The organism is Thioalkalivibrio sp. ALE16 (assembly GCF_000381305.1).
In the GTDB taxonomy this organism is placed as follows: domain Bacteria; phylum Pseudomonadota; class Gammaproteobacteria; order Ectothiorhodospirales; family Ectothiorhodospiraceae; genus Thioalkalivibrio.
Window position 1 is genome coordinate 1 of record NZ_KB906360.1, and the last position, 112,441, is coordinate 112,441.

The 112,441-nt window shown below is 68.0% G+C and carries 107 protein-coding genes and 1 tRNA gene (1 of these 108 cut by a window edge); 52 read left to right on the plus strand and 56 right to left on the minus strand.

What is annotated here, in order from left to right; translation table 11 throughout:
* Positions 1-455: 455 nt before the first annotated feature.
* Positions 456-986 (minus strand): hypothetical protein, encoded by a 531-nt coding sequence (locus tag F627_RS0107170; RefSeq protein ID WP_019558957.1) that lies wholly within the window; start codon positions 984-986, stop codon positions 456-458.
* A gap of 168 nt (positions 987-1,154) precedes the next feature.
* Positions 1,155-1,736 carry a thioredoxin family protein gene (locus tag F627_RS0107175; protein WP_019583661.1) on the minus strand — a complete coding sequence of 194 codons (582 nt, stop codon included), beginning with the start codon at positions 1,734-1,736 and terminating at the stop codon, positions 1,155-1,157.
* A 114-nt stretch (positions 1,737-1,850) separates the two neighbouring features.
* On the opposite strand from F627_RS0107175, the gene F627_RS0107180 reads away from it, so the two are divergent.
* Positions 1,851-2,591: a ferredoxin--NADP reductase gene (locus F627_RS0107180; protein WP_019583662.1), complete on the plus strand. Its 741-nt coding sequence runs from the start codon at positions 1,851-1,853 to the stop codon at positions 2,589-2,591.
* A gap of 176 nt (positions 2,592-2,767) precedes the next feature.
* Here F627_RS0107180 and F627_RS0107185 read toward each other — a convergent pair whose 3' ends face one another.
* Entirely contained in the window at positions 2,768-3,538 is a 771-nt protein-coding gene (locus F627_RS0107185) for a S9 family peptidase (protein WP_019583663.1), read from the minus strand.
* 133 nt (positions 3,539-3,671) lie between these two features.
* Here F627_RS0107185 and F627_RS0107190 point away from each other — a divergent pair, with 133 nt between their 5' ends.
* Entirely contained in the window at positions 3,672-3,872 is a 201-nt protein-coding gene (locus F627_RS0107190) for a YdcH family protein (RefSeq protein ID WP_017942660.1), read from the plus strand.
* A 311-nt stretch (positions 3,873-4,183) separates the two neighbouring features.
* Here the strand turns inward: F627_RS0107190 and F627_RS0107195 are convergent, their stop codons facing one another.
* On the minus strand, positions 4,184-5,479 hold the full coding sequence (locus F627_RS0107195) for an NAD(P)/FAD-dependent oxidoreductase (protein WP_019583664.1): 1,296 nt from the start codon (positions 5,477-5,479) through the stop codon (positions 4,184-4,186).
* Positions 5,480-5,496: 17 nt separating this feature from the next.
* Entirely contained in the window at positions 5,497-5,808 is a 312-nt protein-coding gene (locus tag F627_RS0107200) for a c-type cytochrome (RefSeq protein ID WP_018865534.1), read from the minus strand.
* 225 nt (positions 5,809-6,033) lie between these two features.
* On the opposite strand from F627_RS0107200, the gene F627_RS0107205 reads away from it, so the two are divergent.
* Complete coding sequence (locus tag F627_RS0107205; protein WP_081618392.1) at positions 6,034-6,342, plus strand: PilZ domain-containing protein; 309 nt, start codon at positions 6,034-6,036, stop codon at positions 6,340-6,342.
* Between the two features lie 29 nt (positions 6,343-6,371).
* On the opposite strand, the gene F627_RS0107210 is transcribed toward F627_RS0107205, so the two are convergent.
* Together F627_RS0107210 and F627_RS0107215 are read right to left on the minus strand one after the other, a co-directional pair.
* A complete protein-coding gene (locus F627_RS0107210; RefSeq protein WP_018876549.1) occupies positions 6,372-6,764 on the minus strand; it encodes a DUF3775 domain-containing protein in 393 nt (130 codons plus the stop codon).
* A gap of 3 nt (positions 6,765-6,767) precedes the next feature.
* Positions 6,768-7,079, minus strand: coding sequence for a DUF2288 family protein (locus tag F627_RS0107215; protein WP_018878102.1), 312 nt, complete (start codon positions 7,077-7,079; stop codon positions 6,768-6,770).
* Between the two features lie 95 nt (positions 7,080-7,174).
* Here F627_RS0107215 and F627_RS0107220 point away from each other — a divergent pair, with 95 nt between their 5' ends.
* The 3 genes from F627_RS0107220 to F627_RS0107230 are packed head-to-tail and all read left to right on the plus strand — an operon-like array spanning position 7,175 to position 9,577.
* Positions 7,175-7,504, plus strand: a complete 330-nt coding sequence (locus F627_RS0107220; protein WP_026279137.1) for a PepSY domain-containing protein — start codon at positions 7,175-7,177, stop codon at positions 7,502-7,504.
* Entirely contained in the window at positions 7,501-8,217 is a 717-nt protein-coding gene (locus tag F627_RS0107225) for a response regulator transcription factor (protein WP_018865539.1), read from the plus strand. Before F627_RS0107220 ends, F627_RS0107225 begins: the two co-directional genes overlap by 4 nt.
* A gap of 25 nt (positions 8,218-8,242) precedes the next feature.
* The gene (locus F627_RS0107230; RefSeq protein ID WP_018865540.1) at positions 8,243-9,577 is read left to right on the plus strand and encodes a HAMP domain-containing sensor histidine kinase; all 1,335 of its coding nucleotides are present in this window, start codon (positions 8,243-8,245) and stop codon (positions 9,575-9,577) included.
* Between the two features lie 45 nt (positions 9,578-9,622).
* On the opposite strand, the gene F627_RS0107235 is transcribed toward F627_RS0107230, so the two are convergent.
* The 8 genes from F627_RS0107235 to F627_RS0107270 all read right to left on the minus strand — a co-directional run bounded on the left by F627_RS0107235 (position 9,623) and on the right by F627_RS0107270 (position 22,793).
* Entirely contained in the window at positions 9,623-10,879 is a 1,257-nt protein-coding gene (locus tag F627_RS0107235) for an FAD-dependent oxidoreductase (RefSeq protein WP_019583665.1), read from the minus strand.
* A gap of 25 nt (positions 10,880-10,904) precedes the next feature.
* Positions 10,905-14,834, minus strand: a complete 3,930-nt coding sequence (gene hrpA / locus F627_RS0107240) for an ATP-dependent RNA helicase HrpA (RefSeq protein WP_019583666.1) — start codon at positions 14,832-14,834, stop codon at positions 10,905-10,907.
* 2 nt (positions 14,835-14,836) lie between these two features.
* Complete coding sequence (locus F627_RS0107245; RefSeq protein WP_019583667.1) at positions 14,837-15,427, minus strand: SPOR domain-containing protein; 591 nt, start codon at positions 15,425-15,427, stop codon at positions 14,837-14,839.
* A gap of 3 nt (positions 15,428-15,430) precedes the next feature.
* Positions 15,431-17,194, minus strand: coding sequence for an arginine--tRNA ligase (gene argS, locus F627_RS0107250; protein ID WP_019583668.1), 1,764 nt, complete (start codon positions 17,192-17,194; stop codon positions 15,431-15,433).
* An 87-nt stretch (positions 17,195-17,281) separates the two neighbouring features.
* Positions 17,282-19,486, minus strand: coding sequence for a primosomal protein N' (locus F627_RS0107255; protein ID WP_019583669.1), 2,205 nt, complete (start codon positions 19,484-19,486; stop codon positions 17,282-17,284).
* 480 nt (positions 19,487-19,966) lie between these two features.
* Positions 19,967-21,355, minus strand: coding sequence for an NAD(P)(+) transhydrogenase (Re/Si-specific) subunit beta (locus F627_RS0107260; RefSeq protein WP_019583670.1), 1,389 nt, complete (start codon positions 21,353-21,355; stop codon positions 19,967-19,969).
* Positions 21,352-21,663 (minus strand): NAD(P) transhydrogenase subunit alpha, encoded by a 312-nt coding sequence (locus tag F627_RS0107265; RefSeq protein ID WP_017942675.1) that lies wholly within the window; start codon positions 21,661-21,663, stop codon positions 21,352-21,354. The genes F627_RS0107260 and F627_RS0107265 overlap by 4 nt, the downstream gene beginning before the upstream one ends.
* Positions 21,660-22,793, minus strand: a complete 1,134-nt coding sequence (locus F627_RS0107270; RefSeq protein WP_038037147.1) for an NAD(P) transhydrogenase subunit alpha — start codon at positions 22,791-22,793, stop codon at positions 21,660-21,662. Before F627_RS0107270 ends, F627_RS0107265 begins: the two co-directional genes overlap by 4 nt.
* 378 nt (positions 22,794-23,171) lie before the next feature.
* Between F627_RS0107270 and F627_RS0107275 the strand changes: the two genes are divergently transcribed.
* The 7 genes from F627_RS0107275 to F627_RS0107305 all read left to right on the plus strand — a co-directional run bounded on the left by F627_RS0107275 (position 23,172) and on the right by F627_RS0107305 (position 30,196).
* A complete protein-coding gene (locus F627_RS0107275) occupies positions 23,172-23,753 on the plus strand; it encodes an HNH endonuclease (RefSeq protein WP_018876543.1) in 582 nt (193 codons plus the stop codon).
* A gap of 113 nt (positions 23,754-23,866) precedes the next feature.
* Positions 23,867-24,961, plus strand: a complete 1,095-nt coding sequence (gene hemH, locus F627_RS0107280; RefSeq protein ID WP_019583671.1) for a ferrochelatase — start codon at positions 23,867-23,869, stop codon at positions 24,959-24,961.
* A gap of 34 nt (positions 24,962-24,995) precedes the next feature.
* Positions 24,996-25,754, plus strand: coding sequence for a molybdopterin-binding protein (locus F627_RS0107285; protein WP_019583672.1), 759 nt, complete (start codon positions 24,996-24,998; stop codon positions 25,752-25,754).
* Positions 25,755-25,872: 118 nt separating this feature from the next.
* Positions 25,873-26,592: a 2OG-Fe(II) oxygenase gene (locus F627_RS0107290; protein WP_019583673.1), complete on the plus strand. Its 720-nt coding sequence runs from the start codon at positions 25,873-25,875 to the stop codon at positions 26,590-26,592.
* Between the two features lie 107 nt (positions 26,593-26,699).
* Complete coding sequence (locus tag F627_RS0107295; protein ID WP_042835179.1) at positions 26,700-28,835, plus strand: adenosylcobalamin-dependent ribonucleoside-diphosphate reductase; 2,136 nt, start codon at positions 26,700-26,702, stop codon at positions 28,833-28,835.
* 19 nt (positions 28,836-28,854) lie between these two features.
* Positions 28,855-29,556 carry a hypothetical protein gene (locus F627_RS0107300; RefSeq protein WP_019583675.1) on the plus strand — a complete coding sequence of 234 codons (702 nt, stop codon included), beginning with the start codon at positions 28,855-28,857 and terminating at the stop codon, positions 29,554-29,556.
* Between the two features lie 211 nt (positions 29,557-29,767).
* A complete protein-coding gene (locus F627_RS0107305; RefSeq protein WP_019583676.1) occupies positions 29,768-30,196 on the plus strand; it encodes a hypothetical protein in 429 nt (142 codons plus the stop codon).
* Positions 30,197-30,643: 447 nt separating this feature from the next.
* On the opposite strand, the gene F627_RS16915 is transcribed toward F627_RS0107305, so the two are convergent.
* The 10 genes from F627_RS16915 to aroB form a co-directional block, all read right to left on the minus strand.
* Positions 30,644-31,912 (minus strand): hypothetical protein, encoded by a 1,269-nt coding sequence (locus F627_RS16915; protein ID WP_155987103.1) that lies wholly within the window; start codon positions 31,910-31,912, stop codon positions 30,644-30,646.
* A gap of 139 nt (positions 31,913-32,051) precedes the next feature.
* Positions 32,052-32,128: transfer RNA gene (locus F627_RS0107315), tRNA-Ile, on the minus strand.
* Positions 32,129-32,232: 104 nt separating this feature from the next.
* Positions 32,233-34,143: an RNA polymerase sigma factor RpoD gene (gene rpoD, locus F627_RS0107320; RefSeq protein WP_018865574.1), complete on the minus strand. Its 1,911-nt coding sequence runs from the start codon at positions 34,141-34,143 to the stop codon at positions 32,233-32,235.
* A 215-nt stretch (positions 34,144-34,358) separates the two neighbouring features.
* Positions 34,359-36,140, minus strand: coding sequence for a DNA primase (dnaG, locus tag F627_RS0107325; RefSeq protein ID WP_018876533.1), 1,782 nt, complete (start codon positions 36,138-36,140; stop codon positions 34,359-34,361).
* A gap of 66 nt (positions 36,141-36,206) precedes the next feature.
* Positions 36,207-36,617, minus strand: coding sequence for a DUF86 domain-containing protein (locus F627_RS0107330; protein WP_018865576.1), 411 nt, complete (start codon positions 36,615-36,617; stop codon positions 36,207-36,209).
* A complete protein-coding gene (locus F627_RS0107335; protein ID WP_018865577.1) occupies positions 36,602-37,000 on the minus strand; it encodes a nucleotidyltransferase family protein in 399 nt (132 codons plus the stop codon). Before F627_RS0107335 ends, F627_RS0107330 begins: the two co-directional genes overlap by 16 nt.
* Positions 37,001-37,128: 128 nt before the next feature.
* Positions 37,129-41,592 carry a glutamate synthase large subunit gene (gene gltB, locus F627_RS0107340; RefSeq protein ID WP_019583678.1) on the minus strand — a complete coding sequence of 1,488 codons (4,464 nt, stop codon included), beginning with the start codon at positions 41,590-41,592 and terminating at the stop codon, positions 37,129-37,131.
* Between the two features lie 415 nt (positions 41,593-42,007).
* Positions 42,008-43,870: an SPOR domain-containing protein gene (locus tag F627_RS0107345; RefSeq protein ID WP_026280673.1), complete on the minus strand. Its 1,863-nt coding sequence runs from the start codon at positions 43,868-43,870 to the stop codon at positions 42,008-42,010.
* Between the two features lie 11 nt (positions 43,871-43,881).
* A complete protein-coding gene (locus F627_RS0107350) occupies positions 43,882-45,051 on the minus strand; it encodes a deoxyguanosinetriphosphate triphosphohydrolase (RefSeq protein WP_018880269.1) in 1,170 nt (389 codons plus the stop codon).
* Between the two features lie 4 nt (positions 45,052-45,055).
* Positions 45,056-46,165 carry a 3-dehydroquinate synthase gene (gene aroB / locus F627_RS0107355; RefSeq protein ID WP_018881420.1) on the minus strand — a complete coding sequence of 370 codons (1,110 nt, stop codon included), beginning with the start codon at positions 46,163-46,165 and terminating at the stop codon, positions 45,056-45,058.
* 179 nt (positions 46,166-46,344) lie between these two features.
* On the opposite strand from aroB, the gene rpsU reads away from it, so the two are divergent.
* The 4 genes from rpsU (at position 46,345) to hemE (ending at position 49,619) form a co-directional block, all read left to right on the plus strand.
* Complete coding sequence (rpsU, locus tag F627_RS0107360) at positions 46,345-46,560, plus strand: 30S ribosomal protein S21 (RefSeq protein ID WP_012981683.1); 216 nt, start codon at positions 46,345-46,347, stop codon at positions 46,558-46,560.
* Positions 46,561-46,600: 40 nt separating this feature from the next.
* Positions 46,601-47,050, plus strand: coding sequence for a GatB/YqeY domain-containing protein (locus tag F627_RS0107365; protein ID WP_018865581.1), 450 nt, complete (start codon positions 46,601-46,603; stop codon positions 47,048-47,050).
* Between the two features lie 98 nt (positions 47,051-47,148).
* Positions 47,149-48,555 carry an FAD-dependent oxidoreductase gene (locus tag F627_RS0107370; protein ID WP_018865582.1) on the plus strand — a complete coding sequence of 469 codons (1,407 nt, stop codon included), beginning with the start codon at positions 47,149-47,151 and terminating at the stop codon, positions 48,553-48,555.
* A gap of 8 nt (positions 48,556-48,563) precedes the next feature.
* Positions 48,564-49,619, plus strand: a complete 1,056-nt coding sequence (gene hemE, locus F627_RS0107375; protein ID WP_019583679.1) for a uroporphyrinogen decarboxylase — start codon at positions 48,564-48,566, stop codon at positions 49,617-49,619.
* An 87-nt stretch (positions 49,620-49,706) separates the two neighbouring features.
* Here hemE and F627_RS0107380 read toward each other — a convergent pair whose 3' ends face one another.
* Both F627_RS0107380 and F627_RS0107385 read right to left on the minus strand, forming a co-directional pair.
* Entirely contained in the window at positions 49,707-50,336 is a 630-nt protein-coding gene (locus F627_RS0107380) for a hypothetical protein (protein ID WP_019583680.1), read from the minus strand.
* A complete protein-coding gene (locus F627_RS0107385) occupies positions 50,336-52,714 on the minus strand; it encodes a penicillin-binding protein 1A (RefSeq protein WP_026332052.1) in 2,379 nt (792 codons plus the stop codon). The genes F627_RS0107380 and F627_RS0107385 overlap by 1 nt, the downstream gene beginning before the upstream one ends.
* Positions 52,715-52,857: 143 nt before the next feature.
* Here F627_RS0107385 and F627_RS0107390 point away from each other — a divergent pair, with 143 nt between their 5' ends.
* The 6 genes from F627_RS0107390 to F627_RS0107415 all read left to right on the plus strand — a co-directional run bounded on the left by F627_RS0107390 (position 52,858) and on the right by F627_RS0107415 (position 58,415).
* A complete protein-coding gene (locus F627_RS0107390) occupies positions 52,858-53,925 on the plus strand; it encodes a pilus assembly protein PilM (protein WP_026332053.1) in 1,068 nt (355 codons plus the stop codon).
* Positions 53,922-54,485: a PilN domain-containing protein gene (locus F627_RS0107395; protein WP_018865587.1), complete on the plus strand. Its 564-nt coding sequence runs from the start codon at positions 53,922-53,924 to the stop codon at positions 54,483-54,485. The genes F627_RS0107390 and F627_RS0107395 overlap by 4 nt, the downstream gene beginning before the upstream one ends.
* Entirely contained in the window at positions 54,485-55,066 is a 582-nt protein-coding gene (locus tag F627_RS0107400; protein WP_018865588.1) for a type 4a pilus biogenesis protein PilO, read from the plus strand. The genes F627_RS0107395 and F627_RS0107400 overlap by 1 nt, the downstream gene beginning before the upstream one ends.
* Positions 55,066-55,608: a pilus assembly protein PilP gene (locus F627_RS0107405; RefSeq protein ID WP_018865589.1), complete on the plus strand. Its 543-nt coding sequence runs from the start codon at positions 55,066-55,068 to the stop codon at positions 55,606-55,608. Before F627_RS0107400 ends, F627_RS0107405 begins: the two co-directional genes overlap by 1 nt.
* An 18-nt stretch (positions 55,609-55,626) precedes the next feature.
* Positions 55,627-57,759 (plus strand): type IV pilus secretin PilQ, encoded by a 2,133-nt coding sequence (gene pilQ, locus F627_RS0107410; RefSeq protein ID WP_196800207.1) that lies wholly within the window; start codon positions 55,627-55,629, stop codon positions 57,757-57,759.
* A 104-nt stretch (positions 57,760-57,863) separates the two neighbouring features.
* Positions 57,864-58,415 (plus strand): shikimate kinase, encoded by a 552-nt coding sequence (locus tag F627_RS0107415; protein ID WP_026280452.1) that lies wholly within the window; start codon positions 57,864-57,866, stop codon positions 58,413-58,415.
* Positions 58,416-58,708: 293 nt separating this feature from the next.
* Here F627_RS0107415 and F627_RS0107420 read toward each other — a convergent pair whose 3' ends face one another.
* Complete coding sequence (locus F627_RS0107420; RefSeq protein WP_019583683.1) at positions 58,709-59,170, minus strand: nuclear transport factor 2 family protein; 462 nt, start codon at positions 59,168-59,170, stop codon at positions 58,709-58,711.
* Positions 59,146-59,556 (minus strand): nuclear transport factor 2 family protein, encoded by a 411-nt coding sequence (locus tag F627_RS0107425; protein WP_018865593.1) that lies wholly within the window; start codon positions 59,554-59,556, stop codon positions 59,146-59,148. The genes F627_RS0107420 and F627_RS0107425 overlap by 25 nt, the downstream gene beginning before the upstream one ends.
* A 136-nt stretch (positions 59,557-59,692) precedes the next feature.
* Between F627_RS0107425 and F627_RS0107430 the strand changes: the two genes are divergently transcribed.
* Complete coding sequence (locus F627_RS0107430) at positions 59,693-60,583, plus strand: PfkB family carbohydrate kinase (RefSeq protein ID WP_019583684.1); 891 nt, start codon at positions 59,693-59,695, stop codon at positions 60,581-60,583.
* A 56-nt stretch (positions 60,584-60,639) separates the two neighbouring features.
* Here F627_RS0107430 and F627_RS0107435 read toward each other — a convergent pair whose 3' ends face one another.
* From F627_RS0107435 to F627_RS0107505, 15 genes are all read right to left on the minus strand, one after another.
* The gene (locus F627_RS0107435) at positions 60,640-60,909 is read right to left on the minus strand and encodes an HPr family phosphocarrier protein (RefSeq protein ID WP_018865595.1); all 270 of its coding nucleotides are present in this window, start codon (positions 60,907-60,909) and stop codon (positions 60,640-60,642) included.
* Positions 60,881-61,306: a PTS sugar transporter subunit IIA gene (locus tag F627_RS0107440; RefSeq protein WP_018865596.1), complete on the minus strand. Its 426-nt coding sequence runs from the start codon at positions 61,304-61,306 to the stop codon at positions 60,881-60,883. The genes F627_RS0107435 and F627_RS0107440 overlap by 29 nt, the downstream gene beginning before the upstream one ends.
* 51 nt (positions 61,307-61,357) lie before the next feature.
* A complete protein-coding gene (gene rapZ, locus F627_RS0107445) occupies positions 61,358-62,230 on the minus strand; it encodes an RNase adapter RapZ (RefSeq protein WP_019583685.1) in 873 nt (290 codons plus the stop codon).
* A 7-nt stretch (positions 62,231-62,237) separates the two neighbouring features.
* On the minus strand, positions 62,238-63,269 hold the full coding sequence (gene hprK / locus F627_RS0107450) for an HPr(Ser) kinase/phosphatase (protein WP_018865598.1): 1,032 nt from the start codon (positions 63,267-63,269) through the stop codon (positions 62,238-62,240).
* Positions 63,270-63,320: 51 nt separating this feature from the next.
* Complete coding sequence (locus F627_RS0107455) at positions 63,321-63,788, minus strand: PTS sugar transporter subunit IIA (RefSeq protein WP_018865599.1); 468 nt, start codon at positions 63,786-63,788, stop codon at positions 63,321-63,323.
* A gap of 3 nt (positions 63,789-63,791) precedes the next feature.
* Entirely contained in the window at positions 63,792-64,130 is a 339-nt protein-coding gene (hpf, locus tag F627_RS0107460) for a ribosome hibernation-promoting factor, HPF/YfiA family (protein ID WP_018865600.1), read from the minus strand.
* A 16-nt stretch (positions 64,131-64,146) separates the two neighbouring features.
* On the minus strand, positions 64,147-65,628 hold the full coding sequence (locus F627_RS0107465) for an RNA polymerase factor sigma-54 (RefSeq protein WP_019583686.1): 1,482 nt from the start codon (positions 65,626-65,628) through the stop codon (positions 64,147-64,149).
* A gap of 89 nt (positions 65,629-65,717) precedes the next feature.
* Positions 65,718-66,488 carry an LPS export ABC transporter ATP-binding protein gene (gene lptB / locus F627_RS0107470; protein WP_018865602.1) on the minus strand — a complete coding sequence of 257 codons (771 nt, stop codon included), beginning with the start codon at positions 66,486-66,488 and terminating at the stop codon, positions 65,718-65,720.
* Positions 66,485-67,012 (minus strand): lipopolysaccharide transport periplasmic protein LptA, encoded by a 528-nt coding sequence (gene lptA, locus F627_RS0107475; protein WP_019558738.1) that lies wholly within the window; start codon positions 67,010-67,012, stop codon positions 66,485-66,487. Before lptA ends, lptB begins: the two co-directional genes overlap by 4 nt.
* Positions 66,993-67,538, minus strand: a complete 546-nt coding sequence (gene lptC / locus F627_RS0107480) for an LPS export ABC transporter periplasmic protein LptC (RefSeq protein WP_019583687.1) — start codon at positions 67,536-67,538, stop codon at positions 66,993-66,995. The genes lptA and lptC overlap by 20 nt, the downstream gene beginning before the upstream one ends.
* A 38-nt stretch (positions 67,539-67,576) precedes the next feature.
* Positions 67,577-68,116, minus strand: a complete 540-nt coding sequence (locus F627_RS0107485; protein ID WP_018865605.1) for an HAD family hydrolase — start codon at positions 68,114-68,116, stop codon at positions 67,577-67,579.
* The gene (locus F627_RS0107490; RefSeq protein WP_019583688.1) at positions 68,116-69,093 is read right to left on the minus strand and encodes a KpsF/GutQ family sugar-phosphate isomerase; all 978 of its coding nucleotides are present in this window, start codon (positions 69,091-69,093) and stop codon (positions 68,116-68,118) included. The genes F627_RS0107485 and F627_RS0107490 overlap by 1 nt, the downstream gene beginning before the upstream one ends.
* Positions 69,090-70,067, minus strand: a complete 978-nt coding sequence (locus F627_RS0107495; protein WP_019583689.1) for a calcium/sodium antiporter — start codon at positions 70,065-70,067, stop codon at positions 69,090-69,092. The genes F627_RS0107490 and F627_RS0107495 overlap by 4 nt, the downstream gene beginning before the upstream one ends.
* A 56-nt stretch (positions 70,068-70,123) precedes the next feature.
* Positions 70,124-71,050 carry an NAD-dependent epimerase/dehydratase family protein gene (locus tag F627_RS0107500; RefSeq protein WP_019583690.1) on the minus strand — a complete coding sequence of 309 codons (927 nt, stop codon included), beginning with the start codon at positions 71,048-71,050 and terminating at the stop codon, positions 70,124-70,126.
* Between the two features lie 15 nt (positions 71,051-71,065).
* A complete protein-coding gene (locus tag F627_RS0107505) occupies positions 71,066-72,163 on the minus strand; it encodes an LLM class flavin-dependent oxidoreductase (RefSeq protein ID WP_018878135.1) in 1,098 nt (365 codons plus the stop codon).
* Between the two features lie 102 nt (positions 72,164-72,265).
* Between F627_RS0107505 and F627_RS0107510 the strand changes: the two genes are divergently transcribed.
* The 11 genes from F627_RS0107510 (at position 72,266) to hisC (ending at position 81,639) form a co-directional block, all read left to right on the plus strand.
* Positions 72,266-72,919, plus strand: a complete 654-nt coding sequence (locus tag F627_RS0107510; protein ID WP_018865610.1) for a hypothetical protein — start codon at positions 72,266-72,268, stop codon at positions 72,917-72,919.
* A 73-nt stretch (positions 72,920-72,992) separates the two neighbouring features.
* Positions 72,993-73,826 carry an ABC transporter ATP-binding protein gene (locus F627_RS0107515; RefSeq protein WP_026143123.1) on the plus strand — a complete coding sequence of 278 codons (834 nt, stop codon included), beginning with the start codon at positions 72,993-72,995 and terminating at the stop codon, positions 73,824-73,826.
* On the plus strand, positions 73,819-74,601 hold the full coding sequence (mlaE, locus tag F627_RS0107520) for a lipid asymmetry maintenance ABC transporter permease subunit MlaE (RefSeq protein ID WP_018876513.1): 783 nt from the start codon (positions 73,819-73,821) through the stop codon (positions 74,599-74,601). The genes F627_RS0107515 and mlaE overlap by 8 nt, the downstream gene beginning before the upstream one ends.
* Before the next feature lie 27 nt (positions 74,602-74,628).
* Positions 74,629-75,087, plus strand: coding sequence for an outer membrane lipid asymmetry maintenance protein MlaD (gene mlaD, locus F627_RS0107525; protein ID WP_017942739.1), 459 nt, complete (start codon positions 74,629-74,631; stop codon positions 75,085-75,087).
* A 46-nt stretch (positions 75,088-75,133) separates the two neighbouring features.
* Positions 75,134-75,778 carry an ABC transporter substrate-binding protein gene (locus F627_RS0107530; RefSeq protein ID WP_018865612.1) on the plus strand — a complete coding sequence of 215 codons (645 nt, stop codon included), beginning with the start codon at positions 75,134-75,136 and terminating at the stop codon, positions 75,776-75,778.
* Positions 75,775-76,092, plus strand: coding sequence for a lipid asymmetry maintenance protein MlaB (locus F627_RS0107535; RefSeq protein WP_018865613.1), 318 nt, complete (start codon positions 75,775-75,777; stop codon positions 76,090-76,092). The genes F627_RS0107530 and F627_RS0107535 overlap by 4 nt, the downstream gene beginning before the upstream one ends.
* A 90-nt stretch (positions 76,093-76,182) precedes the next feature.
* On the plus strand, positions 76,183-77,442 hold the full coding sequence (gene murA / locus F627_RS0107540) for a UDP-N-acetylglucosamine 1-carboxyvinyltransferase (RefSeq protein ID WP_017942742.1): 1,260 nt from the start codon (positions 76,183-76,185) through the stop codon (positions 77,440-77,442).
* A gap of 37 nt (positions 77,443-77,479) precedes the next feature.
* Positions 77,480-78,130, plus strand: coding sequence for an ATP phosphoribosyltransferase (gene hisG / locus F627_RS0107545; RefSeq protein ID WP_017942743.1), 651 nt, complete (start codon positions 77,480-77,482; stop codon positions 78,128-78,130).
* Between the two features lie 11 nt (positions 78,131-78,141).
* A complete protein-coding gene (locus F627_RS0107550) occupies positions 78,142-79,209 on the plus strand; it encodes a 3-deoxy-7-phosphoheptulonate synthase (RefSeq protein WP_019583691.1) in 1,068 nt (355 codons plus the stop codon).
* Positions 79,210-79,246: 37 nt separating this feature from the next.
* Entirely contained in the window at positions 79,247-80,548 is a 1,302-nt protein-coding gene (gene hisD, locus F627_RS0107555; RefSeq protein ID WP_018876511.1) for a histidinol dehydrogenase, read from the plus strand.
* Positions 80,545-81,639, plus strand: a complete 1,095-nt coding sequence (gene hisC, locus F627_RS0107560) for a histidinol-phosphate transaminase (RefSeq protein WP_026332054.1) — start codon at positions 80,545-80,547, stop codon at positions 81,637-81,639. The genes hisD and hisC overlap by 4 nt, the downstream gene beginning before the upstream one ends.
* Before the next feature lie 232 nt (positions 81,640-81,871).
* Here hisC and F627_RS0107565 read toward each other — a convergent pair whose 3' ends face one another.
* The 6 genes from F627_RS0107565 to F627_RS0107590 all read right to left on the minus strand — a co-directional run bounded on the left by F627_RS0107565 (position 81,872) and on the right by F627_RS0107590 (position 88,970).
* Positions 81,872-86,413: a DEAD/DEAH box helicase gene (locus tag F627_RS0107565; protein ID WP_019583693.1), complete on the minus strand. Its 4,542-nt coding sequence runs from the start codon at positions 86,411-86,413 to the stop codon at positions 81,872-81,874.
* A gap of 18 nt (positions 86,414-86,431) precedes the next feature.
* A complete protein-coding gene (locus tag F627_RS0107570; protein ID WP_018865618.1) occupies positions 86,432-86,734 on the minus strand; it encodes a hypothetical protein in 303 nt (100 codons plus the stop codon).
* 65 nt (positions 86,735-86,799) lie between these two features.
* Positions 86,800-88,005, minus strand: coding sequence for an alkaline phosphatase family protein (locus F627_RS0107575; protein WP_019583694.1), 1,206 nt, complete (start codon positions 88,003-88,005; stop codon positions 86,800-86,802).
* 10 nt (positions 88,006-88,015) lie between these two features.
* On the minus strand, positions 88,016-88,336 hold the full coding sequence (locus F627_RS0107580; protein ID WP_017925236.1) for a BolA family transcriptional regulator: 321 nt from the start codon (positions 88,334-88,336) through the stop codon (positions 88,016-88,018).
* A gap of 113 nt (positions 88,337-88,449) precedes the next feature.
* A complete protein-coding gene (locus F627_RS0107585) occupies positions 88,450-88,749 on the minus strand; it encodes a type II toxin-antitoxin system RelE/ParE family toxin (RefSeq protein ID WP_018995083.1) in 300 nt (99 codons plus the stop codon).
* Entirely contained in the window at positions 88,746-88,970 is a 225-nt protein-coding gene (locus F627_RS0107590) for an addiction module protein (RefSeq protein ID WP_018876504.1), read from the minus strand. The genes F627_RS0107585 and F627_RS0107590 overlap by 4 nt, the downstream gene beginning before the upstream one ends.
* 117 nt (positions 88,971-89,087) lie before the next feature.
* Between F627_RS0107590 and F627_RS0107595 the strand changes: the two genes are divergently transcribed.
* The 3 genes from F627_RS0107595 to F627_RS0107605 all read left to right on the plus strand — a co-directional run bounded on the left by F627_RS0107595 (position 89,088) and on the right by F627_RS0107605 (position 92,501).
* Complete coding sequence (locus F627_RS0107595; RefSeq protein ID WP_019583695.1) at positions 89,088-89,756, plus strand: haloacid dehalogenase type II; 669 nt, start codon at positions 89,088-89,090, stop codon at positions 89,754-89,756.
* A gap of 98 nt (positions 89,757-89,854) precedes the next feature.
* Positions 89,855-91,024, plus strand: coding sequence for a GNAT family N-acetyltransferase/peptidase C39 family protein (locus F627_RS0107600; protein ID WP_019583696.1), 1,170 nt, complete (start codon positions 89,855-89,857; stop codon positions 91,022-91,024).
* A complete protein-coding gene (locus tag F627_RS0107605) occupies positions 91,017-92,501 on the plus strand; it encodes a RimK family protein (protein ID WP_019583697.1) in 1,485 nt (494 codons plus the stop codon). The genes F627_RS0107600 and F627_RS0107605 overlap by 8 nt, the downstream gene beginning before the upstream one ends.
* Before the next feature lie 151 nt (positions 92,502-92,652).
* Here F627_RS0107605 and F627_RS0107610 read toward each other — a convergent pair whose 3' ends face one another.
* Positions 92,653-93,198 (minus strand): glycine cleavage system protein R, encoded by a 546-nt coding sequence (locus F627_RS0107610; protein ID WP_019583698.1) that lies wholly within the window; start codon positions 93,196-93,198, stop codon positions 92,653-92,655.
* A 329-nt stretch (positions 93,199-93,527) separates the two neighbouring features.
* Here F627_RS0107610 and F627_RS0107615 point away from each other — a divergent pair, with 329 nt between their 5' ends.
* Positions 93,528-94,121 carry a WYL domain-containing protein gene (locus tag F627_RS0107615; protein WP_018876499.1) on the plus strand — a complete coding sequence of 198 codons (594 nt, stop codon included), beginning with the start codon at positions 93,528-93,530 and terminating at the stop codon, positions 94,119-94,121.
* Positions 94,121-94,672, plus strand: coding sequence for a hypothetical protein (locus tag F627_RS0107620; RefSeq protein WP_019583699.1), 552 nt, complete (start codon positions 94,121-94,123; stop codon positions 94,670-94,672). The genes F627_RS0107615 and F627_RS0107620 overlap by 1 nt, the downstream gene beginning before the upstream one ends.
* Before the next feature lie 79 nt (positions 94,673-94,751).
* Here F627_RS0107620 and F627_RS0107625 read toward each other — a convergent pair whose 3' ends face one another.
* Both F627_RS0107625 and F627_RS0107630 read right to left on the minus strand, forming a co-directional pair.
* A complete protein-coding gene (locus tag F627_RS0107625; protein ID WP_019583700.1) occupies positions 94,752-95,519 on the minus strand; it encodes an SDR family oxidoreductase in 768 nt (255 codons plus the stop codon).
* On the minus strand, positions 95,512-96,333 hold the full coding sequence (locus F627_RS0107630) for a TatD family hydrolase (RefSeq protein ID WP_019583701.1): 822 nt from the start codon (positions 96,331-96,333) through the stop codon (positions 95,512-95,514). The genes F627_RS0107625 and F627_RS0107630 overlap by 8 nt, the downstream gene beginning before the upstream one ends.
* Positions 96,334-96,497: 164 nt before the next feature.
* Here F627_RS0107630 and pepN point away from each other — a divergent pair, with 164 nt between their 5' ends.
* From pepN to F627_RS0107660, 6 genes are all read left to right on the plus strand, one after another.
* Positions 96,498-99,137: an aminopeptidase N gene (gene pepN / locus F627_RS0107635; protein ID WP_019583702.1), complete on the plus strand. Its 2,640-nt coding sequence runs from the start codon at positions 96,498-96,500 to the stop codon at positions 99,135-99,137.
* A 339-nt stretch (positions 99,138-99,476) separates the two neighbouring features.
* The gene (locus F627_RS0107640; protein WP_051081486.1) at positions 99,477-99,917 is read left to right on the plus strand and encodes a hypothetical protein; all 441 of its coding nucleotides are present in this window, start codon (positions 99,477-99,479) and stop codon (positions 99,915-99,917) included.
* A 146-nt stretch (positions 99,918-100,063) separates the two neighbouring features.
* Complete coding sequence (locus F627_RS0107645) at positions 100,064-101,758, plus strand: TolC family protein (RefSeq protein WP_019583704.1); 1,695 nt, start codon at positions 100,064-100,066, stop codon at positions 101,756-101,758.
* On the plus strand, positions 101,758-103,191 hold the full coding sequence (locus F627_RS0107650; protein ID WP_019583705.1) for a multicopper oxidase family protein: 1,434 nt from the start codon (positions 101,758-101,760) through the stop codon (positions 103,189-103,191). Before F627_RS0107645 ends, F627_RS0107650 begins: the two co-directional genes overlap by 1 nt.
* Before the next feature lie 106 nt (positions 103,192-103,297).
* The gene (locus tag F627_RS0107655; RefSeq protein WP_018881396.1) at positions 103,298-103,666 is read left to right on the plus strand and encodes a copper resistance CopC family protein; all 369 of its coding nucleotides are present in this window, start codon (positions 103,298-103,300) and stop codon (positions 103,664-103,666) included.
* Between the two features lie 3 nt (positions 103,667-103,669).
* Positions 103,670-104,578 carry a CopD family protein gene (locus F627_RS0107660; protein ID WP_019583706.1) on the plus strand — a complete coding sequence of 303 codons (909 nt, stop codon included), beginning with the start codon at positions 103,670-103,672 and terminating at the stop codon, positions 104,576-104,578.
* A 26-nt stretch (positions 104,579-104,604) separates the two neighbouring features.
* Here F627_RS0107660 and F627_RS0107665 read toward each other — a convergent pair whose 3' ends face one another.
* Positions 104,605-105,726, minus strand: a complete 1,122-nt coding sequence (locus F627_RS0107665) for a S1C family serine protease (protein ID WP_018865634.1) — start codon at positions 105,724-105,726, stop codon at positions 104,605-104,607.
* A 42-nt stretch (positions 105,727-105,768) separates the two neighbouring features.
* Here F627_RS0107665 and F627_RS0107670 point away from each other — a divergent pair, with 42 nt between their 5' ends.
* From F627_RS0107670 to F627_RS0107695, 6 genes are all read left to right on the plus strand, one after another.
* Positions 105,769-106,518, plus strand: a complete 750-nt coding sequence (locus tag F627_RS0107670; RefSeq protein WP_018865635.1) for a Nif3-like dinuclear metal center hexameric protein — start codon at positions 105,769-105,771, stop codon at positions 106,516-106,518.
* A gap of 322 nt (positions 106,519-106,840) precedes the next feature.
* Positions 106,841-107,443: a ubiquinol-cytochrome c reductase iron-sulfur subunit gene (petA, locus tag F627_RS0107675; RefSeq protein WP_026279149.1), complete on the plus strand. Its 603-nt coding sequence runs from the start codon at positions 106,841-106,843 to the stop codon at positions 107,441-107,443.
* Positions 107,444-108,853, plus strand: coding sequence for a cytochrome b N-terminal domain-containing protein (locus F627_RS0107680; RefSeq protein ID WP_018865637.1), 1,410 nt, complete (start codon positions 107,444-107,446; stop codon positions 108,851-108,853).
* Positions 108,853-109,596, plus strand: coding sequence for a cytochrome c1 (locus F627_RS0107685; RefSeq protein WP_018878158.1), 744 nt, complete (start codon positions 108,853-108,855; stop codon positions 109,594-109,596). Before F627_RS0107680 ends, F627_RS0107685 begins: the two co-directional genes overlap by 1 nt.
* A gap of 106 nt (positions 109,597-109,702) precedes the next feature.
* A complete protein-coding gene (locus F627_RS0107690; protein WP_018876487.1) occupies positions 109,703-110,329 on the plus strand; it encodes a glutathione S-transferase N-terminal domain-containing protein in 627 nt (208 codons plus the stop codon).
* Positions 110,326-110,754: a ClpXP protease specificity-enhancing factor gene (locus F627_RS0107695; RefSeq protein WP_018876486.1), complete on the plus strand. Its 429-nt coding sequence runs from the start codon at positions 110,326-110,328 to the stop codon at positions 110,752-110,754. Before F627_RS0107690 ends, F627_RS0107695 begins: the two co-directional genes overlap by 4 nt.
* Before the next feature lie 67 nt (positions 110,755-110,821).
* On the opposite strand, the gene F627_RS0107700 is transcribed toward F627_RS0107695, so the two are convergent.
* Both F627_RS0107700 and F627_RS0107705 read right to left on the minus strand, forming a co-directional pair.
* Positions 110,822-112,201 carry an FAD-binding oxidoreductase gene (locus F627_RS0107700; RefSeq protein WP_019583707.1) on the minus strand — a complete coding sequence of 460 codons (1,380 nt, stop codon included), beginning with the start codon at positions 112,199-112,201 and terminating at the stop codon, positions 110,822-110,824.
* 30 nt (positions 112,202-112,231) lie between these two features.
* Positions 112,232-112,441, minus strand: the 3' portion of a protein-coding gene (locus tag F627_RS0107705) for a YraN family protein (protein WP_018878160.1). Its footprint extends 147 nt past the window's final position; 210 of the gene's 357 nt are visible here — the last part of the coding sequence; its start codon lies beyond the right edge, outside the window — the gene reads right to left on this strand; the stop codon is at positions 112,232-112,234.

Genomic DNA, 112,441 nt, shown 5'->3' on the forward strand with positions numbered 1-112,441 from the left:
CGGCGTCGCCGCGTAAGCCTACAAAAACGGAGAAGCGAACGCGTTATTACGTACCCAACCCTCGATTGCGCAAGCGATTGAGCATGATGGCAACGGGAGCGATCCCGGTGGGGGCCAGTCCGATCATTGCGAAGCACCTCGAGTGCGTGACCTCGCTGGGACCCTCCACCCGCGGAATCCATCCGGGACCGTGGCGAATGAAAGCCGCACACGCAGTCCGAATGTACGGGAGCAATCGTCGCCCCGAAACCATCACTCAAACGCTTGGCAAACCGGGGGCGTCCATGTACGCGATGACGATGCTTCTCGCAGTTCGCGTCATGGCGAGGCTCCGTCAGGGGCCGTGGCCATCTGCGGACGCAACCGCTGAGGGTTGCCTGGCTCGGCGTCGGGGCTGTCCACGCGGCTCGCTGCTGCACGTCACGCGATGACGGGTCAGTTTTCCCTGTGGCCTCCTAGTCGGGGGTGTAGGGCGTCGGTGCGCGGGCGTGCAGCTGGGCCAGGTGGTCTTCGTAGAGGGTCCAGATGCGCGGCGCGATGGCGCCGCGTGTACCGGGGTAGGTGAGGCGGTCGGGGTTGAAGCTGATCAGGCGTTCGATCTCGGTGCAGCGCAGCTCCTCGTTGATCACGTTGAAGATCAGGATCTGCGTGCCCTGGTCGGCGATGGGCAACAGGGCGCCGATGATGCCGGTGTCGTTCAGTCCGGGCTCGCCGCGGGCGTCGCCGAGCTCGGCGGGGGGGCGCACCAGCGTCCCCAGCAGTTCCTGGTAGGCCTGATCACAGGCGTAGCAGATCTCGGGCGCACGCAGCCCCTGCACCCGGGCGCAGGCCTGTTGCACGGTGGTGTCGGGCAGGGCCATGCGCTCCGGTGGAATCGGGATGCGGTTCGATTCGCCATTCGGCAGCAGGCGCGGTACCGCCTCCTGACAGGACGGGCATCGCCAGGTGGCGATGCGGGGGCCGTCGATTACGTTGCTGGGAGGCATCTGGCGACCCTCATCCGGGGGTTCGGGGCGGCATGCGGCGGGCGGTAGCGAACGCCTGGGTTGCTGGCTGATGAGGGGCGGGGCCATTCGCGGGCAGGCTCGCTCCCACAGGGGCGGGCCCACCGGTCCAGCCCCCTGGGTCGTCCTCGTTTCAAGCGGGCGTCCTGTTCAGCCGAAGTAGTCCGGTTCGTTACCGGGGCGCCACTTGATATTGCAACCGAGGCTGGGGTACTGCGGCTCCGGTGCCGGCTGGCCGGCGAGCAGGGCATCGCTGGCGGCGCGCAGGTCGCGGCCGGTGACCGGGGTGTCGGAACCGGGGCGGGTCTCGTCGAACTGGCCGCGGTAGAAGAGCTTGCGCTCGGCATCGAACAGGTACAGGTCCGGGGTGCAGGCCGCGTGGTAGGCCTTGGCGACGGACTGGTCCTCGTCGAGGCAGTAGGGAAAGTTGTAGCCGAAGCGACGGGCGTCGTCCTTCATCTTGTCCGGGGCATCGTCCGGCACCGCCTGGATGTCGTTCGAGTTGATCGCGATTACCGCGATGCCCTTGTTCGAGTATTCGCGACCGTAGCGCGCGAATTCGTGGCGGATCAGCTGCACGAACGGGCAGTGATTGCAGATGAAGGCGATCATGTAGCCTTTCGCGTCGGGGAAGCTGTCCAGGCTGACGTTTTCGCCGGAGACGACGTCCGGCAGGGAGAAGTTGGGTGCCTCGGTACCGAGTTCGATCATCTGCGAGGGGGTGCGGGCCATGACTGCTCCAGTGGTCGGATTTGCGACAATTATACGGCGTTGGCCGGGGATGCTTGAAACCTTCCCGCCGCGACCGCAATCTTTGAACAATACCTGAGTAATGGAGTAGGGAATATGGGCTGGGTGACCGGTGTCGTACGGGAGCGCAAGCAGTGGACGGACCGCCTGTTCTCGCTGCGCGTGGATGCCGACGTCGAGCCGTTCAAGGCGGGGCAGTTCAATCGCCTGCGCCTGGAGATCGACGGGGAGATGGTGGGACGGCCGTATTCGTACGTGAACGCCCCGGGCGAGACCCCGCTGGATTTTTATCTGATCACCGTGCCGGACGGCCCATTGTCCAACCGCCTGGTGCAGCTGGAGCCGGGTGATCAGGTGGAGTTGATGCCGCGCGCGACCGGCTTCTTTACCCTGGACGAGCTCCCCGACAGTCGCGACCTTTGGCTGTTGTCCACCGGTACCGCGCTGGGACCCTTCCTGTCCATCCTGAAGACAGACACCCCGTGGGAGCGCTTCGAGAATATCCGTCTGGTCCACGCGGTGCGCAAGGCGGAGGAACTTACCTACCAGGACACCATTCGGGAGTTTCAGGAGCGCGACGCGAAGCGGTTTCAGTACATCCCGTTCGTCAGTCGCGAGCCGTTTCCCGGGGGGCTCGAAGGGCGGGTGCCGGCCGCGATCGCCGAGGGCCGGCTGGAACACCACGCGGGCCTGAAGATTACCCCGGAGCATTCGCAGGTGATGCTGTGCGGCAACCCGGCCATGGTGCAGGACACGACCGCGATCCTGAAGGAGCGCGGCCTGGCGAAGAATCGCCGGCGCAAGCCGGGGCATATCACCACCGAGAACTATTGGTAGGCCCGGGGCTTTTTGGATTCGGGCCGGCCCTCTCGCCCTGCGCTCGCGAAGATCGCCCAAACTCGACAGGCTCCCGGGGCCATGTTGTAGGAGGCCAGCCCTCTGGCCGATGGGGTTTTGCCGGCGCCTGATCGGCCAGGGGGCTGGCCTCCTACGGGCTGTGGCTTGCGCTGGGGCTAGTCCAGCAGGTTCGCCGACCAGGCGCGGATCAGGCCCGCCACGTAGCGGGTGTGTTCCGGTCGCGAGAGCAGGTGGTCGGCCTGGTGCAGGGCGACGAAGCTCTTGGGGTGCTGCGCCTGCTGGAAGATCTTGCGGGCGTGATCGACGCTGACCACGGTGTCGCCCGGTGCGTGCAGCAGCAACAGCGGCCGCTGCAGGGTGTCGAGTGCGTGGTCCAGGGTCGGCTCCTCGATCGACTCGATGAAGGCGCGGCCGATCTCCACGGGGCGTCCGCCGATGTTGATCCGGGCGGAGCCCTCACGCCGGATCTCGTCGGCCGTGTCCCCGAACAGGTGGGCGACGTGGCCGGGCCGGCTGGGGGCGGCAATGGTGACGACGCCGTCCAGCGTCTCGCGCTGCGCGCTGACATGGATCGCCATGGCCCCGCCGAAGCTGTGACCGACCAGCAGGTTGGTGTGCCGCCCGGTGAAGGTCTCCAGCGCCTCGAGCGCCGAGTGGAGGTCCTCGCAGTAGGTCTCCTGCGTGCTGTCGCGGAACTCGCCCTCCGAGTCACCCAGGCCCATGAAGTCGAAACGCAGGGTGGCGATGCCTTCCTCGGCAAGGGCGCGCGCCAGCCGTACCGTCGCCGGGAAGTCCTTGGAACAGGCGAAGCAGTGCGCGATGCAGGCCTGACCGCGAATGGCATCGGCCTCGGGTGCGACCAGTACGCCGCCCAGACGGGGGCCGCGCGGGGTCTGGATGGTGAGCGGGGTGTTGTGGATCGCCATCGAGCAGGCTCCTGAAGGGCGGCTATGGTCCCGCCGGGGACGGTCTGCGATCATACGGGTTTGATGATCCGAATGGCCACGCGGGATTCTCCTGCCACGCGGCCACCACTTCACGGGACCACTGGGGGCCGGCTTGGAAACCGAGAGTCAGATTCGCGCACGCCTGGCCGAGCTGGAGGCCGAGCACCGGGCTCTGGATTCCGCTATCGGCGTGATGCACGAGCAGGCCGCACCCGACATCTTCGCCATCCAGCGCCTGAAGAAGCGCAAGCTGCAACTGAAGGACGCGATCCAGCGCCTGCGCAGCCGGCTGATCCCCGACCTCAACGCCTGACCCGGGATATTCACCACGAAGCGGACGGGGGCGCGCATGAGAGCAAAGCGCGTGACAGGAAGATTAGAAGACAGGAAGAAAGGCAAGGCTATAGGCCTTGGGCCCAGATCGTTCTGTTAAGCGTTTACCCGTCGGTCAGATCAGGGGCTCACGACACATAAAGTAATCTGTTTTTCTTCCCGCTCTTCCAGCCTTCCTGTGAATCGCCCTTGACCTTGACCTTCTTCGTGCCTTCGTGTGCTTCGTGGTGAGCAAAAAAAACGGCGCCCGGAGGCGCCGTTCGAGTGCGTTCCGTGACGGAACGGTGGGGGTCAGCCCCAGATGTCGCGGGTGATCCCGGCGTACCAGGCCCGGGTGTACTGCGCCTCGCGGCTTCGGAAGCTGGAGCTGGCGCCCGACGGGCTGACGCCTCCGGCGCCGGAGACCCCGGCCATCGCGCCGTCCTGGTACTGGTAGACCGCGGCCACGCTGATCGCGTAGTCCGGGGTGACCAGGCTGTAGCAGGTGTTGGCGGAGGAGGGGTTGATTGGCTCCTGGCCGGACAGTTCGCGCACGACCGCGGCCGCGACGATCTTGCCCTGGTTGTTGGCCGAGTGGCCGGATTTGGGCATGGCGCCCGCCACGCTGGCATCCCCCAGGACGTAGATGTTGTCGTCCATCTCCGACTTGAAGGTGAGCTGATCCACCGGGACCCAGCCCTCGTCATTGGTCAGGCCCACGTCGTGGGCGATCTGGCCGGCGCGCTGGGCGGGGATGAAGTTCAGCACGTCGGCACGGACGCGTTCGAAGCCGCTGTCGGCCAGCACGGTCATGTTGTCGACATCGATTTCCTCGGCGCGACCGCCCTCCGAGCCGGCGCGCCATTCAATCATGTCGCCGTAGTGCTCGGCCCAGCCTTCCTCGAACAGGCCCTGCTTGGAGAAGCCATCCTTCGGATCCAGGATGATGATCTTGGAGCGCGGCTTCTCCTGCTTGAAGTAGTTCGCGACCAGTGACACCCGCTCGTACGGCCCCGGCGGGCAGCGGAACGGGTTCGGCGGGGCGACCATGACGAACACGCCGCCGTTCGGCATGTTTTGCAGCTGGGAACGCAGCAGCTCGGTCTGCGAACCGGCCTTCCAGGCGTGCGGGACACGGTCGGCGTCGGCCTCGGAGATGCCGGGCATGTCGTCGTAGCGGAAATCGATCCCCGGGGACATCACCAGCTTGTCGTAGCTCATGCTGTCGCCGCCGGCCAGGCGCACGCTGCGCGCGGAGGCGTCCACCGCGGTCACCCGGTCCTGGACGATCTCGATGCCGTAGTCATCCCGCAGGGTGTCGTAGCCGTGGGCGATGAAGTCCATGTCCGCGAAGCCGCCGATCACCCAGTTGCTGCCATAGCAGGTGTGGTAGGTGGCGTTCGGCTCGATCAGCGTCACGCGCATGTCGGGCGAGAACTGCTTGATGTATTTCGCGGCGGTCGCGCCGCCGGAGCCGCCGCCCACGACCACGACGTGAGCCTTGTCGGCCCCGCGCATGCCGTTGGCTGCACAGCCAATGCCAGCGAAGGCCGCGGCACTGCTGATGCCGGCGACCTTCAGAAAACTGCGTCGAGTAAAGTCATGCATGATGTGATTCCCCCTGATCAGAAGCGGCTGAAGTAGCCGGCCATCGCTTCGATTTCCTCGTCGGTGTAGCCCTTGGCGTGACGATCCATGATCGTCGCGTCACGGTCACCGTCGCGGAATGCCCTCATCTGGCTCTCGATGACATCAGCGGGAATCCGGCCCAGATCCGGTACACCCTCCTGAGCGCCGGCCGCGTTGTGGCAGGCCTTGCAGGAGGCGGCCATCAGCTGGCCCCGGGTGATTTCGTCGTCGGCAAGGGCCTGGGTAGCAGTGCCCGCCATCGCTAGCGAGGCGGCAAGCCCCACCAGGTACAAATGCGATTTCTTCATTGGAACGGACTCCTCCGTTAGAAGTGGCTTTTTGCGAGCGACAGCTGTGGAGTACTGCCTTCATCCTCGGGCCCGGTGTGGTGATCCGGGTTGTGATTTGCGCCACCGGGTTCGAGCCCGGTAGTTGCGCCTGATCGCGAAAACCAACGATCATGGAGACCGTATAGCACACAAAAAGCGCCTTTTCGATACATCGCAGAGGCATCTGCCACCAGGAGGAGTGCCATGACAGGGGAACGGCGTCGTCATCCACGGATCCCGATGACGGTCGAGGTCGTGGCCGAGTGCGAAAGCGGGGACACGGTGACCCTGACCACCAACGACATCTCCGGCGGCGGAGCCTTCCTGCAGTGGGACGATCCGGAAAACGCCTGTGTGGGGCACCTGATGAAGCTCGCATCGGATGACGAGTTGATGCTCCAGGTCTTCGGCATGCTCGGGGATGGCGGCGAGGCGCCGCGGGTGAAGGCCCAGGTGGTGCGGGTGATGGACGGCGGCATCGCCGTGCGCTTCGATCCCGAGGAGCTCGAATAGGGGTTGCCCCGATACCCGAGGCGGACGCGCTAGTCCTCGCGCTCGATCTGTTCCAGGCCCGCGGCCCACTCGTCGGCGATCATCGGGTTCGTCAGCAGCCAGTGCACGGTGTCCGCGCTCCAGTCGTCGCGGGCCTCCTGCAGTGCGGTATCCCAGTCCGTGACCGCGTAATCCCCGCGCCCGACGCCGCTGAGCGCCTGCAGTTCCGCCTGTTGTTCCGGGCCCAGGTCGCGCAGCGTGCCCTCCAGCTCCTGCAGGGTCAGGTCGCTGGCGTGGTCGGCCAGCACCTGCAGGGCCCAGTCGTCGTCACTGCCCTCGGCGCCGGTATCCGGGAAGACCACGTCCTCCTTGGCGTGGAACTCGCGGGCGGCCTGGATCAGCCGTTCCAGGGTCTCGCCGGGGATGCCAAGGGAGACGGCCATCGTCTAGTGGGACGGGGTCCGCTCCTGGGCGAGGACCCAGGGCGCAGCCACGATGGCGGTGAAGATCGGATCGTTCGCGGCCCAGCGCCGGGCATCGTCATCCGAGGCGCGGGCGACCTGGTCATTGGCCAGCCATTCGCTGACCTGATGCGTGGCGTCATCGCGGAAGGCGCGGGCCACCTCGATCAGGTCCAGTTCCGGTGCCACGCGGATCACCACGCCGCGGGCGAAATGCGGCATGAGCTCCTTCCACGGCAGCGGACCGGCCTCTTCTTCCAGGGGGATCTCGGGTTGTTCGGCAGGGGCGTCTTGCATGACGGTTCCGGTCGGTTTCAGATAGGGTTCAGGCTAGGCCGATACCCTTGCATCTTCAAGACCTTTCCACGCAAATCCCCGGAGGATGCGCCACCATGCGACCCACGCCGGATCTCCAGCCCGGACACCGCGAGCGGCACCCGATGCGGCGTCGCTCGGGCCCGGTGCGGGCGCTGGCCATGCTGTTCCTGGTCGCGCTTCCGGCACAGGCGCAGTTCAATACCGACGACCCCGAGGCCGCGGTCTGGGACCTGGACGAGGCTGTTGCCCAGATCGAGGCACATTACCCGGGGCGGGTCCTGCATGCCCGCGAGGATGTCAGCCGCTACGGGGCGCGCCTGTTCGTGATCCGGATCCTGACCAACGACCAGCAAGTGCGTACCCTGCGCATCGAGGAAGGTACGGAAGTGGAGCTCCCGGAATGAATCTGCGCGTGGTACTGATCGAGGATGACGTTGCCCTGCGCAACCAGATCGGCGAGGAACTGGACCGCAGCGGCTGCCGCGTGGATACCGCCTCGGATGGCGAGACCGGATTGTACCTGCTGACCGAGTACCACTGCGATATCGCCGTGGTCGACCTTGGCCTGCCCGGCATGGATGGCCTCGACGTGATCCGCAAGGCGCGCGAGTCGAAGCCGCGCCTGCCGATACTGATCCTGACCGCGCGCGACCGCTGGCAGGACAAGGTCGAGGGTCTGGAGGCCGGCGCCGATGACTACCTGGCCAAGCCCTTCCATATCCAGGAACTGCTGGCGCGCCTGCGCGCCCTGGCGCGCCGCAGCCTGCAGTCTGGCCAGGAGCGGCTGCACTTCGGCCCGCTGGTGATCGATACCGCCGGCGACGAGGTCTGGTTGAATGGCGAATCGGTGACCCTGACCACATTCGAGTACCGCCTGCTGATGACCCTGGTGCGCCAGCCCGGCCGGGTGCTGAGCAAGGACGCGCTGGCGGACTACCTGTACGACCACGACGAGGACCGCGAGAGCAACGTGATCGAGGTCCTCATCGGTCGCCTGCGTCGCAAGCTGGATGCCGATGGCAGCCTGGGGCTGATCGAGACCCTGCGCGGGCGCGGCTACCGCTTTGCCCGCGAACCCGACCCCGCCCCGGAAAACGAGTCGGACAGCGCCCGATGATCCACCCCGAGGCCGCCCGGTCCGCATGAAGGCGGCCCTGCGCAAGCTGCGCGGCAGCCTGGTCCTGCGCCTGGCGGGGGTCACGGCCGTCACCGTGCTGATCTTCTCGCTGCTGACGGCCTGGGTGCTGGAGGCGGCCTTTCGCGACAATGCGGCGGACGCGGTGGAGACCCGGCTGGAGGCGCAGGTGCTGCTGCTGATGGGGCTGGCCGAGGTGATCGGGCCCGCGGATGTACGGGTCCCCGAGATGCTCCCCGAAAGCCGGCTGCAACTGCCGGTCAGTGGTCTTTATGCGCGCATCCTCGGCGAGGAGGGCCAGACCCTCTGGCGGTCGCCCTCGACGGTGGGCGTCTCGCTGCGTGGCTGGTCGGAGGACGAGTACTTCAGCTTCAGCCTGCCCGTGCAGTGGGAGCTGGAGGGCGACCAGGTGGGACTGACCTTCCAGATGCTGGAGGACCGCGAGGCCTTCAATGAACAGGTGGAACAGTACCGCGTAAGCCTGTGGCAGGGGCTGGGCGCGATGACCCTGTCCATGATCCTGGTGCTGTCGCTGGCGCTGTGGTTCTGGGGGCTGCGCCCGTTGCGCCAGGTGCGCCGCGACCTGGACGCCCTGCGCCACGGCGATCATGCTCGTCTGGGCGGGTACTATCCCACCGAGGTCCGTGCCCTGACCGGCAGTATCAACGACCTGGTCGAGTTCGAGCGGGCCCGCCTGGCGCGCCAGCAGAATGCCCTGGCGGACCTGGCCCACAGCCTGAAGACCCCGATCTCCGCATTGCGCCTGAACCTCGAGAGCGCGCGACCGGACCCGGACGACATGCAGCACCAGGTCGACCGGTTGCAGGGGATCGTCCAGCACCAGCTGAATCAGGCGCAGCGGCTGGGGCCGGCCCCGTTCCAGGCTGCCGAGCCGCTGGCGCCGATCATCGAGCGAACCGGCCAGGCGCTGGGGCGGCTCGCCGCGCAGGAGGGGGTGACGCTGGAGACCGACCTGGCCCCGGGCTGTGCCCTGCGCATGGACGGTGGCGCCATCTTCGAGTTGTTGGGCAATACCCTGGACAACGCCATTCGCCATGCCACCAGCCGGGTGCGGGTCACGACGCGTTGCCAGCCCGGCGAGGTGATGCTGATCATCGACGATGACGGTCCGGGTATCCCGCCGGCCGACCGGGCCCGGGTGCTGGAGCGCGGCCAGCGCGCGGACACACGCGGCGGGCAGGATGCCGACCGGGATACCGGTCAGGGGCTCGGGCTCAGCATCATCCATACCCTGGTCACCGACCACCGCGGGACGCTGTTCATCGAACAGGCCCCGGATCTGCACGGGGCCCGCATCCGCATGGTGTTCCCGGGGGGCTGAATCGACTTACCGGGGTGCTATCCCGCAACAGCCGGTTCGCGCGGATCAGAGCCCCAGGCCTTCCATCGGCAGGCTCGGTGTTTCGCCCAGCACTCCGGCCCGCACCAGTGCCGCCGCCCCGCAGGCAAAGGTCCAGCCCAGGTGTCCGGATCCGGTGTTCAGGTGCAGGCCCGTGATGGCGGTGGGGCCGAGGATCGGTGTGCCACGGGCACTCATCGGGCGCAGGCCGGTCCAGGGGGCCATCGTCTGCGGGTCGAAGGTTGCGGGGAGGCCGGTCAGGGTGCGCCGGCACTGATCGAGAACATTGGCCGCGCGCTCGATGTTCAGGTGGCGGTCGCGGCCGGCAAATTCGGCGGTACCGGCCAGGCGCAGGCGCGCCCCCAGCGGGGTCATCACCACCTTGTTGGCGTCATCGATCAGCGGCAGGTTCAGCCGGCAGTCGGCGTCCATCGGCAGGGTCAGCGAATAGCCCTTTACCGGGGCGACGGGCAGATGCAGCCCCAGCGGGCGCAGCAGGTCCGGGGCGTGGTAGCCATTGGCGACCACGCAGGCATCCGCCGCGATCGGCCCTTCGGAGGTCTCCACCGCGTCGATGCGGCCTAGGTGGGTGCGCAGGCGCCGTACGGTGACGTTCGGGTAGTAGCGGATGCCCCGGCGCTGGCCGATCGCGAGCAGCTGCTCGGTGAACCGTGCCGCGTCGCCGATCGCATCCCCGGGGAAGAACAGCCCGCCGCACAGGCGGTCGCGCACCGGGGCCAGCGCCGGCTCTTCCGCGATGATCCGCTCCACGTCCCAGTCCTCGAAGCGCACGTCCTCATCAATCATCGCCTCGCTGGCGGCGCGATTGTGGGCCTGGCTGGCCGGGTCCTGAAACAGCTTCAGGATGCCGCAGCGGCGAAAGTCGAAGTCCAGCCCCTCGCTCGCCAGTTCCCGCTGCAGGCGGTCGATCTCACGGAGCGAGAACGCGGCCAGGCGGGCATTCAGACGGGTGTGCTGCTCGAACAGTGAGCGGCGGCTGTGCCACAGAAAGCGCAGGCCCCAGCCGGCCAGCCCCGGCAGGGCACGCGGGCGCAGCAGCAGCGGCGACTCCGTGCGGCCGAGAAAGCGCAGCAGGTCCAGTCCGACGCCGGGGGTATTCCAGGGTTCGGCGTGGCTGGCATGCAGCATGCCGCCGTTGGCCTGGCTGGAGCCGGAGGCGGGGGCGGGGCCGGCATCCACCAGCACGACCTCGGCCCCGGCCTCCTGCAGGTACCAGGCGGTGGTCACGCCGATGACTCCGGCCCCGATCACGACTACGCGCATCCGCTGCTTCCCTTATCAAGAACGCTCATGTACCGCTTGCCAGTCGTTGGATCACGTCCGTGTATTCGCGTTCCAGCCGCTTCGGCGACACCTTCTCGCGGGTGCCCAGTTCCTGGGCGAACTGCGAGACGCGAAACTCCTCGATGCGGTAGCGAAACGCGAGCACGTCGGGGTGGTCCGGCGCTCGCGCGATCAGCTCCTGTGCCTGTTGCCACAGCGGCTCGACCGCGACGCGTCGCGCGCGGTCCTTGTCCGGGGCCTGGGTCAGGCGTTCCAGGCGCTTGTCGATCGCCTGCAGGTAGCGCGGCAGCTCGGGCAGCACGGCGTGCGGGGTGCGCAGCAGGAAATCGGCCGGGACCAGGGCCTCGAGCTGCCCGCGGATGTCGCGCGCGGCCTCGATCCAGGACAGCGGCAGATCCCCCTGCAGCCGCGTGCGCAGGTCGTGCCAGTGGCGCAGGATCTCGGCGGCCAGGCGCGAGAGCTCCATCACCGTGGGCGAGAACTCGGGCAGGCTGGCCTCCAGGCGCTCTCCAAAGGCCTCGGCATCGCGCGGCCACGGCTCGGCCAGGAACACGCGGTCGGCCGCGGCCTCCAGGATCTGGTCGCGCAGGGCCTCGCAGCTGCCGAGCGTCGAGTAGTTCAGGCAGGCGCGTTCGATCTCCGGGAGCTGGCGGCGCAGGTCGCGGGCGGTCTTGCGCGCGCCCAGCAGGAAAAGCCGGCGCAGCCCCGCGCGGTGGGTGCGCGTGGCTTGGGCCGGGTCCGGTTCCAGCTCCAGCGAGACCGCGTCGCCACGATCGACCAGGATCGGGAAGGCGCGCAGTTGCGCCCCCTGGTGGTCGAACTCGACGCTCTCCGGCAGCGCGCCGAAGTCCCACTCGGTGATGCCCTCGCGGGTGATCTCGTCCGGGCGGCTGGCGTCGAAGTGGGCCTCGGCGCTGTCGCCCAGCCGGCGCTTCAGCGCGGCCAGGTCACGGCCGCTGGCCTGCTCATTGCCTTCCGGGTCGAGGATGCGGAAGCGCATCACCAGGTGTGGCTCCAGGTTCTCCGGGCGCCAGGCATCCAGCGGGATCTCGGTGCCGGTCATCGCGCGCAGGGCCTCGGCCAGCGCCGGGATCAGCGGGCCCTGGCGGTGTTCGATGCGCGCCAGCGCAGCCTGCGCGAAGTCCGGCGCGGGCACGAACTGGCGGCGCAGGCCCTTGGGCAGGCTGCGCAGCAGGGCGGTCACGCGCTCCTCCAGCAGCCCCGGCACCAGCCAGTCGCCCAGCCAGTCGGGCACCGCGTTCAGCGCGGCGATCGGGATGGTCACGGTCACGCCGTCGTCTGGCTGACCGGGCTCGAACCGATAGGCCAGCGGCAGGCGCAGGCCCTCGAGCTCCAGATGATCCGGGTAGGCCCCCTGCGGGAGCGTGGCGTCCGGCTCGTTCAGAAGCTCCGCGCGGTCGATCCGCAGGGCGTCGGGGTCCTGCTTCTCGGCCTTGCGCGCCCAGGTCTCGAAGCTTGTGCCGTCGGTGATGTCTTCCGGCAGGCGGGCGTCATAGAAGTCGAACAGGCGATCCTCCTCCACCAGCAGGTCGCGCCGGCGCCCGCGCGCCTCCTGCTCGGCGATCTCGGCCACGGCCTCGCGGTTGGCCAGTACCCCCTTCGAGCGGGTGCGCAGCTCGCCGCCGACCAGGCCCTCGCGGATCAGGATACGCCGCGCCTCGGCCGGGTCGTGTCTTGCGAAGTCCACCGGCTTTTTCGGGGCGACGACCAGGCCGTACAGGGTGATGCGGTCGAAGGCCCCGACGCGTCCGCTGCGACGCTGGAAGTGCGGCTCGAAGATATGGTGCTTGAGCAGATGCGCCGCCGCGGCCAGGATCCAGTCGGGCTCGATACGGGCATTGTCGCGGGCGTAGACGCGGGTGGTCTCGGCGATCTCCGCGCTCATCACCCAGGCGGGTTTCTTCTTTGCCAGGACCGAGCCGGGATGGATCTGGAAGCGGCGGTTGCGCGCGCCGAGGTAGTCGCCGCGCTCGGTCTTCTGCCCGATCTGGCTGACCAGCCCGGTCAGCAGTGCGCGGTGCACGGGCTCGGCGTCGGCCGGTTGGTGGTTCGGCTTCAGGCCCATCTCGCGGGCTTGGCGCAGCAGCTGCACGCGCAGTTCCTGCCACTCGCGCATGCGCAGGAAATTCAGGAAGTGCTCGCGGCACCAGCGTTTGAGCGCATTCGAGCCAAGGTCCTCGCGCGCGGTGTGCCAGGCCTCCCACAGCCGCAGCATGCCCATGAAGTCGGAGCCCTCGACCTGAAACTCCCGATGGGCCTGGTCCGCCGCCTGGGTGGCCTCGGCCGGGCGTTCGCGCGGGTCCTGCAGCGACAGGAACGCGGCGATAGTCGCGGCCTCGGTCACGCAGCCGTGGTCGGCCCCGGCCAGCAGCATTGCACCGTGGCGCGGGTCGATGGGCATGCGTGCCAGCTGGCGGCCGCGCGGGGTGATGCGCCCGCGCGCGTCCACCGCACCCAGCTCCTCCAGCAGGCGGTAGCCGTCCTTGACCAGGCGTGGATCGGGTGGATCCACGAACGGGAACTGGCGCGGCTGACCGAGCTTCAGCGCGGCCATCTGCAGGATCACCGAGGCGAGGTTGGAGCGCTGGATCTCCGGGTCGGTGAAGGGCGGGCGCAGGTGGTAGTCGTCCTCCGCGAACAGCCGGATGCAGATGCCGGGGCCCAGTCGTCCGCAGCGCCCGGCGCGCTGGTCGCAGGCGGCCTGCGAGATCGGCTCCAGGCTCAGGCGTTGGACCCGCGAGCGCCAGGAGTAGCGCGAGACGCGGGCCAGACCCGAGTCGATCACGAAGCGGATGCCGGGGACGGTCAGCGCGGTCTCGGCGACGTTGGTGGCCAGCACGATGCGCCGGCCGGCGTGCGACTGGAATACCCGCGACTGCTCGCGCGCGGACAGGCGCGCGTACAGTGCCAGGACCTCGGTGTCGGCGCGCACCTGGCCGCGCAGGGCCTTGTGGGCGTCGCGGATCTCGCGCTCGCCGGGCAGGAATACCAGGATGTCGCCGGGGCCGGCGCGCTCGCATTCGGCCACCGCCTCGCGGATGCCTTCGAACAGGTCGCGCTCGCCGCGACCGGCGTCTTCGTCCTCGTCGGCCGCGTCTTCCGGCTCGATCGGGCGGTAGCGCAGCTCCACCGGGTAGGTGCGTCCCGCCACGGTCAGGATCGGGGCGTCGTCGAAGAACGCGGACAGGCGCTCCGGGTCCAGCGTCGCGGAGGTGATGATGATGCGCAGCTCCGGGCGCTTCTTCGACAGGCGCTTGAGCACGCCCATCAGGAAATCGATGTTCAGGCTGCGCTCGTGCGCCTCGTCGACGATCAGGGTGTCGTAGGCGCGCAGCTCCGGGTCATGCGCCAGCTCGGCAAGCAGCATGCCGTCGGTCATCAGCTTGACCCAGTTGTTCGGCCCGGTCTGGTCGGAAAAGCGCACCTTGAAGCCGACGGTGGAGGTCTTCTCACCCCCCAGCGTGGTGCCCAGTTCCTCGGCGATGCGGCTGGCGACCGAGCGCGCGGCGATGCGGCGCGGCTGGGTGTGGCCGATCAGCCCGGTCTCGCCGCGCCCGGCCTCCAGGCACAGCTTGGGCAGCTGGGTGGTCTTGCCGGAGCCGGTCTCGCCGCACAGCACCAGTACCGGGTGTTCGCGGATCGCGGCGACAATGCGCTCGCGCTCGGCGTGGATCGGCAGGTCGCCGGTGTAGACGGGCTGGGGGCGCAGGCGGGCGCGTTCGGCGTGGCCCCCTTCGGCGTGGTCCAGGCGCTCGGCGAGGGTGTGAGCCAAGCGATCGCAGGGCTGGCCGCGCTTCTGGCGCTGGCGGGCCCGGCGCAGCAGGTCCGTGAGATCCTTGCGTTCGGGGCCGGCGGGCAGCGCCTCGATACGGGCGGCGAGGGCGTCGAGATCCGGTGCGGGGGCCGGTTCCACGGTCAGCCCTGGTAGCGCAGACGCAGGGCCTCGATGTTCTCGGTGCGCAGGCGCTCCAGCGCCTGGCGCACGCGGTCCTCGTCACTGAACGGGCCGAGGTACACGCGGTACCAGGTCTCGCCCTGGATCTCGACCTCGTGCACCTGCGGGTCGAGGCCCAGCAGGGTCAGGCGCGCCTTCATCTCGTCGGCCTGGGCGAAGCGGCGGAACGACCCGGTCTGCAGGACCACCGGCTCCCCCTCGCTGGGGGATGCGGCGGGCGGCAGGGTCGGGGCCGGGGTGTCGCGCTCGGACTCCGGTACGCGGATCTCGTCCTCGGGCAGCAGCTCGTAGTAGCGAAACCGCGGTTCGTCGTCCGACGGTACGGTGTCGCGCTCCACGGGGGCCGGGGTCGGGGCCGGAGCGGCGGTCTCGGTCCCCGGGTCGCCGAACAGCGCGCCCAGGTCCGGTGAGCGGTCGGCCCCCTGCAGGTACAGCACGGCGGCAATGCCCAGTCCGATCAGCAGGCCGATCAGCATCCACACCCAGCCGGGGATCGGGCGCGCGGCCTTGCGCGGGGTGGACTTGCGACGGGTCTTGCGGGCCTGGGCCATGGTCTACATCCGTTCCGGGGCGGTCACGCCCAGCAGGCGCAGGCCATTGTGCAGCACCTGCTTGGCCCCGGTCAGCAGGGCCAGGCGTGCGCCGATCACGGCGGCATCCTCCGCGTTCAGGAATGGCACCGCGTTGTAGTAGGCGTGAAAGCCGGCAGCCAGCTCGCGCAGGTACTGGGCGATCTGGTGCGGTTCGCAGGCCTCGGCGGCCGCCGCGATCACCTCGGGGAAGCGGTCCAGGCGATCCAGCAGGTCGTCTTCCTGCGGCTCGGTCAGGCGTGCGGACAGCCCGGCGTCGTCCAGCGCGCTGGTGCCATGGCCGCGCTCGGCGGCGGTGCGCAGCACGCTGGCGATACGCGCATGCGCGTACTGGATGTAGTACATCGGGTTGTCGTTGGACTGCGACTTGGCGAGATCCAGGTCGAAGTCCAGGTGCTGGTCGCAGCGGCGCTGCACATAGAAGAAGCGCGCGGCATCCGATCCGACCTCGTCGCGCAGCTCGCGCAGGGTGACGAACTGCCCGGCGCGGGTGGACATCGGCAGGCGTTCGCCCCCGCGGTAGAGGATCGCGAACTGCACCAGCAGCACGTCCAGGCGGTCGGCCTCCAGGCCCAGGGCCTGCAGGGCGGCGCGCACGCGCGGGACGTAGCCGTGGTGGTCGGCGCCCCAGATGTTGATCACGCGCTCGAAGCCGCGCTGGAACTTCTCGCGGTGGTAGGCGATGTCGGAGGCGAAGTAGGTGTAGTCGCCGTTCTCGCGGCGCACCACGCGGTCCTTGTCGTCGCCGTAGTCGGTGGAGCGGAACCACAGGGCCCCGTCCTTCTCGTACAGCGCGCCGTGCGCCTCGAGATCCTGCACCGCGGCATCGATCGCGCCGGAGTCGGCCAGGCTGCGCTCGGAGAACCAGCACTGGTACTCGACCCCGAACTCGCGCAGGTCGTCGCGGATGTCTTCGAGGATGGCGTTCAGGCCGCAGTCGAACACCGTGCGGTACAGCTCCGGGCCCAGCAGCTCGCGGGCGCGGGCGATCACCGCGTCGATGTAGATCTCCTTGTCGCCACCGGCCGGCTCGTCCGGCGGGAGGTCGCGGGTGACGGCCGCGGTCGCGTGCACGGCCTGTTCGCCGATTTGTGCGGTCAGGGCCTCGGCGACCGGGTAGATGTAGTCACCCTGATAGCCGTTGGCCGGGAACGGGACCTGCACGCCGTGCTGTTCGAGATAGCGCAGCCAGACGCTGGCGGCGAGGATGTTCATCTGCCGCCCGGCGTCGTTTACGTAGTACTCGCGGGTGACATCGAAGCCGCAGAAATCCAGCAGGTCGGCGACGGTGGCGCCGAAGGCCGCGCCGCGGCCGTGGCCGACATGCAGCGGGCCGGTGGGGTTGGCGGAGACGAACTCCACCTGCACCGGGCGACCGCCGCCCACGCTGGAGCGGCCAAAGTCGGCGCCCTGGGTGGCGATGCGACCGAGCACCAGGGTGCGGGCATCCGCGGCCAGGCGGAAGTTGATGAAGCCGGGGCCGGCGATCTCGGTGGCGGCGAGACCGGGTACCTCGGGCATTGCGGCGCTAAGGGCCTCGGCGAGGTCACGCGGTTTGCTCTTCGCCGGGCGCGCGAGCTGCATGGCGAGGTTGCTGGCAAAGTCGCCGTGCTCGCGGTCGCGGGCGCGCGTGACCTGCACCTCGACACCGTGATCGGCGGGTACACGGCCATCGGCCACCAGGGTCTCCAGGGCGGCCGCGAGGGCCTCGGTGAGGGTGTCTTTCAAGAGGGGCTCGATCCGTCGTGTAAAAAGGGCCGCATTCTAACCCGGAAGCGGCGCACGTGCCGCCCCGGCGCCTGCCGCGGGAACGGGTCAGGCGAGCGAGACGGGGTCGATGTCGATGGCGATGCGGGTGCCGCGCGGCAGGTCGTCGGCCTGCCAGGCGTGGCGCGCCTGTGCGAGGCCCTCGTGCAGGGGGTTGCGGCGCGTGGACTGCAGCAGGATCTGTTCGCGGAAGCGGCGGTTGACGCGATGACGCGGCGCGGGGGCCGGGCCCAGTACCCGCAGGCCCTCGCTCGCGGCGCTGCGCAGGTGGGTGGCGACACGCTCGGCATGGCGGCGGGTGGTCTCGGCATCGCCGGCCTCGACCCGGACCAGGGCCAGGTGGCCGTGGGGCGGCATCTCGGCGGCGGCGCGTTCCTCCAGCAGGGGCGCGACCATTGCCGGGTAGTCGGCGGCATCCAGGCCGCGAATCAGGGGGTGGTCGGGATGCCCGGTCTGGAGCAGCACGCGTCCGCCGCCGGAACCACGCCCGGCGCGGCCGGCAGCCTGCACGATGAGCTGGAGGGTGTTTTCCGTTGCGCGCAGGTCGACGCTGAACAGGCCCTGGTCCACGTCGATCACACCGACCAGTCCGACCTGGGGGAAGTCGTGGCCCTTCGCCAGCATCTGGGTGCCGACCACGATCGCGGCATCCAGCTGGCGGATACGGTCCAGTGCCGCCTCCAGCGCGCCCTTGTGACGGATGCTGTCGCGGTCCAGGCGGATCAGGGGGGTGGTCGGGAAGTGCCGCGCCAGGGCCTGTTCCAGCCGCTGGGTGCCGAGGCCGCGCTGCGCCAGCGGCTCGCCGCATTCCGGGCAGCGCTGGGGGCGGGGTTCGTGGTGGCCGCAGAGGTGACAGACAGCGCGCGGGTTGTGCGCGTGAATGGTCAGTCGGGCATCGCAATCCGGGCACTCGGCCACCCAGCCGCAGGCGTCGCAGGCCAGTACGCGGGCGAAGCCGCGGCGGTTGAGCAGCAGAAAACACTGGTGGCCGGCCGCAAGGGTCTGCTGCATGGCGTCGAGCAGCGGGGCGGTCAGGCCCTCGTCCGTGAGGTGTACGCGCGTGTCCACGGTCTCGACGGCGGGTGGCCGGGTCCCGTCCGGGCGTGTGGTCAGCCGGGCGTGGGCGTAGCGGCCCGTGGTGGCCGCGTGCAGGCTTTCCAGGGTCGGGGTGGCGGAACCCAGAACCACCGCGGCCTGCTCCAGCTGGCCGCGCTTGATCGCCAGGTCGCGCGCGTTGTAGCGGAACCCGTCCTGCTGTTTGAAGGCGCTGTCGTGTTCCTCGTCGACGATGATCAGGCCGAGGTCGGGCAGCGGGGTGAAGAGGGCCGAGCGGGTGCCGACGACGATGCGGCGCTGGCCCTGGCGGGCGGCCTCCCAGGCGCGCAGGCGTTCGCCCTCGGCCAGGCCGGAGTGGAGCAGGGCGACCTGCCCGGGAAACCGTTGCTGGATGCGCGTGCTCAGTTGCGGGGTCAGGGCGATCTCGGGGATGAGGAACAGCACGGCGCGCCCGCCTGCCAGCACGCGTTCGGCCATCTGCAGGTAGACCTCGGTCTTGCCGCTTCCGGTCACGCCCTCCAGCAGCAGCGGTGCGCCGGTCCCGGGAGTCAGGGCCTCCACGGCCGCGCGCTGGTCGGGGGTCAGATCGTGGTCGCTGGTGGTCGGCGGTGGCGGCTGTGTCGGGTCGGGCGTGATCGTCTCCAGCCAGCCACGCGCCTCATAGTCGCGCAGTTCGCGCGGGGCCAGCTGCAGGCCGGTCGCGGCGGCCAGGGTGGCGCGATCCAGGGCCGTGGCCGCGTGTCCCGGCTCCAGGGCGCGGAGGACCGCCTGCTGGCGCCGACCGCGCGCGAGGCCGTCGGCCAGGGCGCGGGTGCCCTCGGGGGTGATCCGCCACAGGGTTTCGGGGGTGAGGGCCGGCAACGGGTCGCCGTGGCGCAGGGCCGGTGGAAGTGCCCCCAGCAGGGCCTCGCCCAGCGGGTGATGGTAGTAGCGGGCCCCGAATCGCAGGAGCTCCAGCAGGCGGGGCGAGAGGAGCGGTTCGCTCTCCGGGGCCTCGTTCACCGCCCGCAGGCGTGCGGGCGGCACGTCACTGGTGGTCGCCAGATCGACCACCAGCCCGACCGTGGAGCCTCGGCCGAAGGGCACGCGAACCCGCTGTCCGGGCGTGAGCGACAGGCCTTCGGGGATGCGGTAGTCAAACAGCCGATCCAGGGGGCGATCCAGCGCGATGCGGGCGATTCGGGGCGCGACGGGCATGGGCCCAGTTTACTGCGTCGGGGCCCGGGAAGGGGGAGTCGGTTGTCTCAGGGCGGGTCGGGTTGTTATCCACAAAAGCTGTGGATAACTCTGTGGGTGAAACGGGGGGAAGGGCTCTAAATGCTTGTTACTGCTGGGGGCGTCTTGGATTGGCCAAAAATCGACCAGAAGTCAAAAGAATCGAAGAAACAGAGAGTTACGATCTTTATGTGAAACGGAGTGCGCGCTCTGTGTGCTAAGCGGCCGTTGGTTTCATCGCTTGTGGGTAGTCTGTACAGGGTGTGTACAATTGTGACGCCGTCCCGGGGGTTCATCGGGTCTTGAGGAAACAGTGATTCATGCGCACGCAAAAGCGACTCGAGCGCCAGTGTGTACATTGAGCAGTGTTTCCCGAGCCAACAAAAAACCCGGCACCGCGAGGCGGTTGGCCGGGTTTCGGTGGCGCGACCCGTATCCGGATCTCGCATTTGGGGCGGGCTACTAGCCGAGGGCCTTGACCGATGCCACGAGCTCGGCGGCCACCTTCTGGCCGTCGCCGTAGAGCATCTGGTTGTTGTCGGCGTAGAACAGGTGGTTCTCGATGCCCGAGAAACCGGAACCCTTGCCGCGCTTCACGCAGATGACGTTGTGGGCCTGGTCGGCGTTCAGGATCGGCATGCCGTAGATCGGCGATTCCGGGTTGGTCCGGGCCACCGGGTTCACGACGTCGTTCGCGCCGATCACCATCGCGACATCCGCGGTCTTGAACTCCTCGTTGATCTCGTCGAGGTCGAAGATGATGTCGTAGGGCACGCCGGCCTCGGCCAGCAGCACGTTCATGTGCCCGGGCATGCGGCCCGCGACCGGGTGGATCGCGAACTTCACGTCCACGCCGCGCTTCTGCAGCAGCTGGGTGAATTCCCAGATCTTGTGCTGCGCCTGCGCGACGGCCATGCCGTAGCCCGGCACGATGATGACCTTCTCGGCGTAGGCCATCATGATCCCGGCATCGTTGGCCTGGATCTCCTTCATCGTGCCTTCGATCTCTTCCTCGGCGCCGCCGGCGGAGCCGCCGAACTGGCTGAAGAGGATGTTCTTGATTGGGCGGTTCATCGCCTTGGCCATCAGCTGCGTGAGCAGCGTACCGGCCGCGCCGACCACGATACCGGCGATCATCAGCGCCGGATTGTCCAGCACGATCCCCTTCAGGCCGACCGCCAGGCCGGTCAGGGCGTTGTACAGCGAGATGACCACGGGCATGTCGGCGCCGCCGATCGGCAGCGTCATCAGGATGCCGAAGGCCAGCGCCAGGACGAAGAACAGCAGCAGCGTCACCGAACCGATCTCGCCGCCGCCGGTGGCCATCATGAAGCCGAGGATTACGGTGATGGCAAAGATCGCGATGTTCACGACCTGCTGGCCCGCGAAGGTGAAGGTCTTCTTCATCAGACCCTGCAGCTTGGCGTAGGCCACCAGCGAGCCGGAGAAGGCCACCGAGCCGATCAGCGAGCCGGTCACGGCGATCGCCAGGCCGGTGTTGTTGACCGTTTCCGGGGTCGCCTGCAGCAGGTAGATCGCACCGATACCGGCCGCGGCGCCGCCGCCCATGCCGTTGTACAGCGCGATCATCTGCGGCATGTCGGTCATCGCGACCTTCTTGCCGCTCCACCAGGCCAGCGCACCACCAATGGCGATACCCAGGATGATCAGGGTGTAGTTCACGCCACCGGAGATCTCCGGATGCACGAAGGTCACGAGCGTGGCGATCACCATGCCCACGCCGGCCCAGATGATGCCCGGCCGCGCGGTGGTCGGCGAGGACATCTGCTTGAGGCCGACGATGAACAGTACCGCCGCCGCAAAATAGGCGAGGTTGATGATCATGCTCATGCGTTATCTCCCTTCTTGTCGTCCTTCTTGCTGGTCTTGAACATCTCCAGCATGCGTTCGGTGACGACGTAGCCACCCACGGCGTTGCCCGCGGCCAGGATCACGGCGACAAAGCCGATGGCCTGTTCCAGCGGGGTCGTGGCATGGCCCAGCGCGACCATGGTCCCGACCAGCACGATGCCGTGGACGAAGTTGGAACCGGACATCAGCGGGGTGTGCAGGATGACCGGCACCTTGGAGATGATCTCGTAGCCGGTGAAGGCCGCGAGCATGAAGATGTACAGCGCGATAAAGCCTTCGATGATCATGAGTTCGCTCCCTTCAGGGCCTCGCGGGTGGCCTCGTGCACGATCTCGCCGTCGCGGGTCAGCACGCTCTTGGCGATGACCTCGTCATCCCAGTCCGGCTGGAACTCGCCGCCCTCGGCGATCATCGGCGTGAGGAAATTGAGCAGGTTCTTTGCATACATCTCGGAGGCATGCAGCGGCACCTGCGAGGGCACGTTCAGCGGCGCGTGGATCACCACGCCCTTGTGCTTGCTGGTCTTGCCCGGCTTGGACAGTTCGCAGTTGCCACCACCCTCGGCCGCCAGGTCGATGATGACCGCGCCGGGCTTCATGCCCTCGACCATGTCCTTCGGGACCAGTTTCGGCGCGTCGCGGCCCGGGATCGCGGCGGTGGTGATCAGCACGTCGGCCTTGGAGATGAACTCGCCCAGGGCATCCTGCTGTTGTTTCTTCTCTTCCGCGGTCAGTTCGCGGGCGTAGCCGCCTTCACCCTCGGCGGAGACGCCCAGATCGAGGAACTTCGCACCCAGCGACTCGACCTGCTCCTTGGTGGCGGAGCGCACGTCATAGGCCTCGACCATCGCGCCCAGGCGCTTGGCCGTGGCGATCGCCTGCAGCCCGGCCACGCCGGCGCCGATCACGATGACTTTGGCCGGGCGGATGGTGCCGGCCGCGGTGGTCAGCATCGGGAAGAAGCGGCAGGACAGATCCGAGCCCATGATCGCGCCCTTGTAGCCGACCACGGCCGCCTGCGACGACAGCACGTCCATGCTCTGGGCGCGCGAGATGCGCGGGATCAGCTCCATCGCGAAGCTCAGGATCTTGCGCTCCTGCATCGCCTTGACCACGTCCGGATTGCGGTGGGCATGGAACAGGCTGACGACGGTGGAGCCCTCCGGCAGCTGGTTGACCTCTTCCACCGTCGGTGGGGCCACGCGGACCATCAGGTCCGACTGGCCGTAGGCCGTCTCGGTATCGACCACGGTGGCCTTCTCGTAGGCCGTGTCCGGGAAATGGGCATTGGAGCCGGCACCCTTCTCCAGCTGCACGGTGACGCCCAGATCGCTGAACTTGGCCGCCACCGTCGGATCCAGGGCCACGCGACGTTCGCCGCTGGCGGACTCCTTGGGAACGGATAATTTGATTGCCATGCGCTCTCTCCCCGGGCCAAACGTCCCGGTACTCCCCTGGGACGATCAGCCGCGCTCGCGGGTGGTGAAATCGGATGCGGCACGCCTGAAGCGGGCATGCCGCACAAAAAACGACCCGCGAGTGTAGCGGAATCGCCCCCGTGCTTAAACCGTGTCCTGCGCTTGCAGGGTCTTGTTCCGGGCCGCGGAGCGTACGATACCTCGGGTCATGGCGTTGTAATTGCTTTGTTCTCGAAGGCTGTTTATTGTTTTTCCGGTCAGTGTTGCGCTGAGGGAGACGCGGGCGTGCGATTCAATCAGCGTCTCCCAAAGGGGGCATGGATTTGTTCACTCGACCCCGCGTGAGCAAATCCGTGTTTCCTTGAGACGGGACGGGTCATGTTGCCGAACGAGCATCAGGTCCTGCGCACGGACGCCGCGGGCATGCCGCTGGAGTGGATCGGCCTGGAGCAGGCCGTGCGCCTCTACTACACCGAGCAGGTGGCCTACACCTGTGGCAGCCCGCTTTATCGCATGCGCGGCGGCATCAACGCCCGCACCGGGCTGCAGTCGCGGGTCGAGGTCAACTCGATCATCGCGACCCATGGCACCCGCCAGTCCCGTTTCAACAACTACATCCCTCCGCTCAACAACACCACCCTGTTCCGCCGCGATGCCCATCTTTGTCTGTACTGCGGCCAGCATTTCTACGAACGCGACCTGTCGCGCGACCATGTGACCCCCATCAGCCAGAACGGCGAGGACACGTGGACCAACGTGGTCACCGCCTGCAAGCGCTGCAACAACCACAAGGCCGGGTTCACGCCGGAAGAGGCCGGGATGCAACTGCTGGCCATCCCGTTCACGCCAACCCACGCGGAGTACATCTTTCTCAAGGGCAAGCGCGTGCTGGCCGACCAGATGGAATTCCTGCAGGCGCACTTCCCGCGCACCAGCCCCCTGCGCGGCCGTCTGGGCTGAACCGGCGCTGGCTGCCCCCGGGTCGCCGGCGCGCTATCCTTGACCGCTGAACCAAATGGCGCTGCGCCACTCCGACAGGGAGTCAGCGTCCCCTCATGTCGGCAAGGAGCACCATGAAGTACTTCGGAGAAGCGGATTATCGTCACGGCCAGGCGCGCGACGTCGGCGTATTGCTGACCAACCTCGGCACGCCGGACGAACCCACCGCGCCCGCCCTGCGCCGCTACCTGAAGGAGTTTCTCTGGGATCCGCGCGTGGTCGAGGTCCCGCGCCCGATCTGGTGGCTGATCCTTAACGGCGTCATCCTCAACATCCGTCCGAAGCGCTCGGCCGCCAAGTACGCCACCGTGTGGACCGACGAAGGTTCGCCGCTGCTGGCGATCTCGAAGCGCCAGGCCGAGGGTGTGCGCCGCCGCCTGGCCGAGCAGGCAGGGGAGGCGATCCCGGTTGCGCTGGGCATGCGCTATGGCAACCCGTCGATCGCCGCGGGGCTGGACGAGCTGCGCCGCCAGGGTGTGCGCCGCGTGGTCGTGCTGCCGCTGTACCCGCAGTACTCGGCCAGCACCAGCGGCTCCACCTTCGATGCCGTCGCCGATGTGCTCAAGGGCTGGCGCTGGGTGCCGGACCTGCAGTTCATCGCCGCCTACGACGCCCAGCCCGGCTACATCAAGGCCCTGGCCAGCAGTGTGCGCGAGCACTGGCAGGAGCACGGCCAGGCCGACCGCCTGGTGATGTCCTTCCACGGCATCCCCAAGCGCTACCTGCTGCAGGGCGACCCCTACCACTGCCTGTGCCATGCCACCGGGCACAAGCTGGCGCAGGCGCTGGGGCTGAATGAAGACCAGTGGCAGGTCACCTTCCAGTCGCGCTTCGGGCGCGAGGAGTGGCTGCAGCCCTACACCGACAAGACCATGGAGGCCCTGCCGGGGCAGGGCGTGCGCTCGGTGGACGTAATCTGCCCCGGCTTCTCCGCCGACTGCCTGGAGACGATCGAGGAGATCGGCGACGAGAATCGCGAGATCTTCCAGGAGGCCGGTGGCGAACGCTTCCACTACATCCCGGCCCTCAACGACCGCGCCGACCACCTCGACTTCCTGGCCGGGCTGCTGCACCAGCATCTGGCGCCGTGGCTCAACGATCCGGACAACGCCCCCGAGGCGCGTGCCGCGGCCCGCGAGCGCGCGCTCGCGCTGGGCGCCAAACAGTAACGTGGCGAAGGCCGGGGCGATGGACGGACCCGTGATGGCTGAACGGGAGCCGGGCGAGATCGAGATCGGCGCCGTGATCATTGGCGACGAACTCCTCAGCGGCAAGCGCCGGGACCGGCACCAGGCGCACCTGACCGAGGCGCTCGCCGAGAAGGGCCTGGAGCTATCGTGGATTCGGATCGTGGGTGACAACGCTCGCCTGTTGGTGCAGACGTTCCGCGAAACCCTGGCAAGCGGAGCCGAGGTGTTCAGCTTCGGCGGTATCGGAGCGACCCCGGATGATCGCACCCGCGCCTGCCTGGCCGAGGCGCTGGGTCGCCCGCTGGTGCCACACCCCGAGTTCATGGCGATCCTCGAGGAGCGCTTCGGCGTCGAGGCCTGGCCGCACCGCGTGCGCATGGCCGAGCTACCGGAGGGCGCTAGCCTGATCCCGAACCCGGTCAACGGCATCCCCGGCTTCAGCTGCGAACGCCACCACTGCGTGCCCGGCTTCCCGGTGATGGCCGAGCCGATGGTGCGCTGGGTGCTGGATCAGCGTTTCCCCGACCGTAACGCCGAGGCGGGCGCGGTAGAGGAGGTGCTGCGGCTGGAGAACGTGACCGAGAGCCGACTGGTCCCGATCCTCGAAGCGATGGAGGCGGCCTTCCCCGATCTGCGCATCTCCTGCCTGCCGCGTATGGACCGCAATGCCCCGCAGGTCGAACTGGGCCTGCGCGGCCCGCGCACCCGTGTGACCGAGGGTCAGGCCGCACTGCGGCAGCACCTGATCGCCGGCGGTTTCCTGAGCCACTGACGCCGTTCGAGCAGACTCCGTCGAAAGTGCTTGCGCGCCGGGCCGGGCGCGGTATATTGCTGCCTTGCAGGCACCCGCCTGTGTGCCGCTTTGGCGGCCCGAATGGAAGACCCCGCCCGTGAATCTGCCCGTTCCCGGCCCCGAGTGGTCGGACCTTGCCGACACGCTCCCGTCCCGCGCGCCAGCGGTCATCGAATCCCCGGTTCCCGAGGGCCGTGAGCCGGCAGGCTGGCTGGATGCGCTGATGCGCGATCAGCGGTGTGTCTGGCCCGACTTCCTGCCCGAGGACACGGTCGATGCGCTGCATGACGAGATCTACGCCCTGCGTGATGCCGCGCAGCTGGCGCAGGCGCGGATCGGTCGGGGTGGCGAGCGCCATCGCGACCGGGCCACCCGCGGTGACTGGATCCACTGGCTGGATGGTGCCAGCCCGGCCCAGCAGGCGTTCATGGAGCGCCTGGATGCGATACGGCTGGAGGTGGGCCGGTCGCTGATCCCGGGCCTGTTCGAGACGGAATCGCACTTTGCCCTGTACCCGCCCGGCACCCATTACGCCCGGCATGTGGATGCCTTCCAGGCCGGCAACTGCCGCCGGCTGTCGCTGGTGTTCTATCTGAACCGCGACTGGCACGAGCAGGACGGCGGCCAGCTCGCGATCTATGACGATGCCGGCCGCGAATGCCAGCGCATCCAGCCGACGGCTGGCACGCTGGTGATGTTCCTGAGCCAGACCGTGCCGCACGCGGTCCTGCCCACCCACCGCTGGCGCGCCAGCATCGCCTCCTGGATGCGCGTACGCGAGCTTGCCAACCCGCTCGCCGGGCTCGACCGCTTCTGACGCTTCTGAAACCGGTCGCGGCGCGTTCTTGCAGCCTGCGGCGCCGGCGCCCATGATCGGGAGAGGGCCTCAGCGCCCTTCGGTCGAGCGCAACGCGGCGGGCCAATATGGGCAAGAGCCGGCAAAGGCAGGGCAACAATCGCCTCCCCCGAGACACGTCGCCTGACGTGCCCCTGCAGCCCTCTTCGGCTTCGATCTGGGCCGAGCGCTATCAGTTGCGTGACGCCCGGGGCGAGCCGGTGGATGCCTCGGTCGAGGCGATGTTCGACCGTGTCGCCCTGGCCCTCGCGGCGGTCGAGGCGCCGGAGAAGCGCGCGCCGATCGAGCGCGAGTTCCGCTGGGCGCTGGACAATGGCGCCATCCCGGCTGGGCGGATACTGGCCAATGCCGGGGCCGAGGTGTACAAGCCGCAGACCACACTGATCAACTGCACCGTATCGCGCACGATCCGGGACTCGCTGCAGGCCATCCTCGATGCCAATACCGCCGCCGGCCTGACGCTCAAGGCCGGGGCCGGGATCGGCTACGACTTCAGCACCCTGCGCCCGAAGGGTGCGCTGGTCGCGGGTGCGGGCGCGCCGACCAACGGCCCGGTCGCGTTCATGCAGATCTTCGACCAGACCTGCCGCACCATCGGCGCGGCCGGTGGTCGCCGCGGGGCGCAGATGGCAACGCTGGACATCGGTCATCCGGATATCGAGCGTTTCATCCTCGCCAAGCGCTGCAAGGGGCGGCTGACCCAGTTCAACCTGTCCGTGCTGGTGCGCGATGCCTTTCTGGAGGCCGTGGAGCGCGACGACGAATGGGCGCTCGCCTTCCCGCTGCTGCCCGTCGAGCAGGACCGGGTGGCGACATCCGAGCTTGTCTATCGCGACTGGCCGGTGGTCGAGGACGGCTACCGCGTCGACGACCAGGGCCGGGTCGCCTGCCGTATCTACCGCCGCGTGCGCGCCCGCGAGCTGTGGGACACCCTGATGCGCAGCACCTATGACGTCGGCGAACCCGGCGTCATCCTGGTCGATCAGGTCAACCGCCAGAACAACGCCTGGTTCGACGAGGTGATCCGCGCCACCAACCCCTGCGGCGAGCAGCCGCTGCCGCCGGACGGGGCCTGCCTGCTGGGGTCGGTGAACCTGACGCGGTTCGTCTCCGCGCCGTTCGGCGCCGACGCAGCCTTCGACTGGGCGCGCTTCGAGGGGGTGGTGCGCGTGTTCACGCGCATGCTGGACAACGTCGCGGATATCTCCGGGCTGCCGTTGCCAGAGCAGCGCGCCGAGATGCTGCGCAAGCGCCGCCACGGCATGGGCATCCTCGGGCTCGGGTCGGCGCTGGCAATGCTGGGGGAGACCTACGGCTCGGATTCGGCCGCCGACTTCACCGCAGAGGTCTGTCGACGCCTCGCGCTGGAGAGCTGGCGGGCCGGGCTGGAGCTGGCGCGCGAGAAGGGCCCGGCGCCGATCATGGACGAGGACTTCACGCTGACCGCAGACATGCTCCGGCGCCAGCCGGCGCTGGCCGAGGCCGGCTATCAGGTCGATGACGTGCTGAAGGGGCGGGAGCTGCATACGCGCTTCAGCCCCTACATGCGACGCATCGCCGAGGAGGACCCGGCGCTGGTCGCGGCACTGGCCGAGGAGGGCGCGCGTTTTACCCACGCCACCTCCATCGCGCCCACCGGCACCATCAGCTTTTCGGTCGCCAACAACGCGAGCAACGGCATCGAGCCGACCTTTCTGCACCACACCACGCGCAACATCCGTCGCCCCGGGCGGCGTACCCGCGAGGCGGTGGACTGCTATTCCTACGAACTGCTGGCCTACCGCGCCCTGGTCGATGCCGAGGCAGGGCCGGGGGGTCTTCCCGCCAACGCGATCACCGCGGACCAGGTCAGTGTGGACGCCCACATCCGCATGCAGGCCGCCGCCCAGCCGTGGGTGGACTCGGCCATCTCCAAGACGCTTAACGTCCCGACCGATATCCCGTTCGAGGACTTCCAGCAGGTCTATCTGCAGGCCTGGCGCGCCGGGCTCAAGGGCTGCACCACCTACCGGCCCAACCCGCAGGCCCAGATGGGCGTGCTGGTGGACCCGGAACGCCTGCGCAGTACCTGGTACACCTTCACCCTGGCGGACGGCAGGGAGCTGACCCTGCGCGGCGACGAAGAGGTCGAATACGAAGGCCAGATCCACACCGCTGCCAATCTCTTCGCCGCGCTGGACGAGGGCTATTACGACGACGTCTGACGCCGTCGGGGAGGACACGATGCACCGGATCGACCAGCCCATCATCGCCTTTCGCCGCTCGGATGCCCCGCAGGGCGAGGGCGCGTCCGGCAGCGACGATCACCCGCTGGGCAAGCGCATTCCGTCGCGCCCCGAGGGCGAACTCGAGTCGGTCACTGAGAAGGTGCGCTACTGGACCCAGGACGGGCCGCAGACCGTCTACCTGGTGGTCAGCTTCGTGGCCGTCTCCGGCACGGTCAGCGGCGAGCGCGTGACCATCGAGCGCCCGATCGAGTTCTTCCTGCCCACCGGGCAGCACTCCGAGTCCTACCAGTGGATCTCCGCGACCATGCGCAGCCTGTCGCTGGCGGCCCGCGGGGGCTACGCCGCCCGCGCCCTGCGCGACCTGCGCAAGGTCACCTGGGACCGCGGCCCGGTCCGCTGCGGCGAGAACGAATACGGCAAACCGCTGTACCACCCCTCCGAGGTCGCCGCGATCGCCCACGCCCTGCAACGCATCCTCCAGCGCCGCGGCTTCCTCGACCCCGACGGCCACCCCCGCCCGCTACGCGAACTGGTCGCCAACTACCGCGACCGGGACCGGACCCCGGAAGACAACGCCACCCTGGAAGCCCCGCATCGGGTGGCCACCCCCGCCGCCTCCTGCCCGCAGTGCGATGGCCACCTCGAAATCATCGACGGCTGCCCGACCTGCCGTGACTGCGGCTATTCGAAGTGCTAGTGCCTTCGGGCGAAGGCGGACGGGAGCCGAACGGCTGGCGACTCTGAAACGAAGAAAACGAACCGCGTACCAGGCGTCGACCCTCGATCGACCAAAGGCTCACCCAGCCCTGAAGCCGCATGGATAACCCCTTGCCTTGCGGGGCCGCCGTAGAAATCTCGAAGGGGGTCTCGTAGTCTCCCCGGCTCGTGCATTCCGTCCCGGAGACCCCGTGGCCAACATCCTTAACCCGTACGCCGACGACCAGCCTGAACCAAAGCACATCGTGCTGCGCGCCCGCAGTGGGCAGGCGGTCTCCGCCGACTTCACCCTGCAGGATCGGCGAGGACGCCAGAGCGCGGCGGAATATCTGTTTCATCTCTATTCCACCATCAAGCAGAAGCTGGACGAGCCGGTCCTGGATACCGCGGCCCCATCGCCGGACGACCAGGCCGCCATGCAGCGACTGATTCTCTACTCGGCCGGCGCCCACGACACCATGTTCGGCACTTTCAATGGTTCCAATACCTCCTCGGAGATGCCGGAGGAGGAGCGCAACGAGTTCGTGGAAATCTTCCTGCTGGCCTGCGCCACGGTCATCGAAGGCCAGCGGATCACCGTCGACCTCCAGCGCGGCCTCGTCACCGCCGAGACGGCCTGAACGTTAGTCTTGGTCAGGTTTTGCCTCTTGGCCCGCCTTAATCAGTGAGGCAAAAGGCAAGGTCTGACCCTCCGGGGGGCCTCGGGGAAGAGAAGGGCGACCAAGTGCTTGGGGTCGAAACGCCGGACGCTTCAGTTGCCGTCAAGGCCCGCCATCACACCTGGGAGTTGCGCCCGGTAGCGGGGCGCCCGTAGGGCGTCCCGCCTTGGAGTTCTGTCAGTAACTGTACGCCCATTTTAGAGTCATGAGCGTTTCTCATCCGCGCGTTGTCGCGCCTCCGGAGCCCGAGTTTCACTCACGGAAAGGTTTATGACCCTGTCAGCAAATTCCTCAGCTGATAAACCAATAAAAGAATCATATTCTAGTCTAGATCGATCATGTCCGAACGATCTCGCCAAACCACTTGTCCTAGCGTTCATTCTGGTGGTGTTCGTCCTATTTGTAGTTTTAGCCATCGTTAACAACTCCTTTTACCCTCTCGCGATAGGGGAGGTTGATTTCGGGGTCGAAATAATGCTTGCGTCGAATCCAGATTAACCCTTCCCCTTTAGATATAACCGCGACGTCAACAGGTCCGGAAACTGATTCGACAGGGGCTGTGATGCGTTTTTTCAGAGACTCCATAGTGATTAGTGTCTCGACCAACTCCGCTAGTTCGTCTTTGGCTAGCACGTCGACAATCCGCAAAATTGGACTAAGATGGTTGACTTGAACCCACTTATTAAATTGATCGCTGAAAGTATCGATTATTGTTTTCGATAGAGACGATAGGTGGTTGCATAGATTTTGGTCGCCTGTTTGTTGCTTGGTTTCGTTGATCAGTTGTTTTAGCGCCTTCTTCATCGTGGCGTCGACGATCGGAACAAGCTCTGGATCGTAGCCGAGCATGAATGTTTGCACCATCTCGGTTTGAGCAAACGGAACGACGGCAGAGCTCTGGTCACGAGAAATTGTTTCGCTTTCGGCCGGAACTCGGCTGCAGCGATTCTCGTATATCCCGCGGCACCTGAAAGCCCTTAGCTGTGGAAAATGTTCGTCTTTTCCAAATCCAGCGAAGACAATTCCGGAAGGTCCATGGTCCGACCAGAGGCGGGTGAATGCGGATGCAAAGATGAACTTCAGTTTCTTTTTGTTGGCCTCGCTAACAGTAAAGGACTCGAAAACCTTATCTATAATAAACTGAATGTTACTTTTATGTTTTTCGCTGACAGACTTGAACTCTTTTTCTGTTATGTTGTTGAGCAAAGGGGCCCGTTTCATTTTCTTGTAATGATGGTCGATAAGGTCTCGGAGAGCGCGGTTCTTCTGGCGCTGCCCCTTGGCCCCTTGTTCGGCGTGCGCTTGCATATTCAACGCATACTGGGCGACCTCATGGAAGATCGCGTCATCTTGGGCTTTCGCTGGAAAAAGGTGTGGGTGGTTCTCGAGGAACGAGAAAAAGTCTTCGGGGTACTCAGACAATGAGCTGAAAGCTCGCGAGCCTAGGTTTTCGCGATACAACTTAACGAGGGTTTCCCAGGGAACCCCCATGAAGCTAGCGTCACCAAAGATCATTACCCCGACAGGTTGTTGGTGTGAGAGCGAAAAGATCTTGTTGGCACCCTTAAAGACCTTTTTCTCCTGTTCGAATTGACCGCGGGAGAAGGTGACAGTTGCTGCACTATCCGCGCCTAGAGCTACGGATGATCGGTTAAGAATCGCGATTTCTGCTGTCACAAGGAGCTTCCGATTGGCGTTTGCTTCGAGCTTAGGCGATTCGGTTGCGCATCGCGAGGGCTCCGAGGCATGTAGCGGCTACAAGTCGCCTACACGGAGAGGCGGTGGGGGGGAGTGTGGTTGTAAGGCATTGAAAAAATGGTGGGCCCGGCTGGACTCGAACCAGCGACCAAGGGATTATGAGTCCCCTGCTCTAACCAACTGAGCTACAGGCCCGTATTCGGGGAGGGTACAAACGACTGCGGCGCCATTCTACCCGGAAAGGGAGAGATGGCGCCGCAGCGGCAGGGCAGGTTCCGGCCGTCCGGCCGGGACGCCGGTTACTCGGCGTCGGTGTAGGTGCGCAGCAGTTCGGCGCGGGTCGGGTGACGCAGCTTGCGCAGGGCCTTGGCCTCGATCTGACGGATGCGCTCGCGGGTGACGTCGAACTGCTTGCCGACCTCCTCGAGGGTGTGGTCGGTGTTCATGTCGATGCCGAAGCGCATGCGCAGGACCTTGGCCTCGCGCGGGGTCAGCGTGGAGAGGATCTCGCGGGTGGCCTCGGTGAGGCTTTCCTGCGCGGCGGAATCCGACGGCGAGGCGACCTTTTCGTCCTCGATGAAGTCGCCCAGGTGGGAGTCTTCGTCGTCGCCGATCGGGGTCTCCATGGAGATCGGTTCCTTGGAGATCTTGAGTACCTTGCGGATCTTGTCCTCGGGCATCTCCATGCGTTCGGCCAGCTCTTCCGGCGTGGCCTCGCGGCCCATCTCCTGCAGCATCTGGCGGGAGACGCGGTTGAGCTTGTTGATGGTCTCGATCATGTGCACCGGGATACGGATGGTCCGGGCCTGGTCCGCGATGGAGCGGGTGATGGCCTGGCGAATCCACCAGGTGGCGTAGGTCGAGAACTTGTAGCCGCGACGGTATTCGAACTTGTCCACCGCCTTCATCAGGCCGATGTTGCCTTCCTGGATCAGGTCGAGGAACTGCAGGCCGCGGTTGGTGTACTTCTTGGCGATGGAGATCACCAGGCGCAGGTTGGCCTCGACCATCTCCTTCTTGGCGCGGCGGGCCTTGGCCTCGCCGATGGACATGCGGCGGTTGATCTCCTTGATCTCGGAGATGTTCAGGCTGGCCTCGTGCTCGATCTCGGCGAGCTTCTTCTGCAGGCGCACGATCTCGTCCTCGTGCTCGGCAAGGGCGGTGGTGTACTTGCCCTTGGCCTTGCAGGCTTCCTTGATCCAGTCGAGGTTGGTCTCGTTCTTGGGGAAGCTGTCGATGAAGGTCTTGCGCGGCATCTGCGCCTGTTCCACGGCCAGCGCCATGATGCGGCGCTCGTGGCGGCGGATCTGGTCGATGCTGCCGTGCAGCTGCGTGGTCAGCTGGTCGACCATGCGCGGGACCAGCTTGAACTCCATGAAGTACTTGGCGGTGGCCTCGCGCGCGACGGCGTAGGCCTCGCGGTTGCCCTTCTCGAAGGCCTTGTGGGCCTTGGCGTGCAGCTTGCGCAGCTTCTCGAAACGTTCGCGGGCCTCTTCCGGGTCCGGACCGGTGTCGACCGGTTCGGCGGCTTCTTCGTCTTCCTCGGCGTCCTCCACCTCGTCGACGATGGCATCCAGCTCGGCGCTGGCCTGCTGCTCGGCAGCCGCCGCGGCGGCTGCCTTCTGCTCGTCCTGGGCCTTCTGCGCCTGTTCCGGCGTCACCAGGCCGCGGGCTACGGCCTCGCCGTTGGCGTGGTCGTTCGGGTCGATGAAGGAGACCACCAGGTCGGTCAGGCGGCCGTTGTTCTCGACAATCTGGTCGTACTCGTGGATCAGTCGTTCGATCGCGCCCGGGTGGTGAGCCAGCGCGAACAGGACCTGCATCAGGCCTTCCTCGATGCGCTTGGCAATGCGGATCTCGCCCTCGCGGGTCAGCAGCTCGACCGTGCCCATCTCGCGCATGTACATGCGCACGGGGTCGGTGGTGCGACCGAAATCGGAATCGGCCGAGGCGAGCGCGGCCACGGCATCCTCGGCGTCCTCGTCGGCGGAGACGGAGCCGTCGGACAGCAGCAGGCTGTCGGCGTCCGGGGCCTGCTCGTGCACCGCGATGCCCATGTCGTTGATCATCGCGATGATGTCCTCGACCTGGTCGGAGTCGATGATCGAGTCGGGCAGGTGGTCGTTCACCTCGGTATACGTGAGGTATCCCTGCTCCTTGCCCTTGGCAATCAGTTCCTTGAGCTGGGATTGCTGCTCTTCACGATTCATTGCGGTCGTACTCCGAGGTGCTTGGTCGAGCCGCTACACGACGGCTCTAGGAAATTGGGGCGCAGAAAAATCAATCCTGTATTGTAGCAGAAGATTCTTATATTGCCGGTGGCCGGACGCTGATTGCGGTCAAGTCCCTGCGCGGCGCGCCATGTGGCGCCCTCCGGCTGTCTGAACAATGCGGGCAATTGCGTCCGCTTCAAGGCCCGGGCTGGCTATTGCGGCCGGTCGAATCGCTGCAGCTGCTCGGTAAGACGGGCGAGCTCGGCGCGTTGTTCCGTCCCCAGCTCGGTGCCGGGGCGAGTCAGTTCACGAATTCGCGAACGGTAGTGCTGGCGCAGGAGCTGGCGGGCGCAGTCCAGCGCCGTCTGCCGGGTGACGGCCACCTCGCCGTCGTCCAGGGCCTGGTGGGCCAGGGCCATCAGGCGCTGGAAGTGGCGTTCCTCGCGGAAGCGTTCCAGCAGCCCGGCGGTATGCCGTTCGGGATTTTCGTCCAGGGCGGCGAGGAGCTCGCGCAGGGTGGCCGCGGCCACGCCGGGCAGTTCGACGAGCTGGCGGATCTCCGGCTGCGACCAGTCGAGTTCCGGGTGTTGCAGGACACGCGCCAGGAGGGCGCCCCACAGGGCCGGCGGGCTTTCGCCGCCGGGTGCCCGGCTGGCGGTGGGGTTGGCCGGAAGATCGCCCCCCGAACCCGAGGCCGTCGCGCGGGCGGGTTCGGGGGGCTGCTCGGACAAGACCTGTTCCAGGCGCTCGTGGCTCAGATGGGTCTCCTCGGCGATGCGTTCGACCAACTGGTCGCGGAACAGGGGATCGCGCGTGGTGGCGACCAGCTTCATCGCGGCATGCGCGAAGCGGGTGCGGCCTTCGGCGGTGTCGGTCGGGTGCTCCTCGCGCAGCAGCCGGACCAGCGTCTCGGACAGGGGCAGGGCACCGGCCAGCCGTTCCTCCCAGCCGGCGAGGCCGTCACGCCGCACCAGGCTGTCGGGGTCGTCCCCCTCGGGCAGAAACAACACGCGCACCTCGCGCAGGCCCTGGATCGCGGGCAGGGCCTCGGCCAGCGAGCGCCAGGCCGCGCGGCGCCCGGCGGCGTCGCCGTCGAAGCACAGGGTGATGCGCGAGACCTGGCGGAACAGGCTGTCCAGGTGGGCGCGGGTCAGGGCGGTGCCCATGCAGGCCACCGCTCGGCGAAAACCGGCGCGGGCCAGCCCGACCACGTCCATGTAGCCCTCAACCACCACGATGTCATCCAGCCGGGTGCCGGCCTTGCGGGCCTCGAACAGGCCGTAGATGGTCTGTCCCTTGTGGAAGACCTCGCTCTCCGGGCTGTTCAGGTACTTCGGCTCGCCGTCTTCAATCAGGCGCCCGCCGAAGCCGGTAATGCGCCCGCGCCGGTCGCGGATCGGGAACATGATGCGCCCGCGGAAGCGCTCGCGGATGCCGCCGTCGTCGCGGCGCGCGGCCAGCCCGGCATCCACCAGTTGCTGCGGGGTGAAGCGGGGCTTGAGGGCCTCAAGCAGGCCCGAGGGCGGGGCCCAGCCGATCTGGTAGTCGCGGGCCGTGGTGCCGTCGATGCCACGGTTTTTCAGGTATTCGACTGCCTTCGGCGTCTGGCGCAGCTGCTGCACGTAGTAGTCGGCGGCCGCGTTGAGGGCCTCGTACAGCGGGGCGTGGGCCTCGCGTTTGTCGTCCCCTCCGGCCTCGCGCGGGACCTCCAGTCCGGCCTGTTCGGCCAGCTGCTCCACCGCCTCGGGGAAGCTCAGGTTCTCGTACTCCATCAGGAAGCTGATGGCCGTGCCGTGCGCCCCGCAGCCGAAGCAGTGATAGAACTGTTTTTGCGGCGAGACATAGAACGACGGCGTCTTCTCGCCGTGGAACGGACAGCAGGCGGCGAACTCGCGCCCGGCCTTCTTCAGGCTCACGCGGCGCTGGATCACCTCGACGATGTCGCTGCGCTCGAGCAGCTCGTCGATAAATGCCTGTGGAATGAGGCCTGCCATGGGGGTCTGCTGGGGTGCCTGAGCCGTGGGGGTATCCGGATGATACCGGCTGCCGCGGCTTGTGGGTCAGATGCGGTCGGAAACCACGCGTGCGAAGGCCCGAAAATCATCCAGATGCCGGGAGCAGACCGAGTGGGTGATGTCCCAGTTGATGCGTTCGTAGTTGTGCACGGCGATGTTGCGGAAGCCGACCGCCTTCTTGAGTCGCTCGGCCAGGGTCTGCTCGATCACGCCGCCTTCGACGAGGCGGTCGAACGTCTCGCCCATGGTGTTGGGCGGCGGGAGGTCGAGCGAGGTGACCAGGTGTGCCCCGATGTCTACGCATTGCTGCACGGCGCGCGACAAGTTCAGGGCAATGATGTCCTGAGTGTCCGGGTCCCGGGCCAGTTCCTCGGCCGTGGCGGGGCAACGCTGGCTGACCCGGTTAACGCAGTACCGTAGGGTCTCGAGTTTCTGCTCGACTACGCGCGGGTCCACGCGTCTCTCCGCTCGGCCAGGATGCGATTACGGTAGGGCAGGAAATCGGCCTGCTCGATCAGGTGACGGGTCAGGTAGCGCGCGTGGGTCTCGTCGCTGCCAAGCACGCGGATGCCCCGAGTCATGATCTCGCCCAGCAGGGGTTCGCCCGCCTGAGTCAGGTCCACGAGGTCCACCGGACGCCCGGTGGCCGCGGCCAGGGCATCGATCAGCTCGATGCGTGCCTGGGTATCCAGAGGCGATCCGGCGCTGACGGCGAGGTCGAGGTCGCTGTCGAACCGTGCGCCGCTGCGAGCCAGCGATCCGAACAGGATGGCCAGCTCCAGTTCCGGATGTTGTTCCAGCGTGCGCCGGATATCCGCAATTTCGGCTCTCGTTTCCATGGCCTCGAGTCTAGCAGGAGTATCGGCTTGCCCGACGGTTCTCCAAACGCCTCGGTTCCGCACTGAGACGGGCCAAAACAAAACGGGCCCCGTGAGGGGCCCGCGTCGTCGTGCCGCCGGGTGGCGGGTCAGGCGGCCTGGCGCAGGTTGGCCAGCAGGCCCCGGAGTTCGGAGGCCTTGGGCTTCACCAGCCAGAACGAGCCCTGGTAGTCGTCGAAACGTTCCAGGATCTCGCGGCCCCAGGCGCTGTCCGTCTCGTGCACGAACTCGGTGATGAGTTCCTCGAGATAGTTGCGGTGCGCCTCCATGTCCTCGGTGTCGAGGCGGTGCAGGTCGATCAGCTCGTTGTTGATGCGGTCCGGGAAGTCGTTCTCCCGGTCCAGCACGAACGCGAAGCCGCCGGTCATGCCCGCGCCGAAGTTGATGCCGGTGTTGCCCAGCACCACCATCACGCCGCCGGTCATGTACTCGCAGCCGTGGTCGCCGATGCCTTCCACCACGGCGATCGCGCCGGAGTTGCGCACCCCGAAGCGTTCGCCGCACTGGCCGGCGGCGAACAGCTTGCCGCCGGTCGCGCCATACAGGCAGGTGTTGCCCATGATGGTGGTGTCCTGGCTGGCGAAGCCCGAGCCTTCCGGCGGGCGGATCACCAGCTTGCCGCCGGTCATGCCCTTGCCGACGTAGTCGTTGGCATCGCCTTCCAGGTACAGGTGCAGGCCGCCGGCGTTCCAGACGCCGAAGCTCTGCCCGGCCGTGCCCTTCATGCGCACGGTGATCGGGGCATCGGACATGCCCTGGTTGCCGTGGCGCTTGGCGATCTCGCCGGACAGGCGCGCGCCGATCGAGCGGTCAGTGTTGGCAACGTCGAAACGGTACTCGCCACCGGCCTTGTTCTCGATCGCCTCGAGCATCTCGGCCACCATCTTCTCGGCCAGCTCGCCCTTGTCGAACGGCTCGTTCTTCGGCTCCTTGCAGAAGCGTGGCTTGTCGGCGAGGTCGCCGCTGGCCAGCAGGCCGTTCAGGTCCAGGTGCTGCTGCTTCGGCGTCTCGCCCGGCAGGATCTCCAGCAGATCGGTACGGCCGATCAGATCCGTCAGGCTGCGCACGCCCAGCTTCGCCATCCACTCGCGGGTCTCGCGGGCGACAAACTGGAAGTAGTGCATGACCATCTCGGGCAGGCCGATGAAGTGGTTCATGCGCAGCACCTTGTCCTGCGTGGCGACACCCGTTGCGCAGTTGTTCAGGTGGCAGATCCGCAGGTACTTGCAGCCCAGCGCGACCATCGGGCCGGTGCCGAAGCCGAAGCTCTCCGCACCCAGGATCGCCGCCTTGATCACGTCGAGGCCGGTCTTCAGGCCGCCGTCGGTCTGCAGCCGCACCTTGTCGCGCAGGTCGTTGCCGCGCAGGGTCGCGTGGGTCTCGGTCAGGCCCAGCTCCCACGGGGTGCCGGCGTACTTCACCGAGGTCAGCGGGCTGGCGCCGGTGCCGCCGTCGTAACCGGAGATGGTGATCAGGTCGGCGTAGGCCTTGGCCACGCCGGCGGCGATCGTGCCAACCCCGGCCTCGGAGACCAGTTTCACCGAGACCAGCGCATCCGGATTGACCTGCTTGAGGTCGAAGATCAGCTGCGCCAGGTCCTCGATGGAGTAAATGTCGTGGTGCGGCGGCGGCGAGATCAGGGCCACGCCCGGATTCGAGTAGCGCAGCTCCGCGATCATCTTGTTGACCTTGTGGCCCGGCAGCTGGCCGCCCTCGCCGGGCTTCGCGCCCTGGGCGACCTTGATCTGCAGCACCTCGGCGTTGACCAGGTAGTGCGGGGTCACGCCGAAGCGGCCGGAGGCCACCTGCTTGATCTTGGACATGCGCTCGGTGCCGTAGCGGGAGACGGCCTCGCCGCCCTCGCCGGAGTTGGAGCGCCCGCCTAGGCGGTTCATCGCGGTGGCCAGGGCCTCGTGGGCCTCCGGCGACAGCGCGCCCAGGCTCATGCCAGCGGAGTCGAAGCGCGGCAGGATCTCGGCCTCGGGCTCGACCTCGTCCAGCGCGATCGGCTCGATGTCGTCGCGGACCTTCAGCAGGTCGCGCAGCACGGTCACCGGGCGTTCGTTCACCAGGTCTGCATATTCCTGGTATACGCCGTAGTCGCCGGACTGCACGGCGCGGTGCAGGGTCTGGATCACGTCCGGGTTGTAGGCGTGGTACTCGCCACCGTGGACGTACTTCAGCAGGCCGCCCTGGCCGGCGCTCTTGCGCGGGTTCCAGGCGCGCTTGGACAGCGTCTCCAGGTCCGCCTCGATATCGGCGAAGCGGGTGCCCTTGATGCGGCTGGTGGTGCCGGTGAAGCAGGTGTCCACGACCTCGTCGGCCAGGCCGACGATCTCGAACAGCTGCGCGCCGCGGTAGCTGGCGATGGTGGAGATGCCCATCTTCGACAGGATCTTGAACAGGCCCTTGTTGATGCCGCGGCGGTAGTTCTGCGCCAGGGTCAGCGGGTCGGCGTTCGGGATCTCGCCGGATTCGCACATGCCGTGCAGCGCGGAGTAGGCCAGGTACGGGTAGATCGCGGTGGCCCCAAAGCCGAGCAGGACCGCGAAGTGGTGCGGGTCGCGCACGGTGGCGGTCTCGGCGACGATGTTCGCGTCGGTGCGCAGCTTGGCGCGGATCAGCGCGTGATGCACCGCGCCCACGGCCAGCGCGGCCGGGATCGGGCGGCGTTCCGGGTCGATGCCGCGGTCCGACAGCACCAGCACCACGGCACCGCCGCGCACGGCCTCGACTGCGTTTGCGGTCAGGGCCTTCACGGCGTCTTCCAGGGAGCCGGCATGGACGTCGTAGTTGAGGTCCATGCGCTCGACGCGGAAGGCGTCCTCGGTCTGGTTGCACAGTTCGCGGAACTTGGCCTCGGACAGCACCGGGGAGTCGGATACCAGGCGGTGGGCGTGGTCCGGGGTCTCCTCGAACAGGTTCTGCTCGCGGCCGAAGCAGGTCTCCAGCGACATCACGATGCTCTCGCGCAGCGGGTCGATCGCCGGGTTGGTGACCTGGGCGAACTGCTGGCGGAAGTAGTCGTACAGTGAGCGGGTGTGCTGCGACAGCACCGCGAACGGGGTGTCGTCGCCCATCGAGCCCACGGCCTCCTGACCGGCCTCGGCCAGCACGCGCAGGATCTGGTCGCGCTCCTCGAAGGTCACGTCGAACAGCTTTTCGTAGGTCTCCAGGCGCTCGGCCGGCATCGGCTCGCCGGAGAACAGCTGGTTGTCGTCCAGCTGGCTCTTCAGGTGTTTCTCGTGGGCGCGCAGCCACTGGCGGTAGGGCTGGCGCGTGCGGTTGATGCGGTCGACGTCCTCGGGATGGAGCAGCTCGCCGGATTCGGTATCCACGGCCAGCATCTGCCCGGGCTTCAGGCGGCCCTTGGCGACCACGTCCTCCGGGGCGTAGTCGTACACGCCGATCTCGGAGGCCAGGGTGATGTGGCGGTCCTTGGTGATCACATAGCGCGCCGGGCGCAGGCCGTTGCGGTCCAGGGTGCAGGCGGCGTAGCGGCCGTCGGTCAGCACGATCCCGGCCGGGCCGTCCCAGGGCTCCATGTGCATGGAGTTGTATTCGTAGAAGGCGCGCAGGTCGGAGTCCATGTGCGCGACGTTCTGCCACGCCGGCGGGACCAGCAGGCGCATCGCGCGGAACAGGTCCATGCCGCCGGCCAGGAGGACCTCCAGCATGTTGTCCAGGCTCTGCGAGTCGGAGCCTTCCAGGTTGACCAGCGGCTCCAGTTCGGCCAGTTCCGGCAGCTTCTCGGTGGCGAACTTGTGCTGGCGTGCGACCGCCCAGTTGCGGTTGCCCTGCACGGTGTTGATCTCGCCGTTGTGGGCGAGGAAGCGGAACGGCTGCGCCAGGCCCCACTGCGGGAAGGTGTTGGTGGAGAAGCGCTGGTGGAACACGCAGATCGCGGTCTCCAGCTCCGGGCGCTGCAGGTCGCGGTAGAACACCGGCAGGTTTTCCGGCATCACCAGGCCCTTGTAGGAGACCACGCGCGCGGACAGGCTCGGCACGTAGAACACCGGGTCGTCGCCCATCGCGATCTCGGCGCGGCGGCGTACCACAAACAGGGCGCGCTCGAAGTCATCGCCGTCCATGTCGGCCGGGGCGTTGATGAACACCTGCAGGATGTGCGGCTGGCTCTTCAGGGCCTCGGCACCACAGGCGTCTTCCGGGTTGACCGGGACCTCGCGCCAGCCGGCAAGCGTAAGCGGGCCGCGCTCGATCGCGTTCTCCACGGCGGCACGCGTCTCGGCGATCTTTTCCGGGTTGATGAACACGATACCGGCGGCGAAGCGCTCGGCCAGCTCGATGTTCGACTCCGAGGCCAGGGTGCGCAGGAAGGCCTCGGGGGCCTTCATCAGCAGCCCGCAACCATCGCCGGTCTTGCCGTCCGCGGCGATCGCGCCGCGGTGGGTCATGCGTTCCAGTGCCTTGATTGTCGTGTCCACCACCCAGTGGCTGGCGACGCCGTCCATGTGCGCAATGAGGCCGAAGCCGCAGTTGTCGCGCTCGAATTCGGGGCGGTAGAGGGTGCCGTTCAGTTGGTTCTGTCGCATCGGTGAACTCCGGTCGCAGCGCGCAGGGCCTTGCGCGGGCGCGGTACGTGGGTCAGGGCCGTCCCTGGGAACAAGAACACGAAAAAAGGCGCAGGAATATAGCGAACCGCCATTCTGCCGGCAAACCGGGCCCGGTCAAAAAGACACGACACCCGCGCAGGTAAAGCCCGGCGAGGCTATTCACCACGAAGCACACGAAGGCACGAAGAAGGTCAAGGCATTTTCACCACAGAGGACACGGAGGGCACAGAGAAAAGAAAGGAATTGGTGATACTTGGGCGAATGCGGCTTTAAAGGCGCCTTGCCCTTCAACCCTGATTTTCTCCGTGTCCTCTGTGCACTCCGTGGTTCAAAACGCCCTTGAAGTTGACCTTCTTCGTGCCTTCGTGTGCTTCGTGGTGAACAAGGCCCTTGATCAGTCGCGGACGGCGTTCTGGACGGAGCCGATGGAGCGGATCCAGGGCTCGTCGTTGCGCACTGCGGCCGGCAGGTCCTCGGCGGCGCGCTGGGCGGCCGCCCGGTCGGAGAAGACTCCGGCCAGGATGACCACGAAGTCGCGGTTGTTGACCCGGGTCGGGATGTAGCGGATGGCACCCAGATCGTGCTGGTCCGCGTATGCGCGTGCGGCCTCCATGTTCGGCGCGGCCAGCAGCTGGATGGTCGTGGCGCTGCCGTCCTGGTTGTTCAGCCAGTCGCGGTCACTGGCCAGACGCGCGGCGTCGGCGTCGTCCACGGCCGGTGCTTCGGCGGCGGGTTCCGGCTCGGGTTCCGGTTCTGGCTCTGGCGCCGGTTCCGGTGCGGGCTCGGGGGTTGGCTCCGGCTCGGGTGCTGGCTCCGGCTCCGGAGCGGGTTCTGCGTCACCGGCTTCTGCGGTGGGTTCAGGTTCGGGTTCGGGTGCTTCTGCGGCCGGTTCCGGGGAGTCGGTCCCGGGCGCGGACGGTTCGGCCGCGGCCGGCGGGGGCAGATCCAGCGGGTCGGCCACGGCGATCTCGTCATCGTGCGCGGGCGCCGGCTCGGGCCTGGGTTCGGGCTCGGCCTCGGTGACGCGCGGTTCGGGCAGGGGTAGCTCGATGATCTCGCTGTCGGCGGGCGCGGGCTCGCCCTCCAGCAGTTGCCAGGCGACCGGTGCGGCGATCCCCAGTGCTACGGTGATGGCGACGGCGGGTACGAACCAGCGCTGGTTCCAGAACGCGGCGTTTTCCGGTGCCGGGGGCTCGGGGATACGGTCGTCGGCCGCAATGCTGCCCGGCTCGCTCGCGGAGCTCTCCGGGGCGGGAGGCTCGGCGGTGGAGGTGGACAGGGCTTCGGCCGCGGGCGTGAAGTCCTCGTCGTCGCGGCTCGCCCGGAGGCTCGGTTCCGGGTCCGGGGCGGGCTCGGGGGTCGGCTCGGGCTCCCTGCGAGCGGCGTGAAAGGCCGGTTCTTCTGTGTCCGGTTCCGGGTCGGGGGTATCGACCTCGGCGGCGTCCCCTGCGGCCACGCCGGGCGCGGCGCTGCCGGTGGTCGCCGCGGCGCTGGCCCGGCGCTCGCTGCGGCACTGGCGTTCGAGGAAGCTGTTGGCCTCGCGGTTGAGGTTGCCCGGCAGGCCCTGGCTGGTGGTCTGCAGGTGGGCAATGGCGTCCGCGTCCAGCAGGCGGTCGGGGTCGGTCAGGCCCGCCGCCTGCAGGCGGTGGCGCAGGTAGGCCGCGGTCTGTTCCAGGTTGAAGGCGCGCAGGCTGACCCGGGTGACCTGATCCTCGTCGGAGGGGTCGGGCAGGTACAGGCGGCGGCGCAGCAGGCCGCCGGACCCCACCAGGATGATGCGCGGGGCGCGGCCGTGCTTGGCGAGGACCTCGCTGCGCATGCGCATCAGATTGTTGACGATGTCGGTGCCCACCAGGTGGGCGTCGTCCATGGCAATGACCGGGTCGACGCCGTCGTCGACGCGGTCGGCCAGCAGTTCGGTCAGGGGGCGGTCGGGGTCGTCCGCGTTCTGCGAGCGCAGGTAGTTGCGAATGGTGTTGTCCACCGATTCGAACTGGGTATTGATCCGCGCGCGGAAGGCAATCAGCTCGAACGGGTCGGGCAGCATGGCCAGCAGCCGCATCAGCTGCAGGCTGCGTCCGGAGCCGTTCTCCCCGGTCATCAGGACGACCGCCCCGGGGCCGTTAAGGGCAGCCCGTGCCGATTCCAGCTGGCCGTCCAGCAGCGGATCGCTGTAGATGAAGGTCTCGTCGGGGGCGTCGTCAAACGGCGGCGCGTGCAGGCCGAGTTGTTCCAGGCATTGTTCGGAAAGCGCCATCGGATTCGGTCTCAGGTCAGCGTGCCCAGGTCGAACAGGCGGTGGTGTTCGCGGATGGCGTGGCGGTCGGTCATGCCGGCGATGTAGTCGGCGATGGCGCGTTGCAGGGCGTGCGGATCATGCGCGGCGATTGCGTCCGCGTGGCGCTGGTAGTTCTCGGGCATCAGGCGGGGCTCGGACTCGAACGCGGCGAACAGATCGTGGATCAGTTGACGTGCCTTGTGCATGACCCCGTGGACCTGATGGTGATGGTAGAGGTTCTCGCGCAGGAAGCCCTTGAGTTCACGCGCCTGCTCGGCCACCTCCGGGCTGAAGCGGATCAGGGCCTCCCCGGCGCGGCGGACGTCATCGGCGGACTGCGGGCGGTGGCGGTCGATGGCCGCCTGGCTGCTCCCGATCAGGTCGCTGACCAGGGTGTCGATCATGCGGCGCACGGTCTCGTGCTGGGTTCGCCGTGGATCCAGATCCGGATAGCGGGCCTGGACCTTCTCGCGGCAGTCGCGGAACAGGGTGACCTCGGCGAGGCGGTCCATGGTGAGCAGACCCGAGCGAAGGCCGTCGTCGACGTCGTGATTGTTGTAGGCGATCTCGTCGGCCACGTTGGCGAGCTGGGCCTCCAGGCTCGGCTGTTCCTTCTGCAGGAAGCGCACCCCGACCTCGCCCAGCTGGCGGGCCTTTTCGGGCGAGCAGTGCTTGAGGATGCCCTCGCGCGTCTCGAAGGTCAGGTTGAGGCCGTCGAACTCGGCGTAGTGGCGCTCCAGCAGATCGACGATGCGCAGGGACTGCAGGTTGTGCTCGAAGCCGCCGTGCTCGCGCATGCAGGCATTCAGGGCGTGCTGCCCGGCGTGCCCGAAGGGCGTGTGGCCGAGGTCATGCGCCAGGGCGATGGCTTCGACCAGGTCCTCGTTGAGTTGCAGGGCGCGCGCGATCGAGCGCCCGATCTGCGCGACCTCCAGCGAGTGGGTCAGACGGTTGCGGAACAGGTCGCCCTCGTGGCTGATGAAGACCTGGGTCTTGTACTCCAGGCGGCGAAAGGCGCTGGAGTGCACGATGCGATCGCGATCGCGCTGGAAGTCGCTGCGGTGGCGGGGGGCGGGCTCCGCCTGGGCGCGCCCGCGCGAGTGCGCGGGATCGCAGGCCCAGGGTGCCAGTCCCGGTGTGAGGCTGCCGGGCGTGGTCATGGCCTCAGGCGACACGGGCATGCTCGCGCAGGGTATGGTCCAGGGCCGCCGGATCGAATGCGTCGGTCAGCACGGCCTCGCCAATGCCGCGCAGCAGGACCAGCCGCAGGCGGCCACTGGCGACCTTCTTGTCGATGGCCATCAATTCGCGGAAGCGCTCCGGGGTGACCTCGGCCGGGGGCTCCAGGGCCAGGCCGGCGCGTCGGATCAGGGCCTCCGCGCGTTCGCGGCCGGCGCGGTCCAGCCAGCCCATGCGCTCCGACATGCGTGCGGCCATGGCCATGCCGGTGCCGACGGCCTCCCCGTGCAGCCAGGCGCCATAGCCCATGCCGGCCTCGATCGCGTGGCCGAAGGTATGGCCCAGGTTCAGCAGGGCGCGGATGCCGCCCTCGCGCTCGTCGGCGGCGACGATCTCGGCCTTGCAGGCGCAGGAACGGCGAATGGCGTGGGCCAGCGCCTCCGGATCCAGCGCGCCGAGGGCGTCGATGTGCTCCTCCAGCCAGGCGAAGAAGTCGGCGTCGCGGATCAGGCCGTACTTGATGACCTCGGCCAGGCCGGCCTGCAGCTCGCGCCGGGGCAGGGTCTTCAGGGTGTCGGTGTCGATCACGACCGCGCGCGGCTGGTGGAAGGCGCCGATCATGTTCTTGCCCAGCGGGTGGTTGACCCCGGTCTTGCCGCCCACGGAGGAATCGACCTGGGCGAGCAGGGTGGTCGGCACCTGCACAAAGTCGATGCCGCGCTGATAGATGGCGGCGGCAAACCCGGCGATGTCGCCGACCACGCCGCCGCCGAGGGCGACAATCCGGCTGCCCCGGTCCAGGCGAGCCTCCAGCAGCCGGGTCAGGATGCTTTCCACCGTGGCCAGCGTCTTGTGCTGTTCGCCGTCGGGCAGTTCGATCCACAACGGCTCGCCGTCAAGGTCGCAGGCCGCGAGGCTGCGTCGCAGGGCGTCGCCGTACAGGGGGGCCACGGTGGTGTTGGTCACCACCGCGACGCGCCGGCCCGCCAGCGCCGGGCGCAGGTGTTCCGGGGCGGCCAGCATGCCCGGCCCGATGTGGATCGGGTAGGCGCGCTCGCCCAGTTCGACATTGAGGCTTTCCATGTGCGCCATCATAGCGTGCGGGCCGATGATGGCGTAAGCCGGGCATGTGCCGTGCTGCGGATCGCTTCACGGACTTTTGCAATTGGTGCGGGTTGGATTACCATAGGGAGTTCTGCATGGTCGCCCGGAGTGTTGGCGGCCGGTTTTGTTGTTTTTGATCGAAAAGATCCAGCATCCGTTTCGGAGATTGTATGCCGCACGTACGAGTTCGTGAGAATGAGCCCTTCGAGGTCGCCCTGCGCCGTTTCAAGCGCACCTGCGAGAAGGCCGGCGTGGTCGCGGAAGTCCGCCGCCGCGAGTACTACGAAAAGCCGACCACCGAACGCAAGCGCAAGGCCGCGGCCGCGGTGAAGCGCCAGTTGAAGAAGAACTCCCGCGACATGACCCGCCGGGTGCGCCTGTACTGAACCCCTGTCCGGGTAGCTGCCCGGACCCGAGGACCCGACCATGTCGCTCAAGGCCCGGTTGCAGGATGACGTGAAGCAGGCCATGCGGGCCCGGGAGAAGGACCGCCTGGCGGCATTGCGCATGATTCAGGCCGAGGTGTCGCAGTTCGAGGTCGACGAGCGGCGCGAGGCCGACGACGACACCGTTCTGGCAATCCTCAATCGCATGCTCAAGCAGCGGCGCGACTCCATCGATCAGTACCAGAAGGGTGGTCGCGAGGATCTCGCCGCGCGCGAGGCCGCGGAGATCGCCATCATCGAGGAATACATGCCGGAGCCGCTGGATGCGGCGGCCCTCGATCAGCTGGTGCAGGAGGCGATCGCCGAGACCGGCGCCGCGGCCCCCGGCGACATGGGCAAGGTGATGGGCGTACTCAAGCCCCGGGTCTTCGGTCGTGCCGACATGGGTGTGGTGAGCCAGAAGGTCCGGTCCGCACTGGGGCATTCTTGACCGTTACGCTCGTTTGAGCGAAACGAACCATTCCTGAACGCATGAACGGTTGAACCCCGTGGCGTCATGCCGCCGGTTCCCGTCGGAGCGAGTGATCCATGGCTTCCAATCCGATGCAGTTCCTGGACCTGCCGCGCCAGGACCCTCAGAAGACCCCTGCCGAGATTCGTATCCACGAGTTCGGCGAGATCATTGGTCAGTTCGACCCGGCGACCGCGGGGCAGCAGGCGGGCCGCTGTCTGGCTTGCGGCAATCCCTATTGCGAATGGAAATGCCCGGTCCACAACTTCATCCCGAACTGGCTGAAACTGGTGGAAGAGGGCAACCTGTTTGCCGCGGCCGAGCTCTCGCACAAGACCAACTCCCTGCCCGAGGTCTGCGGCCGCGTGTGCCCGCAGGACCGTCTTTGCGAGGGCGCCTGCACCCTGAATGACGGCTTCGGCGCGGTCACTATCGGCTCGGTCGAGAAGTACATCACAGACGAGGCATTGAAGGCCGGCTGGCGCCCGGATCTCTCCGACGTCACCGCGACCGGCAAGCGGGTCGCGGTGATTGGCGCCGGCCCCGCGGGGCTGGGCTGCGCCGATATCCTGGCCCGTAACGGCGTGCAGGCGGTGGTGTTCGATCGCTATCCGGAAATCGGTGGCCTGCTGACCTTCGGCATCCCGCCGTTCAAGCTGGAAAAGCACGTCATCCGCACCCGCCGCGAGATCCTCGAGGGCATGGGGGTCGAGTTCCGGCTGAATACCGAGATCGGCCGCGACATCGCGATGGACGCCCTGCTGGAGGAATACGATGCCGTGTTCCTCGGCATGGGCACCTACACGGCGATGCAGGGCGGCTTTCCTGGCGAGGACCTGCCGGGCGTGTATCCGGCCCTGCCGTTCCTGATCTCCAACATCCGCCAGGTGATGAACTGGCCGCAGGAAGAGGGCGGCGAGTTCATCGACATGGCCGGGCAGCGCGTGGTCGTGCTGGGCGGCGGCGATACCGCGATGGACTGCAACCGCACCTCGATTCGCCAGGGCGCCGCCTCGGTGACCTGCGCCTACCGGCGCGACGAAGAGAACATGCCCGGCTCGCGCAAGGAAGTGGTGCATGCGCGCGAAGAGGGCGTGCACTTCGAATTCAACGTGCAGCCGGTGGAGATCGTCGGCGACGGCAAGGTGGAGGGCGTAAAGGTCGTGCGCACCCAGATGGGTGCCCCGGACGAACGCGGCCGCCGCCGTCCCGAACCGGTCCCCGGCTCCGAGCACGTGATCCCGGCCGACCGGGTGCTGATCGCCTTCGGCTTTCGTCCGTCGCCCTCCGACTGGTTTGCCGACTACAAGATCGGTATCGACGAGGGCGGGCGCGTGCAGACCGCGGGCGAGCATGCCTTCCAGACCGGCAACCCGAAGGTGTTTGCCGGCGGCGACATGGTGCGCGGCTCCGACCTGGTGGTCACCGCCGTCTTCGAGGGCCGCGAGGCCGCCGAAGGCATCCTCGAATACCTCGGCGTCTGAGCCTTTCGATGTCCAATAGCCTGAAAAACGATCGTCTCCTGCGGGCCCAGTTGCGCGAGCCGGTGGACCGTCCGCCGATCTGGATCATGCGCCAGGCCGGTCGCTATCTGCCGGAATACCGCGAGACCCGTGCGCAGGCCGGCAGCTTCATGAGCCTTTGCCAGAACCCGGAGCTGGCCTGCGAAGTCACCATGCAGCCGCTGCGCCGGTTCCCGCTGGACGCCGCGATCCTGTTCTCCGACATCCTGACCATTCCGGATGCGATGGGGCTGGGGCTGTACTTCGAGACCGGCGAGGGCCCGCGATTCCGCGAGCCGGTCCGCACGCTGGAGGCGATCGAGAACCTCCCGGTGCCCGATCCGGAGCAGGAACTGCGCTACGTGATGGATGCGGTGCGCCTGATCCGCCGCGAGCTGGACGGGCAGGTGCCGCTGATCGGCTTCGCCGGCAGCCCGTGGACCCTGGCGACCTATATGGTCGAGGGCCAGGGCTCGCGCGACTTCGCCGAGACCAAGCGTCTGATGTACGGCGAGCCGCAGGCGATGCACGCCCTGCTGCAGAAGGTGGCCACTGCGGTCACCGACTACCTCAACGCGCAGATCCGCGCCGGCGCCCAGTCGGTGATGATCTTCGACACCTGGGGCGGTTCCCTGACCCCGCGCGCCTATCGCGAGTTTTCGCTGGCCTACATGCAGCGCATCGTCGATGGCCTGATCCGAGAGAACGACGGTCGCCGTGTGCCGGTGACGCTGTTCACCAAGGGCGGCGGTGCCTGGCTGGAGACGATGGCCGATACCGGGGCGGATGCCCTGGGCCTGGACTGGACCATCGAGATCGGCGAGGCCAGCCGGCGGGTCGGCGACCGCGTCGCGTTGCAGGGCAATCTCGACCCGTCGGTGCTCTACGCGCCGGAGGCCGTGGTGCGCGAGGAGACGCGGCGGGTGCTGGACGGCTTCGATCGCGATACCGGCCACGTCTTCAACCTGGGTCATGGCGTCCACCCGGGGATCGACCCCGAGCGCGTTGCCGCGATGGTGGATACGGTCACGAACTACGGCCGATAGCGGCATCCGGCTCGCGGCGGCCCGGACGGGCCGGGACATTCCACGAACTGCGCTTTGCGCTGGCGGCGCCTGCTCTTGAGGCCCCGCTCAGTCCGCCGGTGCCGGCGCTTCTTCGGCGTCGGCCTCTGCTAGCAGCCTTTCTACCTCCGCGCGCGTGGCCCGGGGCATCGGTCGCCCGTCCACCGGGGAGGGGGGCGACTGGCGCAACCCGTCCAGCGGGAAGACCGTCAGTTCCACGTCGGTGTCGTCGGGACCGCGAAAGGCGAGGAAGGGAATGCGCTGCTCGCGGCCCTGACGGCTGCGATAGCGGCGTTCCCCGGTCTCGCACTGGATACCCCGTTCACCCAGTTCCAGGATCACCTCCTCCACGGTCTCGGCAAAACCATGCAGATTGAGCAGGGGCTGGGATTCGACCAGGCCCTGGAGCAGGGGGCCGACCAGGCGCGGCTCGAGATGGCGCAGGCGCTCCATCACGATCAGGGCCGCCGCCAGTCGTTCCCGATAGGCAGCGCGGCTGGCCGGGCTGGCGAACAGCCGGCTGCGCTCGATGGCGGCATCCTGGATCTCCAGATTGCCGGGCATCTCGTGACGGTAGTCTACTCCCAGGTGCTCGGCGGCCTTGCGCTTGGCGAGCGCAAAGTCGCGGATGCCGTCGTCCAGCATGATGCGCGCGGCCTCCTGCGCCAGTTCCTGGCGGATACGCGAAGGGGTGCCCATCAAAACACCAGTTCGGGTTGCTGACTGCCGCTGTCGCCGTCTCCGTTGCTCCCCGGGATCACGTGGCCGCGCTCCGGGATCTGATGGGGCAGTAGCCACTGGTTGCGCGCGCCCGGCGTGTCGTCACTGGGCGCGCGCTGGCCATTCGGCAGGATGGCGACGCGCACGAGGTCGTCGGGGCGCTCCATCGGGCGTTCCGGCTCATCCGCCAGAACGCTCCCCATGAAGCGCGTCCAGATCGGCAGTGCCGCACGTCCGCCGCTCTCGCGCCGGCCCAGTTCGCGATTGTCGTCAAACCCGATCCAGGCGGTCGCGACCAGGTCCGCGTTGAACCCGGCGAACCATGCGTCGCGGTAATCGTTGGTGGTGCCGGTCTTGCCGGCCAGGTCGGAGCGCCCGAGCTCCAGGGCGCGCCGGCCCGTGCCCGAGGTGATGACGCCGCGCAGCATCTCGCCCATCTGCCAGGCGACCCCGGGCTGCAGGACCGGAGTGGGGTCGGTGTACTGCAGGGGCCCGCTGCTCGCGACCAGCGGCAGGTCCTGCCCCTTGGGGCTGGAGCAGGGGGCCGGGCAGGCGCGTTCGGTGGGGGCCTCGTAGAGCACCTCGCCATCCACGGTCTCGATGCGGGTGATGATCCAGGGGCTGTTCAGGCGGCCGCCGCTGGCGAATACCCCATAGGCGTTGTTGAGCTGCAGCGGGGTCAGGGTCCCCGTGCCCAGGACCATGGACAGGTTGTTTGGCTGGGTTTCCAGGTCCAGGCCGAAGCGGGTCAGTTCCAGGTGGACGTTCCCGGTACCCAGGCGGTCCAGCAGCCGGATGGACGCGAGGTTGCGGGAGTTGGCCAGTGCCTCGCGCAGGGTAGTCTCGCCATGGAAACGCCGGGTGTAGTTCTGGGGCCGCCATTCCGCCCCGAGCGCCGGGTCGTTGAAGACCATCGGGGCGTCGATGACGGTCCCTTCGGGGCGGTAGCCCTCGCGCAGGGCGAGGGCGTACACCAGTGGCTTGAAGGCCGAGCCGGGCTGGCGCTGGGCCTGGGTCGTCCGGTCGTAGCGGTTCTCGAAGAAATCGAACCCGCCGGCCAGGGCTGTGATGGCACCGTCCTCCGGGGCCTGCGCGATCACGGCCCCGGTAACCTCCGGCTTCTGCGCCAGGCGCCAGCGCCCGTCGGTGTAGGGGCGGATGCGGATGACGTCGCCGCGGGCGAAATCGGGCGATCCGGCCCATTCGCGGTCCTCCGGCAGGATTGTCTGCTCGCCGATGCGGCCACCGTCGACCCGCAGGGTCCCGTCCTCGTCCAGGCCCAGCACCACTGCGGGAAAAAGCAGGCGTCCGTGGATGCCGATGGCCTTCAGTGCCCGTTCGCGGGCATCGGAATCGTCCAGTGTGGCCTCCGGAATGCGCATCTCCGGACCGCGAAAACCGTGACGTTCGTCATATTCCAGCAATCCTTCCCGCAGGGCCTGATTGGCCGCTTCCTGCTGGCGGGAATCAATCGTGGTGTGCACCTGGAGCCCGCGGCGATAGGCCTCGTCACCCCACAGGTTCACAACCATCTGGCGTGCCATCTCCGCGACCCAGTGGGCGTCGATTTCGGTCGCGGCGGTGTGGCGTTCCGACAGGACCGGGCGCGACACCGCCGTTTCGAAGGCGGCCTCGTCGATGGCGCCGGTCTCCAGCATCCGTCGCAGCACATAGTTGCGGCGGATCTCGGCGCGTTCGGGGCTGGCGACCGGGTTGGTCGTGGAGGGGGCCTTGGGCAGGGCCGCGAGGGTGGCGATCTCGTCCAGTTCCAGATCCTCCAGCGACCGGCCGAAGTAGACCCGCGAGGCGGCCTCGATACCGTAGGCCCGCTGGCCCAGGTAGATCTTGTTCAGATACAGCTCGAGGATCTCGTCCTTGGACATTTCCTGTTCCAGACGGATCGCCAGGAAGATCTCGCGGAGCTTGCGTTCATACGTACGGTCGCGCGTAAGAAAGATGTTGCGCGCCAGCTGCATGGTGATCGTGCTGCCGCCCTGGGTGCGCTGGCCGCCGGTGGAGACGAGGTTCAGCGCGGCCCGGGCCAGGCCCATCACGTCCACGCCGGGATGATCGTAGAAGCGCTCGTCCTCGGCCGCGATAAAGGCGTCGCGAACCTGCTGCGGGATGGCGTCGATCGGCACCGGGATGCGCCGTTCTTCCGCGAACTCGCCCATCAGGCGTCCATCCGCACTGCGTACCTGCAGGGGTGTCTGCAGGCGTACGTCCCGCACGGCGTCCGCCTCGGGGAGGGTGGGCGCATAGTAGATGTACAGGGCCGCCAGGGCGACGGACAGGCCGATACCGGCTGCCAGAATCAGGGCCAGCAGCGCCGAAATAATCTTCAAGACCGGATTCATGACAGCAAAAAAAGTGAGGCCAAGGTGAGAAGTCGCATTCAATGCGACTTGCAACCTCGAAGCCGCGGTGTATATTGTGAACGAGCTAGCATACGTGATTGTAACGCTACCAGTTACTTTCGTTGGGGTATACAGGGGGATGTGTGCTGAGTCTCGGAAAATCCAAACATGGGGTCCTGGGCGTGGACATCAGCTCGGCAGCCGTCAAGGTGCTGGAGCTGGCGCGACAGGGTAAGGGGTACCGGGTCGAGGCCTTCGCGGTCGAGCCGTTGCCGGACGGGGTGATGGTCGACAAGGTCTGTCAGGACACCGAGGCCGTGGGCAATGCCCTGGCCCGGGCGGTCAAGCGGTCCGGGACTCGACTCAAGCATTGTGCGATGGCCGTCCCCTCTTCCGCTGTCATCACCAAGACCATTCAAATGTCGGCCGCGCTGGGCGATGCGGAACTCGAAGGCCAGGTCTTCGTGGAGGCCGATCAGTACATCCCCTACACCCTCGAAGAGGTCAACCTGGACTTCCAGGTCCTGGGCAAGAACGAGAAGAACCCGCAGATGGTGGATGTCCTCGTGGTGGCCTCGCGCCGCGAGAACGTCGATTCGCGCGTGGCCATTGCCGATGCCGCCAAGCTGACCCCCGAGCTGGTGGACGTCGAGGCCTACGCGATCGAGCACACCGCCGTGCGCCTGATGGAGCAGATCCCCGATCGCGAAAGCAAGCCTATCGTGGCGGTGGTGGACGTCGGCTCCTCGGTCACCGCGGTGTACGTCGTCAGCCAGGACGAGGGCGTGGTCTACACCCGCGAGCAGAATTTCGGCGGTCGCATGCTTACCGAGGAGATTATGCGCCGCTACAGCATGAACTATCAGGAAGCCGGGTCCGCCAAGATGAGCGGTGACCTGCCGGCCGACTACGGCAGCTCCATCCTCGAGCCCTTCAAGCAGACCATGGTCGACCAGATCCAGCGGCTGCTGCAGTACTTCTACGTCACGCGCCCGCAGGACACCATCGACCACATCCTCCTGGGCGGCGGGTGTGCGGCCATCCCGGGTGTGGACGAACTGCTGGAGGAGGCTGCCGGCACGCCGGTCTCCATCGCCAATCCGTTCCGCGGCATGGCGCTGGCCAAGCGGGTCAACCAGGAACGCTTCGCCAATGATGCCCCGGCGCTGATGACCGCTTGTGGCCTGGCCATGCGGGGGTATGCGTCATGATCTACATCAACCTCCTTCCCTGGCGCGAGAAGGCCCGCGAGCAACGGCGCAAGCAGTTCTTCGGTGCGGCCGGCGGCGCCGCCGTGGTCGGCGTCCTGCTGGCCTTCGCCGGCTACAGCTTCATGGGCGCGCTGATTGACCATCAGCAGTCGCGCAACCAGATGCTGGAGAGCGAGATCCGCGAGCTGGACCGCCAGATTGCCCGGATCCGAGATCTGGACGAGCAGCGCGAGGCGCTTATCGCCCGCATGGAAGTGATCCAGACCCTGCAGGCCCGCCGTCCCGAGGCGGTCCACCTGTTTGACCAGCTGGTCGAGACGCTGCCCGATGGCACATTCCTCAGCGAGGTTCGTCAGGAGGGCGAGAATGTCCGGCTGGTCGGGCGTTCCGAGTCCAACACGCGGATCTCCGCGCTGATGCGCCGGATCGACGCGTCGCCCTGGCTGGGCAGTTCTAACCTGCAGATCATCGAGACCCGGGAAGAGGGCCGTCTCCAGGTGCGTGACTTCCGTCTGGATGCCACGCAGACCCGGCCGGATGCCGAAGAGGGGGATTCCTGATGGATCTCAAGGAACTCAACCAGATCGACTTCAACAACATCGGGGAGGCCTCCTGGGGCGTCAAGGGCCTGATCCTGGTCGTGATTGTCCTGGCCATCCTCGGTCTGTCCTACTACCTGTTCATCGGTGATCAGCGCACGGATCTCGAGCGCGCGGAGAGCCGTGAGCTGCAGCTGCGCGACGAGTTCGAGGACAAACAGCAGCGCGCTGCCAACCTTCAGGCCTACGAGGACCAGCTCGAGGAGATGGAGCGCATGTTCGCCTCCCTGCTCGAGCTGCTGCCCAGCAGCGCGGAGATCCCCAGTCTGCTGGTGGACATCTCGCAGACCGGATTGCAGGCGGGGCTGGAAATCGAGCTGTTCGAGCCCCGCGGCGAGAACCGCCGTGACTTCTACGCCGAGGTCCCGATCCGGCTGCGGGTCCGCGGTGGATACGAGGACCTTGCCGAGTTCGTCAGCGGGGTGTCGGCCCTGCCTCGGGTGGTGACCATGCACAACATGCATATCCGTCCCGGTGATTCCGACAATGACCTGCTGATGGATGCGGTCGCCCGTACCTACCGCTACCTGGAGGAGAACTGATGAAGCATTCTTCCATGCAGGTGGTGTGGCCCGGGTTGGCCCTGGTGCTGGCGGGTGGCTTCCTGCTTTCCGGCTGCACCCAGGATAACCGCGACCTCGAGCGCTATATCGCCGAGGTAAAGGAGCGCCCTGGGAGCGGGATCGAGCCGATCCCGACCCTGGACCCGCACGAACCGTACCTCTATCCCGGACATACGCGGTCGCCGTTTGACTCGTCGGTAATCGCGCAGCCGGAGCTGGCGGCGGCCGAGGGGCAGCCGGGTGATGCCGAGGTCGATCCCGATCGCCCGCGCGAGTTCCTCGAGGGCTTCCCGCTGGATTCCCTGCGTATGGTCGGGTCGCTGGAGCAGCATGGCGTTCGCTATGCCCTGGTCCGAACCCCGGACCGCGGGGTCCAGCGGGTAACGGAAGGCAACTACATGGGACAGAACCACGGCGAAATCGTCGAAATCACGCCCACCCAGATCCGGTTGATCGAGGTGGTGCCGGATGCCTTCGGGGGACATGTGGAACGCGAGAATTCGGTAGCGCTGACCGAATAGCGGTTGGGGGAGAAGAACATGATGACGAGCATTCGCCGCAAGGTCGGCATAACCAACAGGGGATTCAACATGGGTTCTTCCATGCGCGCTTTCGCAGGGACGGTCGTGGCCGGCCTGCTGTTCATGGTGTCCCAGGGGGTGGCTGCCACCGAACTGGAAGAGATCCGGGCCGGCAGCCTGAGCGGGGACCGGGTGCAGGTGAACCTGCGCTTCTCCGAAGCGCCGCCTTCCGACATCCGTGCCTTCGCGATTGATTCGCCGCCGCGTATTGCGCTGGATCTGCCCAACGTGGGCAACTCGTTGCCACAGCGCGAGACCGACCTGAACGTGGGGCCCATCCTGCGCGCAAGCTCCGTAGAGGCGGGCAACCGCACGCGCGTGGTCCTCAATCTGACCCAGGCCTCCGAGTACCAGACCCGGGTGGAGGGCAATAACCTGATCCTGACCCTGGGTCGCGGGGTCTCCGAGGCGGATGCCCGAACCCAGCAGGTCGTGGACCGCGCGGGTGAACCGACCCCGGTCACCCGCAGTGCGCGCCCGGTCGAGATTACCGGAATCGACTTCCGTCGCGGCAGCGAGGGCGAGGGTCGCGTCGAGGTCGATCTCTCGCGCTCCGGCGCCGAGATCAACGTCCGTGAGCAGGCGGGGCGCATCGAGATGACCTTCCCCCGCGCGATGATCGACGAAGCCCTCGAGCGCCGCCTCGACGTCGTCGACTTTGCCACCCCGGTGCATATGATCGACACCGTCGCGGAACGTGACCGCGTGCGTATGGAGGTCGAGGCGCGCGGGGAATACGAGATCCTGTCCTACCAGAGCGACCGCCAGTTTGTCCTCGAGGTCGCCCCGATCTCCGAGGCGGAGCGCCAGGCCCGTGCGCGTGAGGAAGAGGAATTCGAGGGTGAACGCCTGTCGCTGAATTTCCAGGACATCGAGGTGCGCTCCGTCCTGCAGCTGCTGGCGGACTTCACCGATCTGAACATCGTGGTCAGCGATACCGTGGGGGGCAACATCACGCTGCGGTTGAACAACGTCCCCTGGGACCAGGCGCTGGACATCATTCTGCGCGCCCGCGGCCTCGACAAGCGCATGGACGGCAACGTCCTGTACGTCGCCCCCAGCCAGGAGATCGCCGCGCGCGAGCGCCAGGAGATGGAGACACAGCGTGACCGCCAGGAGCTGGAGCCCCTGCGCACCGAGTTCGTGCAGATCAACTTCGCCCAGGCGGAACAGATTGCCTCGCTGATCCGGGGTGGTGATGGCGGCCAGTTCCTGTCCGAGCGTGGCAGCATCACCATCGATACGCGTACCAATACCCTGCTGGTGCAGGACACTCAGAGCCGGATCGAGGACGTGCGTCGTCTGGTCTCGACGCTGGACGTCCCGGTCCAGCAGGTCCTGATCGAGACCCGCATTGTGATTGCGGAAGACACCTTCAACCGCGAACTGGGCGCTCGATTTGGCATTAGCGCGACTCGGGGGAGCGATCGACGTACGCCTGCGGGCCTGTCCGGATCGCTGGAAGGCTCCGACAGTGCCCTTGGCACCAGCCCCGGGAATATGGGCGGCCTTGCAATTGGTGATCGCCTGAACAGTTCGTTGCCTGCAGGCGGGAATGCCGGGAGTGCCGGGCTCAGCATCCTGCGCAGCGGCATTTTGCTGGATCTCGAACTGTCGGCCCTGCAAGTCGAGGGTCGCGGCGAGATCATCTCCAGCCCGCGTGTCATCACCGCCAACGGCCAGACCGCCACGATCAAGCAGGGTGAGGAGATCCCCTATCAGGAGGCGACCGCCTCCGGGGCGACGTCCACCCAGTTCATCGAGGCGGTGCTTTCCACCGAGGTGACGCCGCAGATCACACCGAACGGAAACGTGATCCTCGACATCAACGTCAAGAAGGATGAGCCCAGCCAGCGCGTTATCCTCGGCGTGCCGGGGATCAACAAGCGCGAGGTGGAGACCCAGGTCTTTGTCGGCAATGGCGAGACCGTGGTGCTGGGCGGCGTGTACGAGATCGACAGCCGCACCAACCTGGAGAAGGTGCCTTTCTTCGGGGACATCCCGTTCCTCGGCAACCTGTTCCGCAACCGCTCCACGGAGAACACCAAGGCCGAATTGCTGATCTTCGTGACCCCGCGCGTACTCGACTGAGTCCGCGTGATACCCCGGCTGCCGAAGGCACCGGGAGTTGATCCGAAAAGCCGGGGCCAGTCCCCGGCTTTTCTTTGTCGGACCCAGCCAGTAGCCTTGCCCCCATGCAGAACATCGTACTGGTAGGCCCTATGGGGGCCGGCAAGAGCACAATCGGGCGCGGCCTGGCCGGGCTGCTGCGGCGTCCCTTCTTCGACACCGATCAGGAGATCCAGCGGCGTACCGGTGTGGATATCCCGACCATCTTCGAGTTCGAGGGCGAGGCGGGGTTTCGCAAGCGCGAGACGGCGATGCTGGAGTCCCTGCTGGAACAGGAGGGGGCCGTGATCGCCACGGGTGGCGGGATCGTGGAACGCCCGGAGAATCGCGAGCTGCTGCGCGACCAGTTCGTGATCTACCTGCGCGTCCCGGTGGAGGAGCAGTTCCGCCGCACTCGGCGCAACCGCAAGCGCCCGCTGATCGCGGAGGCGGCGGATCCGAAGGCGCGGCTGCAGGAGCTGTTCGAGGCCCGTGATCCGCTCTACCAGGAGATCGCCAGTCTGACACTGGAGGGCAAGGGTCGACGTGTGCGCGACGCCGTCAAGGGCGTGTGCTCGGCCCTCCAGGTGCAGCGCCCCGACCTCTGCCAACCCCGCTCCGACGCTGGGTCGAATTGACCACGAAGCTCACGAAGACACGAAGTAGGTCAAAAGCGTTTTGACCACAGCGGTCACGGAGGACACAGAGAAGGGAAAGGATTTGTGTGCCACTTAGCCCACAAAGATACGAGACCGTCCCGATTCTTTGGTTTTCGAACCCTTGAACCACAGTGGTTGTGAAGGTCCCCGGCAGACGTGACATCCCCGTACCGGCCGCCCAAGAATTCAGCCCTTCTTCGTGTTCTTCGTGCCCCCTGTGGTGCAACCGCCCTTGACCTTGAATTCCGCGTGGGCCTGCGTGGTGCAGGCGGCTAGTGGCGGGTGTTGCCGCCGCCGTCGGGGACGAACATGCCTCCCTGGGAGGGGGGCGAGCGGCGGCCGTGCGAGGCGTGGTGGAACAGGAGCCGCCAGCGCGAATCCACCCGTCGCCAGGTCTGGCTGATCAGGATCGTCCCGGTCGGGGCCACGTCGCCCGGACGGGTGATCGCCTCCTCGATGACCAGGCTGAGGACCTCCCCGCTCTCGTGGCGTCCCACGATCTTTGGCTCGATGCCGATGTTCAGCTCGCGCGCGAAGACCAGCAGCCAGCTTTCCATCACCTCCGCCACGCCACGGTGCGCGCGCGGGCTGCCCGGGTGGATGCAGACGATGTCCGGCCGCTCGGCCCACAGGCGCATCATCTGCTCGATGTCGGCGGCGCGGAACGCGGTGTAGTACGCCTCGACGCAGCGGTCGGCATCGGTCTCCATCAGTGCATGCCCCCGGTCGGCCATTCCGGGGCCGGTTCCGGGTCCGGGCTGGCGTGGTGGAGCACCATGCGCCAGCTGTCGCCCACCTGGCGGTAGCCGTTGGTCGCCAGCATCACGCCCCGGCGCTCGCCGTGGACGTAGAGGTTTTCCCGCAGGACGTGCAGGACGAGGTCATCGCCCGGGATCGCCGTCACCTGGGTGCGGTGGACCACGACGCCGCGCATGCCGGGCAGAATGTCGTCCCAGCTCTCCAGGATCACGTCCGTGCCCTGCAGACGCTCGCCCCCGGGGTGGATGCAGACGCACTCGTCGCTGTCGTGCCAGACCTCGCGCATGCCCTGCGGGTCGCCCGCCTGAAAGGCTTCGTAGAACGCGGCTTCCGCGGACTGGGGAGAGGGGAACGTGGCCATACGCGTTGGGGGAGCTCCAGAAACGGAATGCTTATTGTCGCAGGAGCGCTTCCCGATGACGAATGCGGGGCGGGCCGGGAGATGACGTGGTCGGCTCGAGCCGCCAGAATGGCGCCCCCGGACCTCTGGAGCCCGCATGGCACGCATCCTCGCCACCGGCATTGTGACCCTCGACCATACCCTCGACGTCGCCGCATTTCCCGCCGAGGACGCGGAGATCCGCGCGCTCGCCAGCACGACCCAGCCCGGCGGCAACGCCACCAATACCGCGGCGATCCTGGCCCAGTTCGGGCACCGCCCGGGGCTGGCCGCGGTGATTGCCCGGGGCGCGGGCGGGGATGCCCTGGTCGAGCAGTTGCAGGCGCGCGGGCTGGACGTACAGCACTGCGTGCGGCGGCCCGGAGCGACGCCGACCTCGCATATCCTGCGTTCCCGGGCCACCGGCAGCCGTACCATCGTCCACCACCGCGATCTCCCCGAACTGGAGGAAGCGGATGTCTCCGGCGTGCCCTGGTCGGAATACGACTGGCTGCACTTCGAGGGCCGTAACCCCGAAGCCCTGGTCGCGATCCTGGCAGCCGCGCGCGCAAGTATCTTCGACCAGCCCGTATCGCTGGAGCTGGAGAAACCCCGTCCCGGCCTGGAGGCCTGCCTGGAGTATGCCGACGTCCTGATGCTTTCGCGGGACTGGGCCGCCACCGTGGCGGATACACCGGAGGACGCGCTGCGGCAGATGGCGAGCCGCTTCCCCGACCGCATCCTGACCGTGACGGCCGGAAGCGCCGGGGCCTGGCTGGCTGCCCGTGGCGCGATCCACCACTGTGCACCCCCGCCCGGTCTGCAGGTGGTGGACAGCGTGGGTGCGGGAGATGCCTTCAATGCCGGCCTGATCGATGCGCTGGTCTCCGGCACCCCCCCCGAGCAGGCCTTGTACGCGGCCGTGCGCCTGGCCGAGCGCAAGCTCGCGCAGCGCGGGTTCGAGGGGCTGGCGGCGGCGGTGTCCGACCTCGGTGCCGGGCCGGGTTAGGGCCGGGAGAAGGGGGATAGCCGCCTGTTCAGCGGCACACAGGCGTCAGTGGAGGGTCAGGCCTCTTCGCCGAAACGGTCGGCCACCAGTTCGGTCAGCGCGTCCAGCGCCTCGGGGGCGTCCTCGCCTTCGGTCTCGATGGTGATCTCGCTGCCCTGGGCCGCGGCCAGCATCATGACCCCCATGATGCTCTTGCCGTTGACCTCCTGCTGGTTGCGGGAGACGGTGACATCGGCGGCGTACTGGCTGGCCAGGCTGACAAACTTGGCCGCAGCACGCGCGTGCATCCCCAGACGGTTAACGATGGGGACTACGCGCTGCGGCATCGCTGCACTCCTGGTCGCAGAGAAGGATTCCGTCATGCCCGCCGGACAGGGCCTTGTTGACCAGCTCGGTCAGCGGGAGATGCTGGTAGTTGAGGACGCGGATCAGCATCGGCAGGTTGATCCCGGCGATCACGCGCGCGTTGGCCCCGCGAGCCACTCGGCTGGCGACGTTGGAGGGGGTGGAACCGAACATGTCGGTCAGGATCAGTACCCCGGCGCCGCTGTCCAGAGTGGTCAGGCGCTCGCGGGCGCGGGCCAGGACCTCGTCGGGGTCGTCGTTCTGGGACATCGCCATGGACTCGCAGTCATCGGGCAGGCCGCCAAGCATGCTTTGTGCGGTCTGCAAGAGGGTGTCGCCCAGGTTTTGATGCGTGATCAGAATGAGACCAACGCCCATGGATCTGCTCCAATTGCGGGTTCCGTAGGGGCCTGCCCCCGCGCTTCGTGGTTACTGCTTGCCCAGCTCGCGGTGACGGATGCTAACAGTAACATGTTCCCGGTCCCGCCACGCCCCCGCAAGGCGTTCGACCAGGTATACCGAGCGGTGTCGGCCACCGGTGCAGCCGATCGAGACCGTCACGTAACTGCGGTGGTCCTCCAGCAGCCGCGGGAGCCACTGCGAGAGAAAGCCCTGGATGCTGTCGAACATGGCCGCGACCTCCCCGTGCCCCTCGAGGAACTCGCATACGGCCGGGTCGCGGCCGGTCAGGCCGGCCAGCTCGCGTTCGTAGTAGGGGTTGGGCAGGCAGCGCACGTCGAATACGAAGTCCGAGTCCATCGGCGCGCCGTGCTTGAAGCCGAAGGACTGGAACAGCAGGGACAGCTCGTGCTCTCCGCGCTCGCCCATGCGGTCGCGCAGGGTACGGGCCAGGTCGTGCATCGACAGCCGCGAGGTGTCCACCGTTAGGTCGGCCTCCGCCGCGACGTGGCCCAGCCACTCGCGTTCGCGGTCGATGGCCTCCACCAGGGGCACGCCATCGCGCGCCAGCGGGTGACGCCGCCGGGTCAGGTGGTAGCGCCGCAGCAGTACGTCGCTTGAGGCCTGCAGGAACAGGACCTCCACCTGCAGGCCCTCCGCCCGTAGCCCGGCCAGCAGGCTGGCAAACCCCTTCAGGGCCTCCAGCCCGCTGCGCACGTCGACGCCCACCGCCAGATGGCGATCGCCCTCGGTGTCGTAGTGGCCCTGGCGCACCTGGCGGATCAGGTCCGGCAGCAGCGGCAGGGGGAGGTTGTCGACGCAGAAGTAGCCGGCGTCCTCCAGGGTGTGCAGGGCCACGGTCTTGCCGGATCCGGACAGACCGCTGACGATCAGCAGGCGCATGGCGGGCTCAGCCCTCCGGGTCCGGGTTAGGGACGGTCGTGGCGGGCACGGCCCGGTGGTAGGGCGGCTCCTCGGCCTCGCCGCTCATCTGCCGGCGCTGGCGGGCGCGCAGGTCATCCCCGGCGATGTAGCCCTGCATGTGCAGCATGTGGTTGCGCACGGCGGCCTCGATCATCACCGCGATGTTGCGACCCGGCGCCACCGGGAGGCTGATCAGCGGGATCCGCAGGCCAAGGATGTCGATCTCGCCGCGGCGGCCGTTCAGCCGGTCGTCGGGGACCGGCGAGGGCTCGCCGTGATCGCGCAGGTCGATGATCAGCCGCAGGTACTTGCCGCCCTTGATCGCGGAGTCGCCGTACATGGCGCGGATGTTCAGGACCCCCAGCCCGCGCACCTCGAGCAGGTCCTGGAGCAGGGCCGGGCAGTGACCGCGCACGATGTCGGGGGCAATACGCGCAAATTCGGGGGCATCGTCGGCGATCAGGCGGTGCCCGCGCGAGATCAGCTCCAGCGCCACCTCGCTCTTGCCGACGCTGGAGGCCCCGCTGATCAGGACACCGATGCCGAGGATCTCCATGAACACGCCATGGCGCACCTCGAAGTGCGCCAGACGCTGCTGCAGGAAGTAGCGCAGCAGCGCGATGATCTCGTGGCTGCTGGTGCTGGAACACAGGATCAGCGGCAGCGCCTCCTGCGGGGCATGGGGCATCTCCGAGAACGGGCAGGTGTCCTCGGCGAAGATCACCGCGGTGGTGCCGGTGCGGGCCATCTCCAGGATCAGGTCGTTGCGCTGGTCGTCGCTGAGGCCGGCGATGTAGCGGGCCTCGAAGTCCCCGATGACCTGGATGCGGTTGGGTCGGATCAGGTTGAGGTGGCCGGCCAGAGGCAGGTCATCCCCGTCCTCGCCGACCAGCTTGCGGTCGGGGGCGGCGTGCTCGCCATGCACGAAGCGCAGATCCAGGCGGTTGCCCATAGCCTGGATCAGGCTCTCCACGTTGATGTCGCGGGCAATCCCGCCTTCGCCCAGTGCCTCGTTCATGAGCAGGGCCGGCGGGGATCGGTGGCGTGGCAGGGTGCGGGGCGCACGGGATCAGCCCTCGCGGAAGCGGCGGACGAGTTCCTGTTCCAGGCTGGCGGCATCGCCGGCCCGGCGCAGGGCGGCAATGGTGTCCGGTTGCGAAAGCCCGCGCGCCAGCTGGGCCAGCAGGTCGAGGTGATCGCTGGTGGCGGCCTCCGGGACCAGCAGGGCGATCAGGATGTCGACCGGCTCGTGGTCCATGGCGTCAAAGTCGACGCCGCTCTCCAGGCGCAGGACGGCCACGCGCGGAGCCTCGAGATCGGCCAGGCGGCCATGGGGGATCGCAACCCCATGGCCCAGGCCGGTGGAGCCCAGCTTTTCGCGCGCGGACAGGGCCTCGAAGATCGCGGTGCTGCCCGGTCCGCCGGCATCACCGCCGCCGGCGAGGAGTTCCGACAGGGCCTCCAGGGCCCGCTTCTGACTGGAGCATTCCGGCTCCAGGCGGATGCGCTCGGCGGTGATCAGCTCGGCAATGGACATGGGTCAGGAGGCCTGCTCGCGGTTGCGCTGGGCGCCCTCGGCCCGGTGATGATCCTTGACCTTTTCCTTGTGCTTGATCAGCTGGCGGTCGACCTTGTCGATCAGCGCGTCGATGGCGGCGTACATGTCCTCGTGGGAGGCCTCGGCGTGGATGTGATTGCCGCTGACCTGGAGATTCGCCTCGGCCTTGTTGAACTGGTTCTGGGTCTTCTCGTGGGTCAGCACGACGTGCACGTCGATGACCTTGTCGAAGTGGCGCTCCAGCTTCGCGAACTTCTCGTTGACGTAGTCGCGCAGGGCGTCGGTGAGGTCCACATGGTGGCCGGTCAGGTTGATCTGCATGGTCGGGACTCCTTGGTTACTTGTGGCCGGTGGGCATGGAGGCCATCTGCCGGCGTTCGCTGGATGAAGGGATGTGCATCGCCTCGCGGTACTTGGCCACGGTGCGACGCGCCACATTGATGCCCCGGTCCGCCAGGATCTGGGCGAGCCGGGCATCGCTGAGCGGCTTGTTCGCGGGTTCGTCGTCGATCAATTCGCGAATCATGGCACGGATGGCGGTGGCGGAACACTCGCCACCGTCGTTGGTGCCGACGTGGCTGGAGAAGAAATACTTGAACTCGAAGACCCCGCGCGGGGTGTGCATGTATTTCTGGGTGGTCACCCGGGAGATGGTCGATTCGTGCATCTCCAGGATCTCGGCGATATCGCGCAGGATCAATGGCTGCATCGCGACCTCGCCATGTTCCAGGAAGCCTTGCTGGCGATGGACAATCGCCTCGGCAACGCGGAGCAGGGTGTCGTTGCGGCTGTGCAGGCTCTTCAGGAACCAGCGCGCCTCCTGCAGCTGGTCGCGCATGAAGGCACTGTCGCGGGCATCCGATACCTGGCGCACCATGCCGGCGTAGAGGTCGTTGATACGGATGCGTGGCGCGATCTCCGGGTTCAGCTCCACGCGCCAGCCCTCCGGGGTGTGGCGCACGTAGACATCGGGCACCACGTATTCGGAGGTGGCGGCACTGATCTGCGCGCCCGGTCGCGGGTTCAGGGTGCGGATCAGGTCCAGGGCGCGCGCCAGTTCGTCCGGGTCGCGCACACCCGACTGGCGTTGCAGGGCTTTATAATCGCGCTTGCCCAGGCTGTCCATGCCGTGTTCCAGGATCGCCCGGGCGGCCTCGCGGGCGGGGGCGTCCGGGGCCAGTTCGCGCAGCTGAATCTCCAGGCATTCGCGCAGATCGCGCGCGCCCACGCCCAGGGGGTCGCACTGCTGGATCCAGTGCAGGACTGCCTCGACCTCATCCACGCCGACGGGCTCTTCCTCGCCGCGGCTGATGGTCTCGGCCAGGGCCTCGAGGTCGCCTTCGAGATAGCCGTCGGGGCTGATCGCGTCGATCAGGGCCGCGCCGATGCGCTGGTCGCGCGGAGTCAGGTGGCTCAGGTGCAGCTGCCACAGCAGGTGGTCCTGCAGGCCCTCGCCGTCGTCGTCGCTGGTGTTTTCCAGCGGGTCGCGGTCATCCACGCCCTTGGGGGCGGGCGGCGGTTCGTAGATGTCGTCCCAGCGGCTGTCGGTGGTGAGCTCCTCGGGAATCACCTCATCGCTGGTGGTAGTGGCCTCCATGCGGTCGCCTTCCACCACCTCGCCCTCCGCGTCCAGGCGCTCGGCCCCGCCCATGTCGTCCTCGTCTTCCACCTGTTCCAGCATGGGGTTGCTCTCCAGCGCCTGCTGGATCTCCACCTGCAGCTCGAGCGTGGACAACTGCAACAGGCGGATCGCCTGCTGCAGTTGCGGGGTCATGGTGAGCGTTTGACCCAGCTGAAGATTCAGGCCGGGTTTCAGCATTGGCTGTGCGGGTCGCGGGTGACCATAAGAGCAATCTTAAATGCTGCCTCGTGGTTTGTGCACCGGCGCGGGTTGTGCGCGTGCCGGAATCACAGGCGGAAATTCTCGCCGAGATAGACCCGGCGCACCTGGGGATCGGCCAGTAGCTCGTCGGGTGTCCCGGCGGCCAGCAGGCGCCCCTCGCTCAGAATATAGGCCCTGTGGCAGATCCCGAGGGTTTCGCGCACGTTGTGATCGGAGATCAGAACACCGATGCCGCGCGCTGCAAGGTGGCGAATTACATCCTGGATATCGCCCACCGAGATCGGGTCCACCCCGGCAAAGGGCTCGTCCAGGCAGATGAATTGCGGGTCACCGGCCAGCGCCCGCGCAATCTCGGCGCGCCGACGTTCGCCGCCGGACAGCGCGATCCCGGGGCTGTGGCGCACGGTCTCGAGCTGAAACTCCTCGATCAGGGCGTCGCCGATACGCCGGCGTTCGTGGCGGTCCAGTCCGGGGCGCAGCTCCAGCACGGCCTGCAGGTTGTCCCACACGCTCAGGCGGCGAAAGATCGAGGCCTCCTGGGGCAGGTAGCCGAGACCGGCGCGGGCGCGCACGTGGATGGGCGCGCGGGTGATGTCGTGCCCGCCCAGGGTGATGCGCCCGGCGTTAGGGCGGATCAGCCCAACCAGGCTGTAGAAGCAGGTGGTCTTGCCGGCGCCGTTGGGACCCAGCAGGCCGACCACTTCACCGGGTGCGAGGTCGACATCCACCTGGTCGAGCACGGTGCGCTGGCCGTAGCGCTTGGTCAGTTCGCGCCCGATCAGGCGATCACGGGCCTCGGCGGGTGCCGGCGCCGGGCTGGTGGCGGGTGCGTTCATTCGTCGTCGCGTGGCTGGATGGTGATGCGTACGCGTTCGCTGTCGCCCTCGCCGCGTTCGGCCTCGATCACGTCGGTGGTCAGGTCGTAGGTGATGCGCTTGCCGCGCGCCTCTTCGCGGGTGGTGATCACATGGGCCTGGTCGGTGAGGATCATGCGGTCCTCGTTCAGCAGGTAGTCGATGCGCAGCGCGGTGGCGATGCGCATCTCGCCGGTCTCGGGGTCGGGGGATTCCAGGCGGGCCGGCTCGCCGTGGGCCTCCATCTCGTAGGGGCGACGATCCCGGGTGCGCACGTAGACCGTGTCGGCCTCCAGCGTCATGTCGCCGCGGATCACGATCACGTCCCCGGTGTAGGTGCCCAGGCCCTGGCGTTCGTCCATCTCCGCGCGGTCGGCGGTGATCTCCACCGGCAGCGAGGGTCCCGATCCCTGCTGGCCCAGGGCCGGCGTCGCCAGCAGGGCGGAGAGGAGGCCGGCCGCCGCAAGCAGGCCCGGCAGGCGGCGGCTATTCGGGATCGGGGTCATGCGCGGGGTCCTCCTCGCTCGCCTCGCTGTAGAGCGAGTACACGTCATGGAACAGCTCTATGGTATCCGCTCGCGAGTCCACGCGCAGGCCGGTGCCGCGCTGGAACAGCCCGGGCTGGTTCAGGGTGGAGAGGGCCTTCGAGGTGGCGACCATGGTGTCTGTGGCGATGCGTACATCCCGCGAGTCGATCACCGTCTGCACGCGTTCGCCGCGGGCTGGTTGTACGCCGTGGGTGGGGCCGACCAGGTCCAGGGTTTCGTCAGCCGGGCGGTGCAGGGCCGCCGGGGCGGTCCAGCGCCATTCGATACCGCCATCGGCGAACAGGTCGAGTTCCGGGGCATCCACCCACTGCGGCCCGTCGCGGCCGAATTCGCGCAGTCGGGTGCCCTGCAGCCGGTGGGTCCGCTCACCGTCGTCGCCGGTGGCGTGCAGCGTGAATCCGTCGATCTGCAGGGTCACCTCGCCCTCGGGCGGGGTGACCTCGGCGGTTGCGGGGCTTGCGCACGCCAGCGTGAACAGGACCAACGGCGGCGCCAGACCGTACCGGTTGCGTCTCCGCCGGCTCATCCGTTCAGGTAGGTCTCGAGCAGGGCGTCCAGCCGGTCCTGCGCGGCCAGCAGCCCCTCGCAGGCCTCGCGCACGGCGCCGCGCCCGCCGTGGGCCTCGGTGACCCACTGGGCGTGGCGGCATACCAGCGGGTGGGCGTCCCCGACCGCGATCCCGAGCCCGACCCGCTGCATGGCCGGCAGATCGACGATGTCGTCGCCCATGAAGGCGGCTTCCGCCGGGTCATGGCCGGTGCGCTGCAGCAACTCGTGCAGGGCCTCGCCCTTGTCGCGGCGGCCCTGGATCAGGTGCTCCACGCCCAGGTCCCGCATGCGGTGTTCGACCACCCCGGAGGTGCGCCCGGTCAGGATGGCGATGTCGAGGCCGCCGTCCAGCGCCAGGCGGATCCCGTGGCCGTCGCGGCTGTTGAAGGCCTTGTACTGCTCGCCGCCATCGCCCAGGAACAGGCTGCCGTCGGTCAGCACGCCGTCCACGTCCAGAATCAGCAGGCGTACGGCTTGCTGGCGGGTGCGCAGGGTCGCGGCATCCAGGTTCATCAGGCCACCCCGGCGCGCAGCAGGTCGTGCATGTTGATCACGCCGACCAGACGCTGGTCGGTGTCGGTGACCGGCAGGGCGTTGATGCGCCGGCTCTCCATGGTCTCGAGTGCCGTGACCGCCAGCCAGTCGGGCTGCGCGGTGTGGCCGCCGGTGGTCATCGCCTCGCCGATGGTCAGGCCGTCCAGGCTGTGCCCGGCATCCAGGGTGCGGCGCAGGTCGCCATCGGTGAACACGCCCTGGATGCGGTCGTCGGCGCCGGCCACGATCACCAGCCCGAGGCCCTTGCGGGTGATCTCGAACAGGGCGTCCTTCAGCGGGGCCTCCGGCGTGATGCGCGGGATCGCGTCGCCGGTGTGCATGATGTCGGCGACATGCACCAGCAGCCGCCGGCCCAGCCGGCCGCCGGGGTGCGAGCGGGCGAAGTCGTTGGCGGTGAAGCCGCGTGCATCCAGTACCGCGACCGCCAGGGCGTCGCCCATCGCCAGCGCCGCGGTGGTGCTGGAGGTGGGGGCCAGGCCCAGCGGGCAGGCCTCGCGCTCGACACTGACATCGAGGTGCACGGTGGCGTCGGCGCCCAGGCGCGAGCCGGGGTTGCCGGTCATCGCGATCAGCGGCACGCCCAGGCGCCGGATCAGCGGCAGGATGGTGAGGATTTCGTCGGTCTCGCCGGAGTTCGACAGCGCGATGACCACATCCTCGCGGGTGATCATTCCGAGATCACCATGGCTGGCCTCGCCTGGGTGCACGAAGAACGCGGGGGTGCCGGTGGAGGCCAGGGTCGCGGCCAGCTTGCTGCCAATGTGCCCGGACTTGCCCATGCCGGTGACGATCACGCGGCCCTTGCACTCGAGGATGCAGCGGCAGGCCTCGAGGAAGCTGTCGTCGATGCGCCGGGCGAGGTTGTGCACGGCCTCGGCCTCGTCGTTGAGGACGGCCAGGGCCAGGTTGCGGGTGGTTTCGGGGTTGAAGTTCATGCAGTTGCCGTAATTCCCAAATAGACAAGGTAGCTTGCGAAGGCGATGAGGAGAAGGGCGCCCTGCCAGCGCAGGATCTGCCCCCGGCGGCCCAGCGCGATCAGGAACAGGGCCACCGTCAGTGCCAGCATCACGGGATAGTCGCGTGCCAGGACGTCGGCGTCGATTGCCAGCGGCGCGATCAGGGCCGGAACCGCCAGCACCGCGAGCAGGTTGAACAGGTTGGAGCCGACCACGTTGCCGATCGCCAGCCCCGCCTCGCGGCGGAAGGCGGCGACCACCGATGTGGCCAGCTCGGGCAGGCTGGTGCCGATCGCGACGATGGTCAGGCCGATGACCAGATCGCTGACCCCCAGTTGTTCGGCGATTTCCACCGCGCCCCAGACCAGGGCCTGGCTGCTGGCCAGCAGGAGCAGTAGCCCGAACACCAGCCAGGCAATCGCGGGACCGAGGCGATCGCTGTCCGGGATGGTCTCCACCATGCCGCGCACGACTTCGGGGGTATCCTCGCCCGAGGCCTGTTGCGCGCGGCGGGCGGTCAACGCCATCCAGGCGGTGAATGCGGTCAGTCCCGCGAGCAGGGCGATGCCTTCCATCCGGCCCAGCTCGCCGCCGACCAGCAGGAGCAGGACGCCGAAGCTGACCAGCAACAGGATCGGCAGTTCGCGGCGAACCATGCCGCGGCCGATCGCCAGCGGTGCGACCACCGCGGCGGCCCCCAGCACCAGTGCGATGTTAGCGATGTTCGAACCGATCGCGTTGCCTACCGCCACGCCCGGGTTGCCCTGCAGGCTCGCGAGGACCGAGACCACGAGCTCCGGGGCCGAAGTGCCGAAGGCAACAATGGTCAGGCCGATGACCAGCGGGCTCACGCCGACTCCGCGGGCAAACGCGGAGGCGCCGAACACGAAGCGGTCGGCACTCCAGGTCAGCAGGATCAGGCCGACGATGACGGCGGCGATGGGTAGGGCCATGGGGCAGACGGGTCCCGAACGGTCAGGCCGCGATTGTAGCGGATTGGGGCACTGTGTCAGTGGCGCAGGCGCTCCAGGCACGCGGCGGTGCTGACCCGCGGGGTCCAGCCGAGCTGCTCGCGGGCGCGGGTGCAGTCCAGCACCAGCGGGCCGTCCAGCCCGCGCACCCACCCGGGGTCGCCCGCGCGGGCGCTCAGGCGCCAGGCCAGCGGGTGCAGGGCGCGGATCAGCCCCAGGGGGACCGGCACCCCCCAGCGCCGCCGGTGGCGTGCCATGGCCCGCAGTGACCAGGCGGGTTCGGCCCCCAGATTGAAGGTGCCCTGTGTGCGGGTGGTCACGCTGCGGGCGATCGCCGCCGCGGCATCGTCCTCCCACAGGATCTGCACCGGTTGCTCGCCCCCGGCGGGATAGAAACGTCCGCGGGCGATCTGCAGCAGCAGCGGGTGCGCATGCGGCCCGACGATCGCGGGCGGACGCAGGATGGTCACGCGGCATTCAGGGTGTTCGCGGGCGAGGGCGCGCAGGGCCTGCTCCACGGCCACCTTGTCCTCCGCATAGGGGAAGCGCGGTCGGGTCGGGTGGTCTTCGGTCAGGGGCTGCGGGCTGTCCGGCCAGGGGCCGTAGACCGCGGCGCTGGACAGGAATACGAGGTGGCGCACGCCGGCGGCGATGGCGGTCCGAAAGACCTGATCACTGAGGGCGACATTCTGCTGCCGGACCCAGGCACGGTCGTGCCGGCGGCCGTGGCCCCCCATCAACTGGAAGGCGAGGTGCACCAGGGTGTCGACCCCGGCCAGATCCTCCGGCCGGAGCCGCGTCAGGTCGCCCACACGGGCCTCGCAGACGGCGGCGCCTCCCGGCGGGGGGAGCGCCGGCGGGGTCCGGTCCAGCGCGAGGATGCGCAGGATCGCCGGCTCGCGCGCCAGGGCGGGCAGCAGGGCCTGTCCCACGCATCCGGCCGCGCCGGTCACGGCGATATGCATGGGTCCGTGTGGCCCTCAGGTCGCGCTGCGGGCGACGGCTGGAGCGGGATCGGCGAACGCGGGCATGACCTCCTCCGCGAAGCAGTCCATGGACTCCTCGGCCAGGGCCTGCGGGACGGCGCCGGCGCCGAAGGCGAGCAGGACCTGGTCGACCCCCGCCTCGCGCAGTCCCTCGATGCGCTCGCGACACTCGGCGGGCGTGCCGACCAGCGTCATGCCCAGCATGTCGAGGATCTTGAGGTTGATCCCGGCCTTGACCAGGTGGCGGAAGCGGCCCAGCGAACGGTAGTAGTCGTAGCCCTCGATCAGGCGTTCCAGCACCGGCAGGGTCTGCTGGAACATGTGGCGATAGAACCACTCGAACGCAGGCTTGGCCTCGCGCCGGGCGCGTTTGCCGTCCGGCAGGCACAGGACTCCAAGCGTCATGCCGACCCGCGGCGGATGGGCGATATCGGCGCGCGAGGCATCCCAGGCCTCGTGGTACAGGCGGATGTCCTCGCGGATCATCTGCCAGGGCTTGAACGGGCCCGCCAGCGCCCCGATGCCCTGCTCGGCCGCCCAGGTGAAGGACTCCGGGCTGACCGCGGCGGTCCAGATCGGCGGGTGCGGGGCCTGCACCGGGCGCGGCATCACGGGCACGTCGTCCAGGTGATGGAACGGGCCGTCCTGGGTGATGCGGCCGGTCGCGAAGGCCTGGCGCAGCGCGTCCAGCCCGGCATCGACCCGCGCGCGGGACTCGCTCATCTCGGCCCCGAATGTGGCATATTCGCGCGGCGAGAAGCCGCGTCCGATGCCGAGGTCCAGCCGACCACCGGAGAGCTGGTCCAGCATGCCGACCCGCTGGGCCACCCGCAGCGGGTGGTGGTAGGGCAGGGGCACTACGCCGAGCCCCAGGCGCAGGTGCTCGGTGCGCTGGCTGGCGGCGGCCAGGACCAGGTCCGGCGCGGTGGAGTGCGAGAACTCCGGCATCAGGTGGTGTTCCACCAGCCAGGCGGTGCCGAAGCCCAGACGGTCGGCCCGCTCCCACAGGCGCAGGGTGTTCTCCAGCACCTCCGATTCGGAGGTCTGCAGGAAGTCGGGCACCGAGAGTTCATGGAACAGGTCGAAGCGCATGGCGCAACTGTGCCGCGCGCACGGGGGCGATACAAGCAGACTGCGCGAGGATACGGTTACAACGTGGTGATGGCCGGGCGGTGACGGCACGGAAGGAGAGACATGACGAACGATCAGGAAGCGCTGGCGCTGCAGGCCGCCGGAGTCGCGGGCCCCGGCGAGGACTGGTGGGAAGGCTTCTTCCCGGAGGATCTGCCGCGCGAGTGGCAACTCGAGTATTACACCCACTATCACAGCCGCCTGCTGCTGCCCGCCGCGCTGTGGCTGGAGACCTCGGCCCCCGCGTTCGGCGACTGGGGCGAGGCCGTCGCCCCCGCGCTGCGGCTGACGCTCGAGTGGCCGGCGGAGGTTACGCCCGAGTCGGGGGCCGCGCGGGCGCTCGCGCTTGCCGAGGCCGCGGGCCCCTGTCTGCAGGCAGTGGCGCCGGGGCCGATGACGGCGGCGCAGGTCTCGGCAATCCGGGAGGCGCTCGAGGCGGCCGGCCTGGCGCGACTGATGGTCTATGGACCCGGTGAGCCACATACGATCACCCACGCCGAGGCGGCTTTGTTTTATCCGGCCCCGACGGGATCGACGACCGTGGGTGGAGCCTGGCAGATCACCCCCGAGCCGGGCCTGGGCGCGCCGGGCTGGCGTGCGCTGGTGGAGGCCCTGGGTGCGGCCGGCGGAAGCGGCGAGACTCCGGTCTTCCTGCGGGCCCGCCCGGACCGTCTGTCGGACTTTCGGACCATCGCCCAGCTACTGGGAATGGGATGAGCATCTCCCCGTGGGTTTGACGGTCCACCGGCCGGCGGCCAGACTTCCGGGTTCTTAATGGCGAGGAGCGCGCGTGGCTGACCCGGCAGTGGCAGACAGTCCGCATATCGTGATCGAGAACCTGCGTTTCCGGCGCGGGCGCAAGGTGGTCTTCGACGACCTGTCGATGCGTATCCCGCGCGGGCAGGTGACGACCGTGATGGGCCCCAGCGGCAGCGGCAAGACGACCCTGCTGCGCCTGATCGGCGGACAGCTGCGCCCGGACGCGGGGCGCATCTGGGTGGATGGCCAGGAGGTGGCGAAGCTCTCCACCCGCCGCCTGTACGCCCTGCGCAAGCGCATGGGCATGCTGTTCCAGAGCGGCGCGCTGCTGACCGACCTTTCCGTATTCGAGAACGTCGCCTTCCCGCTGCGCGAGCACACCGATCTGCCGGAGGATGTGCTGCACGCACTGGTGCTGCTGAAGCTGGAGGCGGTGGGTCTGCGCGCGGCGCGCGAGCTGGACCCGGCCTCGCTGTCCGGGGGCATGGCCCGGCGCGTCGCCCTGGCGCGGGCCATCGCGCTGGACCCGGACCTGATCCTCTACGACGAACCGTTCACCGGGCTTGATCCGATCACCATGGGCCAGATCGTCAGCCTGATTCGCCAGACCAACGAGAGCCTGGGGCTCACCAGCGTGCTGGTCTCGCACGATGTGGCGGAGGCCATGGCGATCTCCGACCATGTGGTGCTGATCGCCAATGGCCGAGTGGTGGATGCCGGGCCGCCGGACGAGCTGGAGGCGCGCGCCTCCGACTGGAGCGCGCAGTTCCTGCAGGGCCGCCCGGACGGGCCGGTGCCGTTCCACTATCCGGGCGCGTCCTATCGCGACGACCTGCTGGGACAGGGGGAGCGCCGCGATGACTGACGCGATTGCCTCGCTGGGCCGGACCACGATCAACGCCCTGGTGGTGTTCGGTCGCGCCTTCGTCTTCCTGATGCGGGTGCTGGCGAGCCTCGATATCGTCATCCGTCGGTTCGGCCTGACACTCGCCCAGGTGTATTCGGTGGGCGTGCGCTCGCTGCTGATCATCATCGTGTCGGGGCTGTTCGTCGGCATGGTGCTCGGGTACCAGGGCTACATCACGCTGGTGAACTTCGGCGCGGCCGAGGCCCTGGGCGGGGTGGTGGCGCTGTCGCTGGTGCGCGAACTGGGGCCGGTGGTCACCGCGCTGCTGTTCGCCGGCCGCGCCGGCTCGGCGCTGACCGCGGAGCTGGGCCTGATGAAGACGACCGAGCAGCTCTCGGCGATGGAGATGATGGCGGTGAATCCCTATCGCCGGATCTTCGCGCCGCGCTTTGTCGCCGGGTTCCTCTCCATGCCGCTGCTGGCCGCGATCTTCAGCGCCGTAGGGGTGATGGGTGGCTATATCGTCGGGGTGGGGCTGCTGGGCGTGGACAGCGGCGCCTATTTCTCGCAGATGCAGTCGGTGACCGACTGGAACGAGGATGTGCTGTCCGGCGTGATCAAGAGCATCGTGTTCGGCTTCGTGGTGACCTGGATCGCGGTGTTCCAGGGCTTCAACGCGCAGCCGACCTCCGAGGGCATCTCGCGCGCGACCACGCAAACGGTGGTGGTCGCGTCGCTGGCGGTGCTGGGCCTCGATTTCATCCTGACCGGGCTGATGTTCGGCGCGGGCTGACCAACGTATTGCTAGGCAGGTGCAATAATGAAAGTACGTTTCTTCGAGCTGGCGGTGGGTGTCTTCGTACTGCTGGGCATCGGGGCGCTGTTCTACCTGGCGGTCCAGGTCAGCAACGTGACCGACTACCACGACCGCGACACCTACACGGTGACCGGCTACTTCGACAACATCGGCGGGCTCAAGACCCGGGCCCCGGTCACGGTCTCGGGTGTGCGCATCGGCCGGGTCGCGGATATCCGCTACGATCCGGAGCGCTTCCGCGCCGAGGTGACCCTCGCCATCCGCTCGGAGCACGACTATCTGCCGATGGATACGCAGGCGGCCATCCATACCGCGGGGCTGCTGGGCGAGCAGTACATCGCCCTGGAGCCGGGCGGCGACTACGAAACCCTGCAGGACGGCGACGAGCTGATGTTTACCCAGTCGGCCCTGGTGCTGGAGAACCTCATTGGTCGTTTCATGACCAACATGGGTAGTGACTGATTCGCCCAAACCCGGAGCAAGAGACATGACACGGTTGCGTGACTATATGTGGAGCCTGCCGCTGGGGCTGATGGTCCTGCTGCTGGCGGCGCCGGCCCAGGCCGACAATCCCGCCGAGATCATCCAGCAGTCCATCGACGCGGTGTACGAGGAGCTGCGCGCCAACGAGTCGCGTGCGCAGGAGGATCCGGACTTCGTGATCGGTGTCATCGAGGACAAGATCCTGCCGGGCGTGGACGTCAACGGCATGGCCCGGCTGGTCCTGGCGCGCCACTGGCGGGATGCCAGCAGCGAGCAGCAAAGCCGGTTTACCGAGGCCTTCAAGAACACGCTGCTGCAGGCCTACGGGGTGCAGCTGGCCGACCATCTGGACAAGGATGTGCGCGTGATCGAGCGCCGCTCGCGCCAGGACGAGCGCATGGCGGTGGTGGCCACCGAGGTGGTGATGGGCTCCGGCCAGTCGAACATCCAGGTGAACTACCGCCTGCGCCCGGTGAACGGCGAATGGAAGGTCTTCGATGTCGAGGCCGAGGGGCTCAGCTTCGTGGGCAACTTCCGCACCCGCTTCAACGAGGAGATCAACCGCGACGGTCTGGACGCCCTGATCGAACGCCTGGAAGACGGGGACGAGAGCCTGGTCGAGGACGCGGTGGGCGATGCCATCCAGGACAACGGGGCCGGCAACCCGTGAGCGATGCACAGATCCGGGCCGATGACGGTGGCCTGGTCGTCAGCGGGCCGCTGACCTTCGCCACCGTCTCCGGGCTGGAGGCCCGGGCGCGCGGGCTGATGGCGCACCTGCCGGAGCATGCACGGGTGGACCTGTCCCGGGCCGGACGCATCGACAGCGCCGGCGTGGCCTTCCTCGTCATCCTCTGGCGCCGGGCGCGGGAGCAGGGCCGCACGCTGGTCTTCGAACCCCTGCCGGACGGGCTTCGGCCGCTGCTGGGGCTGTATGACCTGGAGGCGATCATTACCGACTCCGCGGCCCGATCCGTGGCCTGACCCGGGCGAACGGGCGAGTGCCGCGCGGATTCGTTATCATGGCGCGTTTCGCCGGGCCATGGTCGGTCCGGCGGTGAATCCGGGCACCCCATGGACAAGCTGATCATCACCGGAGGCGGCCGACTCGAGGGTCAGGTCTGGATCTCCGGGGCCAAGAACGCCGTGTTGCCGATCCTGTCCGCCACCCTGCTGGCGGACGGGCCGATGACCATTGGCAACGTCCCGCACCTGCAGGACGTCACCACGACCATGGAGCTGCTCGGGCGCATGGGCGTAAGCCTGACGGTCAACGAGCGCATGCGCATCGAGGTCGACCCCACCACGCTGACTCAGTGCGTGGCACCGTACGATCTGGTGAAGACCATGCGCGCCTCCATCCTGGTGCTGGGGCCGTTGCTGGCGCGCTTCGGCGAGGCCGAGGTGTCGCTCCCGGGTGGCTGTGCGATTGGCTCGCGGCCGGTGAATCTGCACCTGCGTGGCCTCGAGGCCCTGGGCGCCGAGATTGATGTCGACGGCGGCTACATCCATGCGCGCGCGGATCGCCTGAAGGGCGCGCGGGTGGTGTTCGACCAGGTCACCGTGACCGGGACCGAAAACCTGCTGATGGCCGCGACCCTGGCCGAGGGCGAGACTCTGATCGAGAACGCCGCGCGCGAGCCGGAAGTGATCGATCTGGCGGACTGCCTGACGGCGATGGGGGCGAAGATCCAGGGCGCCGGCACCGACACCATCCGGGTGCAGGGTGTGGAACGCCTGCACGGCTGCGAATACGACGTGATGCCGGACCGGATCGAGACCGGTACGTTCCTGGTCGCGGCGGCCGTGACCCGCGGGCGCGTGCGCTGCCGCAACACCCGTCCGGAGCTGCTGGACGCGGTCCTGGCCAAGCTGGTCGAGGCCGGTGCCCGCGTGGATACCGGGCCCGACTGGATCGAACTGGACATGGAAGGCCGCCGGCCGAAGGCGGTGAACCTGCGCACCGCGCCGTTCCCGGCCTTCCCGACCGACATGCAGGCCCAGATGATGGTGCTGAACACGGTTGCCGAGGGCACCGGCTCGGTGGTGGAGACGGTCTTCGAGAACCGCTTCATGCATGCGCTGGAGCTGCAGCGCATGGGCGCGCACATCACGATCGAGGGCAATACCGCGATCGTCGAGGGTGTGGAACGGCTGGTCGGCGCGCCGGTGATGGCGACCGACCTGCGGGCCTCGGCCAGCCTGATCATCGCCGGTCTGGTGGCCGAGGGCGAGACCGAGGTGGACCGCATCTACCATATCGATCGCGGCTACGAGTGCATCGAGGAAAAACTGAGCCAGATCGGCGCGACCATCCGTCGCGAGCCGGTCTGATACGCGACTCACACGGAACCGGACGAACGCCTGACCCATGATGGATCCCAACGCCCTGACCATCGCCCTGTCCAAGGGCCGTATCCTCAAGGACACCCTGCCGCTGCTGGCCAGCGCCGGGATTGAACTGCTGGAGGATCCGGACAAGACGCGCAAGCTGATCCTCGACACCAACCGCGAGGACGTGAAGATCGTGGTGGTGCGCGCGACCGACGTGCCCACCTATGTGCAGCACGGCGCGGCATCCATTGGCGTGGCCGGCAAGGACGTCCTGATGGAGCACGGGGCCGCGGGGCTGTACGAGCCGCTGGACCTGCATATCGCCCAGTGTCGCCTGATGCTGGCCGGGCGCCCGGGCCAGCAGCCGGACCCGCAGCAGCGCCTGCGCATCGCCACCAAGTTCGTGAACATCACGCAGAACTATTTCGCCCAGCAGGGCCGTCAGGTCGAGATCATCAAGCTCTACGGCTCGATGGAACTGGCGCCGCTGGTCGGTCTGGCCGACTACATCGTGGACCTGGTCGATACCGGGAACACCCTCAAGGCCAATGGCCTGGAGCCGCTGGAACTGATTACCCCTATCAGTTCCCGGTTGATCGTGAACCAGGCAGCCATGAAGATGCGACATAGAACCATTCAAAATCTCATCGAGGGCCTGCGGGAGGCCGTCACGCCCGCGACGACGTAACCGAGAACACCATGACCGCCGATACCGACGACCTCCGAATCCGCGAAATCCAGGAGGTGTCCGCCCCGGACACCGTCCGCGAGGAGCTGCCGATCACCGATGCGGCCGCCGACACCGTGTTCGAGGCACGCCAGGCCTGCCATCGCATCCTGCACGGTGAGGACGATCGCCTGCAGGTGATCGTCGGCCCCTGCTCGATCCACGACGTGGATGCCGCGCTGGACTATGCCGATCACCTGAAGACCCTGCGCGAGGAACTCTCCGATGCCCTGCACATCGTGATGCGGGTGTATTTCGAGAAGCCGCGCACCACGGTCGGCTGGAAGGGCCTGATCAACGACCCGGACCTGGACGGCAGCTTCCACATCAACAAGGGCCTGCGCGTGGCGCGCGGGCTGCTGCGCGATCTGGCGGTCAAGGGCATGCCGGCGGCTACCGAATACCTCGACCTGATCAGCCCGCAGTACATCGCGGACCTGGTCGCCTGGGGCGCGATCGGCGCACGCACTACCGAGAGTCAGGTGCACCGCGAACTGGCCTCCGGCCTGTCCTGCCCGGTGGGCTTCAAGAACTCCACCGACGGCAGCCTGCGGGTGGCGATCGACGCGATCCGCTCCGCCTCGCGCCCGCACCACTTCCTGTCGGTGACCAAGGCCGGTCGCTCGGCGATCTTTTCCACCACCGGCAACAACGACTGTCACATCATCCTGCGCGGCGGCAAGCAGCCGAACTACGATGCCGCGAGCATCGAACAGGCCTGCAAGGAGCTGCGCATGGCCGAGCTGCCGGAGATGGTGATGGTCGACTGCAGCCACGCGAACAGCCGCAAGGATCCGCAACAGCAGGTCGAGGTGGCACGGGTGCTGGGCGAACAGATCGCCGGCGGTGACCGACGCATCATGGGTGTGATGCTGGAGAGCCACCTGACCGGCGGCCGCCAGGACATCCTGCCCGGCAAGCCGCTGAAATACGGCCAGAGCATTACCGATGCCTGCATGGGCTGGGACGACAGCGAGGCCACCCTGCGCCTGCTGGCCGAGGCCGTGCGGGCCCGCCGCAAGACGCCCGTGCCTGCCTGACAAGACGTCCGTGCCCGTCTGAACCGAGGAATACGCCATGCCCTCCATTGCCCGACTCGATACCCAGCAGCCCGATTTCGACCAGGCCCTGGAGCACCTGCTGTCCTGGGAGTCCGTTGCCGACACCGGCGTACGCGATGCGGTGGACGAGATCCTGGGGGCCGTGCGCGCCGAGGGTGACGCGGCCGTGCTGCGCTACACCGCCAAATTCGATCGCCTCGATCGCCCTGCGGTCGCGGACCTGGAGATCCCGCACGAGCGCCTGCAGGCCGCGCTGGAGTCGATCCCGCCGGAGCAGCGCGCGGCATTGGAGACCGCCGCCGCGCGCATCCGCCAGTACGCCGAACACCAGAAGATGCAGGACTGGGACTTCACCGACGAAGACGGCACGGTCCTCGGTCAGCGCGTGACCGCGCTGGATTCCGTCGGCCTGTATGTGCCCGGTGGCAAGGCGGCCTACCCGTCCTCCGTGCTGATGAACGCGGTCCCGGCGAAGGTCGCCGGCGTCGAGCTGCTGGTGATGGTCGTGCCCGCCCCGGGCGGCGAACTGAACGATCTGGTGCTGGCCGCGGCCGCCGTGGCCGGGGTGGACCGCGTGTTCACCGTGGGCGGCGCCCAGGCGGTGGCGGCCCTGGCCTATGGCACCGATACCATCCCGGCGGTGGACAAGATCGTCGGCCCCGGCAACATCTTCGTGGCCGCGGCCAAGCGCGAGGTGTTCGGCACGGTCGGCATCGACATGATCGCCGGCCCGTCGGAGATCCTGGTGGTCTGCGACGGCGAGACCGACCCGGACTGGATCGCGGCCGACCTGTTTTCGCAGGCCGAGCATGACGAACAGGCCCAGTCCATCCTGCTGTCCTGGGATGCGGCCTTCCTCGACCGCGTCGCGGAGGCCATGGACCGCCTGCTGGCCGAGATGCCGCGCGCCGAGATCATCCGCACCAGCCTCGACAAGCGCGGGGCGCTGGTGAAGGTACGCGACTCGGCCGAGGCCGTTGCCGTTGCCAACCGCATCGCCCCGGAACACCTGGAGCTGTCCGTGGCCGATCCGCAGGCGATGCTGGACGCCGGCCTGCGTCACGCCGGCGCGATCTTCATGGGCCGCTACACCTCCGAGGCCCTGGGCGACTACTGCGCCGGGCCCAACCACGTGTTGCCGACCTCGCGTACCGCGCGCTTCTCCTCGCCGCTGGGGGTGTACGACTTCCAGAAGCGCTCCAGCATCATCCACTGCTCGGCCGCGGGCGCGGCGAAGCTCGGCACGACCGCCGCCGCGCTGGCGCACGGCGAAGGCCTGACCGCGCACGCGCGATCCGCCGAACTGCGCAGTCGATGACCGCACGCTCGACACGAACCCCGGACGCCCTGATGCGCCCGGAGGTGCTGGCGCAGCCGGCCTATCAGGTGGCCGACGCAACCGGCCTGATCAAGCTGGACGCGATGGAGAATCCGCATTCCTGGCCCGGCGCGCTGGAAGACGCCTGGCTGGAGGCCCTGCGCGACCCGCAACTGAACCGCTACCCGGATGCGCAGGCGCTGGGCCTGGCCGCCCAGGTACGCGCCGCCCACGGCGTGCCCGATGCCGCCGGGCTGATGTTCGGCAACGGTTCCGACGAACTGATCCAGATCCTGATCACGGCGATCGCCGGATCCGGGCGACCGGTGCTGGCGCCCGAACCGACCTTCGTGATGTACGGCGTGCTGGCCCGGGCGCTGGGCGTGCCGTTCGTTGGCGTGCCCCTGAACGCGGACTTCACCCTGGATCTCGCGGCGATGCGCGCGGCGATGGCCGAGCACAACCCGGCCGTGGTGTTCCTAGCCTACCCCAACAACCCCACCGGGACGCTGGACGACGCCGCGACGGTGGAGGCGGTCGTCGACGCGAATTCGGGGGTTACCGTGGTCGATGAGGCCTATGCCCCGTTCGCCGCCCACAGCTTCCTCTCGCGGGTCGGCGCGGATGACGGCCTGATGGTGATGCGAACGGTCTCCAAGCTGGGGCTGGCCGGCGCTCGGCTCGGCTATCTGGCCGGCACCCCGGCCTGGATCGACGCGCTGGACCGGCTGCGTCTGCCGTACAACATCAACACCCTGACCCAGCGCTCCGTCGCCTTCGCCCTGGATCATCGCGAGGCACTGGATGCCCAGGCGCGGGGGATCATCGAGGAACGTGGCCGTCTGTCGAACGCACTCGCGGCGATTGACGGCATCGAATACGTGTTCCCGAGCCAGGCGAATTTCATCCTGTTCCGGGTGCGCGAGGGACACGGGCATGCGACCTTCGCGGCCCTGCGAGACGCCGGCATCCTGATCAAGGACGTCGGCCGCGCGCATCCCCTGCTCGCCGACTGCCTGCGCGTCACCGTCGGCCGCCCCGACGAAAACGACGCCTTCCTCGCCGCGCTGGGGCAGGCCCTCTCCACCTGACACTTTCCGGGTCGCACCACCGTGGGCAGGGGCTTCGCCTGCGAGCAGGCTCCTACTGGCTGGGGGGCATGTGAATGCCGCCCTGCGGCGGGATGCCGCCCAATCGGCCACACCCCCGAAGCTCTCCTTCCAGCCTTCTCGTCTTCCTGTTAACCGAGACCCGAACTTCTCCGTGTCCTCTGTGCCCTCTGTGGTGAAAAGCCCTTCCTGGCCCTTCACCCTGCAAGGTGGGTTAGCGGCGGCCGGCGGGTGGCTCCAGGCGCAGCCCGCGCACCTCGCCCAGGGCACCGCCGGCACGCAGGGCGGCGGCGAACGGGGACTGGCGCGCCGGTTCGCCGTTGATGCTCTCGATGGTGATGCCGCGGCGCTTGGGTAGCCAGCGGCTCCCGGCAAGCTGGCGGATCGCCTCGGTGGCGAGTGCCGCGTGTGCTTCGCCGGTGTCGATGCCGGGGATGGTCTCCCAGACGAACAGCTGGCGACCGGAGGCGGCCAGGTACAGCAGCGGCTGGCCGCCGGCCAGGGCTACCAGCGCCCCGGCGACCCGGCGCAGGCGGCCCTCGGCGGCTTCCGGGGGCTCTGGCCAGGGCAGGAGCAGGCCCCAGGGGCTGGCGGGGTCGACGCTTGCCAGCCACTGCGGTTCGGGGGTGTCGTCGGCCGCGCGTTCCAGGGCGCGCAGGCGGTCCACCGCGCCGGCGCGGGCGAACTGTGCGCCGGTCAGGCCCTCGACGAAGTGGCCGCGGCGCAGCTTGCCGGCGTCCTCCATCGCGCGGTAGACGGGATACACGCGCCCGAAGCCGCCCGGCAGGCCCTCGGCGCGGGCCATCTCGCGGCTGACCACGCCGTAGCGACCCAGGAGGTTCTCGGCCTGTTCGCGGGCGCGTTCGGTCAGTGACACGCCGGCGTCGATCAGCTCGGCGACCCGTGACCAGCGCCCGCCGGCCAGACCCTGGCCCGGGCGCCGACGGCCGCGCGCGGAGGTCCTGTGCTGTCCCAGGCTGCGCAGTGGTGCGAAGGTGTCGTTGGTGATCTGCCCGGCCCAGACCAGGTCCCAGATCGCGGCCTCGATCGCGTCCTGGCGGGCATCCGGCTGCGCCGTCCGGGCCGCGCGTTCCAGCTCCAGGTAGAAGCAGGCGCCGCGCCGGTCCAGGGTCTCCAGGATCGCCTGCGCCAGAGGGTCGTCGTGGGCCTCGGCATCCGCGGCATCGGCCTCCGGTTCCAGCAGCACCATCGCCTGCTCGCGGCGCAGGAAGCGGATGCGCCCGTCGCGCTGGCCCAGCGCGCCGCTGCCCACCCAGACGAATTCGCCGGAGGCGGTGATGCGGTCCAGCGCGTCCAGCGAGAAGTCGCGCACCCGCATCGGCAGCACATGGGTGGTCCAGGCCGACCAGGGCAGGGCGACGCCCTCCAGTTGCGTCAGCGTGTCGCGCAGGGCGCCGGCCCCGCGGCTAGGTTCAGCCAGGCCCTGCCAGGCGGGCAGGAAGCGGCCCAGCGCGCGGGCGTCCACCGCGGCCGCCTCGTCGCGCAGCCGCGCCAGGGTGCGGCGCTTCAGCCGCCGCAGGATGTCCAGTTCGCACCAGTCCTCGCCCGTGCCCTGCGGGCGGATCTCGCCGCGCAGCAGTACGCCGGCGCGCTCCAGGCTCTCGAGCGCCGGCAGCAGTGCGCCCGGCGCGAGGCCGTAGCGAGCGCCCAGATCCTCGTTGCGGAACGGGCCGTGGGTACGGGCGTAGCGGCGCAGCAGCTGTTCCAGCGGGCGCTGCGGCGGTTCCAGGAAGGCGGCGGGCAGGCCGGGCGGGGGCACCACGCCGAGGGCATCGCGGTACAGCGCGGCGTCCTCGGCCGCGATCCAGCGCGGCTCGCCAGCGATGCGCACCTCCACCGCGCGCAGGGAGTGGGCGAGCTGTTCCAGCCACGGTCCCGGCGCCTCGGTGCAGGCGGCGGCGACCTCGTCCGGGGTCAGGTCCCCGCGCCGGCGCAGCAGGTCGTGCAGGGCGTCGGCGTCGGGCACCCGGGTCGCCTCGGTGGCGTGCGCCAGCTCGGCCTCCAGCTCGGACAGGGCCTCGGGGTCGATCAGCTCGCGCAGCTCGGCCTGGCCCAGCAGTTCGGCCAGCATGCCGCGGTCGAGCGTCAGCGCCTGGGCCTTGCGCTCGGCCATCGGCGCGTCCTGCTCGTAGATGTAGGCCGCGACATAGGCGAACACCAGGCTGCGGGCGAACGGGGAGGCCTGCGGCGTCTCCACCTCGTGCACGCGGATGCGGCGTTCCTGCACGCCGCGCAGGATCTGACGCAGGGCGTCCAGGTCGAACACGTCGGCCAGCACCTGGCGGTAGGTCTCCAGCACCACCGGGAAGCTCGCGTACTCGCGCACCGAGGCCAGCAGCTGCTGCGACTTCAGCCGCTGCGCCCACAGCGGGGTGCGCTGGCCGGGGCGGTTGCGTACCAGCAGCAGGGCGCGCGCCGCGTTTTCGCGAAAGGCGCTGGCGAACAGGGTGGAGTGGCCCAGCTCGCGGGTGACGGCCTCCTCCAGCTCCTCCGGGTCGGGGAACAGGCTGTCCAGTTCGGGCAGGTCCTCGCTGTCGGCCAGGCGCAGCACGATGCCGTCGTCGGTGTACATCACCTGCACCTCGAAGCCGGAGCGGCTGGTCAGCGCGCCCTGCAGGGCCAGCGCCCAGGGGGCGTGCACGCGCGCGCCGAATGGCGTCAGGATGCAGACGCGCCAGTCGCCGACCTCGTCGCGGAAGCGTTCGACCACGATGCGCTGGTCCGAGGGCAGCTGCCCGGTGGCCTCGCGCTGCTCGTCGATGTAGTCGCAGAGGGTTTCCACCGCCGCCTCCGACAGTGGCGCGTGTTCCCTGAGCCAGGCCGTGCGCTCGGCGCGGCCCATGCGTGCCAGCCGCTCGGTGGCGGCGCCGATGGCCTGGCCGAGCTGGATCGGGCGGCCGGGGCCATCGCCATGCCAGAACGGCAGCTTGCCGACCTCGCCGGGGGCGGGGGAGACGAGCACGCGGTCGCGGGTGATCGCCTCCACATGCCAGGTGCTCGCACCCAGGGTCACGTTCTCGCCGGTCTTCAGCTCGAACACCATCTCCTCGTCCAGCTCGCCGATGCGCGGCCCGCCCTCGCCAACATGCACGCCGTACAGCCCACGGTCGGGGATGGTCCCGGCGTTCAGGCGCGCGGCCAGTGCCGCCCCCCGGCGCGGGGTCAGTTCGTCGCGGGCGCGGTCCCAGGCGAGCCAGGGGCGCAGGTCGGCGAAGTCGGTGCTGGGGTAATGGCCGGAGAGCATGTCCAGCGTGGCCTCGAGCAGCGCCCGCGACAGCTCGCGCCAGGGCGCGGCGCGGCGGACCAGAGCGTGCAGCTCGTCCACCGTGCGCGGGCGTTCGCAGACCATCGCGACGAGCTGCTGGGCCAGCACGTCCAGCGGGTTGTGCGGGGCATGGATCGGTTCCAGCGCGCCGGCCTGCATGCGCTCGCCGATCACCGCGCATTCGAGCAGGTCGCCGCGAAAGCGTGGCAGCAGCAGCGAGCGCGAGACCTGGCCCACCCCGTGCCCGGCACGCCCGGCGCGCTGCAGGCCACGCGCGACCGCACCGGGGGATTCGACCATGATCACCAGATCCACCGCGCCCATGTCGATGCCCAGCTCCAGCGAGCTGGTCGCGACGATGCCGCGCAGGCGCCCGGTCTTCAGCCGGCCCTCGATCTCGGCGCGGCGCTCGTGGGAGACGCTGCCGTGGTGGGCGGCGACCAGGTCCTCCACCGGTTCGGCATCCTCCGGCTGCTGCTCCCGCCAGGCCTCGTTGATGCGCTGGACCAGTCGCTCGCACAGCCCGCGGCTGTTCACGAACACGATGGTGGAGCGGTGCTCCAGGATCGCGGCCAGCAGGCGCGGCTCCAGGCGTGCGGCGCGGTCGCCGCCAGCGGTGGGGAGCTGCCCGGTGCCCTGGCCGTACACCGCGCCGAGGATGGAGCCGGACGGGATGGGGCTGGTCGCCTCCGTGGCCTCGACGGTGGCGGGTGCGTGCTCGGCGGGCGGCTCCTCGGGGGCGAGGATCTCCAGGTCCAGGCGCGGGGGCTCGGCGTCGTCGATCACCTCCACCTCGCGGTCGCCGCCAAGGAAGCCGCGCGCCACCTCCACCGGGTGCACGGTGGCGGAAAGCCCGATGCGCTGCGGGTCCTCGCCGCAGCGTTCGGCCAGGCGTTCCAGCGACAGGGCGAGATGCGCGCCGCGCTTGTTGCCGGCCAGCGCATGCACCTCGTCGATGATCACCGTGTGGATGGACTCGAGGTTTTCGGCGGCCTTCGAGCCCAGTAGCAGGTACAGCGACTCCGGCGTGGTCACCAGGATGTCGCCGGGTTCGCGCGCCTGGGCGCGGCGCTCGGCCTGCGGGGTGTCGCCGGTGCGGATGTGTACCACCGGCTCGCCTGCGGTCTCGCCTGCGGTCGGGCCCGCGGTCTCGCCCAGACGCGCGGCGGTCTGAGCGATGCCGGTCAGCGGGGCGCGCAGGTTGCGTTCGATGTCGGTGGCCAGCGCCTTCAGCGGCGAGATGTACAGCACCGAGTAGCCGCGCCGGGCATCCGGTGCGGACTCGCCGGTCAGGCGGTCAATGGCGCTGAGGAAGGCGGCGAGGGTCTTGCCGCTGCCGGTGGGGGCGATCAGCAGGCAGTGGCGGCCGGCCCGGATCGCGGGCCAGCCGCGCGACTGGATCGCGGTCGCCTGCCCGAAGGCCTCGCCGAACCAGGTATCGGTCGCGGGGCGAAAGGGCGTGACCGGCATCGGCTCGGGCGTAGCGGGTCAGGCGTGGCCGACGGTGGTGTCGGTGGTGGCGTGGAAGTAGTCGCTGTCGCGCGCCAGCTCGTCGATCAGCTCGTGCAGCATGGCCAGACGGCTCTCGGCGTCCGAGAACGGGGCGCAGTCCTCGCACAACGGATCGCCGCAGGGCTGGCGGCTGTACAGCCAGAAGTGCACGGCACCGGCCAGCAGGCCGTCGGCGACGTCGCCGGTTTCGGCGGCCTGGCCGTCATCGGCGAGCCGGTTCGCCAGCTCGATCAGGTGCTGGGCGGCGTTGTTGTAGGTCTGGTCGGCGGTGTCGTTCATGGGATCTCGGGACAGTCTTGTTTCAGCCAGCGCCAGCCCGTTTGACCGGCACAGAACCCGGCAGTTTACCGCGACTGGCCGATATTCCGAAGAAACAGGGGAATATGCCGCTCTTCCGGCGACAGGCCGCCGTGGGCGCCGACGAAGAACGGCCCCTCGTCGTCGTCCGGCGGGTCCACCAGGTAGGCGTCCTCCGCGGGCAGCAGCAGGTAGTCGCCGGCGCGTGCCCGCAGCTCGGGGTGCTCACGGTGATGCCCCGGGGGCAGGCCCAGCGTGCCGGGCCCCAGCCAGTCAGCGGCGGGGACTGCGGCTACGTCCGCGCCGAAGGCGGCGTCCAGGGCCGTCAGGAAGTCCGTGTCGCGTCCTTCGCGTACATGGGCGATGGCGGCACGTGGCTCGCCGGTCAGGCGGTGGCGCAGGCAGGCCTGCACCGCCGGGTGCTCGCGCAGGTCCAGGCGGCGTTCCATGGTGCGCATGCCGTGGTCGGCGGTAGTCAGGAACACGCTCTCCGGGCGCTGGATCTGCGCGCAGGTCGCGGTGTAGGCCAGGTCCAGCTGCTTCAGATGGCGCTCCACCTCCGGGCTCTCCGGGCCGTAGGCGTGGCCCAGGTGGTCGAGCTCCGACCAGTAGACGTAGGTGAAATGCGGCCCCGGCGTCGCGTTCACATGCGCGGCCACTCGTGCCGGCAGCTCGGACAGGTCCTCGAAGCCGATGAACGCGGCGGAGCCGTTCATCATGCGGTTGTAGGGTGTGCCGCCGATCCAGTCCGGGCCGATCATGGTGGTGTGGCAGCCGAGCCGGTCGACCAGGCGGTCTGGCCGTACGCGGCCGGTCAGCTCGCGGTAGCCGAGCGTGGCCGGGCGGTCCTCGGCGTCGCGCTCCTGGCCCATCAGCACCGTCAGCGTGCGCTCGGCAGACGGCAGCCGGGTGTGCCAGCCGAGCAGGCCGTGCTGCGCGGGTGCGCGCCCGGTCAGGATGCTGGTGATCGCGGTCGCCGTGGTGCTGGGGAACACGGTCTCGAGGTCGGTTACGTAGTCCGCGCCCAGCAGCGGCGTGTGGCGGCGATAGCGGGTGGCAAAACCGTCGATCAGCCACAGCACGATATGGCGGTCCGGCCCCAGGTGTTCGGATACACCCGCCAGCGGCGGGTGGCTGGCCACCGGGTTCAGGCTGGCCTCGATCTGGCCGAGCAGGTTCATCAGCCCCGGCGCTTCCAGCCGGGCGCGCAGGATGTCATCCACGACCGAGTCGGCCGCGGCGTTAGCCGTCATCGACAAGCGATCAGGCCTTGCCGCCGTCGCCACCCATGCAGGGCGGGGAGTCGGCGACCTTGCCGGCACGCTCGAACCACTGGTCCGGGTCCAGCGTGTGCAGCGCCAGGGCATGGATGCCCCCGGCCAGCTCGTCGGCCAGGGCCTGATTCACCAGCCGGTGCCGCGCGATCAGCTTCTGGTCGCGAAAGGCCTCGGACACCACCGTCACCTTGAAATGCGACTCCGAGCCCGGCGGCACGTTGTGCATGTGGCTCTCGTTCACCACCTCCAGATGCTCGGGCGCAAAGCGCTCCTCCAGCTTCCGGGTAATGGTCTCCTGCATGCTCATCGACGACTCCAGTGCTTCGATTGACGGGACATCGCACTCAGTGTGCCGTGTCGTACCCGCATGTCCAGATCCTTGGCCAGCCGCATGGCTGCCGCTGTCTGGGGGGGCAGTCATCAGCCTTCCCGTGTGCGTTCCTTCCAGTAATCCGGGTGGCGGTGCAGGTGCATGACCGCGAGAATCAGGATGCCCCCGTCCTCTTCTGCGTAGAGAACCCCATACGGAAACCGCTTCACGAATGAGCGCCGCACTTCGCCCTCCAGAACGGTCCAGGCACGCGGGTAGGCGATGGCGCGTTGCACCGCTGCAAACACTTCAACTGCAAAATCGTTCCCGAGGCGGGGCTCGATTTCTTCGTAGTACTGAACGGCCTCGGTGAGTTCTTGCTCCGCTTCCGGGTGAAAGCGAAAACTCATCGTTCAAACCGGCTCCATATCCTCTCGAAGACCTGTTCGCCCGGAATCGCTTCGACTGTGCCCGAGCGGATCTCTTTCAGGCGCTTCCGCGAGACCTCCGCCCATTTGCGGTCCACGCCCGCATCGGGCGGGTTCAGGCTGCGCAGGAGGGAATCGACCACCAGAGCGCGCTCTTCCACGGGCAGGGACTCGGCTTCGTCAATAAGGTCTTTGATCTTCATGTCACCATCTTCCTGGTATCGCTGGGGGCGATGACCGGCGCAAGTGGAATTCTCATACTGGCATCTTGCGGCCGGTAGTGCGAGATGGCGGTTTGGTGGTTACATCCGGGAGGGGCTATGCGGCAGACGCTGGCGTTTGATGTGTACGGGACGCTGATCGATACCCAGGGGGTTACGGCGACGCTCGAAGGGTGGATGGGCGAGCGGGCGCCGGTGCTGGCGCGGGCCTGGCGCGAGAAGCAGCTGGAGTACACCTTCCGGCGCGGGCTGATGGGGGCGTACGCGGATTTCGATACCTGCACCGAGCAGGCGCTGCGGTACTGCTGCGAGGCACTGGGTATCGCGCTTGAAGTGGAGCAGGAGGCGGAGCTGTTGCGGTGCTATCGAGAGCTCCCGGCCTTCGCCGATGCGGGGTCGGCCCTGGACGAGTTGCGGGCGGAGGGACACCGTCTGTTCGCGTTCTCCAACGGGACCACTGAGACGGTCAGCGGGCTGCTGCGGAACGCCGGGCTGGGGGATCGCTTCGAGGATCTCGTCAGCGTGGACGAGATCGGCTGCTTCAAGCCGGACCCGCGCGTGTACCGGCATTTCCTGCAGCGGGCGAATGCGCTGCCCCAGCAGGCGTGGCTGGTTTCAGGCAACCCCTTCGACGTGATCGGTGCGCAGGCTGCGGCCATGCGTACGGTCTGGCTCGACCGGGCGCGGCAGGGTCTGTTCGACCCCTGGGGCGGGGAGCCCACGGCCACCATCGGCGGCCTGGACGAACTGTCCGGGGCACTACGTTAGCCGGGGTCTTGCCGTCGGCAAATATTCCTGCTGGAGCGGCCTATTGGCGCCCGGTGGTTGCGCTACGATGGAGATCGGGCCGCCGCCGGGAGAGGAGCGTGAGCCAGCAGGTCAAGCAACGGGTCGCGCCCGCCGCAGAATCGCCCTTGATCCGTCCGGCCACGCTGGAGGATCTGGAGGCGCTGGTGGCGCTGGAGGATGCGGCGTTCGAGATCGATCGCATCTCGCGGCGGCAATTTCGCTACCTGCTGACGCGCGGGCATGCGGCCACGCTGGTGGCGGAGGGACCCGGCGGGGAGGGCCTGCTCGGCTACGTGATGCTGCTGTTCAGCCGCGGGACGTCGCTGGCGCGGCTGTACTCGATTGCGGTCAGCGCGCGGGCGCGCGGCCAGGGGCTGGGCCGGCGCCTGGTGGAGGCGGCGGAAGACGCGGCGCGCCAGCACGGGCGGACCGATCTGCGTCTGGAGGTGCGGCGCGACAATGCGGCCAGCCTGGCCCTGTTCCGCGGGCTCGGGTATCGCGACTTCGGCACCATCGACGACTACTACGAGGACCACATGGATGCGCTGCGGCTGCAGAAGTCGCTGGCGACCGGCCCCGATCCGGCGCTGGTACGCGCCCCGTACTACGCGCAGACGCTGGAGTTCACCTGTGGCCCGGCTGCGCTGATGATGGCGATGCGCGCGGTGGACCCGGCGCTGAAGCTGGACCGGCGCCTGGAGCTGCGCCTGTGGCGCGACGCCACCACGATTTTTATGACCTCGGGCCACGGCGGCTGCGGGCCGTACGGGCTCTCGCTGGCGGCCGCCCATCGTGGGTTCGAGGTGCAACTGCTGGTGCGCGATCGCGGGGTGGCGTTCGGGGATTCCGTGCGCAGCGCGGAGAAGAAGGAGGTGATGCAGCTGGTGCAGGAGGACATGGTCGAGGAGCTGGAACAGCTCGGGGTGCCGGTGGTGCACGGCCCGGTGAACGTGTCCCAGCTGGAGGCGCGCTTTGGCGAGGGCGGGGTGCCGGTGGTTCTGATCAGCAGCGTGCGGCTGTATGCCGAGCGCTTCCCGCACTGGGTCACGGTGACGGGTTTCGACGAGCGCTTTGTCTACGTGCATGACCCGTTCGTGGACGTGGAGCAAGGGGAGCGCGCGGTGGACTCGGTGAACATGCCGATCGCGCGTGCGGACTTCGAGCGCATGGCGCGCTACGGCCGCGCGGGCCTGCAGGCAGCGGTGATCGTCGGCCCGCGCCGGGCGGCGGAGGGCGCGCATGCCTGAGCACCGCATCCTGGTCGAGCGCCGGGCGGACTGGAAGCCGCACTTCCCCGACCTTCCGGTCATGGCCATCGACGACTACCTGCGCGGCCCGGCCGCCGACGACCCGGCCACCCTGCGTGTGATCAACCTGTGCCGCAGCCAGCGTTACCTGTCCGCCGGGTACTACGGCTCGCTGCTGGCGGAGGCGCGCGGGCACCGGGTGATCCCCAGCGTGCGTACCTTGCAGGACCTGTCGCGCAAGTCCATTTACAGTCTGGATACCGAGGAGCTGGACGAGCGCGTGGCGCGCGTTCTGGGCCGCAGCCGCCAGGGCGTGCAGCCCGAGCGGCTGGAGCTGACCGTGCTGTTCGGCCAGTGCGACGAGCCGGCGCTGCAGGAGATCGCCGCGCAGCTGTTCGCCCTGTTCCCCGCGCCGATGTTCCGGGTGGAGTTCCGGCTTCAGGGACGCTGGCAGATCCACGCCCTTCGCTCGTTCGCGCTGAACGCGCTGGAACCCGAGCAGGAGCCGGCCTTCTTCGCCGCGCTGGAGCGCTACCTCTCCAAACCCTGGCGCCGCCGCCGCGGGGCACGCAGCGCGCGCTACGAGCTGGCCATCCTGCACAACCCGGACGAGGCGATGGCCCCGTCCACGCCGGCCACGCTCAAGCGCTTCGCCCGCGCCGGGCAGGAACAGGGGATGGATGTCGAGCTGATCCAGGCGCGCGATCTGCCACGACTGGCGGAGTTCGACGCCCTGTTCATCCGCGAGACCACCGCCATCGACCACTACACCTATCGCTTCGCGCGCAAGGCCGAGGCCGAGGGCATGGTGGTAATCGACGATGCCGACTCCATCCTGCGCTGCACCAACAAGGTCTATCTGGCTGAGCGCCTGGCCGCCCATCGCGTGCCGACGCCAAAGACCGTGATCCTCACCCGCGAGACCATCCTGCGCGCGGAGGAACAGATCGGCTATCCCGTGGTGCTCAAGATCCCGGACGGCAGCTTCTCGCGCGGGGTGTTCAAGGCGAACGACCGCGCCGAGCTGGAATCCATCGCCCGACGCCTCTTGAAGGAGAGCGATCTGATCCTCGCCCAGGAGTTTGTCTACACCGAGTTCGACTGGCGCATCGGCGTGCTCAACCGCCAGCCGCTGTATGCCTCGCAGTACCTGATGTCGCGCAAGCACTGGCAGATCGTCAATCACGACGCCAAGGGTGGCCCGCGCGAGGGCGGCTTCCGCACCCTGGCACTGGCGGACGTGCCCGCCGCCGTGGTCAAGACGGCCGTGAAGGCCGCCAACCTGATCGGCGACGGCCTCTATGGCGTCGATCTCAAGCAGACCCCGCGCGGCGTGATGGTCATCGAGGTCAACGACAACCCCAACCTCGACGCCGGCATCGAGGACAAGGTCCTCGGCGAGACCCTCTACACCACCCTGATGCAGGACTTCGTCCGCCGCCTCGACGCCGCCCGCCGCCACCGCGCCGCACCCTGATTGGAACGGGGTCTGCCCGTCGCCACGTCGCAGGATGCGATGAGCGAAGCGAATCGCATCGGGGGATGCACCGAGCGGGGAGTGGTGCGTTTCGCTGCGCTCAACGGCACCCTACGGTTGCAGGATGTTGCCTACCTGTGTCGGGCGGCGGTCAGGCTACGGCCTCGGGTGGTTCCTGCAGCGGGTCGTGGAGTTCGAAGTCGACCATCAGCTCGTTGGCCAGGGCTTCCAGGTCATCCTGCAGGGTGTGCAGGTCCAGGCCGTCCGGCACGCCCAGGCGGGCCATCGCGCGGAACATCGGTTCGCCAGTCATCGAGCCCGGCTCGCAGGCGGTCTCCAGCGTCTCGACGCTCACGCCGTGGCGCGAGAGCACGGCGGTGATGTCCTGCACGATCCCCGGCCGGTCGTGCCCAATCAGGTCCAGCACCACCGGGTGCCGCGCCGCCGGCGGCAGCTCGCTGCCGCGCTGGATATGCACCTGCAGCGAGTCGCCTGCCAGCCCGCGCAGCGCGGCCTCCAGTGCGTCGGCGTTCTCGGCATCCACCTCCAGCAGTACCACCCCGGCAAACTGCCCGGCCAGCTGCGCCATCCGACTCTCCAGCCAGTTCCCGCCCGCCGACCGAGCCCGCGCCGCCACCGCGCTCACCAGCCCCGGCCGGTCCGGCCCGATCACCGTCAGAATCACCGAAGTCTTCATACGCACAATCCCCGCACCCTTCGCCAACAGACCCAATATCCTGCGCCCGCAGGTCATCGGAGGCAACGCGCCAACGGGTACCTACGTGTCGAACGAATGATTCCCAAGAGCTCGACTTATGGGTTGCCCAAGTACGGCCAGTGGCGTTCGTGCACTTGGACTGCTAAAAGCATGATCGATCCATGGTTGTGTTTTCTAGTCTGAGGCCCTTTTCTGGAGGCAAAAGGCGAGGTCTGACCCTCTAAGGCCATGCAAAACCTGAAGGTGGACCCCGGCGGACATCCGGGCCATGCTCAGCTTTAGAGCCGAACTTTCGTGCGGAGGCAAAAGTGGAATTGTGGGTGGGGGATCACCGCTTGCGCTTCATGTACCAGGACGCGCGGGGTGCAATCACCGAGCGGGACCTAGTGGCGAAAAGGCTGTTCGTGAAAGACGCGGTGTTGTACGTAGAGGGGTGGTCGATTCTGCGTAATCAGCATCGACGCTTTCGGGGATCGAACATCCGCTCGGACGTGGTGAGCGTGAAAACGGGGGAGCTGTGGCCGCGCGACCAGATTCTGGGGCTCGATAGCATTGACAGGGAGTGGCTCAAATCTCCGGATGAATCGAGCGATCCGGAGCTGCACCCTCTTGATCGCATGCGGCCGGAAGTGGCGATTGATGAAGCCGGCCTGGTGATTGGGTCTCGTCTGACCCGAACGCCCTGGCATGTGATTCCGCAAGGGAATTGCGTGGGGCTGCATGAGCCGAAGAAGAACGGTGCTCCAAGGAAGAACCCGGTCTACCTCCTCTATGTTGATCCACCCCGCCCGAAGCGGTGGGCCATTGCCGGCCCCAATCTCTCGAAGCGTTTTGTGCGGCCATCAGCGGCCGTTGAAGCACTTCTCGAACAAATGGAACACCTGATACCGGAAGCGTATTGATGGCAAAGACCCGAGAAATTCAGGATCCGTGGAAATATTTTTCCGACTGGGTCTATCAGATCGGCCGGCACCATTGGGAGAACCTTGGGGTGGTTAGCACGTTGCTCGTGCACCGCGAGAAGACGAAAGCACTGCGGGACCGCCTGAAGGCGGAGGGGATGACCGACCCCAAGGAACGGGCAAAGCATGCGGTGCATCGCCGGGCGTATGTCGACCGGGCAGTCGATATCTGGGAGGCGCGCAGCCAGGAGCAGGCCCGACAGCTTTTCGGTTTCCGTGAGGGCTACATCTTTCGAGACGCGACGAGCGACGCGTCGATTCAGGTTCTGGCCGTGCTGGATAACGACCTTGAGGTTGCCGAGCGGGTGATGCCGACCGAGCGACTCGGCCGGGCCTACCGGCTAACTGACGTGGACTTTACGGAGCACCTGCGCTGGGGGGCTTCGCTCGAACGTTTCGAGGTACCTGCTTCCAGCCTGCGATCCGAGCTGATCCGGGCCGAGGTCTCTCGAGACCAGCGCGAGCTGCATAACGAGGTCGGGTCTCGGTAAGTGGCGGATCTCACCCGACCAACAGAGTGTGTGGAAGGTCGATTGCGGGCTTAGGGCTACTCTTTCCCTCCAAATGGCGTCAGTCGGTGTAGATCATGCGGCGGGTCATGCCGCCGTCGGCGCTCCAGATCTGGCCGGTGATGAAGCCTGCGTCCGGGCCGAGCAGGAAGGTGGTCAGGGCGGCGATGTCGGCGGGCTGGCCGACGCGGCCGGTCGGGTGCTGGGTGTGGTCCTGTGCGGATAGCGGTTCGGCCTGCTGCTGATCAGGGCTGCGGGTGTCGATCCAGCCGGTGCGGATGGCGTTGACGCGGACCTCCGGCCCGGCGCTGATGGCCAGGGCGTGGGTGAAGGCGTCCAGCCCGCCCTTGCTGGCGGCGTAGGCCTCCGTGTCCGGCTCTGACTGCAGGGCGCGGGTGGAGCTGATGTTCACGATGGCGCCCCGACGGCGCCGCAGCAGGGGCAGGGCATGCTTGGCGAGCAGGAAGGCGCCGGTGAGGTTGGTATCCAGCCAGCGCTGCCAGTCGGCCAGCTCCAGCTCATCCAGTGGCCCGGAGTGCGGGTCGCTGATGCCGGCGTTGTTGACCAGGGCATCGAGGCCACCGTGCCATTCCTCCGTGCGCCGGATGGCCTCGCGGACCTGTTCCTCGTCGCGGACATCCAGCGTGATGGCCCGGGCGGCGGGGCCCAGTTGCGCGGCGGCCCGTTCGCCCTCGGGGCCGTCGATATCGGCCAGCACCACCTGCCAGCCATCCCGCACCAGGCGCTCGCCAATGCCGAGGCCGATCCCGCGCGCCGCGCCGGTGACCAGCGCGACCCTTTGCGGTCCGCTGTCCGGGGTATCAGGCACTGGCCGTTGCGGGCAGGTTGTAGAAGGCGCGGGCGGTGGCGGTGGTGTGGGTGGCGAGGTCTTCCGGGGTCTCGTCGCGCAGTTGGGCCACGTATTCGCCAATGTGGGGGAGGAAGGCGGGTTCGTTGCGCCGGCCGTTGCCGATCTTCTTGCCGGAGCCCTTGGGCAGGGTGCGCGGCAGGAGGTAGGGGGCGTCGGTCTCGATCATCAGGCGGCCGCGCGGGATGCGCGGGACCAGCGGGTGCAGGTGGGTGCCGCGGCGCTCGTCGCAGACCCAGCCGGTGATGCCGATGTGGCAGTCGAGATCGAGGTATTCGGCCAGGGCGTCGGCCTCGCCGGTAAAGCAGTGCACCACAGCGGCCGGCAGCTTGTCGCGCCAGCGGCGCAGGATCTGGGCGAAGTCGTGGTGGGCGTCGCGCTCGTGCAGGAACACCGGCAGGCCAAGATCGGCGGCCAGCTCCAGCTGGGCCTCGAAGGCGATGCGTTGCTGCGGGCGCGGCGAGTGGTCGCGGTTGTAGTCGAGGCCCATTTCGCCCATGGCGACGACGTTGGCGTCCGCGCGGGCGAGGTCACTGAACCGGGCGGCGATCGCGTCGGTCCACTGTTTTGCCAGGTGCGGGTGCACGCCCAGGGTGGCGCGGCAGCACTCTGGGTACTGGTCGGCGATCTCCAGGCATTTCTCGCTCTGGTGGGCGTCGGCGCCGGTGATCAGCATCCAGGAGACGCCGGCCTCGCGGGCGCGATCGAGGACCTCGTCGCGTTCCTTTTTGAAGGATTCGTGGGTGAGGTTGAAGCAGATATCGATCCATTCCATGCGCGGTATGCTAACGGATTGGTGGTGTGGTGCCAGTTTCCGGGCCGTTATCACGGCGAGGGGCCGGAGCCGTCGTGGCAATGACAGGGCCATGGTCCGGGTTTGACGTCGGCACCGCGGCAGCGTGTTAAACCTTTTGCAGTGCCTTTGATTTGGAGTTTGGAATGCGTGATGCGAGTCCCCAGGCGGTTTATCTGAGCGATTACCAGCCGCCGGCGTTTGTGGTGGAGAGCCTGGAGCTGGACTTTGAGCTGGACGCGGCGACCACCGAGGTGACCACGCGCATGGCGGTGCGCCGCAACCCGCAGGCGGCGGAGCCGAACGGGGCGCTGCGGCTGTACGGCGATGGTGTGGAGCTGGCGTCGCTGACGGTGGATGGCGCGGAGCCGGGCGAGGGCCTGCTGGAGCAGGACGCCGAGGGCCTGCTGCTGCACGGCCTGCCGGAGGCGGCGCGGCTGGAGATCGTCAGCCGCTGCCACCCGGAGCAGAACACCGCGCTGGAGGGCCTGTACGCCTCCAGCGGCATGCTGTGTACCCAGTGCGAGCCGGAGGGCTTTCGCCGCATCACGTTCTTCCCCGATCGTCCGGATGTGCTGACCACCTACCGCGTGCGCCTGGAAGCGGACCGGGCGCAGTACCCGGTGCTGCTGGCCAACGGCAACCGCGTGGAGGCCGGCGAGCTGGACGGCGGGCGCCACTACGCGGTGTGGGAGGACCCGTTCCCCAAGCCGTCGTACCTGTTTGCGCTGGTCGCCGGGGATCTGGCCTGCCAGCGCGACACCTTCACCACCATGTCCGGGCGCGAGGTCGCGCTGGAGCTGTTTGTGGAGGCGCACAACGCCGATCGCTGCGATCACGCGCTGGCCTCGCTGAAGCGCGCGATGCGCTATGACGAGGAGGCCTTCGGCCGCGAATACGACCTGGACGTGTACATGATCGTCGCGGTGGACGACTTCAACATGGGGGCGATGGAGAACAAGGGGCTGAACCTGTTCAACGCCAAGTACGTGCTGGCCAGCCCCGACACCGCCACCGACAGTGACTTTGTCGCCATCGAGTCGGTGATCGCCCATGAGTATTTCCATAACTGGTCGGGCAACCGCGTGACCTGCCGCGACTGGTTCCAGCTGTCGCTCAAGGAAGGGCTCACGGTCTTCCGCGACCAGGAATTCACCACCGACTGTACCCTGTTCGGCGTCAAGCGCATCGACGATGTCGCTATGCTGCGCGCCTTCCAGTTCCCGGAGGACGCGGGCCCGCTCGCGCACCCGGTGCGTCCGGATCACTACGCCGAGATCAACAACTTCTACACCCTGACCGTCTACGAGAAGGGCGCGGAGCTGATCCGCATGCTGCGCACCCTGATCGGGCGCGAGACCTTCCGTCGCGGGCTGGACCTCTACTTCGAGCGCTTCGACGGCCAGGCCGTGACCACGGACGACTTTGTCGCGGTGATGGCCGAGGCCAGCGGGCGCGATCCCTCCCGCTTCAAGCGCTGGTACACCCAGGCCGGCACGCCGCACGTGACCGCGGGCACCGCGTTCGACGGCCCCGGTGGCCCGGCCCGCATCACGTTCTCGCAGGAGACCCCGCCGACCCCGGGGCAGGCACACAAGGAGCCGGTGGTGATCCCGGTGCGCATGGCCTTCCTCGATGCGGACGGCCAGCGCATCCGCGCACATCGGGAAGGCGACGACGCCGCGCGCGACGAATGGGTGCTGGAGCTGGACGCCGCCGAGCACACCTTCTGCTTCGAGGACCTGTCCGCCGAGGTGGCCGCGATCTCCTGGCTACGCGGCTTCTCCGCCCCGGTGATCCTGAACGCCAACCAGGGCGTGGACGAACTGGCGCACCTGCTGGCGCATGACGATGATGCCTTCGCCCGCTGGGAGGCCGCGCAGACCCTGTTCCGTCGCGCCATCCGTGCGCGCATCGAGCACGACGCCGCCGACTCCGCGCTGGAGGCCGCCATCGAGCACGCCCTGCACGCCCTGATCGAGGATCCGGCGATCGAGCCGGTGCTGCTGGCGACCATCCTGCAGCTGCCGCCCACGCGCGAGCTGGCCGAGTTGTTCGAGCGCGTCGATCCGGTGCGCCTGCGCATGGAGCGCGACGACCTGGAGAAGCGCCTCTATGCCCCGCTGACCGGCGCGATGCAGCAGATCCAGCCGAAGCTGGACGACGTGGACAATGGTGCCTTCACCGCCGAGGCGATGGGCCTGCGCCAGCTGCGCAACCGTCTGCTGGCGCTGCGTGTGGCGGCCCGCGACCAGGCCGCGGTGCCCGAGGCCCTGGCGCAGTACCAGAAGGCGCGCAGCATGACCATGCGCATGGGTGCGCTGAACGCGGTGAACGAACTGGATCACGAGGCCCGCGAGGTGCTGCTGACGGACTTCGAGCAGCGCTACCGCGACGACCCGCTGGTGCTGGACAAGTACTTCGGCCTGCAGGCCGGCAGCCAGGTCCCGGGCGGCTTCGAGCGCCTGGACGCGCTGCTGGAGCACCCCGGGTTCCGCTGGACCAACCCGAACCGGGTGCGTGCGGTGCTGGGGCCGTTCATGGCGCGCAACGAACGCCACTTCCACCAGGAAGACGGCGCGGGCTATCGCCGCATGGGCGGCTTCGTCGAGAAGCTGGACGCGATGAACCCGCAGACCGCCGCGCGCCTGGCCCAGCCGCTGACGCGCTGGCAGAAGGTGGACAGCGTTCGCGGCGAACAGATGCGGGCGGAACTCGAACGCCTCGCCGCGCTCGAATTGTCGCGCGACCTGCGCGATGTGATCGAGCGCGCGCTGGCGGAGTAGGCGGCAACTCTCTCGCCGATGCGGCGACGGGAACGTGTGTGGGAGCGTGCCTGCACGCGAAGCCCCCGCCAAAGCCGGACGCGGGCAGGAGCATTCGAGCGCGCGCTGGCGGAGTAGGCGGCGACTCTCTCGCCGATGCGGCGACGGGAATGTGTGTGGGAGCGTGCCTGCACGCGAATGCCCCTGCCCGCATCCGGCTTTGGCGGGGGCTTCGCGGGCAAGCCCGCTCCTACGGGGGCTGTTGGCTGTGGTAGCGTATCGGGGGGTTATCGGGGTGATGCCTCTTGAGATGAGGGTTTGGCCGACGTGAAACGGGTCTTCCACCGACTGCTGTGCTGGATGCTGGTGCTGGCGATTGCCGGCCTGCCGGCACTTGCGGCCGTCGCGAGCGAGGGAGGCAGTCACGCTGGGCATGCGATGCATGGGGCCCAGTCGCATGGCGATAAGCCCGCGGATCACGCGGCCCACGACCACTCCCATGATCACGCGCACGGTGACGACCACGATCACCATGCGCAGGACGATCACGCCGATACTCGGCATGCCGACGATCACACCCAAGACACTTCGGATTCCTCCGACGCCAGCGGGGTGATCGTGCACGCGGATTGCGTGGATGGCGCCTGCCTGGCGAGTTGCTCGGCCTGCAGCCACTGCCAGGGCCTGTTGTCCATCACCGGCATGCATCTGCTGACCCCGGTCACGCAGGCCATGCGCCTGTATTCCTTCCAGAGCGGCCCGCCCGCGGCCGCGTTATACCGACCCCCGATCCTCTCCTGATCTGACTGTACCGGCCCGAGCGCCGGGGTTGTCCGCACGTCCGGGTTCCACTCGGTGCCGGCGGGCGGCAAGGCCGTGTCGCGCGTTCGCGCGGGATGCGGAATCGAAGTCCGATCAAGGAGATTTTCACGATGCGAGCAACCCGATTGCTGCTCCCCGTCGTATCGGTGCTGTTCCTCGCCGGTTGCGCGGTCACCGCGCCCGAGCTGGACCGCTCCGAACTGGCGGAGGACATCTCGGTGCAGGGGATCGACCTGCCCGAGTCGGAGATGCCCCGCCCCTCTGGCGAGCTGACGCTCGAGGAGGCCATTCATCAGGCCCTGTGGCGCAACCCGCGCATGCAGCAGGCCTACGCCAAGCTGGATCTGACGGCCGCCGATGTGGTCGAAGCCGCCCAGTTTTCCAATCCCACCCTGTCGCTGTCGGTGATGCGCCCCGAGGGCGGTGGCGGCAACGAGACGGGGGTCGGCCTGGCCTGGGGGATTTCCGGCCTGCTGATGCGCAGTGCGCGTCAGGACATTGCCGAGGCCCACTGGGAGTCCACACGTCTGCAGCTGGCCGAAGGCATGGTGGCCCTGGCCTCGGACACCGAGCGTGCCTGGTATGACGCGGTGGCCGCGCGCCAGCGGGCGCAGGTGCAGGCGCTGGAGACCCGCGCCGCGGATCTCGGCTCGCTGCTGGGCGAGCGCTTCTATGACGCCGGCAACATCCCCGACCTGAAGCGGGCACAGCTGCGCATCCGTGCGGCCGAGGCCCGGCTGAAGCTCGAGGATGCGCGGCAGCGCGAGCGCGAAACCCGTCTGCGCCTGGCCCACCTGATGGGGCTGCCCGGCCAGGTGGATGGCTGGGAGGTCCCCGGCAAGCTGCCGTTGCCGCTGGCCGGTGTGGACGATCGCGATGCCCTGGTCGCGCAGGCCCTGGAGCAGCGTCTGGACCTGCGGGCCCTGGATCATGCCCTGGAGGGGCTGACCGAGGGTGTGGCCCTGGTGCGCCGCTATCGCTGGCTGGGCGACATCGAGCCCGGTATCGAGTTCGAGCGCGAGACGGACGGCACCCGCCTGTGGGGCGGAGGTATCTCCTTCACCCTGCCGATCTTCAACCAGAACCAGGCCGGCATCGCCCGCGCCGAGGCGCGGCTGGAGGACGGCGAGGCCCGCCGGGCCCGGCTGGAGCAGGCGGTCACCGCCGATGTGCATCAGCACTTTATCCGCCTGGCCCATCACCGCGACAAGTTCAGCACCAAGCGCTACGAACTGCTGCCGGCCCGGGAGATCGAGCTGGAGCGCGTGCAGGAGCGCGTGAACTTCATGTTCGACGATGTCTTCGACCTGCTCGTGACCAAGCAGGAAGAGCTGGCCGACTGGCAGCGCGCCGTGGCCGCGCTGGGTGACTACTGGCGGGCCCGGGTGGACCTGGCCTTCACCGTGGCTGGCGAGCTGCCGGGCGGCGCGCCGGGTGACGAGGGCTATCTCGACACCGACGCGCTCGAACATGACCCGTCCGCGATGGATCACGGGGACCACCATGGCGGTCACGGCGGTCACGGCGGTCACGGCGGTCACGGCGGTCACGGGGACCACGGGGACCACGGGGACCACGGGGACCACGGGGATCACGGGGACCACGGGGACCACGGGGACCACGGGGACCACGGGGATCACGGGGACCACGGGGACCACGGGGACCACGGGGATCACGGGGATCACGGGGACCACGGGGATCACGGGGATCACGGGGATCACGGGGATCACGGGGATCACGGGGATCACGGGGATCACGGGGATCATGACCATGGCGATCACGGTGACCACGGCGACGACGGTCACGGAGGGCATCACTGATGAAACGGCGTAACTTCCTGCTGGCCGCCGGCGCGGCAATGCTGCCGGCAACCACCCTGACCCGGGTGATGGCCGAAACGGGTCACGAGCACCACAACGAGGGCGATGCGACGCCCGGCGAACGCACCGAACAGGGCTACATGCCGGTGCACACGCCGAACGGCTGGACCCTGCCGTACGAGATGAACAACGGCGTGAAGGAGTTCCACCTGGTCGCCGAGGAGATCGAGCACGAGTTCGCGCCCGGTTCGGTGGCCAAGTGCTGGGGCTACAACGGCACCACCCCGGGGCCGACCATCGAGGCGGTGGAGGGCGACCGGGTCCGCATCTACGTAACCAACCGCCTGCCGGAATACACCTCGGTGCACTGGCACGGCATCCATCTGCCCTCGGGCATGGACGGGGTGAAGGGCGTGACCCAGCCGCCGATCCATCCGGGCGAGACCTTCGTCTACGAGTTCGAGCTGAACCAGCACGGCACGCACATGTACCACCCGCATGCCGACGAGATGGTGCAGATGGCGATGGGGATGATGGGGATGTTCATCATCCACCCGAAGGACGGCGAGATCGAGCCGGTGGACCGTGACTACGCGATCCTGCTGCACAACTGGGGGCTGCACCCGGGCACGCGCACGCCGGACCCGTCGATCATGGTCGACTTCGACCTGTGGTCGATGAATTCCAAGGTGTTCCCGGCCATCGACTCGCTGGTGGCGAAGACCGGCGAGCGGGTGCGCATCCGCATGGGCAACCTGTCGATGTGGAACCACCCGATGCATGTGCACGGGGTGTCGTTCGAGGTGACCGGCTCCGATGGCGGGCGCTGGCCGCGCAACCAGTGGCGCAAGGAGACCACCGAGATCGTCGCGGTCGGCCAGACCCGCGATATCGAGTTCGTCGCACCGCCGGGCGACTGGGCGTTCCACTGCCACATGACCCACCACACCATGAACCCGATGGGGCACGGCATCGCCAACACCCTGGGCGTGGACCAGTCCGGTCTCGAGGAGGAGATCCGTACGCTGCTGCCCGGCTACATGGCGATGGGCGAACACGGCATGGCGGATCACCAGGACCACACCGACGGCGGGCATATGCGCGGGCCGGAGAACACCCTGGCGATGGGTATGGGCCAGGGGCCGTTCGGCAACATCGGCATGGGCGGCATGTTCACCCTGATCAAGGTGCGCGACGACCTGGAACCCGGGGACTTCCGAGATCCCGGCTGGTACTGGCACCCGGAGGGGGAGGTCGCCCGTCGCGTGAGCAGCGACCCCGATTTCGGCAATCCGGTACGCCGCGGCAAGGTCGCGGATGCGGATTCCGACGGGCTCCCGACCCCCAGCCGCGATGCGCATGGCGGGCACGGAGGCCATGGCGGCCACGGGGGGCATGGAGGACATAACGGCCACGGAGGCCACAACCACTGAGCTTCCTCCGGCGCGGGCGCCGGGACCGCCGCAAGGCGGCCCCCGGTGGCCTGTGGCCGGCGGACTCTGACACGACACGACTGCACTTGAACAACTTGAGGACTACATGATGACGATTGGTAACCGCAATATCCTGCGTTCCGCCCTTGCGGCCCTGCTGCTGGCCTTCGCCAGCCCCCTGCTGGCCCACGAGGGCGAAATGGGACAGGTCCCGGAGGATGGCTCCACGGTGCAGGGCACCCCGGAGGAGATCGGGATTCACTTCGATGGCGCGATGCGCATCACCCAGTTCGACGTGATCGGCCCGCAAGGCCGCGTGTCTCTGGAGAACGAGCCGGGCAGTGATCCGACCGAGGAGTACCATGTGCGCCCGGCCGGCGACCTGGAACCGGGTCGTTACGAGGTGCGCTGGCGCGGTCTGGCCCGCGACGGCCACATGATGTCCGGGAGCTTCCGCTTCACGGTGGAGAACTAGGCCGTGGCCTGGCTGTCTGCGCTGTCCGATGTGGATGCCTGGACGGTCGCCATGATGCTGGTGGCGGCCGGGTTCTATGCCGGTTCCTTGCTGGCGGCCGGGGCGGTGCTGTTCCGCCTGGCGTTTCCGGATCTGCCTGATCCGGATCGCCGGGCGGCCAGCCGCATGGGGGCGGTCGCGGCCTGGGTCGCGATCGTGCTGGCCCTGGTCCAGTGGCCGCTGCAGGCTGGATTCCTCGGGGGTGGCAATGGTGCGGCTGCCTTCGACCCCATGCTGCTCGGCATGGTGTTCGAGGGGGCGCAGGGAACCCGGCTGGTGCTGGCTGTGAGCGGTTTGTTGCTGGTGCAGGCGATCCTGCTGGATGCCCGTCGGTTGCCGGGGCTGGGCTACGGTCTCAGCCTTGCCGGCGTATTGCTGGTGATGCTCGCCTTCGTACAGGTCGGGCACACGGTGGACGAGCCGCGCGTCCTGCTGGGAGGGCTGCTGGTGCTGCATCTGCTGACTGCGGCCTTCTGGATCGGTTCGTTGTGGCCGCTGTATCGCCTGGCGGGGCACTCGCCGGGGAGTCGCGATGCCGCGCGCATCCTGGCGCGCTTCGGCCAGGTGGCGGCGTTCGGGGTCGGGCTGCTGGTGCTGGCCGGTGTGGTGCTGGCGGCCTTGCTGCTGGGCGGTGTCACGCCATTGCTCACCACGGGCTATGGGCAGTTCCTGATCGGCAAGGTCCTGATCGTCGGATTGCTCCTGCTGCTGGCCGCCGCGAACAAGTGGCGGCTGGTGCCGGCGTTCGAGCGCGGCGAACCCGAGGCCCCCGGGCGGCTGCGCCGCAGTATCGCGCTGGAGGGCGGTCTGGTCGGGTCGATCCTGCTGCTGACCGCGGTACTGACCACGGTCAGTTCGCCGGCCGGTGGATAGGCGACGCGGGCGCTAGCGGTTCGGCGTCAGATGGGTCGCTGGGCGACCGTGGCGGCGAGTTCGACGTCCTCGCCCTCGCGCTGGACACGGATGTCCAGGGTCGCGCCGGGCGAGGTGCGGGCGATCACGTTGAGCGCTTCTCGCGGGGTGTTCACGCTGCTGCCGTCCAGGTGGGTGATGATGTCCCCCGGTCGGATTCCAGCTTCTTCCGCAGGCCCCTCGCGCAGGATGCCGGCGACCAGCACGCCGCGCGGCGTGTCCAGGCCGAAGGATTCGGCCAGTTCGCGGTTCATCGCCTGGACCTCGATCCCCAGCCAGCCGCGGGCGACATAGCCCTGTTCGATGATCTCGGTCATCACGCTGCGCGCCAGATCCACCGGGATCGCGAAGCCGATGCCGTGGGAGCCGCCGGAGCGCGAGAAGATCGCGGTGTTGATGCCGACGACCTCGCCGCGCGCATTGATCAGCGCGCCGCCGGAATTGCCCGGATTGATCGCCGCGTCGGTCTGGATGAAGTCCTCGAAGGTGTTGATCCCGAGCTGGTTGCGCCCGGTGGCGGAGACGATCCCCTGGGTCACCGTCTGGCCGACGCCGAAGGGGTTGCCGATGGCGAGCACGACGTCGCCCACCCGCAGGTCGCTGGAGTGCCCCACCGTGGCCACACCGAGCCCCGGCGCGCGCACGCGCAGCACGGCGAGGTCGGTATCCGGATCGATGCCGATGATCTCGGCGGGGTGGGCCTCGCCGCCGGGGAGCATGATGGCAATGGCATCAGCCTCCTCGATCACGTGGTGATTGGTGAGGATGTGCCCCTGTTCGGTCATGATGACCCCGGAACCGAGGCTGGACTGCTCCTGTTCACCCGGCGGAAGGGGCTGGCCGAAGAATTCATGCAGGCCGAGGCCGGAGGGCCGGTCGATGGTGCGCGAGGTCATGATGTTGACGACCGCGGGTGCGGCGCGGCGTACGCCGTCGGCGTAGCTGGCCGGCGCACCCGTGGCGCCCGGGGCCGGCACGGGTTCGGCGACCTGCAGATCGGCGCCGGATTCGTCGCGGCCGAGGATCTCGGGGAAGAACACCGCGATCACCACGGCCAGGGCAATGCCGGTCAGCGCGGCTTGCAGCAGAAAGCGAGAGAAATTCACCATATGTCGAATATACCGAATCAGCGTTCAACAGGGGATCCCGCCGTGGTCAATCGCGATGAACTGATGCAGGCACTGAATGCGGAGCTCGAGCCGGAGCGCTTCCGCGATTACTGCCCGAATGGCCTGCAGGTGGAGGGGCGCCGCGAGATCCGTCGGATCGTCAGCGGGGTGACCGCCTCCCTGGCGCTGGTGGAGGCGGCGGTGGAGGCCGGGGCCGACCTGATCCTGGTGCACCACGGGTACTTCTGGAAGGGCGAACCGCAGGAGGTGACCGGCATGAAGCGCGAGCGCATGCGCCTGCTGCTGGCGCATGACATCAACCTGGTCGCCTTCCACCTGCCGCTGGATGCCCACCCGGTGCTTGGCAACAACACCCAGTTGGCCGGGCGCCTGGGATTCGCGATCGACGGTGTGCTGCGCGAGGACGGCGTCGGCCAGGTGGGGAGCCCGGCGCGGGTGATGTCGGCGCCCGACATGCAGGCGCATATCAGCAACGTGCTGGGGCGCGAGGCGCTGTGCGTGGAGGCCGGTGACCATCCCATCCGCCGCATCGCCTGGTGTACCGGCGGGGCCCAGTCCCTGCTTACCGAGGCCGCGGCACAGGGAGTGGATGCCTACATCAGTGGCGAGATCTCCGAGCAGACCACCCACGAGGCGCGCGAGCTGGGGGTGCACTACTTCGCTGCCGGACATCATGCGACCGAGCGCTACGGGGCCCCGGCCCTGGGCCAGTGGTGCGCGGAGCGCTTCGGTCTCGAACACCAGTTTATCGAGATCGACAATCCCGCCTGAGCGGGGGCGATCCCGCCCGCACGCGACCGCGTGCGAGATTGCAGTGCAGCCTGTTCGCTTTGGGGGCGTGCCGGACGCCCCGTCCGTGCCCGTCTGTAATCAGTTGGTTATGTAGGTTTTCGACGCGCGTGACCAAGCGCAATGCTCGGTCTTAAGGCAGTAATCTACTTGACCTTATTAGCGTGTTCGGGAATTCTATCGGATTTTACAGCCCGCCCAGATGGGTATTCGCGCGTGCGGCCAAGGCCCCTCGCGTTCAGGCTGCGCCTTGGTTGCGTGGCTGCGGGAATACGATTTCAACACGTTGTTTGGAGAGACAAACATGGCAAACCAAGGCGTAAACCGAGGCCGGCGCCGGTTCCTCGTCGCCGCGACATCTGTCGTAGGCGGAGCCGGGGTCGCCGCTGTCGCGGCCCCGTTCCTGGCGTCCTTGCAGCCCAGCGCGCGCGCTCAGGCGGCCGGGGCCCCTGTCGAGTTCGACGTGTCCGCTGTCGAGCCGGGCCAGCGTGTCAGCGTCGAATGGCGCGGCCAGCCCATCTGGGTCGTGCGACGCACCGAAGAGATGATCGCCGGTTTGTCCGAGGTGACCGACCGCCTGCGTGATCCGGAGTCCGAGGTCGAGAGCCAGCAGCCGGAATACGCGCAGAACGAGCACCGTTCGCGCAATCCCGAGTTCCTGGTCGTGATCGGCATCTGCACCCATCTGGGCTGCTCGCCCACCTACCGCCCGGAGATCGGCGACCCCGAGATGGGTTCCGACTGGCAGGGTGGCTGGCTGTGCGGCTGCCACGGCTCCCGCTTCGACCTGGCCGGCCGCGTGTATCGCAACATGCCGGCGGCGACCAACCTGGTGATCCCGCGCCACATGTACCGCACGGACACCTTGCTTGTCATTGGTGAAGACGAAGACGGGGAGGCGATCTAAATGGCCAGCAATCCTGATACCAAGATCCAGGGCGGTCTGCTGGGCTGGGTCGATGCCCGCTTCCCGCTCTCCCAGATGTGGAACGAGCATCTGGCGCAGTACTACGCGCCGAAGAACTTCAACTTCTGGTATTTCTTCGGCTCCCTGGCGCTGCTGGTGCTGGTCATCCAGATCGTCTCCGGCATCTTCCTGACCATGTTCTACAAGCCCGATGCGGAACTCGCGTTCGCGTCGGTCGAGTACATCATGCGCGACGTGGAGTGGGGCTGGCTGATCCGCTACATGCATTCCACCGGCGCCTCGATGTTCTTCGTGGTCGTCTATCTGCACATGTTCCGGGCGCTGCTGTACGGCTCCTACAAGAAGCCGCGCGAGCTGATCTGGATCTTCGGTGTGCTGATCTACCTGGTGCTGATGGCCGAGGCCTTCGCCGGCTACCTGCTGCCGTGGGGCCAGATGTCCTACTGGGGCGCGCAGGTGATCGTGAACCTGTTCCAGACCATCCCGTATATCGGGCCGGATCTGGTGACCTGGATTCGCGGTGACTTCCTGCTCTCCGATGCCACACTGAACCGCTTCTTTGCGCTGCACGTGATTGCCCTGCCGCTGGTGCTGATCATGCTGGTGGCCGCGCACATCATTGCGCTGCACGAAGTGGGCTCCAACAACCCGGACGGCATCAACATCAAGGAAAACAAGGACGAGAACGGCATCCCGAAGGATGGCATCCCGTTCCACCCGTACTACTCCGTGAAGGATCTGGTCGGTGTCGGCGTGTTCCTGATGGTCTTTGCCGTGATCATGTTCTTCTTCCCGACCGGTGGCGGCCTGTTCCTGAAGCCGGACAACATGATCCCGGCCGACCCGCTGGTCACCCCGGATCTCATCCCGCCGGTGTGGTACTTCACCTCGATGTATTCGGTGCTGCGATCCGTGCCGGATCCGTTCCTCGGCGTGGTCGCGATGGGCCTTGCGGTGGTGATGCTGTTCTTCATCCCGTGGCTGGATCGCAATCCGGTACTGTCGATGCGCTACCGCTCGTTCGCGGCCAAGTTCAACCTGGCGGTGTTCGTGGTGGCCTTCGTGATCCTCGGCTGGCTGGGTCTGCAGCAGGCCACCACGGAAGTGAGCGAGATGAGCCTGCGCTTCTCTACGGTCTACTTCGCGTTCTTCTTCCTGCTGTGGTTCCTCAGCAAGGAACGCTCCGCGGTCTTCAGCCTGATCGCCTTCGCCGTGGTGGTGGGCATCTACACGATCTACGACATCCTGCGTTTCGATCCGAGTGACGCGAGTCTGATCATGTGGTCCTGGCTGATTCCGACCGTGTATCTGTTCGTGACCATGGTGGCCCCCGCCTTTGCGCGTGGCCTGGGCCGTGACCGTGCCGTTCCGGAAAGGGTGACTTCGTAATGAAAACGCTGATTGCAACTACGTTCCTGGCCGCTGCGGCCCTGTTCACCGTCCCGGCCGCCTCGGCGGCCGGGTACGACGGTGACCTGGAGAAGGCCAATATTGACGTGACCAATGAGGCCTCGCTGCAGCGCGGTGCCAACCTGTTCATGAACTACTGCATGGGTTGCCACTCCACGGAGTACATGCGCTACAACCGCGTCGCGCGGGATATCGGGCTCACCGAGCAGCACATGGAAGAGAACTTCATCTTCATGACCGACGAAGCCGGTGATCCGGTCGGTGTGGGTTCGCTGATGAAGAACGCCATGAGCGACGATTACGGCGAAGAGGCCTTCGGCGTGGTCCCGCCCGACCTGACCATGACCACCCGCATCCATGGCGAGGACTGGGTCTACACCTTCCTGAAGAGCTTCTATGTGGATGAGTCGCGTCCGCTGGGCGCGAACAATACCGTGTTCAGCAACGTCGGCATGCCGCACGTGCTGTGGGAGCTCCAGGGCTGGCAGGAGAAGGTTGTCGACGAGGACGGCAACGAGCGTCTCGAGTTGGTGCGCTCCGGTAGCATGACGCCCAGCGAATACGACCGCGCCGTGCGCGACATCGTCACCTACCTCTCCTACATGGGCGAGCCGATGCAGCTGGACCGCCAGCGGATCGGCCTGTACGTCCTGATTTTCCTCGGGATCTTCACGATCCTGGCCTACTTCTTGAAAAAGGAGTACTGGAAAGACGTACACTAGGCGGCCTGAACCGTCGCCGGCGCACTGATCAAGGATGATCGCGCGCCGGTGTTATTGACCGTCTGCCCGGCGTGGCCTCGTGCCTGGCCGGGCTAGGGAGAAAGCCATGGCGCTGGTCGCCAACCGTCGTTCCGTTATGACCCTGTTTTCTGCTCACGACTGTGTGCGCTGCCACCGGGTGCGCATCATCCTTGCGGAGAAGGACATCGCCGTGGATGTCGTGAATCTCGGGCCGGACGAGCTGCCCGAGGATCTCTCCGATCTGAATCCGTACAACGAGGTCCCGACCCTGGTGGATCGCGATCTGGCCCTGTACGGGACGCATGTCATCACCGAATACCTGGACGAGCGTTTTCCGCATCCGCCGTTGATGCCGGTGGATCCGGTTTCGCGGGCGGCCGCGCGGCTGGCGCTTTATCGCGTGGAACGCGACTGGTACGAGGGGCTGGACGCGGTCTACAAGGCCTCCGGCTCGGGGTTGACCAAGGCACGCAAGATCCTGCGCGAGAGCCTGGTGAGCTCGGCGGAGATCTTCGAACTCAAGCCGTACTTCCTGAGTGACGAGTTCTCCATCGTCGACTGTGCCATTGCCCCCGTAATGTGGCGGCTTCCGGCGGTCGGTATCGACCTGACCTCGCTGCCGCAGGCGATCCAGGAATACGCCGACCGTGTGTGCAAGCGCGAGTCTTTCCAGGTGAGTCTGACCGAGGCCGAGCGCGAGCTGCGCCTGTGACTTCGTCGCGCCCCTATCTGCTCCGTGCGCTGTGGGAGTGGGTCACGGATAACGGCTTCACGCCGCATATCCTGGTCGACGCCACGGTCGAGGGTGTGGTCGTGCCCGAGGCCTTTGTGGATCAGGGCAAGATCACCTTGAACGTTGGTCCCTCCGCGGTACAGGCGCTGAATATCGGGGACGACGCCGTGGCCTTCTCGGCCCGCTTCGCCGGCAACCCGATGGATGTGTTTGTGCCGATGCCGGCGGTCCTGGCGGTCTACGCCCGCGAGAACGGGCAGGGCATGATGTTCGGCAGTGAGCCGGGGCCCGGCCCCGAGGACGATGGTCCGGGTACGCCGCCGGATGGGTCCGGTGATGGCGGGGGTGGAGAGGATGCCCCGGCGCCCAGGCGCAAGGGGCCGTCGCTCAAGGTCGTCAAGTAGTGCGCAGGGCCCCGTATGGGGCCCGTTTCTTTTCCGGGGATGTGTGCCGGACGAAGGGGGCGTAGCCTCAGGCCGGGCCGGGTGCCTTGCCGGGGTTGAGGATGTTGTCGGGATCGAACTCGCGCTTGATGCCCGCCATCAGCCCCAGTGCCACCGGGTCCAGCTCGCGCGCCACATAGGGCCGCTTGACCAGCCCGATGCCGTGTTCGCCGGACAGGGTGCCGCCGAGCGCCAGGACCAGCGTAAAGACCCCGTCGAGGCAGCGTTCGGCCGCCGCCAGCTCCTGAGGGTCGTCCGGGTTGACCAGCAGGTTCACGTGGATGTTGCCGTTGCCGGCATGGCCGAAATTCACGATCTTGATCGCGTGCTCCGTGGCCAGGCGGTCCAGGCCCGCGATAAGGTCGGGGATGCGCGAGACCGGCACGACCACATCCTCGTTGATCTTCTTGGGCGCGACCGTCCGCAGCGCCGGGGACAGGGCCTTGCGTACGGCCCACAGGGCCTGTGCCGCCTCGGTGGTGTCGGCGCTGTGGGTCTCGAGGCAACCGGGGCCCTCGGCCGCGGTGCGCACGCCGGCGGTGGTGGCGTCGATACCGGCCTCGGTGCCATCCGTTTCGATCATCAGGATGGCGCCGGCGCCCGCGGGCAGGGGGCAGTCCGGATCATAGTCGCGAATCATGGCAATGGCGGAGTGGTCCATGAATTCCAGCGCCGAGGGGACTTCCGCTCGGGCCATCAGGCGCGAGACGGCGCGGGCAGCGTCGCCGACATTGCGATATACCGCCTGGATCAGGCGGGTCGCCTCCGGCCTGGGGGTGAGGCGCAGCGTGGCCTCCGTGATCACGGCCAGCGTGCCCTCGGAGCCGATCAGCAGCCGGGTGAGGTCGTAACCCACGACACCCTTGGTGGTGTGGACCCCGGTGCGAAAGGCCTCTCCGGTGCCGGCCACGCCGGCGAGGCCCAGGGTGTTGTCCCGCGGGGTGCCGTACTTCACCGCATGCGGCCCCGCGGAGTTGTACGCCAGGTTGCCGCCCAGGGTGCAGTAGGCGCTGCTGGTCGGATCCGGTGGCCAGAAAAAGCCGTGGCGTCCCGCGGCCTGCTGGATCTCGCCGTTGGTGACGCCGGGTTCCGCGATCAGCCAGCGATTGTCCGGGTCCACCTCGAGGATGCGGTTCATGTGCTCGAAGGACACCACCAGCCCCCCGTGGTCCGGCACCGCGGCGCCCGTGGTGCCCGTCCCGCGCCCGCGGCAGGTGAGGGCGACGCCCAGGCGCCGGCACAGTCCTACCAGCTCGCGCACGGTATCCGCGTCGCGCGGGAAGGCCACTGCGTCCGGGACCGCGTGGAGCTTCGAGTTGTCCGCGCCATACGTCCAGCAGTCCGCCGGATCGAGTAGCCGATCGCCGGGTGCCAGCAGTTGTTCCAGTTCGCGGGTCAGTGGAGTCATGGGGCGGGCTTTGGATTCAAGGGAGCCGGTTTAATCGGTGGGTGCCTGGATGGCGTCCTGCAGCCACTCGATCCGGTCGCGGCCATCCAGGGTCATGACATCGAAACGCACCGGCCCGTTCCAGGCATGCTCCTGCAAATAGGCCTCGGCGACCCGGAGCAGGCGCGCCTGCTTGCGTCGGTCGATGCTCTCCGCGCCGCCGCCGAATCCCGGGTGGCTGCGCTTGCGTACCTCCACCAG

Excerpts from the sequence above, each read along its gene's own strand:
- F627_RS0107605 (WP_019583697.1), top strand. The coding sequence starts at position 91,017 with ATGCCTGAGCACCGCATCCTGGTCGAGCGCCGGGCGGACTGGAAGCCG.
- F627_RS0107185 (WP_019583663.1), bottom strand. The coding sequence starts at position 3,538 with ATGGCGATCCACAACACCCCGCTCACCATCCAGACCCCGCGCGGCCCC.
- F627_RS0107565 (WP_019583693.1), bottom strand. The coding sequence starts at position 86,413 with ATGCCGGTCACGCCCTTTCGCCCCGCGACCGATACCTGGTTCGGCGAG.
- F627_RS0107285 (WP_019583672.1), top strand. The coding sequence starts at position 24,996 with ATGGCTGAACGGGAGCCGGGCGAGATCGAGATCGGCGCCGTGATCATT.
- F627_RS0107490 (WP_019583688.1), bottom strand. The coding sequence starts at position 69,093 with ATGAACTTCAACCCCGAAACCACCCGCAACCTGGCCCTGGCCGTCCTC.
- hpf (WP_018865600.1), bottom strand. The coding sequence starts at position 64,130 with ATGCAGATCAACCTGACCGGCCACCATGTGGACCTCACCGACGCCCTG.
- F627_RS0107235 (WP_019583665.1), bottom strand. The coding sequence starts at position 10,879 with ATGCGCGTAGTCGTGATCGGGGCCGGAGTCATCGGCGTGACCACCGCC.
- F627_RS0107205 (WP_081618392.1), top strand. The coding sequence starts at position 6,034 with ATGACAGGGGAACGGCGTCGTCATCCACGGATCCCGATGACGGTCGAG.
- F627_RS0107650 (WP_019583705.1), top strand. The coding sequence starts at position 101,758 with ATGAAACGGCGTAACTTCCTGCTGGCCGCCGGCGCGGCAATGCTGCCG.
- F627_RS0107680 (WP_018865637.1), top strand. The coding sequence starts at position 107,444 with ATGGCCAGCAATCCTGATACCAAGATCCAGGGCGGTCTGCTGGGCTGG.
- F627_RS0107430 (WP_019583684.1), top strand. The coding sequence starts at position 59,693 with ATGGCACGCATCCTCGCCACCGGCATTGTGACCCTCGACCATACCCTC.
- F627_RS0107210 (WP_018876549.1), bottom strand. The coding sequence starts at position 6,764 with ATGGCCGTCTCCCTTGGCATCCCCGGCGAGACCCTGGAACGGCTGATC.
- F627_RS0107530 (WP_018865612.1), top strand. The coding sequence starts at position 75,134 with ATGTGGAGCCTGCCGCTGGGGCTGATGGTCCTGCTGCTGGCGGCGCCG.
- F627_RS0107590 (WP_018876504.1), bottom strand. The coding sequence starts at position 88,970 with ATGAAGATCAAAGACCTTATTGACGAAGCCGAGTCCCTGCCCGTGGAA.
- F627_RS0107365 (WP_018865581.1), top strand. The coding sequence starts at position 46,601 with ATGTCGCTCAAGGCCCGGTTGCAGGATGACGTGAAGCAGGCCATGCGG.
- F627_RS0107510 (WP_018865610.1), top strand. The coding sequence starts at position 72,266 with ATGACGAACGATCAGGAAGCGCTGGCGCTGCAGGCCGCCGGAGTCGCG.
- F627_RS0107420 (WP_019583683.1), bottom strand. The coding sequence starts at position 59,170 with ATGGCCGACCGGGGGCATGCACTGATGGAGACCGATGCCGACCGCTGC.
- hemE (WP_019583679.1), top strand. The coding sequence starts at position 48,564 with ATGTCCAATAGCCTGAAAAACGATCGTCTCCTGCGGGCCCAGTTGCGC.
- F627_RS0107395 (WP_018865587.1), top strand. The coding sequence starts at position 53,922 with ATGATCTACATCAACCTCCTTCCCTGGCGCGAGAAGGCCCGCGAGCAA.
- F627_RS0107180 (WP_019583662.1), top strand. The coding sequence starts at position 1,851 with ATGGGCTGGGTGACCGGTGTCGTACGGGAGCGCAAGCAGTGGACGGAC.
- rpsU (WP_012981683.1), top strand. The coding sequence starts at position 46,345 with ATGCCGCACGTACGAGTTCGTGAGAATGAGCCCTTCGAGGTCGCCCTG.
- hisG (WP_017942743.1), top strand. The coding sequence starts at position 77,480 with ATGATGGATCCCAACGCCCTGACCATCGCCCTGTCCAAGGGCCGTATC.
- F627_RS0107495 (WP_019583689.1), bottom strand. The coding sequence starts at position 70,067 with ATGGCCCTACCCATCGCCGCCGTCATCGTCGGCCTGATCCTGCTGACC.
- murA (WP_017942742.1), top strand. The coding sequence starts at position 76,183 with ATGGACAAGCTGATCATCACCGGAGGCGGCCGACTCGAGGGTCAGGTC.
- F627_RS0107350 (WP_018880269.1), bottom strand. The coding sequence starts at position 45,051 with ATGACCACGCCCGGCAGCCTCACACCGGGACTGGCACCCTGGGCCTGC.
- hisD (WP_018876511.1), top strand. The coding sequence starts at position 79,247 with ATGCCCTCCATTGCCCGACTCGATACCCAGCAGCCCGATTTCGACCAG.
- F627_RS0107575 (WP_019583694.1), bottom strand. The coding sequence starts at position 88,005 with ATGACGGCTAACGCCGCGGCCGACTCGGTCGTGGATGACATCCTGCGC.
- F627_RS0107345 (WP_026280673.1), bottom strand. The coding sequence starts at position 43,870 with ATGGCGCTTTCCGAACAATGCCTGGAACAACTCGGCCTGCACGCGCCG.
- lptB (WP_018865602.1), bottom strand. The coding sequence starts at position 66,488 with ATGAACGCACCCGCCACCAGCCCGGCGCCGGCACCCGCCGAGGCCCGT.
- F627_RS0107405 (WP_018865589.1), top strand. The coding sequence starts at position 55,066 with ATGAAGCATTCTTCCATGCAGGTGGTGTGGCCCGGGTTGGCCCTGGTG.
- F627_RS0107610 (WP_019583698.1), bottom strand. The coding sequence starts at position 93,198 with ATGAAGACTTCGGTGATTCTGACGGTGATCGGGCCGGACCGGCCGGGG.
- pepN (WP_019583702.1), top strand. The coding sequence starts at position 96,498 with ATGCGTGATGCGAGTCCCCAGGCGGTTTATCTGAGCGATTACCAGCCG.
- F627_RS0107440 (WP_018865596.1), bottom strand. The coding sequence starts at position 61,306 with ATGGGCGTTGGTCTCATTCTGATCACGCATCAAAACCTGGGCGACACC.
- F627_RS0107550 (WP_019583691.1), top strand. The coding sequence starts at position 78,142 with ATGACCGCCGATACCGACGACCTCCGAATCCGCGAAATCCAGGAGGTG.
- F627_RS0107505 (WP_018878135.1), bottom strand. The coding sequence starts at position 72,163 with ATGCGCTTCGACCTGTTCCATGAACTCTCGGTGCCCGACTTCCTGCAG.
- F627_RS0107215 (WP_018878102.1), bottom strand. The coding sequence starts at position 7,079 with ATGCAAGACGCCCCTGCCGAACAACCCGAGATCCCCCTGGAAGAAGAG.
- hemH (WP_019583671.1), top strand. The coding sequence starts at position 23,867 with ATGAAGTACTTCGGAGAAGCGGATTATCGTCACGGCCAGGCGCGCGAC.
- F627_RS0107170 (WP_019558957.1), bottom strand. The coding sequence starts at position 986 with ATGCCTCCCAGCAACGTAATCGACGGCCCCCGCATCGCCACCTGGCGA.
- F627_RS0107265 (WP_017942675.1), bottom strand. The coding sequence starts at position 21,663 with ATGATCATCGAAGGCTTTATCGCGCTGTACATCTTCATGCTCGCGGCC.
- F627_RS0107385 (WP_026332052.1), bottom strand. The coding sequence starts at position 52,714 with ATGAATCCGGTCTTGAAGATTATTTCGGCGCTGCTGGCCCTGATTCTG.
- petA (WP_026279149.1), top strand. The coding sequence starts at position 106,841 with ATGGCAAACCAAGGCGTAAACCGAGGCCGGCGCCGGTTCCTCGTCGCC.
- F627_RS0107455 (WP_018865599.1), bottom strand. The coding sequence starts at position 63,788 with ATGTCCATTGCCGAGCTGATCACCGCCGAGCGCATCCGCCTGGAGCCG.
- F627_RS0107370 (WP_018865582.1), top strand. The coding sequence starts at position 47,149 with ATGGCTTCCAATCCGATGCAGTTCCTGGACCTGCCGCGCCAGGACCCT.
- aroB (WP_018881420.1), bottom strand. The coding sequence starts at position 46,165 with ATGATGGCGCACATGGAAAGCCTCAATGTCGAACTGGGCGAGCGCGCC.
- F627_RS0107300 (WP_019583675.1), top strand. The coding sequence starts at position 28,855 with ATGCACCGGATCGACCAGCCCATCATCGCCTTTCGCCGCTCGGATGCC.
- F627_RS0107175 (WP_019583661.1), bottom strand. The coding sequence starts at position 1,736 with ATGGCCCGCACCCCCTCGCAGATGATCGAACTCGGTACCGAGGCACCC.
- F627_RS0107570 (WP_018865618.1), bottom strand. The coding sequence starts at position 86,734 with ATGAACGACACCGCCGACCAGACCTACAACAACGCCGCCCAGCACCTG.
- F627_RS0107485 (WP_018865605.1), bottom strand. The coding sequence starts at position 68,116 with ATGAACCTGGATGCCGCGACCCTGCGCACCCGCCAGCAAGCCGTACGC.
- rapZ (WP_019583685.1), bottom strand. The coding sequence starts at position 62,230 with ATGCGCCTGCTGATCGTCAGCGGTCTGTCCGGATCCGGCAAGACCGTG.
- F627_RS0107655 (WP_018881396.1), top strand. The coding sequence starts at position 103,298 with ATGATGACGATTGGTAACCGCAATATCCTGCGTTCCGCCCTTGCGGCC.
- F627_RS0107230 (WP_018865540.1), top strand. The coding sequence starts at position 8,243 with ATGAAGGCGGCCCTGCGCAAGCTGCGCGGCAGCCTGGTCCTGCGCCTG.
- F627_RS0107200 (WP_018865534.1), bottom strand. The coding sequence starts at position 5,808 with ATGAAGAAATCGCATTTGTACCTGGTGGGGCTTGCCGCCTCGCTAGCG.
- F627_RS0107295 (WP_042835179.1), top strand. The coding sequence starts at position 26,700 with ATGGGCAAGAGCCGGCAAAGGCAGGGCAACAATCGCCTCCCCCGAGAC.
- F627_RS0107225 (WP_018865539.1), top strand. The coding sequence starts at position 7,501 with ATGAATCTGCGCGTGGTACTGATCGAGGATGACGTTGCCCTGCGCAAC.
- gltB (WP_019583678.1), bottom strand. The coding sequence starts at position 41,592 with ATGCGACAGAACCAACTGAACGGCACCCTCTACCGCCCCGAATTCGAG.
- F627_RS0107665 (WP_018865634.1), bottom strand. The coding sequence starts at position 105,726 with ATGGTGAATTTCTCTCGCTTTCTGCTGCAAGCCGCGCTGACCGGCATT.
- F627_RS0107380 (WP_019583680.1), bottom strand. The coding sequence starts at position 50,336 with ATGGGCACCCCTTCGCGTATCCGCCAGGAACTGGCGCAGGAGGCCGCG.
- pilQ (WP_196800207.1), top strand. The coding sequence starts at position 55,627 with ATGATGACGAGCATTCGCCGCAAGGTCGGCATAACCAACAGGGGATTC.
- hprK (WP_018865598.1), bottom strand. The coding sequence starts at position 63,269 with ATGAACGAGGCACTGGGCGAAGGCGGGATTGCCCGCGACATCAACGTG.
- F627_RS0107685 (WP_018878158.1), top strand. The coding sequence starts at position 108,853 with ATGAAAACGCTGATTGCAACTACGTTCCTGGCCGCTGCGGCCCTGTTC.
- F627_RS0107585 (WP_018995083.1), bottom strand. The coding sequence starts at position 88,749 with ATGAGTTTTCGCTTTCACCCGGAAGCGGAGCAAGAACTCACCGAGGCC.
- F627_RS0107335 (WP_018865577.1), bottom strand. The coding sequence starts at position 37,000 with ATGGAAACGAGAGCCGAAATTGCGGATATCCGGCGCACGCTGGAACAA.
- F627_RS0107270 (WP_038037147.1), bottom strand. The coding sequence starts at position 22,793 with ATGGCAATCAAATTATCCGTTCCCAAGGAGTCCGCCAGCGGCGAACGT.
- F627_RS0107640 (WP_051081486.1), top strand. The coding sequence starts at position 99,477 with ATGCTGGTGCTGGCGATTGCCGGCCTGCCGGCACTTGCGGCCGTCGCG.
- rpoD (WP_018865574.1), bottom strand. The coding sequence starts at position 34,143 with ATGAATCGTGAAGAGCAGCAATCCCAGCTCAAGGAACTGATTGCCAAG.
- F627_RS0107400 (WP_018865588.1), top strand. The coding sequence starts at position 54,485 with ATGGATCTCAAGGAACTCAACCAGATCGACTTCAACAACATCGGGGAG.
- lptA (WP_019558738.1), bottom strand. The coding sequence starts at position 67,012 with ATGACCCCGATCCCGAATAGCCGCCGCCTGCCGGGCCTGCTTGCGGCG.
- F627_RS0107195 (WP_019583664.1), bottom strand. The coding sequence starts at position 5,479 with ATGCATGACTTTACTCGACGCAGTTTTCTGAAGGTCGCCGGCATCAGC.
- F627_RS0107595 (WP_019583695.1), top strand. The coding sequence starts at position 89,088 with ATGCGGCAGACGCTGGCGTTTGATGTGTACGGGACGCTGATCGATACC.
- F627_RS0107700 (WP_019583707.1), bottom strand. The coding sequence starts at position 112,201 with ATGACTCCACTGACCCGCGAACTGGAACAACTGCTGGCACCCGGCGAT.
- mlaE (WP_018876513.1), top strand. The coding sequence starts at position 73,819 with ATGACTGACGCGATTGCCTCGCTGGGCCGGACCACGATCAACGCCCTG.
- F627_RS0107435 (WP_018865595.1), bottom strand. The coding sequence starts at position 60,909 with ATGCCGCAGCGCGTAGTCCCCATCGTTAACCGTCTGGGGATGCACGCG.
- dnaG (WP_018876533.1), bottom strand. The coding sequence starts at position 36,140 with ATGGCAGGCCTCATTCCACAGGCATTTATCGACGAGCTGCTCGAGCGC.
- F627_RS0107620 (WP_019583699.1), top strand. The coding sequence starts at position 94,121 with ATGGCAAAGACCCGAGAAATTCAGGATCCGTGGAAATATTTTTCCGAC.
- mlaD (WP_017942739.1), top strand. The coding sequence starts at position 74,629 with ATGAAAGTACGTTTCTTCGAGCTGGCGGTGGGTGTCTTCGTACTGCTG.
- F627_RS0107260 (WP_019583670.1), bottom strand. The coding sequence starts at position 21,355 with ATGAGCATGATCATCAACCTCGCCTATTTTGCGGCGGCGGTACTGTTC.
- F627_RS0107220 (WP_026279137.1), top strand. The coding sequence starts at position 7,175 with ATGCGACCCACGCCGGATCTCCAGCCCGGACACCGCGAGCGGCACCCG.
- F627_RS0107500 (WP_019583690.1), bottom strand. The coding sequence starts at position 71,050 with ATGCATATCGCCGTGACCGGCGCGGCCGGATGCGTGGGACAGGCCCTG.
- F627_RS0107425 (WP_018865593.1), bottom strand. The coding sequence starts at position 59,556 with ATGGCCACGTTCCCCTCTCCCCAGTCCGCGGAAGCCGCGTTCTACGAA.
- F627_RS0107255 (WP_019583669.1), bottom strand. The coding sequence starts at position 19,486 with ATGCCCGTCGCGCCCCGAATCGCCCGCATCGCGCTGGATCGCCCCCTG.
- F627_RS0107415 (WP_026280452.1), top strand. The coding sequence starts at position 57,864 with ATGCAGAACATCGTACTGGTAGGCCCTATGGGGGCCGGCAAGAGCACA.
- F627_RS0107465 (WP_019583686.1), bottom strand. The coding sequence starts at position 65,628 with ATGCTGAAACCCGGCCTGAATCTTCAGCTGGGTCAAACGCTCACCATG.
- F627_RS0107245 (WP_019583667.1), bottom strand. The coding sequence starts at position 15,427 with ATGGCCCAGGCCCGCAAGACCCGTCGCAAGTCCACCCCGCGCAAGGCC.
- F627_RS0107580 (WP_017925236.1), bottom strand. The coding sequence starts at position 88,336 with ATGAGCATGCAGGAGACCATTACCCGGAAGCTGGAGGAGCGCTTTGCG.
- F627_RS0107275 (WP_018876543.1), top strand. The coding sequence starts at position 23,172 with ATGTTGCCGAACGAGCATCAGGTCCTGCGCACGGACGCCGCGGGCATG.
- hisC (WP_026332054.1), top strand. The coding sequence starts at position 80,545 with ATGACCGCACGCTCGACACGAACCCCGGACGCCCTGATGCGCCCGGAG.
- F627_RS0107630 (WP_019583701.1), bottom strand. The coding sequence starts at position 96,333 with ATGGAATGGATCGATATCTGCTTCAACCTCACCCACGAATCCTTCAAA.
- F627_RS0107690 (WP_018876487.1), top strand. The coding sequence starts at position 109,703 with ATGGCGCTGGTCGCCAACCGTCGTTCCGTTATGACCCTGTTTTCTGCT.